This window comes from Porphyromonas canoris, assembly GCF_000769115.1.
In the GTDB taxonomy this organism is placed as follows: Bacteria; Bacteroidota; Bacteroidia; order Bacteroidales; family Porphyromonadaceae; genus Porphyromonas_A; species Porphyromonas_A canoris.
In genome coordinates this window covers 230687-346029 of sequence record NZ_JQZV01000013.1, presented here as the reverse complement: position 1 = coordinate 346029, position 115343 = coordinate 230687, and the positions used below count along the sequence as shown (strand labels likewise).

General features: G+C 45.2%; 75 protein-coding genes and 8 tRNA genes (2 of these 83 running past the window's edge). 44 read left to right on the top strand and 39 right to left on the bottom strand.

The annotated features are described in order from the left end of the window. The 8 genes from HQ43_RS06630 to rplS all read right to left on the bottom strand — a co-directional run. Positions 1 to 2603, bottom strand: partial view of a leucine-rich repeat domain-containing protein gene (locus HQ43_RS06630; RefSeq protein WP_152567495.1) — the 5' portion only. It extends 529 nt beyond the left edge of the window; 2603 of the gene's 3132 nt are visible here — the first part of the coding sequence; it begins with the start codon at positions 2601 to 2603; its stop codon lies off the left edge, out of view. 452 nt (positions 2604 to 3055) lie between these two features. After that, a complete protein-coding gene (locus HQ43_RS06625; RefSeq protein WP_052103124.1) occupies positions 3056 to 4819 on the bottom strand; it encodes a DEAD/DEAH box helicase in 1764 nt (587 codons plus the stop codon). A 134-nt stretch (positions 4820 to 4953) separates the two neighbouring features. Then, positions 4954 to 6291, bottom strand: coding sequence for an NCS2 family permease (locus HQ43_RS06620; protein WP_052103123.1), 1338 nt, complete (start codon positions 6289 to 6291; stop codon positions 4954 to 4956). A gap of 214 nt (positions 6292 to 6505) precedes the next feature. Next, complete coding sequence (locus tag HQ43_RS06615; protein WP_081964566.1) at positions 6506 to 9100, bottom strand: alpha/beta hydrolase family protein; 2595 nt, start codon at positions 9098 to 9100, stop codon at positions 6506 to 6508. A 24-nt stretch (positions 9101 to 9124) separates the two neighbouring features. Further along, positions 9125 to 9934, bottom strand: coding sequence for a 4-(cytidine 5'-diphospho)-2-C-methyl-D-erythritol kinase (gene ispE, locus HQ43_RS06610; RefSeq protein WP_036791353.1), 810 nt, complete (start codon positions 9932 to 9934; stop codon positions 9125 to 9127). Between the two features lie 123 nt (positions 9935 to 10057). Beyond that, positions 10058 to 10141, bottom strand: a tRNA-Leu gene (locus HQ43_RS06605). A gap of 43 nt (positions 10142 to 10184) precedes the next feature. After that, a tRNA-Arg gene (locus HQ43_RS06600) sits at positions 10185 to 10258 on the bottom strand. A gap of 833 nt (positions 10259 to 11091) precedes the next feature. Next, the gene (gene rplS / locus HQ43_RS06595) at positions 11092 to 11442 is read right to left on the bottom strand and encodes a 50S ribosomal protein L19 (protein WP_036791350.1); all 351 of its coding nucleotides are present in this window, start codon (positions 11440 to 11442) and stop codon (positions 11092 to 11094) included. A gap of 381 nt (positions 11443 to 11823) precedes the next feature. Between rplS and HQ43_RS06590 the strand changes: the two genes are divergently transcribed. The 3 genes from HQ43_RS06590 to HQ43_RS06580 all read left to right on the top strand — a co-directional run bounded on the left by HQ43_RS06590 (position 11824) and on the right by HQ43_RS06580 (position 17510). Continuing rightward, complete coding sequence (locus tag HQ43_RS06590) at positions 11824 to 13548, top strand: BACON domain-containing protein (RefSeq protein ID WP_036791345.1); 1725 nt, start codon at positions 11824 to 11826, stop codon at positions 13546 to 13548. Between the two features lie 139 nt (positions 13549 to 13687). Beyond that, positions 13688 to 16510 (top strand): S8 family serine peptidase, encoded by a 2823-nt coding sequence (locus HQ43_RS06585; protein ID WP_036791342.1) that lies wholly within the window; start codon positions 13688 to 13690, stop codon positions 16508 to 16510. Between the two features lie 46 nt (positions 16511 to 16556). Then, positions 16557 to 17510, top strand: coding sequence for a PorV/PorQ family protein (locus HQ43_RS06580; RefSeq protein ID WP_036791339.1), 954 nt, complete (start codon positions 16557 to 16559; stop codon positions 17508 to 17510). Here HQ43_RS06580 and HQ43_RS09920 read toward each other — a convergent pair. Beyond that, positions 17493 to 17666 (bottom strand): hypothetical protein, encoded by a 174-nt coding sequence (locus HQ43_RS09920; protein ID WP_160217615.1) that lies wholly within the window; start codon positions 17664 to 17666, stop codon positions 17493 to 17495. The genes HQ43_RS06580 and HQ43_RS09920 overlap by 18 nt on opposite strands. Positions 17667 to 17760: 94 nt before the next feature. On the opposite strand from HQ43_RS09920, the gene HQ43_RS09915 reads away from it, so the two are divergent. The 5 genes from HQ43_RS09915 to HQ43_RS06560 all read left to right on the top strand — a co-directional run bounded on the left by HQ43_RS09915 (position 17761) and on the right by HQ43_RS06560 (position 24802). After that, positions 17761 to 17901 (top strand): hypothetical protein, encoded by a 141-nt coding sequence (locus HQ43_RS09915; protein WP_160216109.1) that lies wholly within the window; start codon positions 17761 to 17763, stop codon positions 17899 to 17901. A 469-nt stretch (positions 17902 to 18370) separates the two neighbouring features. Further along, positions 18371 to 18880, top strand: a complete 510-nt coding sequence (locus HQ43_RS06575; protein ID WP_152567494.1) for a subtilase family N-terminal domain-containing protein — start codon at positions 18371 to 18373, stop codon at positions 18878 to 18880. 446 nt (positions 18881 to 19326) lie between these two features. Further along, on the top strand, positions 19327 to 19518 hold the full coding sequence (locus HQ43_RS06570; RefSeq protein ID WP_036791333.1) for a hypothetical protein: 192 nt from the start codon (positions 19327 to 19329) through the stop codon (positions 19516 to 19518). A 519-nt stretch (positions 19519 to 20037) separates the two neighbouring features. Beyond that, on the top strand, positions 20038 to 24441 hold the full coding sequence (locus HQ43_RS06565; protein ID WP_036792674.1) for a DUF4332 domain-containing protein: 4404 nt from the start codon (positions 20038 to 20040) through the stop codon (positions 24439 to 24441). Between the two features lie 97 nt (positions 24442 to 24538). Further along, on the top strand, positions 24539 to 24802 hold the full coding sequence (locus HQ43_RS06560) for a phospholipase D-like domain-containing protein (protein ID WP_052079447.1): 264 nt from the start codon (positions 24539 to 24541) through the stop codon (positions 24800 to 24802). Positions 24803 to 25607: 805 nt separating this feature from the next. Here HQ43_RS06560 and rpoC read toward each other — a convergent pair. From rpoC to HQ43_RS06470, 17 genes are all read right to left on the bottom strand, one after another. Continuing rightward, a complete protein-coding gene (gene rpoC, locus HQ43_RS06555; RefSeq protein ID WP_036791331.1) occupies positions 25608 to 29891 on the bottom strand; it encodes a DNA-directed RNA polymerase subunit beta' in 4284 nt (1427 codons plus the stop codon). A gap of 31 nt (positions 29892 to 29922) precedes the next feature. Then, entirely contained in the window at positions 29923 to 33735 is a 3813-nt protein-coding gene (rpoB, locus tag HQ43_RS06550) for a DNA-directed RNA polymerase subunit beta (RefSeq protein WP_036791327.1), read from the bottom strand. A 108-nt stretch (positions 33736 to 33843) separates the two neighbouring features. Next, positions 33844 to 34221: a 50S ribosomal protein L7/L12 gene (gene rplL, locus HQ43_RS06545; protein WP_036791325.1), complete on the bottom strand. Its 378-nt coding sequence runs from the start codon at positions 34219 to 34221 to the stop codon at positions 33844 to 33846. Positions 34222 to 34257: 36 nt separating this feature from the next. Next, positions 34258 to 34785: a 50S ribosomal protein L10 gene (gene rplJ / locus HQ43_RS06540; RefSeq protein ID WP_036791322.1), complete on the bottom strand. Its 528-nt coding sequence runs from the start codon at positions 34783 to 34785 to the stop codon at positions 34258 to 34260. An 11-nt stretch (positions 34786 to 34796) separates the two neighbouring features. After that, positions 34797 to 35495, bottom strand: a complete 699-nt coding sequence (gene rplA / locus HQ43_RS06535; RefSeq protein ID WP_036791320.1) for a 50S ribosomal protein L1 — start codon at positions 35493 to 35495, stop codon at positions 34797 to 34799. A gap of 13 nt (positions 35496 to 35508) precedes the next feature. Then, positions 35509 to 35952, bottom strand: coding sequence for a 50S ribosomal protein L11 (gene rplK, locus HQ43_RS06530; protein ID WP_036791317.1), 444 nt, complete (start codon positions 35950 to 35952; stop codon positions 35509 to 35511). Between the two features lie 81 nt (positions 35953 to 36033). Next, positions 36034 to 36579 (bottom strand): transcription termination/antitermination protein NusG, encoded by a 546-nt coding sequence (nusG, locus tag HQ43_RS06525; protein ID WP_036791314.1) that lies wholly within the window; start codon positions 36577 to 36579, stop codon positions 36034 to 36036. 14 nt (positions 36580 to 36593) lie between these two features. Continuing rightward, positions 36594 to 36833, bottom strand: coding sequence for a preprotein translocase subunit SecE (secE, locus tag HQ43_RS06520; RefSeq protein ID WP_052079448.1), 240 nt, complete (start codon positions 36831 to 36833; stop codon positions 36594 to 36596). Between the two features lie 20 nt (positions 36834 to 36853). Beyond that, positions 36854 to 36926 (bottom strand) — tRNA-Trp (locus tag HQ43_RS06515). 121 nt (positions 36927 to 37047) lie between these two features. Further along, positions 37048 to 38235, bottom strand: coding sequence for an elongation factor Tu (gene tuf, locus HQ43_RS06510; protein WP_036791311.1), 1188 nt, complete (start codon positions 38233 to 38235; stop codon positions 37048 to 37050). 46 nt (positions 38236 to 38281) lie between these two features. After that, positions 38282 to 38353: transfer RNA gene (locus HQ43_RS06505), tRNA-Thr, on the bottom strand. A 12-nt stretch (positions 38354 to 38365) separates the two neighbouring features. Continuing rightward, positions 38366 to 38438: transfer RNA gene (locus HQ43_RS06500), tRNA-Gly, on the bottom strand. Positions 38439 to 38475: 37 nt separating this feature from the next. Next, positions 38476 to 38558, bottom strand: a tRNA-Tyr gene (locus tag HQ43_RS06495). 23 nt (positions 38559 to 38581) lie between these two features. Further along, positions 38582 to 38655 (bottom strand) — tRNA-Thr (locus tag HQ43_RS06490). Between the two features lie 123 nt (positions 38656 to 38778). Continuing rightward, positions 38779 to 40644, bottom strand: coding sequence for a DNA topoisomerase IV subunit B (locus HQ43_RS06485; protein ID WP_036791305.1), 1866 nt, complete (start codon positions 40642 to 40644; stop codon positions 38779 to 38781). A 939-nt stretch (positions 40645 to 41583) separates the two neighbouring features. Next, entirely contained in the window at positions 41584 to 42174 is a 591-nt protein-coding gene (gene folE / locus HQ43_RS06475) for a GTP cyclohydrolase I FolE (protein WP_036791301.1), read from the bottom strand. Between the two features lie 14 nt (positions 42175 to 42188). Then, the gene (locus tag HQ43_RS06470) at positions 42189 to 42725 is read right to left on the bottom strand and encodes an SPOR domain-containing protein (RefSeq protein WP_052103120.1); all 537 of its coding nucleotides are present in this window, start codon (positions 42723 to 42725) and stop codon (positions 42189 to 42191) included. Positions 42726 to 43020: 295 nt separating this feature from the next. Between HQ43_RS06470 and HQ43_RS06465 the strand changes: the two genes are divergently transcribed. From HQ43_RS06465 to HQ43_RS06420, 10 genes are all read left to right on the top strand, one after another. Beyond that, positions 43021 to 44700, top strand: a complete 1680-nt coding sequence (locus tag HQ43_RS06465) for a S41 family peptidase (RefSeq protein ID WP_036791298.1) — start codon at positions 43021 to 43023, stop codon at positions 44698 to 44700. Positions 44701 to 44713: 13 nt separating this feature from the next. Further along, complete coding sequence (locus HQ43_RS06460; RefSeq protein WP_036791295.1) at positions 44714 to 45061, top strand: translation initiation factor; 348 nt, start codon at positions 44714 to 44716, stop codon at positions 45059 to 45061. Further along, entirely contained in the window at positions 45045 to 48401 is a 3357-nt protein-coding gene (locus tag HQ43_RS06455) for a UvrD-helicase domain-containing protein (RefSeq protein WP_036791293.1), read from the top strand. Before HQ43_RS06460 ends, HQ43_RS06455 begins: the two co-directional genes overlap by 17 nt. Positions 48402 to 48479: 78 nt before the next feature. Continuing rightward, positions 48480 to 48911, top strand: a complete 432-nt coding sequence (gene tsaE / locus HQ43_RS06450) for a tRNA (adenosine(37)-N6)-threonylcarbamoyltransferase complex ATPase subunit type 1 TsaE (protein ID WP_036791290.1) — start codon at positions 48480 to 48482, stop codon at positions 48909 to 48911. Positions 48912 to 48917: 6 nt separating this feature from the next. Then, positions 48918 to 49151, top strand: coding sequence for an Imm17 family immunity protein (locus tag HQ43_RS06445; protein ID WP_052103119.1), 234 nt, complete (start codon positions 48918 to 48920; stop codon positions 49149 to 49151). A gap of 52 nt (positions 49152 to 49203) precedes the next feature. Continuing rightward, a complete protein-coding gene (locus HQ43_RS06440; protein ID WP_036791287.1) occupies positions 49204 to 51375 on the top strand; it encodes a tetratricopeptide repeat protein in 2172 nt (723 codons plus the stop codon). Between the two features lie 9 nt (positions 51376 to 51384). After that, complete coding sequence (locus tag HQ43_RS06435) at positions 51385 to 52446, top strand: hypothetical protein (protein ID WP_036791284.1); 1062 nt, start codon at positions 51385 to 51387, stop codon at positions 52444 to 52446. Between the two features lie 8 nt (positions 52447 to 52454). Continuing rightward, positions 52455 to 54017: a YifB family Mg chelatase-like AAA ATPase gene (locus HQ43_RS06430; protein ID WP_036791281.1), complete on the top strand. Its 1563-nt coding sequence runs from the start codon at positions 52455 to 52457 to the stop codon at positions 54015 to 54017. A 196-nt stretch (positions 54018 to 54213) separates the two neighbouring features. Further along, on the top strand, positions 54214 to 55287 hold the full coding sequence (locus tag HQ43_RS06425; protein WP_036791277.1) for a tyrosine-protein phosphatase: 1074 nt from the start codon (positions 54214 to 54216) through the stop codon (positions 55285 to 55287). Between the two features lie 38 nt (positions 55288 to 55325). Next, positions 55326 to 57314, top strand: a complete 1989-nt coding sequence (locus HQ43_RS06420) for a S41 family peptidase (RefSeq protein ID WP_036791274.1) — start codon at positions 55326 to 55328, stop codon at positions 57312 to 57314. 322 nt (positions 57315 to 57636) lie between these two features. Here the strand turns inward: HQ43_RS06420 and HQ43_RS06415 are convergent, their stop codons facing one another. The 5 genes from HQ43_RS06415 to HQ43_RS06395 all read right to left on the bottom strand — a co-directional run bounded on the left by HQ43_RS06415 (position 57637) and on the right by HQ43_RS06395 (position 65820). Continuing rightward, positions 57637 to 59511: a ComEA family DNA-binding protein gene (locus HQ43_RS06415; RefSeq protein ID WP_161785894.1), complete on the bottom strand. Its 1875-nt coding sequence runs from the start codon at positions 59509 to 59511 to the stop codon at positions 57637 to 57639. A gap of 13 nt (positions 59512 to 59524) precedes the next feature. Then, complete coding sequence (gene polA, locus HQ43_RS06410; RefSeq protein WP_036791268.1) at positions 59525 to 62314, bottom strand: DNA polymerase I; 2790 nt, start codon at positions 62312 to 62314, stop codon at positions 59525 to 59527. A 67-nt stretch (positions 62315 to 62381) separates the two neighbouring features. After that, complete coding sequence (locus HQ43_RS06405; RefSeq protein ID WP_052103118.1) at positions 62382 to 63800, bottom strand: metallophosphoesterase family protein; 1419 nt, start codon at positions 63798 to 63800, stop codon at positions 62382 to 62384. Between the two features lie 14 nt (positions 63801 to 63814). After that, positions 63815 to 64810 carry a glycosyltransferase 87 family protein gene (locus HQ43_RS06400; RefSeq protein WP_036791264.1) on the bottom strand — a complete coding sequence of 332 codons (996 nt, stop codon included), beginning with the start codon at positions 64808 to 64810 and terminating at the stop codon, positions 63815 to 63817. Positions 64811 to 64833: 23 nt separating this feature from the next. Continuing rightward, the gene (locus tag HQ43_RS06395; RefSeq protein ID WP_036791262.1) at positions 64834 to 65820 is read right to left on the bottom strand and encodes a lactate/malate family dehydrogenase; all 987 of its coding nucleotides are present in this window, start codon (positions 65818 to 65820) and stop codon (positions 64834 to 64836) included. A 175-nt stretch (positions 65821 to 65995) separates the two neighbouring features. Between HQ43_RS06395 and HQ43_RS06390 the strand changes: the two genes are divergently transcribed. From HQ43_RS06390 to HQ43_RS06340, 10 genes are all read left to right on the top strand, one after another. Beyond that, complete coding sequence (locus tag HQ43_RS06390) at positions 65996 to 66286, top strand: hypothetical protein (RefSeq protein WP_052079486.1); 291 nt, start codon at positions 65996 to 65998, stop codon at positions 66284 to 66286. Positions 66287 to 66555: 269 nt separating this feature from the next. Further along, positions 66556 to 67407, top strand: coding sequence for a bifunctional methionine sulfoxide reductase B/A protein (locus tag HQ43_RS06385; RefSeq protein ID WP_036792660.1), 852 nt, complete (start codon positions 66556 to 66558; stop codon positions 67405 to 67407). An 855-nt stretch (positions 67408 to 68262) separates the two neighbouring features. Beyond that, positions 68263 to 69807 carry a glycine--tRNA ligase gene (locus tag HQ43_RS06375; protein WP_036791259.1) on the top strand — a complete coding sequence of 515 codons (1545 nt, stop codon included), beginning with the start codon at positions 68263 to 68265 and terminating at the stop codon, positions 69805 to 69807. Positions 69808 to 69821: 14 nt separating this feature from the next. Then, positions 69822 to 70394 carry an FKBP-type peptidyl-prolyl cis-trans isomerase gene (locus HQ43_RS09525; RefSeq protein WP_052089775.1) on the top strand — a complete coding sequence of 191 codons (573 nt, stop codon included), beginning with the start codon at positions 69822 to 69824 and terminating at the stop codon, positions 70392 to 70394. A gap of 6 nt (positions 70395 to 70400) precedes the next feature. Next, on the top strand, positions 70401 to 71165 hold the full coding sequence (gene surE, locus HQ43_RS06365; protein WP_036791257.1) for a 5'/3'-nucleotidase SurE: 765 nt from the start codon (positions 70401 to 70403) through the stop codon (positions 71163 to 71165). A 20-nt stretch (positions 71166 to 71185) separates the two neighbouring features. Then, a complete protein-coding gene (gene lpxB / locus HQ43_RS06360; RefSeq protein ID WP_036791255.1) occupies positions 71186 to 72337 on the top strand; it encodes a lipid-A-disaccharide synthase in 1152 nt (383 codons plus the stop codon). Positions 72338 to 72442: 105 nt separating this feature from the next. After that, positions 72443 to 72524: transfer RNA gene (locus HQ43_RS06355), tRNA-Leu, on the top strand. A 209-nt stretch (positions 72525 to 72733) separates the two neighbouring features. Beyond that, positions 72734 to 73717 carry a dihydroorotate dehydrogenase-like protein gene (locus HQ43_RS06350; protein ID WP_036791253.1) on the top strand — a complete coding sequence of 328 codons (984 nt, stop codon included), beginning with the start codon at positions 72734 to 72736 and terminating at the stop codon, positions 73715 to 73717. A 27-nt stretch (positions 73718 to 73744) separates the two neighbouring features. Beyond that, positions 73745 to 74881: a DNA polymerase III subunit gene (locus HQ43_RS06345; protein ID WP_036791251.1), complete on the top strand. Its 1137-nt coding sequence runs from the start codon at positions 73745 to 73747 to the stop codon at positions 74879 to 74881. Then, positions 74878 to 75840 (top strand): alpha/beta hydrolase, encoded by a 963-nt coding sequence (locus HQ43_RS06340; RefSeq protein ID WP_036791248.1) that lies wholly within the window; start codon positions 74878 to 74880, stop codon positions 75838 to 75840. The genes HQ43_RS06345 and HQ43_RS06340 overlap by 4 nt, the downstream gene beginning before the upstream one ends. Before the next feature lie 110 nt (positions 75841 to 75950). Here the strand turns inward: HQ43_RS06340 and HQ43_RS06335 are convergent, their stop codons facing one another. Beyond that, on the bottom strand, positions 75951 to 76682 hold the full coding sequence (locus tag HQ43_RS06335; RefSeq protein ID WP_036791245.1) for a hypothetical protein: 732 nt from the start codon (positions 76680 to 76682) through the stop codon (positions 75951 to 75953). Between the two features lie 310 nt (positions 76683 to 76992). Between HQ43_RS06335 and HQ43_RS06330 the strand changes: the two genes are divergently transcribed. From HQ43_RS06330 to HQ43_RS06300, 7 genes are all read left to right on the top strand, one after another. Beyond that, entirely contained in the window at positions 76993 to 78987 is a 1995-nt protein-coding gene (locus tag HQ43_RS06330) for a urocanate hydratase (protein WP_036791242.1), read from the top strand. Between the two features lie 50 nt (positions 78988 to 79037). After that, the gene (gene ftcD / locus HQ43_RS06325; protein WP_036791238.1) at positions 79038 to 79943 is read left to right on the top strand and encodes a glutamate formimidoyltransferase; all 906 of its coding nucleotides are present in this window, start codon (positions 79038 to 79040) and stop codon (positions 79941 to 79943) included. 3 nt (positions 79944 to 79946) lie between these two features. Continuing rightward, positions 79947 to 81206: an imidazolonepropionase gene (gene hutI / locus HQ43_RS06320; protein WP_036791235.1), complete on the top strand. Its 1260-nt coding sequence runs from the start codon at positions 79947 to 79949 to the stop codon at positions 81204 to 81206. A gap of 40 nt (positions 81207 to 81246) precedes the next feature. Then, positions 81247 to 81873, top strand: coding sequence for a cyclodeaminase/cyclohydrolase family protein (locus HQ43_RS06315; RefSeq protein ID WP_036791232.1), 627 nt, complete (start codon positions 81247 to 81249; stop codon positions 81871 to 81873). A gap of 26 nt (positions 81874 to 81899) precedes the next feature. Next, entirely contained in the window at positions 81900 to 83399 is a 1500-nt protein-coding gene (hutH, locus tag HQ43_RS06310) for a histidine ammonia-lyase (RefSeq protein ID WP_036791229.1), read from the top strand. Between the two features lie 187 nt (positions 83400 to 83586). After that, positions 83587 to 86658, top strand: a complete 3072-nt coding sequence (locus HQ43_RS06305) for a leucine-rich repeat domain-containing protein (protein WP_036791227.1) — start codon at positions 83587 to 83589, stop codon at positions 86656 to 86658. A 1-nt stretch (position 86659) separates the two neighbouring features. Next, on the top strand, positions 86660 to 87082 hold the full coding sequence (locus tag HQ43_RS06300) for a hypothetical protein (protein ID WP_036791224.1): 423 nt from the start codon (positions 86660 to 86662) through the stop codon (positions 87080 to 87082). 1022 nt (positions 87083 to 88104) lie between these two features. On the opposite strand, the gene HQ43_RS06290 is transcribed toward HQ43_RS06300, so the two are convergent. The 4 genes from HQ43_RS06290 to HQ43_RS06275 all read right to left on the bottom strand — a co-directional run bounded on the left by HQ43_RS06290 (position 88105) and on the right by HQ43_RS06275 (position 96662). After that, positions 88105 to 90225, bottom strand: coding sequence for a M3 family metallopeptidase (locus HQ43_RS06290; protein ID WP_036791218.1), 2121 nt, complete (start codon positions 90223 to 90225; stop codon positions 88105 to 88107). Positions 90226 to 90444: 219 nt separating this feature from the next. Further along, positions 90445 to 93237 carry an outer membrane beta-barrel protein gene (locus tag HQ43_RS06285; protein WP_081964562.1) on the bottom strand — a complete coding sequence of 931 codons (2793 nt, stop codon included), beginning with the start codon at positions 93235 to 93237 and terminating at the stop codon, positions 90445 to 90447. 437 nt (positions 93238 to 93674) lie between these two features. Then, positions 93675 to 95048: a DUF5723 family protein gene (locus tag HQ43_RS06280; protein ID WP_036791212.1), complete on the bottom strand. Its 1374-nt coding sequence runs from the start codon at positions 95046 to 95048 to the stop codon at positions 93675 to 93677. A gap of 18 nt (positions 95049 to 95066) precedes the next feature. Then, positions 95067 to 96662 (bottom strand): hypothetical protein, encoded by a 1596-nt coding sequence (locus HQ43_RS06275; protein ID WP_152567492.1) that lies wholly within the window; start codon positions 96660 to 96662, stop codon positions 95067 to 95069. Between the two features lie 245 nt (positions 96663 to 96907). Here HQ43_RS06275 and HQ43_RS06270 point away from each other — a divergent pair, with 245 nt between their 5' ends. The 5 genes from HQ43_RS06270 (at position 96908) to HQ43_RS06250 (ending at position 104686) form a co-directional block, all read left to right on the top strand. Continuing rightward, entirely contained in the window at positions 96908 to 99196 is a 2289-nt protein-coding gene (locus HQ43_RS06270) for a T9SS type A sorting domain-containing protein (protein ID WP_081964561.1), read from the top strand. 41 nt (positions 99197 to 99237) lie between these two features. Next, positions 99238 to 100419, top strand: coding sequence for a DUF4369 domain-containing protein (locus tag HQ43_RS06265; protein WP_036791203.1), 1182 nt, complete (start codon positions 99238 to 99240; stop codon positions 100417 to 100419). 195 nt (positions 100420 to 100614) lie between these two features. Continuing rightward, positions 100615 to 102417, top strand: a complete 1803-nt coding sequence (sppA, locus tag HQ43_RS06260) for a signal peptide peptidase SppA (protein WP_036791200.1) — start codon at positions 100615 to 100617, stop codon at positions 102415 to 102417. 90 nt (positions 102418 to 102507) lie between these two features. Continuing rightward, on the top strand, positions 102508 to 103620 hold the full coding sequence (lpxK, locus tag HQ43_RS06255; RefSeq protein WP_036791198.1) for a tetraacyldisaccharide 4'-kinase: 1113 nt from the start codon (positions 102508 to 102510) through the stop codon (positions 103618 to 103620). After that, positions 103610 to 104686, top strand: a complete 1077-nt coding sequence (locus HQ43_RS06250) for a mannose-1-phosphate guanylyltransferase (RefSeq protein WP_036792654.1) — start codon at positions 103610 to 103612, stop codon at positions 104684 to 104686. Before lpxK ends, HQ43_RS06250 begins: the two co-directional genes overlap by 11 nt. Before the next feature lie 9 nt (positions 104687 to 104695). Here HQ43_RS06250 and HQ43_RS06245 read toward each other — a convergent pair whose 3' ends face one another. Continuing rightward, positions 104696 to 107629 carry a golvesin C-terminal-like domain-containing protein gene (locus HQ43_RS06245; protein ID WP_081964560.1) on the bottom strand — a complete coding sequence of 978 codons (2934 nt, stop codon included), beginning with the start codon at positions 107627 to 107629 and terminating at the stop codon, positions 104696 to 104698. 81 nt (positions 107630 to 107710) lie between these two features. On the opposite strand from HQ43_RS06245, the gene HQ43_RS06240 reads away from it, so the two are divergent. The 4 genes from HQ43_RS06240 to HQ43_RS06215 all read left to right on the top strand — a co-directional run bounded on the left by HQ43_RS06240 (position 107711) and on the right by HQ43_RS06215 (position 113086). Next, positions 107711 to 109072, top strand: a complete 1362-nt coding sequence (locus HQ43_RS06240; protein WP_036791195.1) for a UDP-N-acetylmuramoyl-tripeptide--D-alanyl-D-alanine ligase — start codon at positions 107711 to 107713, stop codon at positions 109070 to 109072. 487 nt (positions 109073 to 109559) lie between these two features. Further along, positions 109560 to 110375, top strand: coding sequence for a class I SAM-dependent methyltransferase (locus HQ43_RS06230; RefSeq protein ID WP_036791189.1), 816 nt, complete (start codon positions 109560 to 109562; stop codon positions 110373 to 110375). A gap of 51 nt (positions 110376 to 110426) precedes the next feature. Continuing rightward, entirely contained in the window at positions 110427 to 110942 is a 516-nt protein-coding gene (locus tag HQ43_RS06225; protein ID WP_036791186.1) for an isoprenylcysteine carboxyl methyltransferase family protein, read from the top strand. An 827-nt stretch (positions 110943 to 111769) separates the two neighbouring features. Then, positions 111770 to 113086, top strand: coding sequence for a mechanosensitive ion channel family protein (locus HQ43_RS06215; RefSeq protein WP_052103113.1), 1317 nt, complete (start codon positions 111770 to 111772; stop codon positions 113084 to 113086). A 21-nt stretch (positions 113087 to 113107) separates the two neighbouring features. On the opposite strand, the gene HQ43_RS06210 is transcribed toward HQ43_RS06215, so the two are convergent. Both HQ43_RS06210 and galK read right to left on the bottom strand, forming a co-directional pair. Beyond that, positions 113108 to 114190 (bottom strand): hypothetical protein, encoded by a 1083-nt coding sequence (locus HQ43_RS06210; RefSeq protein ID WP_036791179.1) that lies wholly within the window; start codon positions 114188 to 114190, stop codon positions 113108 to 113110. A gap of 252 nt (positions 114191 to 114442) precedes the next feature. Then, a protein-coding gene (galK, locus tag HQ43_RS06205) for a galactokinase (protein ID WP_036791175.1) crosses the window boundary here: on the bottom strand, positions 114443 to 115343 show its 3' portion. It continues 257 nt past the right edge of the window; only the last 901 of its 1158 coding nucleotides appear in the window; its start codon lies off the right edge, out of view; it ends in the stop codon at positions 114443 to 114445.

Sequence of the window (115343 nt, the reverse complement as noted above, 5' to 3'; positions counted from 1 at the left end):
GCATCTTTGACATAATTGTTGTTCAGGTCTATCCAGACGTTCGGGCGGTCTGCTTCCTCGGCATATATCCAAAGCTTTATCTTCTCACCGATGGCTTTCTTTGTCGTCATCGTCATCCTATTGCCGGGAGGAGTTGGAGGTAGCGGCTTGCCCTTGACATCCACTGTCCAGCCTTTCTTGGTGGCTATCTCCGGATGACAGTCGGCTGCGCCGGGGGTGTTGTCTACAAGGATCTTCTTCTCTTTCCCCTTTCCTCTCACATCCGGAAGTATTCGGAAGATGTTGTCCAGCTCCTCCGCGCCGAGCTTGCAGCCGCGGGAGTAAAGCTGATCATCAATACCGGAGCCGATGTCGAGAGTGGTCAGCTCCTTGTTGTTTTCGCAGTGCAAGAACTCCAGCTCCGGATTGCCACTCACATCCAAAGCGGCAAGCTTGTTGCCGGAGCAGACCAGCTTTTCGAGCTTTCTGTTCTTGCTCACGTCCAGAGTGGTGAGAGAGTTGTAGTCGCAGAACAGCAGTTCCAGCTCCGGATTATTCCTCACGTCCAGAGTAGAGAGTTTGTTCTCGGAGCAGTGCAGCTTCTCCAGCTTGACGTTCTTGCGCACATCCAAAGCTGTAAGCTTGTTCTCGTCGCACACCAACTCTTCCAACGCATTGTTCTTCTGTACATCCAGAGCCGTAATCCGGGCTCCCTTGCAGAAGAACTTTGTAACATTGCCATACACCACTATCGTCTGAGCATCCAGCCTGTAATGCTTGTGCACTTCAAACTCCACGGCATCCTCTCCGGCGTCTTTGATCTTGTTGTTGTTCAGGTCTATCCAAACATTCTTTTGGTCTGCGTCCTCAGCATCGATGTAAAGCTCTATCGTCTCGCCGATCATTTTCTTCGTCGTGAGAGTCATACTGTTGCCGGCAGGAGTAGGAAGCGGCTTGCCCTTTACATCCACTTTCCAGCCTTTCTTGGTGGCTATCTCTGGATGACAGTCATCAGCACCGGGGTTCTTTTCCACGAAGACCTTCGGATCCTTTTCGCTTCCGCTCACATCCGGAAGGGTTCGGAAGATATTGTCCAACGCCTCCGCGCTCAGCTTGCAGTGACGGCAGAAGAGAAACTCGTTGATGCTGTTGCTGATCTTCAAAGAGGTCAGCTCTTTATTACTATCACAGTACAAGAATGTCAACTTCGCATTGTTGCTCACGTCCAAAGCCGTAAGAGCGTTGGTGGAGCAGACCAGATTATCAAGCTCGATATTCTTCGAGACATCCAAAGTAGCGAGTGAGTTGTTGTCGCAATGCAGCTCTTCCAACTCCGTATTCTTACTCACGTCCAAAGTCTTGAGCAGGTTATCTTGACACTCCAATAACTCCAGAGCCTTATTCTCCTGTACATCCAGTGCGGTGAGCCGGTTTTCTTTGCAAACAAACTCGGTGATATTGCCATAGACTACTATTGTCTGAGCACCCAGCGTATACTCCTCATGTTGTTCAAATACCATCACACGCTCTCCTGCATCCTTGATCTTGTTGTTGTTCAAGTCTATCCAGACATCGGGCTTGTCCTTATCCTCTGCTTTGATATAGAGCGTTATCGTCTGCCCCACTTCCATCTCCGTTGTAAGAGTCATGGCGGGCACTCCTTCCACAATATCGTCTTCGATCTTCAGGATACCGCTCTTCCACTCTGCCCGTACACGATAAGCCTTGCCGGGAGTCATGGCAAACGGCTTCGCTACTCTCGTGTTTCGAGAAAGGACAGCTCCTCCATCCGTCTGCATGGATATACCAAACTCCGGAATATTTCTCTTTTTAGGGTAGTGCCATACCGCAAAAGTGTGAGTGGCTCCGGGTGCTATCGAAACAGCAGAACCCGACTCCTTTATCGGGTTGGGCTTGGTGCCATCGACGGACAGCACATTCTCTGCCGAGACTTTATAGAAATGAATCTTTCCGTTTCCGGGCACATATCTCCACTCTTCCGCATCTCCCTTTACGGGATAAAGATGACAGTTGGACACCCTGAGCTCCTCTCCCGAACTGTTTTTTAGATCTACATACTCGATACTGCCGAGATGAGAGAAGTCCAACTCTATATCCGTCTCATCAGGATCGACATCCTCCTCGGCAATTACCGGGACAACGATATCTTCCAACCTGTTCTCCCTCAATGGCAATATGTCCACGAGGATCTCTCCATCCTGTACACGTGCTCCCGTCCCCGGTATTCCGCAGAAAGCGTGAATGGTGTACTCCTGCTGTACGTTTATGATTTCCGGCACTTCGATGCTCAACCTTGCCAGCTTGCCATCCTGCTCGATGGAAGAAATGGTTACCTCCACGGGAGCGGTCAGCGTCCCGGTCTGCTCGAAGATAAATGCTACCTTGTCGCCCGCTTTCCAACGAGCAACGAGAGTATTGCCATCTGCTCCTTTCTCCAAGCCGACTCTCATTCCGGCTTCATTCTGTGGCATGGATGCCGTAAGAGTGAGCTTTCTGCCTTTTTCTTGCGAAACCAGCTCCGCACGATCGTTACGGCAGCTTGTCGATAAAATAGTGAGGAACAACATTAAAACGCATACTCCACTCGTAAAAATCCGTTTCATCTGATTATGTATTTCTGTTTATTCTTATTCAATGATCAAAAAGCATCCGGGGTTAAGACCTTCGGAATACCGTCTGTTCATCAGGGGTATGGTTATTACCCCATAAAACAAAGGTATGCATAAATGTATAAATATTCAAGGAGTTGTCTCGGTCTTCACGATAAGCCTTAACAAAAAAGAAGATAAACAGATATAAAACTTTCCCTGAACTTGTTCACTCCCCGAACTCAAGTCTTGAGTTGTGCAAACCGCGTCTTGATCTCCACAACTCAAACCGCAATGTCCGACAATCACGCCCTGCTTTAGATCTCCGAAAAGGTTCAACCAAAGTTCTAAACCTGTTTGTTCTACTCTCTGAACAGATTCAGACACAAAAGTCTCCACACAAAAAAGAGCAGAAAGCGATGCTCCCGCACCTGCTTTCTGCTCTTCTATCGTTTCCTTCGGAAGGATTATCTTCTCCGTCTGCCGTTACCACTCTTTCCGGCACGGCGCATATCTTTGCGCGATGTAGTGGAAGATCTGTCTCGTCCATGCCCGGACTCTTTCTCTCCTGCACCGCCTTTGGGTTGCGCTTTACGCACCATGATAGCTCGCGATCCCACTTCAAAATCGTTCATGGAAGAGATAACCGTCTTGGCATCTCGTTCCGGCACTTCAAAGTAAGAGAATGTATCGTAAATATCTATCTTACCTACCTCCACACGTGCTCCGCCTGTGGTAGCATTGAGAAGCTCTATGAGGGAGTTGGGGTACAGCTTATCACGACGTCCGAAGTTGATTTGCAGACGAGCATATCCCGGTTCGGGGATGCCGTTCTCGCGCTGTTTCTTGCGTCCTCTGCGCTCCGATCCTTTGGAACGATCATCGTGCAGTGGTTTGTCGGGCACTTCCTCCACCTCTTGTGCGGCACGATAGTACTGGAGAAGTCTGTGGCTCTCCATAGAGATGAAGCGGCGTATAAGCTCCTCTTTATCTATCCACGAGAGTTTGGAGACGATGGCGGGGAGGATGGCAGAGAGCATCTGGTCTTCATCATCGGGCAGTGTACTCTCTATTTTATCCGCAAGCGTGAAGAGCTGTCGCTCGCATACCTCTCTTCCGGTGGGTACGTAAGCGCGTTCTATCTGACTGCCTATAATCTTTTCGATGTCCCTTAGACGCCCTTTCTCGCGAGAGTGGCAGATGGCAATGCTGAGTCCGCTTTTTCCTGCACGGGCAGTGCGTCCGCTTCGGTGGGTATAGCTTTCCACATCTTCGGGCAGACCGTAATGGATGACGTGTGTAAGGTCGTTCACATCGAGTCCGCGTGCTGCCACATCCGTAGCGACAAGGAGTTGGAGGTTGCGGATTCTGAACTTCTGCATCACATAATCCCTTTGAGCCTGCGACAGATCGCCATGCAGAGAGTCGGCATTGTAGCCGTCCTGTATGAGTTTGTCGGCTATCTCCTGCGTTTCTCTCCGGGTACGGCAGAAGATGATGCCGTAGATATTGGGATAGTAGTCCGCAATACGTTTAAGTGTCAGATACTTATCTTTTGCCGCCACCATGTAATAGATGTGGCGGATATTCTTGTTGCCCTCGTTCTTTGCGCCTATCACGATCTCCGTCGGCTTCTTCATGTAGCCGGACGCAATGGCTGCAATCTCCTTCGGCATGGTGGCAGAGAAGAGGAGCAGATGTCTTTCGGATGGCACTTGAGCAAGGATCTCTTCGATGCTTTCCGTGAAGCCCATATTTAGCATCTCGTCTGCTTCATCGAGCACAACGTCTCTCACGGTGGAGAGGTTCACCACTCCTCGCTTCATCAAGTCTATAAGGCGACCCGGAGTGGCTACGATGATCTGCACTCCGGAACGGATGGTGCGGATCTGCTGCTCTATGGAAGCACCTCCGTAAACGGCTACGATGCCCACGTTTTTCATGTATTGCGAGTAGTCGGCAAGGTCTCCGGCAATCTGCACACAAAGCTCACGAGTGGGAGCCAGTATGAGTGCCTGAGGGATGCGTTGCGTTGTGTCTAAGTTTTGAAGGAGAGGCAAGCCGAATGCTGCCGTCTTTCCGGTGCCGGTCTGAGCCAGTGCGATGATGTCTCTGCTCTCTCCAAGCAGGTGGGGTATCACAGCCTCTTGTATAGGCATAGGCTGATCATAACCAAGCGCTTCCACAGCGCGAAGAAGAGGAGCAGATACTCCCAGTTCGTTAAATGTCATATATTATTATAGATAAATGCAGAATAATATTCTTCTGCATGGTGCAAAGTTACGATATTTCAACCAATTAACAACAAAAGAGCCACCGAAAGAGAAAACCCCCGGCAGCTCTTTTATGATATTTGAAACGGATTTTATTGGAAAAGAGAAGCAATGGTATCGAATAGAGGAGTCTGCAACATGTAGCGCAAAAGCAGCAGGGCAGATACCACATAGAGTGTTACACTCACCTCTTTGAAGCGTCCGCACAGCATCTTTACCAGCGTGAAGCTGATGAGTCCAAGCGCCATACCTTCCGCTATATTGTAGGTAAGCACCATAGTAAGCATGGTGATAAAGCATGGCATCGCTTCTGAAATATCGGAGAGATCTATCTCCTGAATAGCACTCAGCATGAACACTCCCACAAGCACCAATGCTCCCGTGGTGGCGGCAGAGGGTACGAGCAGGAAGAGAGGAGATAAGAAGAGAGCGGTGATAAAGAGTATGGAAGTGGTGAATGCGGTCAAGCCTGTGCGACCACCCTCGGCAATTCCCGAAGCACTCTCTACAAATGTGGTAACGGTAGATGTTCCCAATACCGCCCCAACGGATGTAGCCACGGCATCTGCCATCATTGCCGGCTTGATATTCTTCACATTACCCTGCTCGTCCATCATTTCTGTCTTGGCAGCTGCTCCGATAAGTGTTCCCACGGTATTGAATATATCCATGAAGACCAATGCAAAGATGGTAAGAGCCATATCCATATTGAGCAGTGCGCGGAAGTCGAACTTCAAGAACGTCGGCTCCAATGAGCGCGGCATGGATACGGGGGTGAAAGTATCGGGTAGAGCCGTTACACCCATCGGGATACCTATGATGGTACATATCACTATACCGTAAAAGAGAGCACCTCTTACCCTTAGGACAATGAGAGCCGCACTGATAAGGATACCGATGCAGGCAAGCGTGGCAGCAGGGGTAAAGGATCCGAGCGTAACGAAAGTGGCTTCGTGCGAAACGATGATACCCGCATTTTTCAGCCCGATAAAGGCTATAAACATTCCTATACCGGCTGAGATGGCGTAGCGAAGATTGACCGGAATACATTTGACAATCTGCTCCCGAATGTTGAACACCGTAAGCAGGATAAAAATAATCCCTTCGACAAAAACAGCGGCAAGTGCGGCCTCCCAGCTGTAACCCATTCCCATGACGAGCGTGAAGGCAAAAAAGGCATTGATACCCATACTCGGAGCTTGAGCAAATGGCAGCTTTGCCAAGAAAGCAATCAGGAGTGTTCCCACTGCTGAAGCCAAAGCGGTGGCGGTGAAGACGGCTCCTTTGTCCATTCCGGTAGCACTGAGAATGTCCGGATTTACCGCCAAAATATAGCTCATAGTGAGAAAAGTAGTAAGCCCGGCTATGACTTCTGTGCGAAGTCTGTGCTTACCGGAGTCGAAGCCGAGGCTGCGAAGTAAAACGTTCATAGTGTGTAGAGATGTCTTGTATTGTGTATGATTTAAGCGTTATTCTCGAAAAGAGAAGAAAAGAAGCTGTTCCCCCTCCTGTTTTTTCGGCACAAAGGTATAAATTCTAAGAGAACTGCTAAAATTCTAAAAAAATAAAAGCATCCGGGAAATGCCTTTTGAGCATTCTCCGGATGCTTTATGTTTAGTTTCGGGAGCTTACCCGATGTCCCGGTTAAAGGTTATTCGCAGGGAAAAGATCGTTCCACCAAGTAGGGTCATCCTGCAAATGTTTAGCAAACCAAGCCATTATCGTTGAGGTCCATGCAAGACGTTTCTCCGGGTTTATAATACCATGATCTTCTCCGTAGATACGTACATACTCTACCTCTTTACCTAAAATCTTAAGAGCCTGATACATCTGTACACTCTCTCCATCGGGCACATTGGTATCTTTTGTTCCATGAAGCAGAAGAAGAGGCGTGTTGATCTTGTCTGCCAAGAAGAGCGGGCTATGCTTGGTATAAAGGTCGGGGTTATTCCATGGATAGCTGTCCGCACTTGCAACACTGCTATAACCTACTCCCCAATAACCCTCTCCCCAATAGGATGAAAGTGCCGAGATACCGGCATGACTCGCCGCAGCAGCAAAAATATCCGTTTGTGTCTGCAAGTATTGAGTCATAAAGCCTCCGTAGCTTGCACCCATACAGCCTACCTTTTTTGCATTCACGAAAGGATGCGACTTACAGAAAGCCTTTACTGCGCCTATGATTTCGGCTGCGGTGCGATCGCCCCAAGCATTCACGTGACGAGCGGCAAACTCCTGGCCATAACCGGTAGAGCCGCTGGGGTTCATGCTATACACAACATATCCCAAAGAGGCATACATCGCCAAAGAGTAAGAACCTTCAAACATACGGTTTACGGGAGAGGTTCCGGCGTAGTAGTAGACAATCATCGGATACTTCTTGTTCGGATCGAAGTTGGGAGGCAGATAGAAACGGCCTTGAATCTCGGTGCCGTCGGGAGCTATATAGTCCCAGTCCGCCATGTTACTACGAATAAGATCTTTACCTTTCTCGGCATCAAGATCGTACAAAAGGGCTTCTCTTCTCTTCTTGGCATCTATCATGTAGAAGCGATCCGAGGATGTGGCACTCTGTCCGATATAGGTAACATCACCCGAGAGAGCAGATACAGAGAAGTTTTTCACATAGTCTTCTTTCTTGGAAAGACGGGTTATCTTACCGCTCTTAATATCGCTAACGTAGAGAAGTTTACGGTCTCCCACCTCTGCGATAAAGTATGCTTCGGGGCGGTTGGTCGGCACCAAAACGGTTTCGATAGAGCGGTCGAGGCTCTTGCTAAGCGGTCTTGCCGTCTTGTTCACACGGTCATAGAGGAAGAGCTGGGTGTCGTAAGTGTTGACGATCATCCCCTTAGGAAGAAGTCTTCCTACGCCATGGAACGCATCGGCACTACCGGTAGCCACAAGCATATTAGGCAGTGCGGAGTAGTACAAGCTCGCTATCTCTGTATCGTTTACGAAGAGCGTATCCACTCTTCTTGTCCTTAGATCCACTTCGTAGTAGCTTGTGGATCTGAACGGACGCTTGGTAGGCGTAGGAGTAGATACGGAGAAGATCAGCTTGGAATCGTCCGGAGCGACATCCTGAATATATGTGGATCTGTTTCCGAATGTAACCGGATAGAACACTCCGCTCTTCAAGTCGAAAATAGAAATAAAATTCCGGTGTCTGAAACCGGGTAGTCTGTCTCCGGGAGCAGCAAGACGATCCAGGTTTTTATTGTATTTCTGTCCCTCTTCCGATACATTGAAGATCAAAGATGTCTCTCCCGGAGACATGAAGTAACTGCCTGTTTCCGGAATGCCGGAGTGAATCACTTCACGCTTCATAACTTTCGGATCGTAGGCATACAGTGTACGTCCCTTCTCGGTAGTCTCATCGTAGTAGAGTTTGTCTGTCTTAGGCATCCAGCGTGCACGGGATGCAACTCCGTCGAACTCCGCTATCTTCTTTCCTTTATGGAAGAGCAACGACTGCTCTCCTGCTCTGCTTGCAGCAGATGGACGGAAGTAGAGAATGACGTAATCGCCACTCGGAGAGATTTGAGACCCTGCCAATGTGCGTCCGTAGATCATAAAGTTCGGATCTGGATGGTGCTTGGCATCCGAGCGTACCTCTACTATTCTGTCTTCGCGATCGGGAGTAAATCCGGCACGAAGCTCTATGTTTTCCAAAGAGTCCTTGCTTGAGAGCGCAACCTTAACGGTAACGGCATGAGTCTTGGGCAGCAGTGTTATCTTCGATGTTTGCGGTTTAATGCTGTCGCTTACCGCCTTTGCTCCGACACCTTTTAGCTTTGAGGCGTTGTCCACCAACACTTCAAAAGGAGCGTTACACTCTATCGAGAGCGTTCCCTTGGTGTAAGTTTCCGGAAGAAGATTGAAGTTGAAGATATGATACTGCAAGGTATTGGGGTCTGCTATTCTCTTCACAGGCACACTGAATACAGGCTTCTCTCCACTTTTCGGAGAAAGAAGAGTGCGTGTGTCATTAGCAAGATTGACACGGGGAGAATAGTAAAGCATGGTCTGTACATCGTAGCTCTTGCCGGACAGATTTGTACTATCCGAGAGCACCGGACGGGATATATTCACCGGACCGGCATATTGCAATCTTTTGGCATAAGAGATCTTCGGAGTCTTGATCTCCTGTTTGGCTTTAGTGTCCTGCGCCAAAAGAGCACCGCTCCCCAAGAAAAGAGAGCACAGCATTGCTGCTAAAAATGTTTTACGGCTCATAAAAATGTTTGTGTTATTTGGTAATTATAATTTCATGAGAAATGTTCGCCATGTCTTAAAAGAGTAGAGATCCGGTTCACTGTCAAAGATGCCGTACATGGCAGAACCCGACCCGCTCATCGAAGCATAAAGGGCACCTTGCCGGTATAACAGCTCTTTGAGCTCGACAAGATGAGGATGACGAGGGAAAAGAGAAGACTCGAAACGATTGCTTACTACTCCTCTCCACTCTTTCAAAGGCAGATTCAGCCTTTCCCTCAAACCCACCTCGGGTTTCATCGGACAGACTCCGGAGTACGCTTCCGGTGTGGAGATATAAATATCCGGCAGCAACAAAAGAAGATGATACCCCTTGAGAGAGAAAGAATCAAAAGGGGTCAAAATGTCTCCGATTCCCTCTCCGTAAGTGGGAGAGTCGTACAGAAAACAGGGGACATCAGCACCCAATCTCGCTCCCATGAGAGCCAACTCTTCACGAGAGCAGTTCAGGTGAAACAGGTCATTCAGCATCACAAGCGTGCTTGCTGCATCACTCGACCCTCCGCCAAGCCCTGCACCATGAGGGATATGCTTGCGCAGAATGATCTTTACGGGCGGTAATCCGTACCGCGCTTCCATCATCCTGTATGCCTTGACCACGAGATTCTGCTCCACCGGACAGTCGGAGAGCGCATCTCCTCCATCAAAAGAGAAAGTCTCCACTCCCGAACATATTTCCAGTACATCTGTCAAAGGGATAGGATAAAACAGCGTCTGGAGATTGTGATACCCATCCGGACGCTTCTCGACAATCTCTAAACCGAGATTGATTTTTGCTTTTGGAAATGTAAGCATTCTTGCAAGATAAGTGAGAGCAACGGTTCTCTCTACGAGATAGTTGCTTGTAACTTGGGCAAAGATACAAAAAGGTGCCTGAATGCTTAGCACTCAGGCACCTCTTGTTACTTTTTTTCTCTGTGCGCAGGATGAGATTCGAACTCACACACCGGAACCGGCACTACCCCCTCAAAGTAGCGTGTCTACCTATTTCACCACCTGCGCTCATGAGGCAAAGCCTCTGAAGACATTTTCCATCTTATTGTTGTGATCAGGCTGGGATTCGAACCCAGGACCCACAGCTTAGAAGGCTGTTGCTCTATCCAGCTGAGCTACCCGACCTAATTCGCTTGAAACCGGTGTCCCGATTTGCTGTGCAAAGGTAATGTTTTTTTTCGTACCACACAATAGAGGCCCCAATAAATTGTTTTACACCCGAAATCGCCCCTCTCCCAAGACGTCATTTTTATATATTCCATCCCTCAAAAAGCTCCGCCAAACATCTCTCTCTATTTCATCCTCCACCTCTGTTTTCGGAGGGGTCCCGAATTTGTTAAATCAGCCCGTTTTATTAACACTATTTTCGACACCTGTTCACCCAAAACGCGAAACAAGCATATTTTGTCGGCTTAACGTGTTTAATTTTTCAACAAACACGTTTATCGATTTCATTTAATACGTTTACCGGATTCGGTTAACGTGTTTAGCCAAATCCTCTAAAACGCTAATAATCAATAAACTACGTATTTTCACCCTAAAACACCCCTGAAAAGGTAGATTTCTTCATTAGGGAACATTTACAGAGGCAGGTGTTAAAATTCACATCTATTAACGCGAAAAAGCCCCATCAAACGGACTGAGAAAAATTTTTCTCCGAATTTCAAATTTCAACATAAACCGATCATCCACAGAGAGTTGAGATAAAACAATCTGCCTTTTCAGCCCCAAAACAGAAGAGAAAACGGAAAGAGAAGAGAAAAACAGGAGAGTCCGTTTTTATATAAAAGCTCCCCCAAAAAGGGAGTAAAGAATATCCCCGAAACGCCTCCCCAATCACAGCAAAAAAAGTAAAATAAAAAGAGCACCGTCCGAAATAAAATCGGAACAGTGCTCTCTCTTTAACCCAATCTATATAAAGAAGCCTTGGACAGGCTTCGGGGAGTCTGCCTCCCTCCTTAGTAGGTGCGAAGCTCTTTGATACGAGCCTTCTTACCGGTGAGTTTACGAAGGTAGTAAAGCTTGGCTCTACGCACACGACCGCGCTTATTCACCACAATCTCTTCAATAAACGGAGAGTTGAGAGGGAAAATACGCTCTACACCGACACCTCCTGAGATCTTACGCACGGTAAACATCTTCTTGTCTCCGTGTCCGGATATACGAAGAACATCTCCACGAAACTGCTGGACACGCTCCTTATTACCTTCACGAATGCGGTATCCTACGGTGATGGTATCCCCGCTCTTGAAACGCGCATGTTCTTTACCGCTCTTAAATGCCTCTTCGGCTACTTTAATCAAATCCATAATATTGATCGCTTATACATATATATAATAAGCCAAACGCAACGTACATAGGCCACACTCTGTAATAACATTCCTATCAGAGGTTACGCAAAGCGGTGCAAATATAGTTATTATTATTAAGACTCCCAAACATCTCCCCAAACAGCTGATGGAATGCCAAGTCTCATAAAAAATTTTTTTTTGCTTCAGGGCAAAAGAATTTGTTTATTAGAAAATATTTGCCGTAATTTATGAGCAGAATTCAATATTCAAAGCGCTCTTGACTACCTTACCCTATCTTCATCAATCTGATGTTGATGATTATAGACTATTTTTGACAACCATTTACTTGAATAATTTTTAACCTAAATGTATTTTTTACTAACTCAAAATCTCAAGATTATGAAGCTAAAAAACTTTCTTGCTGTGTTCTCAGCAGTCGTTCTTGCGAGCTTGATGAGCGTTTCTTGTACGCCAAAAAATGACGGGCCGGAAGAACCTACTTTAACGCTATCTGCGCAAACCCTAACCTTAAACAACCAAGCACAGAATCCGACAGAACCACAAGTTCAAGTAACAACAAACCAAACCAAGTGGAATGTATCTACGAACGCTGAGTGGCTTACAGCTACTCGCAAAGGCGAAGGCATCGTGGTTGGAGCACAAGCAAACACTCTTGGAAAAGATCGTAAGGCTGAAGTTATCGTTTACGCAGGTGGCCTTATGGAAAAGATCGCTGTGACTCAAAGCGCTTCTAAGATTTTCATCAATGTTTCTTCTGAAACAATTGAAGCTCCTGTAAGTGGCGGACAATTCCTTGTCGCTGTAGAAACAAATGCAGAACAATGGTCTATGGAATTTGAACAGACAGATTGGCTTAACGTTACCAGAGCCGGTAACTTTGTGAAGGCTGAGGTTGCTGCTAATAAAACAGACAAAGCACGCGAAGCTAAAGTATTTATAAAAGTTGGTGCAGAAGTTAAGGCTATCAGAGTATTCCAAAATATATCTAATGCAGTTTACTTCCCTATTTTTGATGCTGAGATGAGCGTCTTCCAACGTGCAAAAATGGAGGCAGCACAAGGCTCTATCATAATAAGCTTGCGCGAACCGGGACAAAGCTTCTTCGGACCACAACCGGGTATGCTGACAGTAATTCCTGAAGCAGACGGTTTCATCAATGCTACTTATCTTATTCCTTTCAATAACCCGAAAACATGGAAAGTTATTGTAGCAACAACAGACACATGGGAAAGAATTGCAGAAGGAGCATTTATCGAAGCTCTTAAGAATGCAGGATTTACCTTTATGCAAGATATGTCTGCAGCGAAGAAGCTTGTGTATCAAAACAGTGATAAGATGTTACGTGCTACCATTCTTCAAGAACCTCAAGAGGATGGAACAATGGTTTATGGAGTTATATTCGAGCACTACTACATTCAAGATAAAGACTATCCAACGTTCTCTAAGTTCCCATACCTTCTTAAAGAGTTCTTGGATAATAAAGACAAAAAGACTGCGGATGTTGTCGCATTTATGACAGAACGTGGATACAAGAAGGAGAAAGATTATCCAAATCAAAAAAAACCGGAAGAACTCCAGGCTCAAAGTTTTGTTAAGGAAGGTGAAGTTGGAAAAGAAGAGGCGAAAGATGTTTTGGCATTCTACCACAAAACCGGAGATGCCGGACTAGATCCTGCTCTACTACAAAGTTTGACTCAATTCGCTCAAATCTTCAGCCAAGATAAGATCAACTTGGTAATGTGGTTGCGTCCTGATGGTGCTTATGCTCCAACAAAAGAGTTTATCGCTCTTAAAGACAAAGAAGGTTTCGATGCAAACTCTTTGGAAAGAGATGGAAGATTCTTTTTCGTAACCAAGGAAGACCTTGTATTGATGCTTAGACCGGCTCAATTCAGCGACGTAAATCCGGGTGAAGTATCTCTTCAATTCGCAATGTGGTATGAAGAAGGTGCATCAAAAATACAAGGAGCTCGCCTGAGCGACTACTACTACGGTAAAGATAAGAACGAAGTGAAAGCTAGATTTGAAGCAAAAATGGCTTCTCTTCAAAAAGCAGCTGCAAACAAAAATCAAACAAAGTTTGAGAAGTTTTCTCTTAAGTAACCATTAAGACCGTAGTTCATTTATATAGACTTAATGTATAAATGAGATAGTTTGGATATCCCCACCGAGAGTGTAGCAGGGTACACTGTAGCCTCTTCGGTGGGGATATTTCTATCTACTTTAAAGTAATAACAAGATCATGAAAAAAGTATATTTGCTGAGCGTTCTCTTTGGGCTCTTGACAGTAGGAGGCTGCCAAAATGAAAGAGAAGTCCAATATGCGGACAACAGCCAACAAAAAGAACAACCAAACACATCATCGTCTTCTCTAAAAATGTATAATGTTCCTCCGGGTGCAGCTGTTCCGGGAGAGATTATCATCAAGATCACAGATGAAGTTGAGCAGAGTTTAACTCAGGCACAATTGGGAGAAGTACAAATGAGCAGCGTTCCCTCTTCTATGGGTTCTGCTCTACAAAGCATAAAGGCCACAGCTATAACAAGATTGTTTCCACCGGCAGGAGAGTTTGAAGAAAGATCAAGAAAAGAAGGCCTGCACCTATGGTTCATAGTACGTTTCGACAAAGGGGTGGAGATATCCAGAGCAATGCAAGCTCTTGATAGCGTAGATGGTGTAGAGATTGTAGAATTCAATCCTGTAATAGTTCCGGCTTCTGCTAATCAGCATCCTGCAGCCATAAATTTATTAAGTTCAACCGAAGACTACCTTAAAAGAAATGCCAAAATGCCATTCAACGACCCTCTTCTGAAGGAACAATGGCACTACAACAACATAGGAACCGGTGTTCCTGCGGGAGTCATGGGATCCGACATCAACCTTTTCAAAGCGTGGGAAATCTCCACCGGTACCCCAAATGTCATCGTCTGCGTAGTGGACGGTGGGGTAGATGTAGATCATCCCGACCTTGCGGATAATATGTGGGTAAATCAGGCCGAACAGAACGGGACTTCCGGTGTCGATGATGACAATAATGGATTTGTCGATGACATCAATGGCTACTGTTTTGTAACCGATCAAGGGAATTTACGTCCGGACGAAGATGCTCATGGAACACACGTTGCAGGAACTATCGCTGCAAAAAATAACAATGGTGTCGGAGTAGCAGGAGTAGCCGGAGGTAATGGAGACCCTAATACCGGAGTACGTATCATGTCGGCAGCGATCTTCCGAGAAGGTGCTCAGGGTGGCAACGCTGCGGCAGCTATCAAATACGGAGCAGACAATGGAGCCGTTATATCTCAAAACTCTTGGGGATATCCTTATCGTTCAGGTGTCTATACTACTCCGAACTCTCTAAAAGTAGCCATCGATTATTTCGTAAAATATGCCGGTACTGATGGGAAGGGCAACCAAAGACCGGACTCTCCAATGAAGGGGGGAGTTGTGCTTTTTGCAGCCGGTAATGATGGATTGGAATTTACAAGCCAACCGGCAGCATACGAAGGATGTATTGCCGTCTCAGCAATCGGTACAAACTTTAAGAGGGCTACCTACTCCAATTATGGCGACTGGGTAGATATCTCAGCTCCGGGTGGAGATCAGATGCTGTATGGAACAAAAGCGGGAGTCTTAAGTACGACCGACAAAAATGCTGCAAACGTAGTAGATTGGTACACATACTATCAAGGTACCTCCATGGCATGTCCTCACGCCTCAGGTGTTGCAGCTCTTATTGTATCTCATTTCGGTGGTCCCGGATTTACCAGTGAAGATCTAAAGACTCGTTTGCTGGCTTCTATACTACCGGTGGATATAGACAAGATAAATCCGGGAGCAGCAGGACGTTTGGGGTCAGGCTATGTCGATGCTTATGCAGCTTTGACTCTTAAAAATGATCAAAAAGCTCCGGAATCTCCTAAGTTCAACAGCAGTAAGATCAATGCAAATGTTAATTTCACAGAGCTTACACTATTTTGGAATGTACCCAAAGATGAAGATGATGGGACAGCGGACAAGTATGCCGTTTACATGTCTACGACCCCTCTTAACGCAAACAATTACAAAAAAGAAGGCGAACTTATAAGCAATCCTCTCGTCGGAGGCAAAGGCTTGTCTGTTAATGACGAAGTATCTTTCGTGGTAAAGAAGTTGACTCCTGATAAAGAGTATCATTTTGCTCTTGTAGCAATAGACCGTTGGAATTTATTCTCGGCTCCATCCTTTATCTCCGTAAAGACAAAAAAGAACAATCCTCCGGTAATCTCCAACGTACCCGAAAATCCACTTGTTCTCTTGAATATCTTGGGAAAAGTCGAGTATGAATTCAATATTTCCGATCCGGATGGGCACAAGTGGCAATATACTTTGGAGGATAAGACCAACTGCGTAAGCGTAGCACGGATAGACAAAGGCTTGAAAGTTACTATCCGTCCGCTATCTTCTGCCGGTGAATACTCGTTCAATCTTAAACTTACAGACGAGCTTAAGAGTTCTTTCACATATACTATTCCATTCAGAATCGTTACCGTAACAGAGCCTGAATTTAAGAAAGCGTTCCCAACTCCAACAATAGGAGCTAAGGGAGAAGGAGCTTCTCTTAACCTTGCAGACTATGTAACTCCTCAAGAGTTCTTGACATTTACATACAAGGCTTCTTCATCCAACGGCTCGGTAGCTTCTGCCGACGTAGACGATAAGGGTAAGCTAACCATCAAGGGATACAAGCCCGGACGCACAACCATATCTGTGGAAGTAAGCAACGGACACATGTCATCCATGGCATCTTTCTCTGTTACCGTAGTTGAAGATCCTTCTCTCGATGTTTACTCTGTATGGCCTCTTCCAATGCAGAAGGAGTTGAATGTTTGGCTCAACCCGACACACAAGAAAGCTCACATCACTTTGATAAGTGTTACCGGAGCAGTTGTTTTGGATAAGGAAGTACCTGCAGATCATACAGGTGTTGCCAAGATCAACACAAGCAAAGTAGCTCCGGGTACATATACTTTGAGAGTGAAGACAGGCGGCAAACCTTATGAAAGAGCTGTCCAAAAGAGGTAATTGTAGATCATAAATTTTCAACCGTATCAATAACTATAAAAAAGATATGAAGATAAAATATATCATTGGAGCAATGGCCTTGGCAGCAATGGGACTATTCTCTGCTCCAAAGGCGGCAGCTCAAAGCCTTCCGATATTAGAGACTCCCGTTGATGCACGTACTGCTGCGATGGGTGGTGTATCGTTGGCGCATACAGACAGAAGCTATCTTTATGTAAACCCGGCTTCCATCTTCCAAACAGACAAGAAGTTCACAGTCTCTGCAAGCGGACTTATGTTCCCTAAGATGGCTATGGCAGAAGGCAGACTCTTGAACGGAATGGCCACTGCCGGATGGAGATTCCTCGACCGCCACGTTGTGTATGCAGGTTTCCGCTATCAGGGAGGTCTCACTCTTCCTTCTATAAAGGATCAGTTCGGTACACCGGGCAAGCCGCTTTCTCCATTCGATTGGAGTGCCGACTTAGGTTATGCCTTCCGTTTCAATGACAAGCTATCTGCTTTTGCTTCCGGATCATTCATCCAAAGCTACACAGGCAGAACAGCCATGACGGGAACATTCAGCCTTGGAGCCAATTACTTCATGGATCTCACCAATAGTGGTGCAAAATATTTGAACATCGCTGCTCGCGTGTCCGATCTTGGAGCACCTATCGCTTACTCTGCCAAGGACGTGTTTGCGGTACCTTCAAGAGCAGAGCTTACAGGAGACTTTGCGACAGCAGTTTCTGATACTCACGAGTTCAACTTCACTCTTGGCGGAAGATACTTCTTCTTGGCATCCGATCCGCTATACCAAGCAAACATCGGTGCGGACTACACGCTCTACAAGATGGTAAGCCTTCGCGCAGGTTATCAGTATGGCAGCCGGTCTACCAGCGCTTGGAGTGCAGGTATCGGAGTGAAGTTCTACAACGTCAAGCTCGACCTTGCCGGCATCAGAGGCTTAGGAGAATATGGCTCTCAAAAGATGATGCTGTCTCTATCGTTCGACTATTGATCGCTCGATACCTATAAAAGAAAAGACCTGTACACGCAGCGTGTGCAGGTCTTTTTTTATTCCCATTCCGGCAGATCCCGAAGCAGCATCGCCACGATAGTTCCTCTCCCCTGCACTATCCCGGCTCCCGAAAACGATAAATAAAACTGCATTCACAAAACAGCAGCTGCCAAAATCACCCTTTCGGGCATTGCCCCTGCACGGTCTAAAGGCAAACCCTGCCACACAAAAAAGATAACAAAACGGACAGATGAACAACCCCATCCAAGAGCCCCCTATCCTTCTTTGCCGGAAGAGAACAGCCACCGGACACCTACCCGAAAGCTGCGTAGAAAATCTTCTTCCACAACGTTTTCTGAAAAGCAGCGAATCTTTTCCCGGAAATCTTTAGTGCTTTCTCCAAAAAGATTAGGTACTTTCTCCAAAAAGATTAGGTACTTTCTCCGAAAAGATTAGGTACTTTTCACAGAAAGATTAGGTACTTTCTCCAAAAAGATTAGGTGCTTCCTCCAAAACCTTTAGTACTTTCCTCCAAAACCTTTAGTACTTTCCTCCAAAACCTTTAGTGCTTTCCTCCAAAACCTTTAGTGCTTTCCTCCAAAACCTTTAGTGCTTTTCTCCAAAACCTTTAGTGCTTTTCGCCAAAACCTTTAGTGCTTTTCGCCAAAACCTTTAGTGCTTTCTCCCAAAACCTTTAGTGCTTTCTTCCAAAACCTTTAGTGCTTTTTCCCGAAACCTTTAGTGCTTTCTTCCAAAACCTTTAGTGCTTTCTTCCAAAACCTTTAGTGCTTTTCTCCAAAACCTTTAGTGCTTTTCAAAGAAAGTCGCTAAATTGCATCCGGATCCGTACACTTCACAAGATGAAAAGAGACAAGACAAAAGAAACGAGCCTTAGCCGCCGCACATTGGGAACGGTGCTTGCTATGGTTCTGCCGGTAATGATGCTGCCGGTCTCCTGCAAAAACAGTAAAACATCCCTGAAAAACAGCATGACAGAAACATCCGAAACAGCAACAGACACCTCCACCACACTTCGGGCAGAGGCATTCGTGCAAGGAAGGATACACATATACGTATCCGAAGCCGCACTGCAAAACATCAAGATGAACGACTCCGGCGAGATCTCCATGAACAGTCTGCCTGCTCGTCTGACCTCCGTACTGAAAGAAATAAAAGCAACACGAGTGGAACGGCTATTCCCTCCGTCAGGGAAACATGAAGAGAGAAGCCGGCAAGAAGGGCTGCACAGGTGGTTCATCGTAACCTTCGACAAAGGCATCTCTCCCTCCAAAGCGTGCGAGATGATGCTGTCTCTCCCGGAAGTGGAACAAGCAGAAGCCATACCGGAAGCTACGATGCAGATTTCTTGAAGAAGCTCTGTCGGGGAACAAAATCTTATCCCTTTTTCCCATAAGCATCTCTCTAAACCGGATTATAGCTATTCGGAACTGTTTCTTAACCGCTTTAAGAGCGAATCTAAACCCGTTTAGAGTTGAAAAGCACAGCTTGTTCTCTGCAAATCAAGAGTCGATTTGCACCATTCGCATCTCGGTTTGCACGCTTCGAGCCTTGATTTGCACCTCCGAACCTGAATAATGGAAAATACGAACGGGTTTAGAGGAAAAAGCAAAGCAGTTCAGAGCATTTACCGGTTCACTCCCGAAAAGGAAAAGAGTTTCCATCCTGTTTCCGTAGACAAAAAAGAAAAGAGTAAAATATGCCGCCTACCATAAATGGAAAGCACTCTCATCGGGGATTAAACTTGGAATCCTCCCCTATTTTTCGTATCTTTATATTGTACACATACGAAAGAAAGATGAATATATTAAAGAAATTACTTGGAACCCTTTTGGTCATCGGACTGTTTGTCCTTGTGTTTACAATAGCAAAAGGAATTATCGTCATTTCCAGCGCACTTCTAAAATTTGCCCTAATGATCATTCTCGGCATCTTTGCCATCTCGATCCTGATAGGGCTTTGGCGTAGCGGCACTAAGAAAAACCAATAACAACAAAAAGCATTGATACTCCGGTATCGATGCTTTTTTATAACGAGGCATTTACCTGCCATTTACTTCCGGGCTGTTCTGCGTGCAAATCTGCAAAAGATCGCTCCCAATCGGGAACATTCAGTTTGGTTTTTGAGACCGTTTCGGCATTGAGTTTCCGGCTCGAAAAGGGTAGTTTGATAGTATCACTTCATCCGAAATAAGCAGCGGAGACACCAATAGAGTATTAAGAATCCTGTCGTTACGCATCAAGTCAAGGATGCTATTTAATCTAAAAATAAGGGGAGGAAAATGTTAATTCCCCTATTTTTTCTTGCAAGTTAAAACAAAAAGGTCTACATTGCGTCAGACATCGGATTAAGGTTGGTATTCAGACCTTCTCCAAAAAGTGTATAAAAACGATTGAATACGCTTTAGAGGCGTTTTCTTATTTAACCCAAAACTATTAACACACGATTATAAAGGGTGTGTGAGCGTGATTGAAATCTGATATACGTTTAACATAAAAACTGTCATATTATGCCTGATCGAAAGAGTAAAATGGATGAGCAATGCCATTTGTACGGCAAAATACGTAAAATCTGTGAACAGAAAGTCAATGAGCCGGAGTGGCGCGTTCCTCTTAGTTTTGATATTCTAAAAAAGTTGGTTCTGAACAAAAAGAGTGAAGAGAATTTGTCCAGAGCGGAGCTGTTGATAGCAAAAGGATATTTTGAAGGAGATGGCGAACAGACACCGAATTGTCCCCTAAGCGCATACTTTACTTTGGAGAATGTTCTCAAGACTCTGAAGTTTTTAGATCAAAAAGAAAATAAGCCGAGTTCCTCTCTTATTCCCATCAAGGGGATTAGCCGTGTGATGCAAGCAAAGTTGAGGGATAAGCTCAATGTGTATGATGTTGCCACACTTCTGGTTAGAGGTCGCTCTCATGAAAAGAGAGTTTCCATGGCATCGAGACTTGGAGTGGATCTCAAACTTGTTACCAGCTGGATAAAGCAGGCAGATCTATGGAGAGTGGAAGGTATGACGACAGACATGGCGTATCTTCTGGTCCAGGCGGGAGTACGTAATGTGGAAGATTTGGCGAAGGTAGATGCAGAAAAAGCCTACCCGATTCTCACCAATATCAATGCCTCTCAAGTAGATTTCTCCCTCGTGGAAAAAGAGGAGCTTGAGAAAATGATTGCCAATGCGGCAATGTTATTGAAATATTCTCCAAGTCTGGCTTCATTCTGTATATCAAAAAGGAAAGAGTTTGAAGAAGGTATAAAAGAGACTCCTCATAGCAACATATCCGGAAAGATTGCTTCTCTTCGTCCGGAAGTAACTGAGATATTACGCTCCCATAGAGCGAAGATAAATTCTTGGGAGAATATAAGCTCTCTTCTCATTGGAGTTCCCGCTCAGATAGAGGCAGATGGAGTGCCTCCGGTGTACTTGTTCAAGGATGATTTTTCTTCTGAAGATGATGCGAGTGCAGAGCTCGAATCTATATACGAGATTATAAATGAGGTGTTGGGTTTTCTGGACAATGTCGAATACACCTTGCCTTTACCTCGGACAGCAAGCGGTACCGTGTTTATAAAAAAGGCGGACGAACCGGATGAAAATAAGAGATGTCTGCCGGGAGTATTAGTCGAGATAGATGGTATTGTAAGTCCGGACCAAGATAAGACGGAGGTCAATAAGAAACCTCGATGCTACACAGACGGCAGTGGTAGGTTTATAATATCAATGCCCGACAGGTATAGCCTTAAGGAGGCTGTAACGATAACCATTTCCGATGGAAATAAAAAGCAGAAGTTTTTGACAACGGCATCGGATTTTATCGATTCTGTTCCGGAACAGCAGATACTCAAAGAGTTTCTTGCTGTCGATGCCATCGGAGACAGTGCAGACAGCTTATCTGAGAGGATCCGATTCCTGGAGAGAAAGAAGGCAAGCATCGAAGCAAAAATAAGTAATCCGGAAACAACCGATAGAGCCAAGCGGATATTGGAGGAAGCTCTGCAGAAGATAAACGAGACTTTAGAAGGCAAAGGAGAGACTAAAGGGCTGAAGAGTGAACGAGAGGAGTTGAGGCAAAGGTATAGTGAAAAGAAAAAGGAGCTGTTGGAACGCTTTGGCACAAACGACCTAAAGAGCACTTTCGACCGGTTTATGGCATCTGCTTCCAAACTGAATGCTCAGTTGACTGCCACCTCCATAGGAGTGGAGCAGGTCAAGAGTGACGGATTCACTGTCATTCAAGAGATATTTGAAAACAGACGTATGGATATGCCTCGAGCGTTACCAAGCGTCAAGCTGATGGGTGAAGGAGGAGACGTTATAAAGCTACCTACTGACACAGCTCCGTCAAGGATATTTACTTATAGGATGCTACAGCGCCTGAAAGAGCCCGATATATTCCCCATACCTAAAGGTGCCGGCAAGAACGCGCGAGTAACACTGAACAGACCTGTAGATGTAGAGGCATTTAAGGAACAGATGTACAAGGATCCTCATAACTATCCACAAATGTCCACGCTCGGCATGGGTTATACACTCAATATGCATCAAGCATGGGTACCGGATGGCTTTGCTCTTGGAACTCTTTTGTACTCTTTGATCCTTGCTCCGGGAGAGGAACAACGCATCATTGTACGAGAGAATAAACAGAGATACAGTATTACAGATGTAGCAGAGGGAGCGGATGCAACACGCTCACGCTATGCTCTTTCTCAAGAGGACGATACTTCCGCAATTTTTAATCAGGCGATTGACCAGATGTCCAGATCCAATTCTAATTACAGCTATAGTACTTGGACGAACAGCTTTGGTGGAGGCGGTGGTATCGCCGGAGGTTTTGCTCCTTATGTCAGTGCAACTTTAGGACTATCCGGAGGTTTCTCAAAAACGAAAGGTCGAAGCTCTCTCTCTTCAAGCCAATCTAACTTTTACAGAGAAGCATCAGCCGCAGCCAATAGTTTTCAACACAATATCAAGAGTGCCTCAGCAAGGTTGTCTCAGTCGAAGCGTATAAGTATCACTACCGCGACGAACGATGTCTCCGATTCTGTTGCAACCAAGATCGTGGCGAACCACAACCATTCTCATGCAATGACTATCCAATATTGGGAGGTTATGCGTCGCTACCGTTTGGAAACATGTATTGATAGCGTCGACTTGGTGCTATTTGTTCCTCTTAAATTGATCAGATTCCTGCCTTCAGGAGAAAGTTTGATTTATCCGGCAGGCAGTATCGAAAGTTTTAATAGCGCAGCTTTCGCGAGGCGTTATGCCACAGTATTGAAGTATGCAAACTCTCTGAAATACTACTTACCTTATAAGCATTGGGCAGGAGTAAACCTCATTCAGAAATATGCAGCCTTACCACAATGGACAATGGAAAAGACAGGAGGGCAACCATCTCTCTTTTCATTCTCAATACAAGGTATATTCCTTTCATGTGATGATATTAAGGCTTATCTTGTTCTGAAGAATGGCAAGGGAACAGTCGCCGGAACGGTGAGTTATGAAAGAGTCCGGTTAGGAAGCGAATATGAAACAAGCAATGACCTGAAACGGGCGATAAGGGATATCAGAAATTCAAACACTTCTAATGGAAAATACCCAAAGAAAAGGGCGATACTTTCCTTTAATCTCCCCATTGGAGTTATTGATGAAGATATCTCACATGTAACTATCCGCTACTCTTGCGAACCTTTGCATTATACATTGTATAAGAATCCTAAAGCAAAGGCAGCTTCCGGCGTCTACGCAGATGAGGAATATAAGAGTATGATGGACAAATATTGGGACTCGATGAAGGATACCGACAATACTTCGGGTGATCTTAGAAAAATCGAGTACTATAGAAATGTCTTGCCTGAGGCATACATATCTCCCAATGTGTGGATATCATCAAGAGAAATGAATAGTCTCGGCTATCCGGAAATTGAGCTGATCGACAAACCGGTGAAATTCCAACTTGTACTATCCAACTCATCATTAGAAGGAGATGTTTATGTGGGCGTTTCGACAAGTTCCCATACGTTGCGTCGTACTGAGTTTCAACAGATGGAAGCCTTACTGCAATATCTGGCATCGGAAACTCTACGTTACTCTCAAATAGTTTGGAGGAGTCTTTCTGATGACGAAAGAGCAATGATGTTGGAACAGTACACCATAAAGATGGACTTTGAAGAGGCTATCGTGAATGCGAATGTTCAAACGGAAGAAGAGGATATAAGAAATTCCAATAGAAACAATGTCAACATTCCACTGCTCAACTGTGTTAATGTTAAAAAGCTTCTTGGGTTCTATGGCAACTGTATGCTATTGCCTTTTACATATCCTCAAAGCTTGGCAAAACTACTGGGCTGTACTGCCGCAGAAATGCAGGATGCAATATGCCGATACCATAGCAATAATTTCCGTGCACCAACAACTACAATATCTCTACCGACAAGTGGTATGATAGGTGAAGCGGTGTTAGGAGAAACAAATGTGAGCGAAAAGATTGACCTTACTCGTTTCTGGAACTGGCAAGATTCTCCAATTGATAAGATGGAGATTGATCATAAAGGTCTTAACTCTACAGATTGCTTGGCAGGTAAAAAGACAAAGGATATAACTCCTCTCAACTTACAAGAGGCAGCCGCTGCAACTCCGGTTACGGCAGCAGATCTACTAACTGCTTTAGTAAACAAAAAGCCTCCAATCTTTGACAATATAACCGGCTTAGACCAACTCAAGGAGATACTTAATGAGGGTACCAAGAGTGCATCTTCCGGTCGAGACAGGGCGATAGAATCTTCTGAAAAAATGGCAAAGGCTGCCTTAGAATTTTTCTCCGCCAATAAGAAAGATGACGAGGAAAAGAAGGAGGGAGATAACAATAAGAAGGAAACTCCGAAAAACGGAGGGACTGAAAAGAAATAAGAAGGAGCTATAAACAATTTGATTGTCTGTCTGTAAGTAATCAGGGAGAGTGAATTCTATAAGCAGTTGTCAAACCAAAATCTCAAAAAAGATTGATATGTCAGAAAATATAGATATACAAGCATTAGTGGCGAAGTTGTTGGAACACGAAGTTTCGCCGGAAGTATTGGAAATAAAAAAGATGATACTTCGCAGAATAGCTTCGGAAAGCGATATAAAACCTTCTCGCATTCCTGCACCTATGAATATTACCCAAGTTGGCGGGTATGTTAATCTGCTCATGCAGCTTAACGAGCAAGAGATGCTTCGGCAGACTCTGGCTTCTATACTCGGACTACCAATGCAGACGCCGAAAGAGTGAAACTTGCAAATACGGACGATAGTCTGCTATGGTTTATATCTCTTTTCAAACTTTGAGTTTGATCATGATATAGATTGTAAGAGGCTATGGCGTATAGGAGGTCTTTGAATGATATGCAATGTGAACAGTAATTTGGTATACTTTCATCGGGTAGTTGCATCAATGCGGTTTCTGTGATTGATCGCTATCATGTCTATCCTTAAATAGAAGCACAAGGCTCGAAGCCGATCTGAAATTGATGAAAGTAGTACCTTATTGTAAACTTTTGAATCCGAACTTTGTAGTAATTGTATCAAAAGCAACAATTTGTTTTTGGTCAATGAGGCTTAGTAAAAGATAAGATTGTTTCTTTGGGGTATTATGAGTAATCGAAAATAGGAGAGGTGGAGATAGCCTTGGATCAGAGGCGAACGTTCGGGATTGATGAGATTACAACAGTTTGTAGTCTTGAGGGATGAGTTTATCTGTGTTCTATTTGTGATCTTGATCCACTATTAGAATTTTTCTAACAAGGGTTGAGAAGAAAATATTCAGACTCCCAGTGGACGGAAGTAATAGTACGGTTGATACGAAAGAGACAAGTTGCTCAGATAGCATTGATCAAAGGTAGTATCAGGGTGCCGTATGCGAGATTAGGAGTGGTTTGGAGAACTGCCTTTGGAAGTTCAAAAAACCACTCCTTCCTTTTTGGCATTAGGCCTCCTAAGTTGTGTGAGAATGTGCTAACAGGAGGGAGAATAAAGAAGTCCCGCCATACAGCTGTATGGCGGGACTTTCCGTGAAATAATATTTATGCTAAATAAAGTTAGTCTTCCGGCATAATCACCGGTCCTGCAAGAGTAGCAGCCTTATGAGCTTCCAACTCCTCTTTAGAACCAACTATAAGTTTGTCGTACATACGGAAACCGGTACCGGCAGGTATCAAGTGTCCACAGATAACGTTCTCTTTGAGAGCCTCCAAATAGTCTACCTTGCCTTGGATTGCAGCATCGTTGAGCACCTTAGGTGTCTCTTGGAATGATGCGGCAGACATAAAGCTATTGGTTTGAAGTGCAGCACGAGTAATTCCTTGCAATACTTGATTTGCCGTGGCAGGTTGAGCATCTCTTACCTGAACAGGTCTCAAGTCTCTTCTCTTCAATGAGCTGTTTTCGTCTCTTAGTCTGCGAACGGTGATGATCTGACCCGGACTATAAATTTCTGAGTCTCCGGCATCTACCACAACCTTTTTGCCCCATATACGATCATTCTCTTCCTGAACCTCTATACGATCGACAAGCTGTTGTTCCAAGAATCGTGTATCTCCCGGTTCAACAATTTCAACCTTACGCATCATTTGACGTACAATAACTTCAAAGTGCTTATCGTTGATCTTTACCCCTTGTTGACGATAGACATGCTGGATACCATTGACAATGTAGTCTTGTACAGCATTTGGTCCTTGTATGGCAAGAATATCTGCAGGAGTTATCGCACCATCAGAGAGAGGTGTTCCTGCACGGACATACTCTTTCTCTTGAATAAGCAGTTGCTTTGACAATGGCACCTGATACTTTCTCTCTTCTCCAAGCTTGGAAGTAACAGTTACCTCCCGATGACCTCGACGAATCTTACCTAAAGATACTTCTCCATCAATTTCGGAAACAACCGCAGGATTATTCGGATTACGTGCTTCAAACAGCTCGGTTACACGAGGAAGACCTCCCGTGATGTCCCCTCCGGAGTTGCTTGTACGAGGAATCTTTACAAGGATATCTCCCAGATTTACTCGTTCACCTTCTTTCTTGCTAAAACGAGCACCTACCGGAAGGTTGTAAGTACGATCTATATTGCCATCCTTATCCAAAATACGGAATTCCGGTGAAAGATTCTTATCCTTAGATTCAATGATGACGTTGTCTGTGTGTCCGACCTCCACGTTAGAGTCATGCTCTACTTTGAAAGTAACATTCTCAACAATGCCATTGTATGCAAGTGTACCCGCAGCTTCGGATATAATAACGGTATTGAATGGGTCAAACTCGTAAAGGACAGCATCCTTCTGGATCTTATCTCCAATATTGAAGAACAAACGTGCTCCATAAGGGATATGATTGTTGACAAGAATCATTCGAGTATTCGGGTCAATAAGACGCAATTCGGCAAGACGGCTTACGACTATTTTGGTAATGCTTCCGTCTTCTTCGACAAAGTCTACTGTACGAAGTTCGTCTATCTCCAAAATACCATCATACTTAGCCTTGTAGGAGTTCTGTTGTGTAGCATTGGATGCAATACCTCCGGCGTGGAAAGTACGAAGTGTAAGCTGTGTACCCGGCTCTCCAATGGATTGAGCCGCAATAACACCGACAACCTCTCCGATCTGCACCATAGTACCAACGGCAAGATTTCGACCATAGCACTTTGCACAGACACCTTTCTTGGACTCACAAGTAAGAACAGAACGGATCTCTACACTCTTAATAGGCGAATCTTGTATCCGTTGTGCAGCATCTTCTGTAATCTCTTCTCCGGCATAAACGAGAATCTCTCCCGTATTAGGATGGATTATATCATGAACTGAAACACGACCAAGAATACGTTCATAAAGAGAAGAAACAACAATATCATTCTCTTTTATTTCCGAAATCTCCAAGCCACGAAGTGTTTCACAGTCATCTTCTGTCACAATAACATCTTGGGAAACATCCACAAGACGACGAGTAAGGTAACCGGCATCGGCTGTCTTAAGAGCCGTATCGGAAAGACCTTTACGAGCACCGTGAGTAGAGATAAAATACTCAAGAACAGATAGCCCTTCCTTAAAGTTAGAAAGAATAGGGTTCTCCATAGTCGGGGCTGCATCCGCACCACTCTTCTGCGGTTTAGCCATAAGACCACGAATACCTGAAAGCTGATTGATCTGACTCTTGGAACCACGAGCTCCGGAGTCCATCATCATAAAGATCGGGTTAAATCCTTCGTTATCCTGACTGAGCTGTTTCATCAAGATATTGGACAATCTTGTGTTGATATGCGTCCAAGCATCTATAATCTGGTTGTATCTTTCATTATTGGTGATAAAACCCATGCTATAATTGGCAGTAATGGCATTTATCTCCTCATATCCCTCTTGAATAAGCTGCTCTTTCTCCTGTGGAATAAGAACATCTGAAAGGTTAAATGAAAGACCTGCCTTAAATGCCATGTTATAGCCGAGATCCTTTATGTGATCAAGGAAGTGTGCCGTTGCTGCAACACCTCTCTTCTTTATGACATAACCAATAATATCTCGAAGAGCATTCTTTCCAAGAAGAGCATTGACATAGCCTATCTTTTCGGGTACACATTCGTTGAATAAAAGTCGTCCAACAGAAGTTTCAACCATGTGTGAAATTTCGTTGCCACTTTCATCCAAATCGTCTACCACGACTTTAATCGGTGCATGGATACCAACCTTTCCTTCATTATAAGCAATGAAAGCTTCTTCCGGTCCATAAAATACAAGACCTGCACCCTTGCTGTTCTTACGGATCTTGGTGATGTAATAAAGTCCGAGTACCATATCTTGTGATGGTACGGTAATAGGCGCTCCATTTGCAGGGTTAAGGATATTGTGAGAAGCCAGCATAAGGATCTGTGCTTCCAATATAGCCTCATTGGACAAAGGAAGGTGAACAGCCATCTGGTCCCCGTCAAAGTCGGCGTTAAATGCCGTACAAGCAAGAGGGTGCAGCTGAATAGCTTTTCCTTCTATAAGCTTAGGTTGGAAGGCCTGAATACCGAGACGGTGAAGTGTAGGAGCACGGTTGAGAAGAACAGGGTGCCCTTTGATCACGTGTTCCAAAATATCCCAAACGACCGGCTCTTTACGATCCACAATCTTTTTAGCACTCTTAACGGTCTTAACAATGCCACGCTCTATCAACTTACGTATGATAAATGGCTTGTAAAGCTCTGCTGCCATGTATTTTGGCAGACCGCACTCGTGCATCTTAAGCTCAGGACCAACCACAATAACGGAACGTGCAGAATAATCGACACGCTTACCAAGCAGGTTCTGACGGAAGCGTCCTTGCTTTCCCTTTAGAGAGTCTGTTAGAGACTTCAATGGACGATTGCTTTCGCTCTTGACTGCGCTTGACTTACGAGAGTTATCAAAAAGGCTATCCACCGCTTCCTGAAGCATCCGCTTCTCATTACGAAGAATTACCTGAGGAGCTCTCTGCTCAAGAAGTCTTTTAAGACGATTGTTACGTATGATAACTCTACGATACAACTCGTTCAGGTCAGATGTTGCAAAGCGACCGCCGTCAAGAGGTACCAAAGGTCTCAATTCCGGAGGAATTACCGGAACAACCTTTAGGACCATCCACTCCGGACGGTTCTGTCCTTGGCTTGCTCGAAAACTTTCGACTACTTGAAGACGCTTCAAAGCATCCTTCTTACGTTGCTGAGATGAGTCCTTAGACGCTCTGTCTCTAAGTTCGTAAGAGAGTTTGTCAAGATCGACACGTGCAAGTAGGTCATAGATAGCTTCTGCTCCTATTTTTGCTATAAATTTATTGGGATCACTATCATCCAAATATTGGTTCTCTTTGGGCAGAGAAGCCAAAATTTCCAGGTATTCATCCTCTGTCAGCAGGTCATTAACCTCTACAGACTCTACAATACCCGGCTGAATAACAGCATATTTTTCGTAGTAAATTACAGACTCCAGCTTCTTGGCAGGAATGCCGAGAAGATATGATATCTTGTTAGGATTTGAACGGAAATACCAGATATGAACAACAGGGACTTCCAAAGAGATATGTCCCATACGCTCACGGCGAACCTTCTTTTCTGTAACCTCTACACCACAGCGATCACAAACAATTCCTTTGTAACGAATACGCTTGTACTTTCCGCAATGACACTCATAATCCTTAACAGGACCAAAGGTGCGCTCACAGAAAAGGCCATCTCGTTCCGGCTTATACGTTCTATAATTTATTGTTTCGGGTTTTAGGACCTCTCCACTTGAGTTTTCAAGAATCTCTTCCGGTGAGGCAATACCAATTGTTATCTTGGTAAAATTACTCCTTATCTTATTGTCTCTTTTAAAAGCCATGTGTAAATGCGTATGTGAAGTTCGATTCTTTTTAATCCAATGTAAAACTCAAGCCAAGACCTTTGAGTTCATGCAACAATACATTCAAAGATTCCGGGATACCCGGTGTAGGCATTGGAGTTCCTTTGACAATAGCTTCATAGGCTTTAGAACGGCCTACCACATCATCACTCTTTATGGTCAAGATTTCTTGCAAGATGTGTGCTGCGCCATAAGCTTCAAGAGCCCAAACCTCCATTTCTCCGAAACGCTGACCACCAAACTGAGCCTTACCTCCAAGAGGTTGTTGAGTTATCAAAGAGTATGGACCGATAGAACGTGCGTGCATCTTATCATCAACCATGTGTCCCAACTTCAAGAAGTAGGTTACTCCGACTGTTGCCGGCTGGTCAAAATATTCTCCGGTTCCTCCGTCTCTCAAGCGTGTTGCTCCATAACGAGGCAGAGAAGCTTTATCTGTCCAATAGTCCAAATCTTCTAACTTGGCACCATCAAAGATAGGGGTGGCAAACTTAGTATCAAGAGTTTTTCCTGCCCAACCAAGCACTGCTTCAAAGATCTGTCCAAGGTTCATACGAGAAGGTACACCAAGCGGATTCAAACACAAATCAACAGCAGTACCATCATCCATAAACGGCATATCTTCATAACGAACAATCTTAGAAACAATACCCTTGTTACCGTGACGTCCTGCCATCTTATCTCCAACCTGAATCTTTCTCTTCTTTGCAATATACACCTTAGCTATTTGAACGATACCATTAGGTAGCTCGTCTCCAATAGTCAGATCATATTTGCGTCGGCGAAGTTCGGATTCCTGCTCCTTAACCTTACGTAAATAGTTCTGAACTAAAGCACGGATAAGGTCATTGGTATGCTCATCATTAGTCCAACCATTAAGTTGTACTTCGTCATACTGTATCTGAGAAAGAACGATAGGAGTAAATTTTGTTCCTTTAGATACGACCTCAGCACCATGATAATTCATCACTCCGGCTGAAACCTTATCTTGAATAATCTTAATGAGCTTTTGTATTGCAACCTCCTTGAGGTCTTCACATACTCTCTCAAACTCCTTATCCATTTCTTTTAGGACATCACGTGTCGCCGCTTTATCCTTTCTCGTCATCATAGCACGAGAGAATAGACAGGTTTGGATAACGGTTCCGGAGAGAGACGGTGTAGCTTTAAGAGAAGCATCCTTGACGTCTCCGGCTTTATCCCCAAAGATTGCATGAAGAAGTTTTTCTTCCGGAGTTGGATCTGATTCTCCCTTTGGAGTGATCTTTCCGACCAAAATATCTCCCGGTGTTACATGGGCTCCTATTCGGATAATGCCTCGTTCGTCAAGATCCTTTGTAGCATCTTCGGAAACATTCGGGATATCAGAAGTCAACTCTTCCAATCCTCGTTTTGTCTCACGTACTTCCAAGATATACTCATCAACATGAACAGATGTAAATATATCTTCACGAACAAGACGCTCGTTCAATACAATAGCATCCTCATAGTTGTACCCCTTCCAAGGCATATATGCAACAAGGACATTGCGTCCCAAAGCAATTTCACCTTGTTGGGTAGAATATCCTTCTGTGAGGATATCTCCTTTCTTAACTTTCTGTCCTTTTCGGCAGATAGGACGAAGGTCTATAGTTGTACTTTGGTTCGTTTTACGGAACTTCGGTAGCTTATATTCTGTAATAGGATCATCAAACGAAACAAAGGCTTCATCTTCTGTTCTATCATAGCGTATCTTTATTACGGTAGCATCTACATATTCGATAACACCATCACGCTCTGCAACAACTTGCGAACGAGAGTCTCTTACCAACTGGCTTTCGATACCCGTACCCACAATAGGAGCATCCGGCTGAATAAGAGGTACAGCCTGACGCATCATGTTAGAACCCATCAAAGCACGGTTAGCATCGTCATGTTCCAAGAAAGGAATAAGAGATGCAGCAATAGACGCAATCTGAGTGGGAGATACGTCCATAAGGTCAACTTTATCAGGAGATACAACGGGGAAGTCTGACGCATAACGAGACTTTACCATTGGATTGATAAACTTGCCATCTTCGTTCAGTGGAGCATTACCTTGAGCCACTGTCTTGTCCTCTTCTGCTTCTGCAGTAAAATACTCAATGCCCTCCGGAGAGAAATCTACCTTTCCGTTTACAACCTTTCTGTAAGGAGTGGAAATAAATCCAAGTTCATTGATTTTAGCATATACACACAGAGAAGAGATAAGACCAATGTTTGGCCCTTCCGGAGTCTCAATAGGACAGAGGCGACCATAGTGTGTGTAGTGAACGTCTCGAACCTCAAATCCGGCTCTATCACGGCTAAGACCTCCGGGACCTAAAGCAGACAATCTTCTCTTGTGAGTAATCTCGGCAAGAGGATTGGTTTGGTCCATAAACTGAGACAGTGCGTTTGTTCCGAAGAATGAGTTAACAACTGAAGAGATTGTCTTTGCGTTGATAAGGTCTATAGGAGTAAAGACTTCATTATCTCTCACGTTCATACGCTCTCTTACAGTGCGAGCCATTCTTGCAAGACCAACACCAAACTGGTTGTACAGCTGTTCTCCCACTGTACGGACACGACGATTAGACAAGTGGTCTATATCGTCTATTGTCTGTTTGTTATTCTTGAGTTCGACCAAGTATCGGATAATAGCAATAATATCCTCTTTGGTCAATATCTTGACATCCGGATCTATATCCAGATTGAGTTTCTTATTTATTCTGTAACGACCAACGTCTCCAAGGTCATACCTTTTTTCAGAGAAGAAAAGGTTGGTAATCACCTCACGAGCAGAAGCTTCGTCCACAGGATCTTGATTACGCAACTGCTTATAGATATGATCTATAGCTTCTTTCTCGGAGTTAGATTGGTCTTTTTGGAATGTATTGGAAATGATTGAGAAGTCCAATCCTCCTTCATCCTCCTTATGAAGAAGAATAGATGATACTCCGGAATCCAAAACATGTTGCATATTGTCCTCCGTCAACTCTTGTTCACGATCCAGAATGACCTCATATCTCTCCAGAGAAACGACTTCACCTGTTTCAGAATCAACAAAGTCCTCTAACCATGTCTTCAAAAGACGTGCTGCAACTTTTCTCCCAAGATATTTTTTGAGATTAGTCTTAGTAACCTTAACCTCTTCTGCCATTCCAAAAATGTCCAGAATAGCCTTATCCGTTTCAAAACCAATAGCTCTTAGTAGAGTGGTTACGGGTAATTTCTTTTTACGGTCAATGTATGCATACATCACGTTAGAAATATCCGTAGCAAACTCTATCCAGGATCCTTTGAAAGGAATAATCCTTGCCGAATAGAGTTTGGTGCGGTTGGCATGCATACTTTCACTGAAGAAAACACCCGGAGAGCGGTGCATCTGGGAAACGACAACACGTTCTGCTCCGTTTATTATGAATGTACCACTATTTGTCATATAGGGTATGGCACCCAAATAGACATCCTGAGTCACTGTATCAAAATCCTCATGATCCGGATCTGTACAGTAAAGTTTCATCTTAGCCTTGAGAGGAACATTATAAGTAAGACCACGTGTGATACACTCATCTATTGTGTATCTCGGAGGATCTATATAATAGTCCAAAAATTCAAGTACAAAGTTATTTCTGGTATCATGTATAGGGAAGTTTTCAGCAAACACCTTATACAAGCCCTCCTTTTTTCTCTTCTCCGGAGGAGTATCTAATTGCAAGAAGTCCTTAAACGACTTCAGCTGAACATCCAAGAAGTCCGGAAAAGGAAATGGATTTTTTATAGATGCAAAATTGACTCTTTGCGTACGATTTTGTTTGGACATATGAAGCAAATAAGGTAAAAAAGGAAATAAGACACGAAAAGGTTAAGAACCCACTTTGCAGTGGGATCTTAACCATATCCTGTTAAAAACAGGGCTTACAAGCGTAGATTATTTAATTTCTACTTCAGCACCTGCTTCTTCTAGAGCTTTCTTAAGAGCTTCAGCAGTAGCTTTATCTACACCTTCCTTAACAGTAGAAGGAGCTCCATCTACGATGTCTTTTGCTTCCTTAAGACCAAGGCCGCATTGTTCCTTAACAGCCTTAACCACTTGAAGCTTAGCTGCGCCTGCAGACTTAAGAACAATATCAAAAGATGTCTTTTCTTCTACAGCTTCAGCCGCACCAGCAGCAGGACCAGCAGCAACAGCAACAGCAGCTGCAGCAGGCTCAATGCCGTATTCTTCTTTAAGGATAGTAGCGAGTTCGCTAACTTCTTTAACCGTTAGGTTCACTAGTTGTTCAGCAATAGCTTTGATATCTGCCATTTCAGTATAATTTTTTAGTTGTATTTGACTTGATTATTATTTTTTTTGGAGAGTTTCAAGCACTCCATGAATAGTATTTCCTCCAGACTGAAGTGAAGAAAGAACGTTCTTGATAGGAGATTCAAGAAGAGCTACTACATCAGCGATAAGCTCTTCACGACTCTTAATTGTTTCAAGAGTAGAAAGCTGATTTGCGCCAATATAAATACCCTCTTGAGCATAAGCAGACTTCAATTGAGGTTTGCCTTCGCCCTTAGAGCCCTTAGTAAAATCCTTTATAAGCTTTGCAGGAGCGTTAGCATTCTCAGAGAACATCACAGCTGTGCTTCCCTTTAGAGTAGCGAACAAAGGAGCATAAAGCTCTTCATTCACTTCACTAAGAGCACGCATCAAAAGCTTGTTCTTAGCAACAACAAGCTTGATATTTCTCTTAAAACACTCTCTTCTGAGTTCGCTTGTTTTCTTTGCGTCCAGTGCTTCAACGTCTGTCAGATAAAAATGAGGATATGCCTCTATTGCCTCTTTCAGAGAGGCTACAACTGTTACTTTATCTTCCTTTCTCATAGTTCACAAATTTAAATTTCTTCCACAGATTTAGGATCTACTTTGATACCCAAACTCATGGTACTCGATAGAAAGATACTCTTAACATATGTTCCCTTAGCTGCAGCAGGTTTAAGCTTTTGGATGGTAGCAACAAACTCCTTAGCATTGTCACGGATCTTATCTTCAGAGAAAGATACCTTGCCAATAGATGTGTGAACAATACCGGCTTTATCCACCTTAAAGTCTATCTTACCTTGCTTAACCTCTTTTACAGCTTGAGCGATATCGTTGGTTACGGTACCACTCTTTGGGTTAGGCATAAGACCACGAGGTCCGAGAACACGACCCAACGCACCAATCTTACCCATAATAGCAGGCATAGTAATGATTACGTCAATGTCTGTCCAGCCACCTTTTATCTTTTCAATATATTCATCAAGCCCTACATAGTCGGCTCCAGCTTCTTTAGCTTCTGCCTCTTTGTCGGGTGTACACAGAGCCAAAACCCTAATTTCCTTACCTGTACCATGTGGTAGAGAAACTACACCTCTTACCATCTGGTTTGCTTTACGTGGGTCAACGCCAAGGCGAATATCAATGTCCACAGAAGCATCAAACTTGGTGGTTGTAATCTCTTTAACCAAAGCACATGCTTCCTTCAATGTGTACATTTTCCCGGGTTCGACCTTGCTCAAAGCCAACTTCTGATTCTTTGTAAGTTTACTCATTGTCTAATCGAATTTAATTATTTTCCGGGAATTCACCCTTAACTGAAATACCCATACTCCTTGCTGTTCCTGCTACCAATCTCATTGCAGATTCGATAGTAAAACAGTTTAGGTCCACCAACTTATCCGTAGCAATGGCTCTCACTTGTTCCCAAGTGATTTCTGCCACCTTCTTTCTATTAGGTTCTGCAGAGCCAGACTTAATCTTAGCTGCTTCAAGTAGTTGAATAGCCACAGGGGGAGTCTTAACAACGAAGTCAAAACTCTTATCTGCGTAATAGGTAATTACGACAGGAAGAATTTTACCTGCGCTGTCTTGGGTTCTGGCATTGAATTGCTTGCAAAACTCCATAATGTTAAGACCCTTTGCACCTAGTGCAGGACCCACAGGAGGTGAAGGGTTAGCTGCGCCACCCTTAATTTGCAACTTTAATTGTCCAGCAACTTCTTTTGCCATTTTTGAACATTTTTGTGTATTAAAAAATCGAATGAGAAAAAGTAGAAATCATCGGAATACCGTAACACGTACTCCTAAAAACTACTCTTTCACTACCTGTAAATAGCCTACCTCCATAGGAGTCGGATTACCAAAGACCTTAACCAAGATCTTCAGCTTCTGCTTCTCGGGATAGACTTCTATCACCTCACCATAGAAACCGGTAAAAGGATCAAAGGCCAACTTGACCTTATCTCCCACATAGAATTCCAGATCCATGTCGGCAATCCTTTCGGTAAGCTCATCGGCAATCCCAAGCATACGCTTAACTTCATCTTCACGCAAAGGAACAGGGTCCGGATGCGCTTCCAAGAAGCCCAGCACGTTAGGAGTTACTCGAAGTCTGTGCTGCACCTCGCCCACAAGCTCAGCCTGCACAAAGACATAGCCCGGAAAGTACGGTCTCTCTCTTGCGATCTTCTTACCTCCACGCACTATAAATGTCTTTTCCATAGGTATAAGCACGTTGTGTACATAGCGGCCGAGATCTGTATGCTTACACTCAGCTTCTATGTACTCCTTTACCTTTACCTCTTTGCCACTTACAGCGCGAAGGACATAATACTTAACGTCAGAATTCCCTTGCATTGCTCAGAATCTTCTTAACGCGTGATCAACTTGTATAGTTCGGAGATAATAGTTTCAAAGCTCTTATCTACTAAGAAAACAAAAACAGCAATAATGATGGAAGCAATAAGGACTATTACTGCACTGTTTGCCAATTCGGCTTTAGTAGGCCATGAAACCTTGTAGCGCAATTCTTCATATACCTCTTTGAGGTAATTTGCCATGCGCACAAATATATTCGGTTTTGCAACCGCATTAGTATTTGATTTTGCCATCGTAATCTTAAGATTTTTAGCACGGGTTGAGAGACTCGAACTCACGACACCTGGTTTTGGAGACCAGTGCTCTACCAACTGAGCTAAACCCGTATAAAAAAGTGAGAGGTGCTATCATCTGTGTTTCACGGAGGGGAAGCACCTCTCACTGTTATTTTATGAGACCTTTAGGGAGAGTGGCAAAATTTTTACTCTCAAGGTCTGATCACTCGTATTAGTCGAGAAGTTCTGTAATCTGACCAGCACCTACTGTACGACCACCTTCACGGATTGCGAAGCGAAGACCTACGCTACATGCTACCGGATAGATAAGTTCTACAGTAATAGTTACGTTATCACCAGGCATTACCATTTCTGTTCCTTCAGGAAGAGTGATTTCACCTGTAACGTCAAGAGTACGGATATAGAACTGAGGACGATACTTGTTGTGGAATGGAGTGTGGCGACCACCTTCTTCTTTCTTCAAGATATACACCTCAGCCTTAAATCTCTTGTGAGGAGTAACCTTTCCAGGGTGAGTGATAACCATACCACGCTTGATTTCGTTCTTATCGATACCACGAAGAAGAAGACCTACGTTATCACCGGCTTGACCTTCGTCAAGAATCTTGCGGAACATTTCCACACCTGTAACAACTGATTTCAAACCAGCAGCACCAAGACCGATAATTTGAACTTCTTCACCTGTCTTAATGATACCTGTCTCAATACGACCGGTAGCAACAGTACCACGACCTGTGATAGAGAATACGTCTTCAACCGGCATCAAGAATGGTTTGTCGATATCACGTGGAGGAAGTGGAATCCAGTTATCTACTGCATCCATAAGCTCCATAACCTTATCTTCCCATTTTGCATCTCCATTAAGAGCACCAAGAGCAGAACCTTGGATAACAGGAGTGTTATCACCATCGAAGTCATAGAATGAAAGAAGTTCTCTCATTTCCATTTCCACAAGTTCAAGCATTTCTTGGTCATCAACAGAGTCGCACTTGTTCATAAACACAACAAGACGAGGAACGTTTACCTGACGTGCAAGAAGGATGTGCTCTCTTGTTTGAGGCATAGGACCATCTGTAGCAGCCACAACGATAATAGCACCGTCCATTTGAGCGGCACCGGTAACCATGTTCTTCACATAGTCGGCGTGACCAGGACAGTCAACGTGAGCATAGTGACGGTTCGCAGTTTCATACTCAACGTGAGAAGTATTGATAGTGATACCTCTTTCCTTTTCTTCTGGTGCGTTGTCGATAGAGTCGAAAGAACGCAATTCAGAAAGACCCTTCTTTGCCAATACTGTAGTAATAGCGGCAGTCAAAGTAGTCTTACCGTGGTCCACGTGACCGATAGTACCGATATTTACGTGGGGCTTACTCCTATTAAAATGTTCTTTTGCCATAATTTAAAATGTTATATATGGGTTAAATTTCTTACTTGTTTCTCAGAGCCGATGCCGGGATTTGAACCCGGGACCTCTTCCTTACCAAGGAAGTGCTCTACCCCTGAGCTACATAGGCGAAAAAAAAGAGAGCGGAAGACGGGGCTCAAACCCGCGACCCTTAGCTTGGAAGGCTAATGCTCTATCGACTGAGCTACTTCCGCATTCAGACCTATTATAGACCTGTAGATTTTATTTAAGTGGGCAGTGATGGATTCGAACCACCGAAGACGAACGTCAGCTGAGTTACAGTCAGCCCCATTTGGCCACTCTGGAAACTGCCCTTCCATGTTTTCTTTTTAAGGTGAGCCTCTTGTCGGATTCGAACCAACGACCCCGAGATTACAAATCACGTGCTCTGGCCAACTGAGCTAAAGAGGCTTATTCAAACACCCAAACAACCTCTGTCGTTCTTTCAAGTGCTTTCGGGTGCAAATTTAAGCACTATTTTTCGATTGTGCAAGTAGCGAGCAAATATTTTTTCATTTCCTACTTCCGAATGGCTTATAATACATCATCTTCCACCTCAAGATTGGATACGATGAACTCTTGACGGTCCGGTGTATTCTTCCCCATATAGAAGTCGAGCAGCTCCTTTATGCTATCCTCTTTCCTCATAACCACAGGATCGAGTCGGATATCCGCTCCGATAAAGTGCTTAAACTCCTCTGCCGTGATCTCTCCCAAGCCCTTAAATCTGGTGATAGAGGCATTAGAACCCAGTTTTGCCACGGCTTCGTCCCGCTCTTTCTCGTCATAGCAGTAGATGGTCTGCTTTTCGCCCTTATCTCTCACCCGGAAAAGAGGCGTCTGTAATATATATACGTGTTTTTGGCGAACCAGATCGGGGAAAAACTGCAAGAAGAACGTTATGATGAGGAGACGGATATGCATACCGTCCACATCGGCATCGGTTGCCACGATGACCTTATTATATCTGAGGTTGTCTATACCATCTTCTATATTAAGAGCCGCTTGAAGGAGATTGAACTCCTCGTTCTCATACACCACTCGTTTGGAAAGCCCGTAGCAGTTGAGCGGTTTTCCCCGAAGAGAAAACACAGCCTGATACTCCGCATCCCGGCTTTGCGTGATAGAACCGCTTGCCGAAAGTCCCTCGGTGATAAAGATCGACGTATCGTCCGGACGGGGTGTTTTCGGGTTATTATAATGGTAGGTGCAGTCGCGGAGCTTTTTGTTGTGGATGGAAGACTTCTTTGCCCTCTCTTTTGCAAGCTTGGTAATGCCGGCAATGCTCTTACGCTCCTTTTCGCTCTCAAGTATCTTTTTGTAGAGGATGTCGCTTGTCTCGGAATGTTTATGCAGATAGTTGTCCAGCTCCACCTTGAGAAAATCTCCGACGAATTTGCCCAAAGAGATTCCGCCTTCCGCAATATCCCTGGAGCCCAACTTCGTTTTGGTCTGACTCTCAAAGAGTGGTTCCTGAATCCTGATGCTTATTGCCGCCACTATTCCGGAGCGTATATCGCCCACATCGAAGTTTTTACCATAATACTCTTTTATGGTTTTAGCCGCATGCTCTTTGAATGCAGAGAGGTGCGTACCCCCGTGAATCGTATTCTGTCCATTCACAAAAGAGTAGTACTCTTCCCCATACTGCGACGAGTGGGTCATGGCTATCTCTATATCTTTACCGCTAAGATGGATGATCGGATAGAGCGCTTCACCCGTCATGGTATCTTCCAGCAGATCCTGCAAGCCTCTTTTCGAGCTGAATCTTTTACCATTGAAAGAGATGGTAAGCGAGGTGTGAAGATAGCAGTACATCTTCAACATCTGCTCCACATAGTCTTTAATATAATGGTACTCCTTGAACAGCGTGGGGTCGGGATGGAATAGCACCTTGGTGCCGTCCTTTTCATTCTCGCAGTCGAAAAAGTCTGTTTCGGAGACGAATATTCCTTTTTCAAACACCACGCTCTTTCCTTTTCCCGATCGGAACGATGAAAGCTCCATCCGATCGCTGAGAGCGTTCACGGCTTTAAGCCCTACGCCATTGAGTCCGACCACTTTTTTGAACACCTCATCGTCATACTTCGCTCCGGTGTTCATCTTTCCGGCGATGTCTCTCAACGATCCTTGCGGCACGCCACGCCCGAAGTCTCTTACGACAACAAGCCCGTCCTCATCTATGTTTATCTCTATCCGATTGCCATACCCCATGGAGTACTCGTCTATGGCGTTATCTATCACCTCCTTGAGGAGGACATATATTCCGTCATCCGGACTCGTTCCATCTCCGAGCTTACCTATATACATCCCCGGACGTCTCCGGATATGCTCCATAGGGTCTAATGTAATAACTTTATCGTCGGTATAATTGTGATCTTGTAGGGTTTCTTTGCTCATGCCGGGAGTCTATCTCAATCTGTTTGAGGGTCAAAGATACAAAAAAGAAGTGGGAGCTAAATCACCACAAGACGAAAGAAAAAGGAGCCGACCCGATACCGGGAGATCAAAATCCCAATCCGCCCTTTTCATCGTATCGCCTCCGCCCAAAAGGCGAAAGCGTTCGCTCTCTCCCCCAAAAACCTCCGAACCTCCCCCGATAGAGTTCGGACAGAAGCTCTTACCCGGCTCCATTCAACAAAAAGACGCCTCCGAAGCGAGAACCGGGAAGTTTTTAAGACATTTTCTCTTTCGGTTCGCCGCCTTGTCCGACCCTCATTTTTATATATTCCATCTCGAAAAATGTTCTCTTTTTTCTTGCTCTCTATTTTGATCGGAGGGGTTGTTTTCAGAGCACGACCAAACTGTTAAATCCACCCCTGTTTATTAACACAAATTCCGATACCTGCTAAGCAAAAACGGTAAACGAGCATATTTTGTCGGCTTAACGTGTTTAATTTTTCAATGAACACGTTTACCGATTTCATTTAATACGTTTACCGGATTCGATTAAAGTGTTCAGCCAAAACCATTAAAACACTAAACGCCAACTACTTACATATTTTCGCCCTAAAAAGCACCTGAAAAGGCAAATTTCTTTATTAGGAAACATTTACAGGAATGGGTGTTAAAATTTACACCTATTAACACGAAAAAGCCCCATCAAACGGACTGAGAAAAAATTTTTTCCAAATTCGCGATTTTTCATATCTCCCTATCGGCAAGCCGGTTAGGGAGACCGACACAAAAACCGACCACCTCCGCCCCTCCCTCCAAGAAGATTTTCTGGGCGATTTTTCGCGCCTCATATTTATAAAAAAGCTCCCCGAAAAGGGAGCTTTTTCTTACTCTGTATTTTTATTTTCCGGTCGGAGATTTATCCGCGACCGTGTCTCTTTTTTATCTTTTATGGATGAGAGCCATAAACTCTTCACGCGTCTTTTGAGACTCGAAAGCTCCGGTAAAGTCGCTGGTCATGGTTATGGAGTTCTGCTTCTCCACTCCCCTCATCTGCATACACATGTGTTGGGCTTCGATAACCACCATCACACCAAGCGGATTGAGCGTATCCTGTATGCACTCTTTAATTTGCGTTGTGAGGCGTTCCTGTACTTGCAGTCTGCGAGCAAAGATATCCACCACCCGTGGCAGCTTGCTCAGACCCGTGATATATCCGTTCGGGATGTATGCGATATGCGCCTTACCAAAGAAGGGCAACATATGATGCTCGCAGAGCGAATAGAAGTCGATGTCTTTCACAACAACCATCTGGCGATAGTCTTCCCTGAACATTGCACTCTTCAACACCGCTGCCGGATCCTGACGCATCCCTTGCGTCAAAAACGCCATTGCTCTCGCAACTCTCAAAGGGGTCTTTTGCAACCCCTCTCTATCGGGATCTTCTCCCAAGTGTATCAGTACTTCCTTATAGTGTGGCATCAGTATGTCTATGTCCACACCATGTTCTACTCCTTTTTTTTCAGAACTCATAGATTATAGATCAGTTAAAAACGGTAGACCGCATCCCGGACTACGTACATATCTCTTGCAAATGCAGGAAAATCTTTTTTCAGCTTCACCATGGCGTCTCTTGCCTCTGCTTGCGTCAGGAAGTTACCTACACGCAGCTTCCAAGATGGGGCTTGAAACTGCAAGTAAGTGGCAAGCTCCGGATGAGCTTCCTGTATCACCTTTTCTCTGTATGCCGCTGTGCTTCTCCCCTTAGTACCGTTACCGTTATAGATTTGCACTCTATACCCGACCACTTTCTGCTCTGAGGTAACCGCCCCGACAGCCATAATCTCTTCCGAATACACCTTGCTGTCCAAAGAGAGCCCCGTTCCGACAAGAGCCTTGATGGCAGAAGACTGGCGGATAGTTACTACTCCCCTTCCCATCTCGATCCTTGCCAAAACCTCGAAAATATCCTTTTGAGGCATCGGCGCATCGGTTTGAGCACTCAACGCAGTGCCGGAAGCAAAAAGCAGAAAGAGCAGCAAGAAGAGAAACTGCACACTCCTTATGGATATATTTGATCTCATTGTTTGCTTCAGATTAGTTTGTTATCCGGCTCAAAGATACACTTTTATTCTAAAACGATACCCTTCAAACGTGCCCGGAGAGCAAGATAGAGCCTCCGAAGAGTGCCCAAAACCGGCTCCGGAAATCGCCATTGGAGAATGAGCGGAAAGAGTATGCGGGGAAATACGAGGCTCTATCCCCCGCCTCATCGTGCCCTCTACAAGAGTGCCGGATAACGGGTATTCTACGAAAAATAGCTATCTTCGTTACTTATAATACCATATTGAGAATATATAAAAAGAGCATTCCGAAATCATGATAAAACGAATACTTACAGGCATAATCCTGCTACTGGGAGCTTCCCTATCTCTTCATGCGCAAACAGATGTACAAAAGCTGAAAGAGAGAGACAGAAAAACACAGTTGGAGATGAGCAGATCGAAAGAGATCTTCTCGGCTCTGCTCAACAATCTCTCCATCCTCTATGTGGATACCATAGATATGAAGAGCATCTTCTCGGAGGGGATGAACAGCATGCTGGCAGGGTTAGACCCCTACACGAACTACCTGGAGCAGTCCGAAACAGAAGATTTCAAGTTTATGGCAACAGGTGAGTATGGCGGAATAGGTGCATTCATCCAGCAGCGCGACTCCGTTGTCTACGTCTCCAATCCGATGCCCAACACTCCGGCTGAACGCGCCGGACTGAAAGTGGGAGACATGTTCGTGAAGATAGATACCCTTTCCGTCATACCGAGTACCAATGCTAGAGTGAGCAATCTGCTCAAAGGCCCGGTCGGGACATCGGTAAAAGTAACCATCCGAAGGCTGGGAGAAGATAAGGAGAGAGAGGTTACGCTTGTGAGAGAAAAAGTGATAGTGGATCAGGTAGTCCATCGCGGCATATACGGGGATGGTGTCGGCTATATCCGCCTATCCTCTTTCACGGATAAAAGTGCGCAGAATGTGATGGATGCGTTCACCCAACTCCGAGACACCAAGAAGATGAAAAGCCTCATCTTAGACCTTCGGGGCAATACCGGAGGCGTCATGGGAGGAGCGATAGAGATATTGAGCATGTTCGTTCCGGAGAAAACATTGGTGGTCGAGACCAAAGGACGTCAGGTAGGAACGTCTCAAAAATATTATACTTCCGGTAAGGTTTTGGATACGAAAATACCTATCGCAGTCCTTATCAACGGCAACAGTGCCTCCTCTTCCGAGATCGTTGCCGGAGCAATGCAGGATCTGGACAGAGCGGTACTTATCGGTAGTAAAAGTTTTGGCAAAGGATTGGTGCAGACCACACGCCCTCTCCCCTACAAAGGGCTGTTGAAGGTAACCACTGCACGCTACCACATCCCGAGTGGAAGGTGCATACAGCAGATAGATTACTCGCATAAGCAACCGGACGGATCGGTTGCCGCTGTTCCGGACAGCCTTACAACACTGTTCAAGACAACGAACGGAAGAGAGGTGAGAGACGGTGGAGGCATTCGTCCGGACATAGAAATCAAAGACGAAATACTGCCCGGCATAGTGATCTACATGCTGAGAGACGGCTCTCTGTTCGAGTATGCCGGCAGGTTGTTCCTGAAAAACCCGAAAGTGCAGTCCATTAAAGAGATCAAAATAACGGATGAGGAGTTTGAAGGGCTGGTAAGCTTCTTGGAAGAAAAGAAGTTCAGATACGGCGAGCAAAGCCGGAAAGTGGTATCCGCATTGGAAAGATTGATAGAGTTTGAAGGCTATTCGGAGTCGAGCAAAGAGGCTTTCGAGACTCTCAAGAAGCAGTTGGAACCCAATCTTAAAAGAGACATTGTGCCGCACAAAAAGTTGATCTCCGCCTATCTCAAAGAGTTTCTGGCTGCCTATTACTTCGGCATGGAGGCGCAATATGCGGTAAACATGGAGACAGATCCCACGGTTACGAAAGCGATAGAGATACTGAGCAACCCGAAAGAGTACAACAAAATCCTTTTCCCAAAGAAATAAAAGAGAGACCGGTATGAGTTCACGCAAAGAACGAGAGGAGAGAGTGGGGATATGCTACTCCACAAATCCCGACTTCAAATACGAAACACTGCAGATAGAAAAGCCCGACACTCTGCCCTTACACCGCCAACGCCTGCGTGTCTATAAGGATGCCCGGCAGAGAAAAGGCAAGATCGTTACCGTTGTGGAGGGTTTTGTCGGGAAAGAGGAAGACCTCAAAGAGCTTGGCAAGATATTGAAAGTGAAATGCGGAGTAGGAGGTTCGGTCAAGGATGACCTTATCATTATTCAAGGAGATCGGGTCGCCCAGGTGGAAGCACTCCTTGCCGACATGAAAAAAGAAGATGCAGAAAGACAATAACCATACTCCTCTGACCATCTATACTGCCTCTGCCGGAAGCGGTAAAACATTCCGGCTAACGTTGGAGTACATCAAACTGATTCTGAAAGAGAGCTATCCGAAAGCGTTCAAGCATATCCTTGCCGTTACTTTTACAACCAAAGCAACGGGGGAAATGAAAGATCGAATACTGAGAGAGCTACACACTCTTACCCATACACCGGAAGAGTCGCCCCTCATGGATGCTCTGCAAGAGGAGCTGAGCCTTTCGCCCGAAATCATACAGCAGAGAGCCAAGTCTTCATTGGAGGCTATCCTCGACGGCTATGGCGACTTCAGGGTACAGACAATAGACTCCTTTTTTCAAGAGATCGTCCGCTCTTTCGCCATAGAGATAGATGTGATGAACAACTATGAGGTGGAAATGGATACCGATGTGGTTCAGAAAAAAGCCATGGACAGCCTTTTCGGCTCTCTCGAGACGGAAGAGAATAAAGTTGTTTTGGATTGGATCGGAAGCATGCTCAAGGAGTCTCTGCAAAAGGATCAGATAGTCTCCATACCGAAAAAGCTATCTGATTTGGCTCCTTTGCTGTTCGTGGAAGAGTTTGCAGAGATTTTTGCCGATCAGAGGATGAGCTTCTCTCCTGAAAAGATCAAGGAAGCGAAGAAAGAATTGACAGCCATAGCCAAAGAGAGGATAGAGCAATACGTGGATCCTCTTACACATGTTGTCGAGATATTGGATAGCGCAGGCATCAGAAGAGATGAAGTAACAGTCGCTCTAAAAAACGAGCTCGTGAGGGTCGTGGACAGGCTGGGAAAACTTGGGACAAAGTTTTGGGACGAGGAGTATAGCAAGATGAATCCGAAGTCCAGATCCACATTCATGAAACTTTGGGAGGATGAGACAAGCAACCTTGCTGCATCTAAGGTGAGAAAAGAACGCAAGGAGGAGATCAATGCGCTCCATGAAGACATCGCTCCTCTGCTGGAAAAGACAGTGGAGCTGTACGATGAGGTAGAGAAAGATGTGGTTACGGCAATCGTATTGCAGAGTAATCTGGACACACTGCCCATACTGGTAAAGCTATATGCGTACATCGAAAAATACAGGCAAGAGAACAACTGTCTTATCATATCCGATATTTCCCAACTTCTTCACAGAATCATATCCGGAGCCAAAGTACCTTTTGTTTACGAGAAAGTGGGATCGAGAATCAAGCACTACATGATAGATGAGTTTCAAGACACCTCTAAAGTGCAGTGGCTGAACTTTAAGCCTCTTCTCATGGAAAGCCTCGCGTATGACAATGAAAATCTTCTCGTGGGAGATGTGAAGCAGAGTATATACCGATTCAGAGGCTCTGAAAGCTCTCTTCTTGCCACAAAAGTACCCGGCGATCCGGATCTGAAAAGAGTAACAAACAGCAAAAGGCTGGAGATCAACTGGAGAAGTCTTCCCAATGTTGTAGATTTCAACAACAATTTTTTCAGTAATGCCGTAGATTTTTCGATCTTCGGAACGGAAGAGGGAGGACTTTATGAAAGCAGCGCAAACTCTATCTCTCACAAAGTCTATACAGAAGAAGAGGTCTCCCAACAGACCGCTCCGAAATGGGATAAAGAGTGTCATGATACCGAAAAGCCGGGTTATATTACTCACCTGTTCCTGAAAGAAAAAGAACAATCGAAAAAACAGCCGGAAGAACAAACGGAAAAACAACCGCAGATAACCGAAGAAGATTTATTGGAGGTGTACTTAATAGATCTTTTTGAGAGAGGATACAAACCGGGAGATATTGCCATCCTTGTGAGAGACAACAGCGAGGCAGCAAGAGTAGCCCTGCTGTTGGGCTACCTGAAAGAGACCTACAAGGATAATCCTAAGTTCCGGTTCGACTTCTTCTCCAATGAAGCTCTTACCGCAGATGCCTCTCCAATAGTCCTTCTTCTGATTGCCTATATCAAACACCTCGCATTTCCAAGTTCGGACAGCTATAAGCAGGAGTTCTTTCTGCATCTTGACCGTCTTAGGATCATATCTTCTTCCCTAATGGGAAAAGATGAACTGTATCATTGCATGATGGATACGGCAGCCTACGGACGCTCTATTTTTGAAACCATAACTCTGGTGGTGGAACTGCTTAAGCCAATAGAGCAGGGAGAAGAGATCTATCTGAACACTTTTCTTGACATCTTGTTTCAATATACTAAAGAGCAAGTCTCTACCTACCGATTGTTCTACGAATGGTGGGAAGAACAGGGTCATAAAACAAAAGTCCCAATGCCGGAGAGCATAGCAAACTCTACAATCAAGGTGGGAACCATCCATAGTGCAAAAGGTTTGGAGTATCCGGTCGTCATTCTTCCGTTCGTATCTTGGAAGATGGCAAGGAAACAGAATAAAATTTTCGTATCCTCTCAATCTCTTCCAAGTGAGTTTGCCGCTCTTCCTCTCTATATAGTGCCACTACAGAACAAATGTGCGCACACACACTTCCGAGAGTTGTACAATAAAAAGATGCTTGAACTCTATGAAGATGAGCTTAATCTGCTGTACGTTGCCTATACTCGTGCAGAGAAAGAGCTACATGTACTCTCGAAGATTGTAAAGAAAGAAGACAGCAAAGGAAAAGAAGAGCCGGCACCGTTTTCTATCTCAAGTGTGGTATTCAACACCATAGAGAAACTGCAAGATAAAGGTATTCTAAAACAGCAAGAGTGTCCATTGATAGAGTGCGATGAAGAAGGACAAAGCAGTACAACTATGTTCTTCCCTTATGGTTCTCCATATATCGTTTCCGAGAATGCAAATGAAGTGGAAGAGGAGAGCGATACCATAGAGTTGGAGAAGCTTTCTACTACTCCCCGATTTGGGGACTTAAACATAAAAGCTCCCGACTATGCGATCTATTTGGAACAGGAAACCGAAAGAGCAAAAGGGGTGAGAATGCACTTTACACTCTCTGCCTTGAAGAGCATATCAGAACTTGATGACCTTTTGAAAGAAGCTCAAGAAAAAAGAAGCCTTACGGAGCAAGAGTCCGAACAGCTTCGCTCTCTGATAGAAAAGCGGAACAATGATCCTGTTTCTTCGGATTGGTTCTCAGATGATGCGGAGGTGTTGAACGAACGAGCGATATTGCTCCACGAGACAACGCAAAGACCCGACAGAGTAGTCCTTCATCCGGATGGCAGAATCACGATCATAGACTATAAGTTTGGAGAGCAGGTCAGCAAAAAACACGTAAAGCAGGTTGAGTACTACTGCTCCCTCTATCGGTCTATCGTATTTAAGAAGATAACCGGCTATGTCTGGTATGTTTTGTTGGACGAAATCGTCCCTGTAACAGAGTAAATCAGTTTTTGCAAGCACCCGAAAATTGGGTTATATTTGTAGGATAAAGCGAGATATCAACACGTAGGAATAACACTTATGACCTTTCATAAAAGATATAAATTAGAACAGCTTTCGGAAGTGGCAAAAGAGCTTATAGATTCTTTTCCCGAAGCCCGCGTTTTTGCTTTCTATGCTAACATGGGTGTGGGAAAGACGACTCTCATCAAATCTATCTGCTCACTCTTGGGAGTGGAAGAGACCACCGCAAGCCCGACCTTTGCAATTGTCAATGAATATAAGGGTGGTGTCGGATTTGAATCGGTTTACCACTTCGACTGCTACCGGTTAGAAACCAGCAATGATGCTTTCAACGTAGGGGCAGAAGATTATCTGGAGAGTGGCAGATACTGTTTTATAGAATGGCCCGAAGTGTTAGAGCCATTTATGCCAGATGGTACCATAAAAGTGGAGATAGAATCCTCTGCCGATGGTACTCGTGTAATGCGTGCATTTCCTTTTTTCAGTTAGTGTCCGATGTCCCCACTCTCTTTCGTCCGTCTGGCTCTTGCGATCATGTTTATCCTGCCCGGTATATTAGCCCTTTCGGTTAGCATACTGGGGAGTAAGTGGTTTTTCAACAGCCACGGCACGAAATATGCGAGACAAAACTTGGGAAAGAGCGGAGCAAGACTACTTTATGCCACCCTCGGAGTCCTTCTTTTAGGATGCGGTTTATGGGGTTGGATTCATGCAGAAGATATGCTCTGATACCGACAATACCATTTAAGATACGACAACCAGATAGTTAATAGTTCAGTTGATGGAACAGATAGACTACAATCTAACCAAACAATATTACGACAATCTTATCCTCCTGCTTGAGCAAAACAGATTAGGAGCTGTCTGTAAGGAGATGGAGTCCATAGAGGAACATTATGGCTACAACAAGTGGACAAGTACATACAGATCTGCTCTCCAGGTTCTTTCTCCCATGAAGCAGTATCTCCATACAGGTGTGGCGGATCCCGAAAGAGTGAACATCCTTGAAGATCTGCGCCGTAAGCTGGCTGAACAGGTCGATCGTTTCTACTACTTTGCAACAAGATCCTCGAACCATAGCTTTGATCATCCCATAATGAAGCTGGCATCAGAGTGGGGAGGAGATGTGGAGAACATTGAGTCTGTTCTTAATGATCTGTCCATAAATGACTCCACAAGTAGAGAAGAGGTTTGGAAATCTCGTAACCGGATATTCCGCTTTCTATCTTGCTCACCACCTCTTACATCCGGTCTCTATGATGTTATCGTAAACTGCCCTGTTCTATCCGGAAGCGAAAGAGATCAGACTCAAATAATTACTGCCGGACTTATTGTTAGCAGCCTGTTCTTGGGGCTTAATGCTTTTTTCTGCCCGCTCAAGTTTCGTTTGATAAAAGATTTGACACAAGACCCTCACACCAAAGTTGCAGGATGGGCTACGGCTGCGTTGTTCCTTTTAACGGCTCATCACTCTAAAAGAATATCCTTACTGGGCAAGGAGCAGCTCGCTCTCGTCATAGGAGAAGAGGAAGAGTTCCAAACAGAAGAGTGGCAAAACAGGCTTATGGAGTTTCTTCTTGCTTACTATCCTACCTTTACGACTCAAGAAGATCACGAACGATATAAGAGTGAAATATCTTCCCGCCTTGAAGATATGGCTCGTAAGATGAATATCTTCGGCGGTGTCGGAAATACGGAAGAGCTTTTAGAGCGCATAAAGGAGTCGGGTGAAGATGCCGAGCTAATGCAAGCAATGAACGAACTGCAAACTTCATTCGCCAAAACAAAAGATATACACTATCACACCACAACAGAACTCCGCCGATTTCCATTCTTTTACGAGCCTGTAAACTGGTTGATGCCTTTTGACCTTACCCATTTTAGACTGGCAAGCGAAGAGATGACTTATTTTCTCAAGCTGCTTCCTTTCATTTCTCCCGGCGGGAGACTCTGCTCCGGCGACTTGTATGCTTATGCTTGTATGGGGAATTGGTCTCAGATAGCAAAGATGTCTGAAATTCCTTCAGAAGCTCTATCTTCTATCAAACCGATAGAGGCAGAAGATCTTCTCGAAGGTTCTATTGGTGAGGGTATTAGAGACTTTGTTTATACGACTTACCGATTTTTCCATCTGGAAAGAAGTTACAACTTCACCTCCCACGTATTCTTTCACAAAGCGTTCATTATAGACACTTCCCCCTCACAAAATATCCCTCTTACTGCCGAACAGAATCGCACTTTGTCCTCTCTCCTGTTGGAGTCAGGATATAAGTCGTACTCTCTCATGGTTCTGAAACGTTCGTTGATCTCGGCATCCGACTTTCGTTTAGCCGCTCTGTTGGCTGAGAAAATATCGGATGAGAGTCTGTTCGGATCAGATGCTGTTTCAAGCAAAGATGTGGAAGAGTATCTTCTGGAAGCCCACCGCTTGGATCCTCTTCATGTGGGTACTCTACTTAAATTGGGAGATCTAAAGAGTTTGACTCCTAAGACCTATAACGAAGCGCATCAATACTTGGACGAAGCCGAGCAGGTAGTAGGTTCAAACATTCCGGCTTTGTCCAAACTTGCTCAACTTTATGCCAAGACAGGAGACAACGCAAAGGCTCTTGACATATACTATAAGGCTTATGTTCTGACAGAAAGCCCGAACTACTCCATTCTTCGCAGGCTGGCGTTACAACTATACAAAATGGAACGCTATAAGGATGCCATTGAAAAATGGGAGCTGATACCTGAAAGTGAAATGAAGAAGTCGGACTATATATATAAAGGACACGCTCTTATCTACTTGAATCAAGTTCCCGAAGCGATGGAATCTTACAAAAAATGGAGAGGATATGACGATAACGAAAGTATCCTTCAGTGGCAGCAATACTACATAGAGCCTATAAGCAACATCTTTACGGAGACCGAATGGGGACTGCTTTACGACTCTTTTGATTTTCAATAAGCCTTTATCATGAATAGATTCATCTATAAATCCATCCTACTGCTTCTTGCTCTCATCTCCGTGAGTGCCTGCTCTAAACACTCTAAAGAGAGACATTCCGGAGTAGAAGTAAAAGTAATACACACTACAAAGGAAAAGGACTCCCTTTGGGCATATACCTTCTCCTCCACCAATACGGTACTTCGTAGCCATGAGTATGGGACATCCTTTATCTTACCCGATACGGTAGGTATGGATACCGTTCTTATTCATGTTCTTTACACCTCGGGGGGAGAGTTGATCATGCCTCTCTTACCGGAAAACAGCAAGAACAAAATTTTAATAGACCTCGACAAGCAATCCATCAAAACAGGAAAAAAGAGTCCGAATAAGGACTTTGCCTCCTACGCTCAAGCTCTGTCATTTCCGCTTGCAGACGTGGATAGCGTCATGATGAAAAAGTTTATTTCACTTGTACAAGAGGATCCGAACAGCATTGCAGCCCTTACCTACAACGATTTTCTTAAGGAACTTTCGGGCAGTTCTCTCGTTGCAGACACACTTTTGGGTGGTCCGTCCGAATCCGGATACCTCTATATTGCCGACAGACTATTTCCTCTTCGTACAGACATGTCCTACCGAAAAGATCTGAGCTTCACTTTTTTTGCGGACAACATGCTATATACTTTTACCAAAGATCCCGGTAAAGAGAAGAAAAAAAAGATTTCCGATCGCTGGGGTAAACATCCCTATTTTGTGGTTACAGCAATGCAAAACTGGAGTACAGACAGCATCGGCAGGGCAAATGAAAAGAGTTGGATCTCTCTTGCAGACAGTCTTCAGGTTCCTGTAATTGCTCTCTTCACCAACTCTGATACCATACCCAAAGACCTGCTAAAGAAAAGACGACACAAGCTTGCCTATATCCCCATAGCGGATAGCATAGCCTTGGCAACACGTATAGCCGAGCAGCTCTACATTTACGAGGAGCCTTATTATATGCTATTCGATTCCACTTATGTGGCACGCTATCAAGAGAAGGAGGCAAAGATATTTGAACAGAAATTAAGAGAGATAATCCTCAAAAAGTAACCACACCGATGGATCTGCCTAAATCTAAACTTGTAAAAACCTTTGCTGCTACCGTTTGCGGAATACATGCCACAACAATAAGCGTGGAAGTAGAAGCCGAACGAGGGAGTTCCTTTACGCTTGTCGGATTACCCGACACTGCCGTAAAAGAAAGCTATCGACGAGTGGTTTGTGCCATAAAACAGAGTGGGTTCGATTACAAAATAGGATTGCGTTATCTGGTCAATCTCTCTCCTGCGGATATTAGAAAGGAAGGCACTCTGTTCGACTTACCGATAGCCATTGCCATACTTGCCTGCACGGGTCAGATACCTGAAGATGCTCCCGGAAAGTTCATGATCATGGGCGAACTATCTCTCGATGGTTCTCTCCAACCCGTAAAAGGTATTTTACCTATGGCTCTTCATGCTCATGGAGAAGGTTTTTCCGGCATCATTGTACCCAAGCAGAATGCCCTCGAAGCCGCCGTAGTTTCCGGTCTTAATGTATATGGAGCAGAAACGCTCTCTGATGTGGTGAATCTTCTGCGCAATAAAGAGGAAGGATTATCTCCTGTTTCTCTTAGGATAGAAGATCAGTTTGCCAACGCCTACACTCACATCCGTTCGGACTTTGCCGATGTCAAAGGGCAGGAGAATGTCAAGCGAGCAATGGAAGTGGCTGCAGCGGGAGGGCACAACATTATCCTCATAGGTCCTCCGGGCAGTGGAAAATCCATGATAGCGAAACGTCTGCCCGGTATTTTACCGCCTTTCACTCTCAATGAAGCATTGGAGACAACCTCCATACACTCTGTGGCAGGCACATTACCGCATGGCATCTCTCTACTGAAGCATCGTCCTTTTAGAGCGCCACACCATACACTATCCTCCACTGCCATGGTCGGAGGAGGAGCTAATCCTCTTCCGGGCGAGGTAAGTTTGGCGCATAACGGAGTACTCTTTCTGGATGAACTTCCGGAGTACTCTCGTAACGTGTTGGAAGTGCTCCGCCAACCTTTGGAAGATCGTGAGGTTTCCATTTCTCGCACAAAAGCATCTGCCCGCTACCCGTCATCATTCATGCTTGTCGCAAGTATGAATCCCTGCCCTTGCGGTTACTATAATCATCCCGATGTCCGTTGCCAATGCCCTCCGGGAGCGGTGTCCAAGTACCTGAACAAAGTATCCGGTCCTCTGCTGGACAGAATAGACATACAGATAGAAATAGCTCCTGTCCCATTTGAAGCCCTTTCCAAACGAGAAAATGGAGAGAGCAGTGAAGACGTCAGAGCACGTGTTCTAAAAGCACGAAAGATACAACAGGATAGATTTGAAGGCTGTTCAGGTATATACACCAATGCACAGATGACACCCGAACTGCTTCAGAAATATGCAAGACTGGACGAACAGTGCACTGCCATACTGAAACGCGCCATGGACAGATTCTCTCTTTCGGCAAGGGCCTACGATCGCATACTCAAAGTAGCAAGGACAATAGCCGATCTGGATGGCTCCGAGTCGATCACGACCAAGCATATTGGAGAAGCTGTAAACTATCGCAATTTGGACCGTTCCAATTGGGGGAATTAGAGCTATGAACCCATAATAAACTATATAACCCACTAAATTTATGCTAAATCGCTTCTATAATCAATTTTACTCGGTTATATTTGTATCAAATGGTTTTCACAATCCAACCAACAGCCGACTGCTGAAGGGCTGTCGTGCTTAAAGTGTTCCACGACACCGAAGCATTATCATATAATAGTGCAAGACATTAGAACCTATGAAAGTATCTCATATTTTTCTTATCGCTCTGTTTTTATCCTCTCTCTTTATAGCGGGAGGATGTGCCAAGTCTGCCTATAATGTTGCAACCAATTGCGACAAAAATCAAGTGGGTAACTACGTCATCAAATGGGAGGTTACACCGGCAATGCCCGGCAAAGTCAATATATATGTATCGGACAGACCGGAGTTTTTCCCGAATAGTCCTGCGATGGTGATGCCTATCGGAGAGAACACCGCAACGTTTGTAACAACGGACAACTTCAGTCAAAAATACTTCCTGTTGGAATTTGAAGGAAAGATCAGCACGGTTGCAGCAATGAGACACCTACCCATGGGAGCCACCCCGAACTTTAGAGACGCAGGAGGATACATTTCCGAAGAGGGATTCAATATGAGATGGGGAAGGCTTTTCCGCTCCGGCAGATTACGCTCTCTATCTTCCACAGACTCTCTCTTTCTAAAGAGGTTGGGCGTCAGAAGTATTCTCTCTTTAGACGAAGATGTTCCATCTTACAGCAAACGCCCAAGACTTTTACCGACAGGGATACAGACCTTAAGCCTTAAGGCAGATAAGCCGGTCAACTATTCGGAGTTTCTCTCCGAAGTGTATAAGGGTAATGCAGTAACGGAAGAGATTAGAAACTTCAAGATGAATGCGTCCAGAAATTTTGCTTTTGAGAGTCGCAAACAGTTTACCAAAGCGTTCCAATTCCTTCTTAATGAGTCCAATTACCCGATTCTGATAACGGACAATCTGGGGAAAGATCGTGTTGCATTCTTCTTTCTCATCGTACACTCCGCAATAGGTATTCCCGCAAATGCTGTGATAGAAGACTGTCTGCTGAGCAACCAAATGCTGGACATTCGGACCCTCGTACCCAACATCAACACACTGGATCCGCAGATACAGGAAAATCTGATGTACTACTATGTTACAACGGATGAGAATATAGTGGCAATCTATCAAGAGATCATCAGCCGATACAGCTCCATAGACGAATACTTGAAAGAGATGTACGGACTGTCGTTTGAAGACAGAATGAAGCTGAGAAAGCTTCTTCTCGAATAAGCGATCCTCTCTTAGAACAACCAATAATCAAAAATAAAATGAAAACAACCCGACTTCTCGGAGGACAGCTCTGTGCTCTACTCTGCCTCTTTTTACTTGGCACAGCCACCCTTAACGCACAGACATCACTCCTTTGGCCTATCAAAGATAAAGCCGCAGGGAGTGATATTCTTTTTAAGCCACAGGATAAAATAGGTGAAGAACTCAATACCGAGCATATCTTCATCTCCACAACCGAAAGCACGGAGGTATTGGCGCCGGCGGATGGTACAGTTATCTCTGCCGGATTATCATACAATATATCTCTCTCTTACGTTTTATTTTTCACCTATGATGGCGATTTCGATAGTGCCATAGAGAAGAATAAGAAAGCTATGGAGGAAAAGTATGGTTCCTCACGGTATCTGACCGGAATGGTAACCATAAAACTTGCCAACGGAGATAAGATTAACTTTTCGGGCATAAAGCTCAAAAAACTATTCCGCACGGGAGAGAAGATCCGTCGCGGAGAGGTCTTGGGAACAGCCCACTACTCCTACAAAAAGATCCCGACAAGCTCCGTCGGCTTATCTATATCCTCTTCAAAAGGCACACCAAGCGATCCGATGGCTCCTTTCGGGCTCAAGTCCACCTTCAGAGCTTCCACAATCGTGAAGCCTAAGGCTGTTCTGACCAAGGCAGAAGCAGAAGCAGACTACCGCAGACTTGCCGATGCCATAAAGGAGATATACCCATCTCTGACGGACTTGATGAGTATCGAAGAGTACGATACCTTTGTCTCATCCGAGATTGCCCGCCTGCCCGAAAAGATCAGCCGCAAAGAGTTTGGCAGGAGGATCGCTGCTTTCAACCGGAAGATACACGACTCTCATCTGTTCATAAGCACTCACACCCATACGAAAGTAGATCTCCCCATGCTTCCTGAAATATTCTATGGAAAGCTCGAAGGGAAAGTGATGGCAATAATGGCTACGGCAAAATATCGTTCATATATAGGCAAAGAGATTGTCAAAATCAATGGTCAGGCTATCGACAGCTTAGAACTTTATATCTCTCCGAGCCATCTTGTTTACGACGGACAGGTCGCTTCATATCTCGATAGAGTTTTGGCTCTAAACTATCCGGTTCTCCACCCTCAAGCCAACAAAAACAGCAAAAAGCCCGGTACTACTCTCACTTTTGCAGATGGGAAAGAGGTTACCGTTCCAATGTTCAAGCAGGGCAACAGCATCCCTTACGGCAGAGAGGCGGCAGGCTTCTTTAATATCTGGGGAGCCAACAGACACAAAACACAGTTCAAGTTGGAAGAGCTGAATGATACTACTGCCTACATAGGTCTTTCCACATTCGAGCTGAACGAAGTAGAGACAGACGAAGTCGTTGCCTTTATCCGTAAAATGAGAGATAAAGAGAAGCCCAGCATCATCTTCGACCTTCGCAACAATTCCGGAGGATCAATAGAGGTGTTATATGCCATTGCAAGAGAAGTGATGGAGGACGACACTCCGCCAAGAAAGTCTTACAGTATGGTCAATGCGCACTTGTTCAAGACTCCTACCATGAACCTCATCCCGTCCGACAGCCTTTTCACCGGCTACCATCCCATTCCCGGCAAAAAAGGTTTATACCTTATGCCGAAAGAAGATCCGAGTCCGTCGGACTCCACAAGAAGTATCTACAAGGGTCGTCTCTATGTTCTGACCGATGCAAAATCGGCTTCCGCTTCCACCGAGTTTGCGGGTAGAGTAAAATATAACAGAAGAGGCACCGTCATCGGACGAGAAACGGCTACCACCTATCACTGCTTTACTGCTGTGAAGTTTGCCAACATTGAGCTGGATCATAGTAAATTCACCTGCACGATACCGATGGTACGTTGTGTCTTTGACGAGACCGTGGATGATCGTTTCCCTAAAGGACGAGGAGTGATTCCGGATATAGAGATCCCTATTTCTCTTGCCGAAATGCACAGCCAAGACGACTATCTTCTTCGCCGGACATTGGAGCAGATCCGAAAAGATCTGTAATCTCTTTACAACAATAGCAGCGGGTACGGCAGAGGATCGCTCTGTCGTACCCGCTTTTTCTGTTTACCGGCTCTCTGCTCCGCATCTCTCCGCAGCAAGAAGCCTTATGATTCTTTCTCCGAAGCGGTTCACAAACTATTGTAAACAGATTAAGAAGTTGGTCTGAACCTTTTCACAGATTCAAATCAAGGCTTGGTTTTTGGTTTTCAAGGCTTGGTTTGCAGCCATCAAATCGTGATTTGCAAACACCAAGCCTCGACTGCTACTTTTATATCTGTTTAACACAAGATATAAAGCCGTATAGAAGATGTTTTCTATCTGTTCAGAGAAAAAGTTTAAGTGTTACTTCCGCAACAGGATCAGATTTCTGCTCCGTAGGATTATGGAAGATGTGGTTGTAAGATGTTTTCAGGGAAACGGAGAAGCTGTTTTTCCGGCGGTAACCTGCAATCAAAGCACCGCTCAAACCCTTGCCATAAAGCATCGGAGTATGGTAGTGAAGAGGAGAGTTGCTCTCCACGCTTCTCACTGCCTGTAACCATGTGGGGGTATCATAATACTGGAGCGAGGCACGATAGTACCACTCTTCTCCGATGTTCCCCATCAGTTTGGCGGCAAGACTCCATCCATACTTCTTGTTTCCGGCATAAGAGCCGAAAAAGTAGGAAGAAAGATGATGCCCTTTTCCTATCTCCCGGTTCTCTCTGAATCTGAAAGAGAGCTTGCTCCCCGTATCTCTTTTGGCAAACTTCAAAGAAAGCATCGTCTCCGTTTCGGCAACGGCTTTCTCCATTCGCAGGATCACTTCCGAGCCTGCTTGCGATGGTCTCCGCTCCTCGTGCCTGATAGAGCGGTAAAAGTCAGTACTCAGACTTCCTCTCCACCCGCGGAAAAGCTCTCCGTTCCAAGCGATACGCATGCCCTGTTCGTTCTTTTGGGAAGAAAAGTGTCCGTATGTGGAGGTGTGCAGCATCGCAAATCGCTCCCCCAAGTGACGGGCAACAAGAGAGAACATACCCCAATAGTCGTTTCTGTAAGTAAGCACCGCCACAGCCGCTTCACTGCCGTAAGCTCCCCGATGAGGCAGTACAACCTCCGCAAGAGCAGAGGCATTTGCCCCTCTCCATGCCATATCTATGGCGAAGCGAGTGGGGGATAACTCTTGCAGATAAGCAGCCGGAGGGTAGAGACGTCTATTGTCGGAAAGCGCTGTAAAGCTGTTGTTGAGAGCTTGAAAACCGGCATGGAAAAGCGGCGAAGGAGTAAACTTGAAATAACCTCCCAAGGTGAGCAAATGCACTTGGTCGGAAGAGAGACGCTGCTTACCATCTTTGTAGATGGTTCTGATGCGATCTTCTCCTGACCATAACGATACCTGCAAAGGTGTGTAGCCGATATAAGGCGTAAAAGAGAATGGTGCGGAGGTGAGAGTGAGAGCCAATCCTCGCAGATAGTTCCACTCTTGGAATGAGTTGTGTGGCGATATTTCGGATTGGCGAGGCAGGGCAAGACGATACCCTGTCTCCTGTTTGGCATAAAAAGAGATACCCATGCCGTTCATCACACCAAGTGCGGTGTGCAGCCGGTAATCGCCTAAAATGAAGCGGCGAACGGGAGAAGAGGATGTCGGATGAGCGTTATAAGAGAGAAATATATTGTGATGCGTCCAGAGCCCTTGCTTGAAAGGAAGCCATTTTTCTCCGGCATCTCGTTCGGCATTCCAGCTCATCATCCACGCCTTTCCTCTATGGAGCGAAAGACGTTGCCGATGAGCATATCGGGGAATGGAGAGAGACTCAAAAAGTTCTACCCGAATACTCTGTTCCACCGGAGCAGTAAGCGTTTCAGTGGAAAAGAACGGCTCTAAAAGAGAGATATATTCGACCCTTGCTCCGGGTACATTTTTGAGATCGTAAATAGAGACAAAAGCACCATGCCGACTGCGATACTGCAAAAAGTTGCGTATAAAAAAGTCGTCAAAAAAGGGGATTCGGGCAAGCTCCTCGGAGGTAGCCGTGTTGAGATTAAGAGGAGTAGAGCGGAGCGTTTCAAGGTGTTGCACAAAGAGTTCGATCTCCTCATCGGTGTAGCTATACTCTCTGAGTCTTTCCAAAAGAAGCTCTCCCGCAACCGAAGATTGCCCATAGGTGGTGGCAAAGTATCCTAAGAGCAGCAGGAGAAACAGTATCGGTCTCACCCCGAAAAACCGTTTAGTGCGCTTCAAGCCAGTTTTCGCCCACACCTATATCCACCGTCAAAGGGATGGTTATCTCCGGATAGACCTGCTCCATCTCCTCTCGGACAATCTGCTTCACCCTGTCCAGCTCATCCTTAAAAACCGAAAAGTTCAGTTCGTCATGCACTTGAAGCATCATGGTGCTACGTATCCGCTCTCTCCGGAAACGCTCTGCAATCCGCACCATTGCAAGCTTAATGATGTCCGCTGCCGAGCCTTGTATGGGAGCGTTTATGGCATTACGCTCGGCAAAACCTCTCACAACGGAGTTGCCGGAATGGATATCCTTGAGGTATCTCCGTCTTCCCATGATGGTCTCGACATAGCCTTTCTCTGCGGCATTCTCTATGGACTTGTCCATGTATGCCTTTACCTGCGGGAAAGATGCGAAGTAACCGTCTATAATCTCTTTGGCTTCTTTGGGAGGGATACCGAGACGCTCGCTGAGACCAAAAGGAGTAATGCCGTATATGATACCGAAGTTTGCCGTTTTTGCCTTGCGTCTCATGTCGCTTGTAACCTCTTCCGTTGTGGTGTGGAACACTTTGGCAGCGGTAGCCGTATGGATATCCATACCATTCTTGAAAGCCTCTATCATGGCAGGATCCTGACTCAGATGCGCCATGAGACGCAACTCGATCTGCGAATAATCCGCAGAAAGGAATACAGAATCCGTATAGTTGGCAATGAATGCCCGGCGAATCTCTTTGCCATCATCGTCTCTGACGGGAATGTTTTGCAGGTTGGGATTGGTGCTGGAGAGCCTTCCCGTTGCCGTAACGGTCTGATTGAAGCTGGTGTGTATGCGCCCTGTCTTCGGGTTTATAAGCTCCGGCAACGCATCCACATAAGTGGAAAGAAGTTTTCTTATACCGCGATATTGCAAGATTTGTTCTATAATCGGATGCTTGCTCTTTAGCTTCTGCAAGGTCTCTTCACGCGTTTCATAGGCTCCGGTCTTCGTTTTTTTCGGTTTTTCCACCAGGCGAAGATGTTCAAAAAGAATAGTTCCAACCTCTTTGGGAGAGTTGATATTGAACGGAAGACCTGCCAGTTCGTGAATGCTTTTCTCTATATCGTACAGACGCTCTTCGAGACCTTTCTTTGCCTTGGACAGGGTCTCGGTAGAGATGGTAACCCCTTCCGCTTCCATATCGACCAGCACCATCGTGAGAGGCATCTCCAGATCGTAAAAGAGTTTTTTCAGTGCGGCATCTGCTTCTATCTTCTTTCGCAAGACATGATAAAGTCTTAACGTTACATCCGCATCTTCTGCAGCGTATTGCACCACCTTATCTACTTCTACATCCCTCATGGATAGCTGCTTTTTTCCTCGCTCTCCAATGAGTTCGGTTATAGGTTGGGGCTTATAGTTGAGATAGACGGATGAAAGATAATCCATACCATGACTCAACTCCGGATCTATAAGATAGTGAGCGACCATGGTATCAAACTGTCTGCCGTGAGAGGTAATGCCGTAACGACGAAGGATTCCGAGATCAAACTTTATGTTCTGCCCTATTTTAAGGATTTCAGGATCTTCAAACAGCGGACGGAATACTGCCAACTCTTTTTCTGCCTCCTCTTGATCTTCAGGCAGGGGCAGATAGTAGCCTTCTCCCTCTTTGCAGGCAAAAGATGCGCCTACAATCCCTGCGGATTGCGAGTCCAGTCCGTCCGTTTCGGTATCAAACGCAAAAAGTCCTGCCTTTCGGATCTCCTCCACAAGGGCTTTGCACTCCTCTTCGGAAGTGAGTCGGAGATACTTTCCTTTCACTCCGGGAGCAGCCGGAGCTTCCGAAGGAGCCGGCTCTTCGGCTCTGTCGAAAAGGCTGCGCATCATCGGCGTTCCGGATGAAGAAATATCTCCTCCGGATTCGATAGGAGAGAGGGTATCCATAAAGCTTCTGAACTCCAGCTCCGAGAAGATTTCTCTTAAAGTCTCGACATCTTTCTCTTTTACCAGACACTCTTCCGCCACAACATCTATGGGTACATTTTTATCTATGGTAACCAATGTTTTGGAAAGAGCAACCATATCTTTCCCGGCCTCCAACTTCTTCTTCAATGCTCCCTTTATCTCATCGAGATGTTCGTATATCTGCTCTATGCCTTCGGGATATTCGGCTAAAAGCTTTGCGGCAGACTTCTCTCCCACTCCGGCACAACCCGGAATGTTATCGCTGCTATCCCCCATAAGTGCCAGATAGTCTATCATTCGAGATGGTTCCGAAAAGCCATACTTCTCCTTGACATCGTTTGGAGAAAGTATCTCGAACCCTCCTCCCTGAACCGGTCTCATCAGATGAGAATAGTCCGTAACAAGCTGGGCATAGTCTTTATCGGGAGACACCAGAAAGACTCTATCCGGACGTGTTCCTTTCTCATGCTCCATGCGGTGTGCGATGGTACCGACAATGTCATCCGCTTCATAGCCCGGTTTTTCGTAGATCTTTACTCCGTAGGCTTGGACAATCTTTTTGATGTATGGGATGGCAAAGCGTATCGCTTCCGGCGATGCTTCACGTGTCGCTTTGTATTCCGGATAAATCTTGTGTCGGAACGTATCTTCCGAAGTATCAAAAGCCACTGCTATGTAAGAAGCATCGGGGCGATTGAGAATTTCTCGAAAGCTAAGCAGGAAGCCGTAAATGGCTGACGTGTTCTGCTGCTTGCTGTTGATACGGGGTCTGGATATGAATGCGAAGTATGCCCTATATATAAGAGCATACGCATCCAAGAGATATAGATTTTGTTTTGACATATTCATCGGATAACGGAATACTAAAAATCAAGAGTAAAGAGAGAGATTTTTCATGAAGCTGTTTATTCTATTTTTGCTGCTTCATCGCCTTTCTCTTCTCCACTTTCGCTACATATTTTGCTTTTTTCTTCTCTCCTTTCGATGTATCAGGAAATTGAAAGTTGAACTGTTCCGGAATATCTTGTCCGAGATCCGCCACCTTTCCTTCCTTGGATATGATCACCGAGTCGTACAACTCGTGTGAAGTGGTATACGAAGCATAGAAAAGCGAATCTTTGCCCACTCTGATGGTTTGATACAGAGGTATTCCGGAAGCTATCTTATCGTGTATCTCATCAAAGCCGTTGCGATAAACCTTTTGAGAACAGACACTTATGACATAGACCGGAGTTGTAAGACCTCCTCCTTTCTTCTTGTTGATGATTCGAGAGTAAGCGTGGTCATGAGCTTGCAAAATGAGATCCGCTCCGTCGGTTTTATCTTCCAATATGGAGCGGAAACCATAACGCATGAACGGATTGAGACGTCCCTCTCTCACGCTGTATATGGCATGGTGAAACATCACAATGGCAAAACGATCTCCACGAGACACCAAAACCTCTTTGAGCCAACGGCGAGAAGAGAAAAACTGACTGTTCAACTCTATCCCCTGACTGTCTATACCTATAAATCTGAAGTTGGGATAGTCTATATAGTAGCTGCGTCCGATACTTCTATCCGGTCCGTTTTGAGGGAAATTGAACGCATAGGGCCAACGAGCATCTATCGCTTTGAAGATCCCTTTGTTGTATTCATGATTTCCGGGAACGGCGACCATCGGTTTATTGGAAGCAAAATCCGAGACAGAGTTGTACCAAATATCCCAATATTTTTGATGTCCGCGCTCTATGGCATCCCCACCAAAGCACCAGAGCGAAACAGTTGGTACTTTCTTGGAAATAGAGTCGAAAATCTCTTTTGCCCAGCCTTCATGTTTTTCCTGAATATCACCGATGTAGATGAGTGTATCCTCTAAAGCATCTATCGAGCGTATCTCAAAGCTATCTCTGAAAACATCTCCGCTGCCGGCTATCTCATAAAGATACTTTCCTGTATCAAGGTCTTTCCATGCCACGCTATACATTGCGGTAGCCCCCCCACGGGTATCCACCACACGAGAGACCGGCTTTTCCGTCCGGAACGGAAGAGTATCAGAGGGGATACGATAGAGTAAAACCTCAAACTCTTTCGGGCTCCCCTCTCCATTTACAGCCGTTATCCAAGAGATGGTACGATCTTCCACACCATCTTCTCCCGGTGTCAGCGTAACACGTTGAATCTTTTCGGAGAGCGTGAAAGACTCTTCGGGAGGAGAGACAAACCATGCACGCCAACGAGACTTAACCCAAAGACCGAGTCCCAATACAATGACAAGAAGAAGGATATAACGTATTTTCCTTGCACGAGAAGAGCGATGTTTACTCCTTTTCACTCTGTTTCTTTTCATATTTATATCGTTTATCAAAGATGATCCACCAGTTTTTTCAATATGTTTCCTCCCTTTGTTTCATCTCGCCACAGGCTTTTATCGTAGCAGAGCTTCCATATTTCGATGGTACTCAATACGAAGATGATGCAGAGAGGTATCAGTAGCAATCTGTCGTACAAAAGCAGATACGGCAAAGCAAATCTCAGGATGTAGGAGAGCATGAACAGTATAAAGAGAAAGACCTTGATACCGCTCCTATGTGCGGAGAAAAGCGTCCAGACCATAACTCCGACAGCAGGCATAATGAGAGAAGACACCGTATTTCCCGTATTGAAAAGCGACAAAAACATCAGGATGGAGCCGAGAAAAAGCTCCGGCATACGGGAATAAGCTCTCATGTGGCGAGTTTTGAGAATCGGCAACAAGAGCATGTGCATTGCGGTGATAAAAAAGAAACGATCCCGATAGCTCTCTCCAAAAAACGGTTGTACGAGTTCACGTTGCAGCCCCAACCACGAAAGGTTCAAGGTATCATCCTGAAGATTGATCTTGTTTTTCTGCTCCCAAAGAGCATACCATTCTGTATAGGTCTCTGTCATACCCTGAATACCTCCGCAGATGATCAGCTGGGAAATAAGGAAAAGAGCGCCCCACAGGAGCGTGTACAGCAGAAAACTCTTTTTCCGGGAAGAGAAAAAGAAATAGACCAGAACGGATAATCCGATCAGATTGACTCCACCACTCAACCAGATGAATAGAGGTGCAATGCCATCTTTCCCTCTTTTCACACCGGTGTAAACCAAAAGAAGAGAAGCCACCGTCAGGATATTGATATCGCTTCTCAAGTATGCCGCAGGCAGAAAGATAGCAGCAGTACCAAAGATAAGCAGCCTCCGTTTCGGTTCAAACGGAAGCATCACGATGGCTATCAGCAGTAAAACGGCAGAAAGCAAAGGCAACCACTCCCCAAACAGAGCATGGAGCTGATGGTAGAGAGGTGCATAATATGGTGTTTGATCAAAGCCCATTGCAGAGAAGAATAACATCAGTACTATAAAGAATTGAGATACCCGGCTCTTATAAGCTCCTCTCGCTGATCCTTCAACCAGTTATAGCTTATCGTGAGTTTCTCTAAATCTCGTCCTTCCGGTGCGTACTCGCGGTTTTGGTGTACCCCTTTAGTGTCTATGCAAGACGGCAATGCCATAAAAACATTCGGGAACAGAGGGTGTTCGCTAAGTCGTGAAGCAGGAATCGTGAAAGGTTTCTGCCCTTGCAACGTTGCCTTGAACATCTCCAACATAAGCAGGGCAGGACTTTCAAAAGCCATATATCCCCGATGACGGATAATGAATCGTCCTCCTCGAACAACAATATCCTCCACACTCTCGAAGTCTTCATACGAAAAGCCCCTACCCTCTCCGACAAGATGAGACAAAGGGATACCGCGCACACGGCTACCCTCGAAAGCCACCACCATTTTATCGTCATGGCTTCCCAGTGTATAGACTTCTCCGGTCTCTTCAAGCGGAATATGCAACGCTCTGCTCAGATGTTTCCGATAGCGAGTGGTATCCAATGCCGAGAGCGAACACACTTTTTCGGGAGCAAGACCGGTCTGCTGTTGCAGAACCAAACCCATGGCATCTGCCGGATTGGAGACACAGACCAACAGCTTTGTGCTTTGGATATACGGAGCAAAAGCAGTGGCAAGCCGGGCTGTAAGCTCTCCATTGGAGAGAAGAAGCTCTTCACGTGTTGTCTCTTTCCGAAAAGGAACACTCACCGTATATGCCACAAATGCAACCGGAGGCAGAGTTGTCAGCTGTTCCGGTTCTGTTATGATATCTACCTGAATGGGATAGACGCCACATTCATAAAGCTCTTCCCGCATTCCCAACAGCTTTTTCTCATCCCGTCCGAAGAGAATCAGGTGAGAAGAAAAACGCATTGCCACCGACATAAAAGCCAGTGCACTTCCGATGTGTCCGGTAGCTCCGATGATTAGGAAAGGGGCAGAGGTAAGGAATCTGTTCATTTACTCTTTTGTCTTTTCTTATACACACAAAGATACGTTTTTTGTAGAAGCAGAAAAGCAGAAGAAAACTTGCACGTTGGGAAAATTATCACTAATTTGGCAACAAGTCAACAGAGACAATTATGAGTACATAATCGTCTTTAGTCATAAACTCTATAAAGAACCACTCTTAATTATGTCGAGAACTTTTACATTCAACGAACTGAGAAGACTAAAAGATATGTTGCCTGACGGCACTATTCAACGTATAGCGGATGAGTTGGGATTAAAACCTGAAACAGTCCGCAACTATTTTGGAGGAGCTAACTTCAGAGAAGGAAGAAGCACCGGTATACACATCGAGCCGGGTCCTGATGGAGGAATCGTTAAACTGGATGACACCACTATCTTGGACTATGCGCTCAAAATAATGAGAGAAGAGAGAGGAGACAACTTCGACTTCTTTCCCCGTGGCGTAGAGGAATAAATCTGTTTTTATAGCGATAGATAAGACCCTTGTCTCACGGTCAAGGTTCATATATGTTTGTATGAGAAAGATCGTGAGCGTAGGGTCTTTTTTGAACAATCCGGATTAGAATCAATCCTGCTAACCATTTTATTACCATGAGAACAAATTACTATTGTCAGAAATTAAATGTCGTGCCTCTGTTTTGGGGCTTTTTGCTACTAATCTTTATCGGCTTGTCCGGCTGTAAGAGCCCGTCTGCCGTAAAACCTAACACCAATACAGACAAAATGAACAAGTATAAGAAGCTGACTCCGGAAGAGGAGGCGGTGATCGTGGGAAAGGGAACGGAGGCTCCTTTCACCGGCAAACTGCTGGATGAGAAACGCTCCGGAACGTATGTCTGCAAGCGATGCGGTGCTGCGCTGTACCGCTCGGAAGACAAGTTTGATAGCGGTTGCGGTTGGCCGTCGTTCGATGATGAGATCGAAGGGGCAGTACGAAGAGTGCCCGATGCCGACGGATACAGAGTGGAGATCATCTGCGCCAACTGCCATGCCCATCTGGGTCATGTATTCGAGGGAGAGGGCTTCACGTCGAAAGATACCCGCCATTGCGTCAACTCTATATCCATGGAGTTCATCCCCGATTCGGCTAAAGAGCTTTGCCGTGCCTACTTTGCCTCCGGATGTTTTTGGGGAACAGAATACTTTTTCAGCAAGAAAGAGGGTGTGAAGCGGACGGCTGTCGGATTTATGGGAGGCACTTTGGAGCATCCCTCATACGAGGATGTCTGCACCGGCACTACCGGACACTTGGAGTGCGTGGAGGTAGAATACGATCCTACAAAAGTCTCTTACGAAGAGCTTGTACGGCTGTTTTTCGAGACGCACGACTTTACACAGCCCGATGGACAAGGTCCCGATATAGGCTCTCAATACCTTTCCGCCATATTCTGTTCGGACAAAGCAGAAGAGGAGACAGGCAAGAAGTATCTGGAGATCCTGAAAGAGAAAGGGTACAAACCGGCTACAACGCTCCGGAAAGCAAGCAAATTCTGGAAAGCAGAGGAGTATCACCAAGGCTATTACGATAGAAAAGGCACCACTCCATACTGTCACGGCTATAAGAAGATCTTTTAGTCCGCTACGAAGAAAAATAACGAAAAGAGAGGCAGAACCGCCACATGGTTCTGTCTCTCTTTTATTTTATCCTTCGCTCTTCCCCATACAATCCGCAGGGAAATATATAAGGCATTTCGGTGGGAGCTTTTATATAAAAACAGAGCCCCGATGAGGGTCGGGCAGAACCTCGTCCGGAAGATAAGGTTGAGTAGCCGAAAGGGACCAACCAACAATAACAATCTCATAAACAACAAGATACAAGAAATCGCGAATTTGCACTCAGCACTCCTCTCTATCGCTTTCAGGGCTCATTTTCGCGTTAATAGGTGTAAATTTTAACACCCTCGCCTGTAAATATTTCTTAATAAAGAAATCTGCCTTTTCAGGGGTATTTTAGGGCAAAAATGCGTAGTCTGCTGATTATTAACATTTTAATGATTTTGGCTAAACACGTTAATCGAATCCGGTAAACGTGTTTAATGAAATCGGTAAACGTGTTTACTGAAAAATTAAACACGTTAAGCCGAAAGAATATGCTGGTTTAGCATTTTGGCTTAACAGGTATCGGAATTTGTGTTAATAAAACAGCCCGAATTTAACAGTTCGATCGTGCTCTGAAAACGACCCCTCCGATCAAAATAGAGAGCCGAAAAAAGCGAGCATTTTTCGGTATGGAATATATAAAAACGAAGGGCTGAAAATTGCGTTCGATAAGATATTTTAGCAAGGAATTACACCTTAAAATGAAACGGAGGAGATTGAAAAAGAAAATGTATCCCCTTGTTACAAGAAATGGTTATCTTTGTAGGTTGAGATTCGTATGCGATCTCACAAAGATTTCGAGAACAACTAAAAACAAGATAAACAGTAGCCATGGCAAAACAAGAAGAGGTATTCAAGAAACTCATATCGCACTGTAAAGAGTACGCATTCGTCTTCCCCTCGTCCGAGATATATGACGGACTGGGCGCGGTGTACGACTACGCTCAAAACGGGGTCGAGCTAAAGAACAACATCAAGAGATATTGGTGGGAAAGCATGACCCTCCTTCACGACAATGTCGTAGGGATAGACTCTGCCATCTTTATGCACCCGGAGATATGGAAAGCCTCCGGTCACGTGGATGCGTTCAACGATCCTCTCATAGACAATAAAGACTCCAAGAAGAGATACAGAGCGGATGTGCTTATCGAAGATCACCTTGCCAAGATAGACGATAAGATTGCAAAAGAGGTCGAAAAAGCGGCAAAACGCTTCGGCGACAGCTTTGACGAGGAGATGTACAAGCAGACCAATCCTCGTGTTATGGGATACATAGAGCAGCGCAATGCGATACACGAACGCTTCTCTACCTATCTGAACGACTCCGACTACGAGGCTCTTCGTAACCTTATATTGGAGCTGGACATCGTCTGTCCGATATCCGGGACCAAAAACTGGACGGAAATACGCCAGTTCAACCTCATGTTTGCCACCGAAATGGGCTCTACGGCAGACAGCTCGTTCAAGGTTTATCTGCGCCCGGAAACGGCTCAGGGTATCTTCGTGAACTATCTCAGCGTGCAAAAGACCGGACGGATGAAGATTCCTTTCGGGATAGCACAGATCGGTAAGGCGTTCCGCAACGAGATCGTGGCACGTCAGTTCATCTTCCGCATGAGGGAATTCGAGCAGATGGAAATGCAGTTCTTCGTTCGTCCCGGCACGGAATTGGAGTGGTACGAAAAGTGGAAAGATATCCGAATGAAGTGGCATCAGGCTTTAGGATTCGGTGCAGAAAATTATCGCTTCCACGATCACGAAAAGCTGGCACACTATGCCAACGCCGCGGCGGACATCGAGTTTAAGATGCCGTTCGGGTTCAAGGAAGTGGAGGGCATCCATTCCCGTACCGACTTCGACCTTTCTCGCCACGAGGAGTTCAGCAAGAAGAAGCTGCGCTACTTCGATCCGGAGCTGAACGACAGCTATATCCCCTACGTTGTGGAGACCTCCATCGGTGTGGATAGAATGTTTTTGAGCATCCTTGCAGCCTCTTATGCGGAAGAGGATTGCGGAGAGGGAGACACAAGAGTGGTGCTTCGCCTGCCGGCTGCACTGGCTCCGGTGAAGCTCGCAGTGCTTCCTTTGGTACGCAAGGACGGCTTACCCGAAAAGGCGCAAGAGGTGATGGAGATGCTCAAGTACGACTTCGCCTGCCGATACGATGAGAAAGACTCCATCGGCAAACGCTACCGTCGTCAGGATGCAATAGGTACTCCGTTCTGCATCACACTCGATCATCAGAGCCTGGAAGACAATACCGTAACCATTCGTTACAGAGACGATATGACGCAGGAACGTGTTGCAATAGAACGACTTCACGGCATCATCGCGGAAAAAGTAAGCATGAAGAGCCTGCTCAAAAAACTTAAATAATAAACCTAACGCTTATGACAAAGAAGATATACAGCCTGTTGCTGGTTGCTCTGATCTCTTTCCTCTCCGTGGGTTGTGAGACTTCCACCACTCAAGAGATACAGACAGAGAACCAAAAGAAGAGCGAAGCGTATGTGGAGAAGATTTCTAAAGATCCTTCTTACCATGCCATCCCTTTCCCGTTTGCGGTGTATCCCGTTTACTACAAGCAGCGCATGGCGCCGAAGATAAAGGATAAGAAGCCGAAACAAAACAGCAAAGTGAGCATCCGATACGTGGGCAAGCTGGTGGATGGTACCATATTCGACAATGCCAGCTACGTCGAAGATGTGATGAATACGGATCCGAACTACGTGCCGAAGCAAAAACCGATAGCTATGGAAATCATGGCTGTCCGCCCCAATATGCAGGTACAGGGCAGTGTCATCATGGGTATGCAGGTGGCTTTACAGTATATGTCTATCGGAGAGAAGGGTACGGTCGTGATCCCCTGGCAGTTGGCTTACGGCGACAGAGGCATTTCGGATATTCCTGCCCGCTCTGCCCTTATCTTCGATTTGGAGTTGGTAGATATTCTTCGAGAGTAAACCGATATGCAAAAGCGTCCTTGTATTCTTATCTCCAACGATGACGGCGTCTTCGCCAAGGGGTTAATGGAGTTGATCATCGCCCTGAAAGATCTTGGAGACATTGTGGTTGTGGCTCCCGATGGACCTCGCAGCGGTTATTCGAGCGCAATAACCTCCTCCGTTCCTATCCATTACTCCTGCGTCCGAAGAGATCCCGGCATCACGATATACAGTTGTAGCGGAACTCCTGCAGACTGTGTCAAACTGGCTCTGAACGTCATCCTGCCCGAAAGACCCAATATGGTGGTCGCCGGTATAAATCATGGGGGCAATCAGAGTATATGTGTAAACTATTCCGGTACACTTGGAGCTGCAATAGAGGGAACGATATTCGACATCCCCTCTTTTGCCGTATCTCTCATAGAGGGAACACAGGACTCCGACTATCTTCAAAGCTGTCGCTACGCTCGTGCAGTGGCTCGCCGTCTACTCAAAGACGGGTTGCCGAAAGGGACTTATCTCAATCTGAATGTCCCGAATGTACCCATAGTGAGAGGGATGAGGCTGTGCAGTCAGGCAGACGGAAAGTTTTATGACGAGTACGTCAAGCAGACCACTCCGATGGGAAAAGAGGTCTATTGGATGGCAGGAGCGTTGATGAGTCATGAACCACACAATCTCGGCTGCGATCTTTCCGTGGCAGAGAAAGGGTTTGCAACACTCGTTCCCTGCAAGATAGATGTTACAGACTACGAAGCGATGAGGGAACTCAAACACTGGGAGATCTAAAGAGCGTACAGAGATCCGAGATGAAGTATTTTATAATAGCCGGAGAAGCCAGCGGAGATACACATGCGGCGGATCTGGTAAGAGCCATAAAGAAAAGAGACGGTAACGCTTCCTTTGCATTCGTAGGAGGAGAAGCTCTCTCGGAAGCTACGGGAGAAGCCCCAATAGTACACTACTCCGGCATGGCATTCATGGGTGTATGGGAGGTGCTGAAACACTTGGGTACGATAAGGAAGTATGCAAAAAAGGTTCAGCGGACACTGCTGGAGTTTTCGCCCGATGTTGTGATACCGGTGGACTATCCGGGATTCAACTTTCGTTACATCCTCCCATTTGTAAAGGAACAACTCCCCTCAGCAAGGCTCTACTATTATATCTCTCCGAAGGTGTGGGCATGGAAGAAGAAACGTATTGCCAAGCTGCGCATCCAAACGGATAAGGTTCTTTGCATCCTGCCTTTTGAGGTAGATTTCTTTAAGAAACACGACCTGCACCAGGTGGTATATGTGGGAAATCCGACCCTCGCCGGCGTAAAGCGTTTTCTGCAAGAGAAAACGCACCTTAACGGGAAAAACATCCATCCCGAAGAGCGTGATACGATAAACAGGAAGCCTGTCTGCGCAATCTTGTGCGGTAGCAGGACAGCAGAGATACGTGCCAACCTGCCGGTAATGATACGTGCGGCAGAAGAGGTGGAGGGCGGATGCCATATTATTATAGCCGGAGCACCCGGACAAAAAGAGGATCTGTACGCTTCTATTCCCGAAGCAAAAGGGTATCCTGTTCTGTTCGGACACACTTTCGATATTCTCTCCCGCTCTCATGTCGCCATGGTTACCTCCGGCACGGCAACACTTGAAACCTGTCTGCTTGGCACGCCTCAAGTGGTCTGTTATGCGCATGGAGCAGGCTATCTTGCCAACTTCGTATTCAAAAGATTCTTCTCGGTTCCTTTTATTTCACTCGTAAATCTTATAGCGTATCGCCCTGTAGTACAAGAGCTTTTCGGAGGCAAGTTCACGGTAAAAAGGGTCAAAGAGGAGATCGAAAAGATATTGAAGAACAAGAGCTACACGCACGCCATGCTGACCGGATACGAAAACGTGTCCGAAAGATTAGGCGAGAGCGATGCCTCCGAAAGAGCTGCGGAAGAGATTTGCAAAAGAGATTGAGTAAGGAATAAATTGAAAAAATATTGCTCAAACGCTTGCGAGATTAAAATATCCTCTCTATCTTTGCACTCACGAAAGAAGAACATCTAAGTGCGATTCTAAAATGCGGCTGTGGTGTAATTGGTAGCCACGCTAGACTTAGGATCTAGTGTCGAGAGACGTGGGGGTTCGAGTCCCTTCAGCCGCACGAAAGATGAAAAATGAAAGCCTGTAAGAGCAATGCTTTTACAGGCTTTTCTGTTTGATAGTTCGCCTATATTCGTTATCTTTGTTTTCTGTAACGACCTATCTTAAAGTAAAAAGAGAGGTTGTGTGTAGTCCAAAAGGACAGAAGAGTCGGAAAGACTGCACTAACATATAGAACTTGAAATCTAAATAATCACACTAATAAAGCGTATGGATAAGTTATCTACGACCTTTGCAGGACTTCAATTATCTTCCCCCATTATAGTCTCCAGCTCAGGACTTACCTCTAAAAGTCATAATCTGCTTCGCTACGAACAGGCAGGAGCAGGTGCTCTGGTACTAAAGTCTCTCTTTGAAGAGCAGATAGATAGCGATATAGAACACTTGTATGGAGGAGCAGACTCTCCGGAAGCCATGGACTATCTTATGGCTTATGTCAGAGACAATGCACTGGAAAACCATCTGACTCTACTTCGCGAAGCCAAGCAGGTGCTTTCCATTCCGGTCATCGCAAGCATCAACTGCTTCAAAAAAGACTCCTGGATCTCTTTTGCCAAAGAGATAGAAGCAGCAGGAGCAGATGCCATAGAGCTAAACTACATGAGCATAGATACCTCTTTCTCTTCTCCTTACGGTGCTATGGAGACAGAGTGTATAGAGATGGTAGATGCACTATGCAAGCAGACCAAACTTCCTGTAATCGTAAAACTGCCGAAGTACTTCTCCAACATTGTTCGTCTTGTACACGACCTTAAAAAGGTTGGAGCCGCCGGCGTTGTTCTCTTTAATCGCAGCTATGCGATGGATATAGAGGTCGAAAGTATGAGAGTAAAGTCAGGAAACATCTTCACTCGTCCTGAAGATATAGAAGATCCTCTGCGTTACACGGCATTGGTACACGGCGCCATACCGGACATGGATGTAGCTCTCTCTTCCGGAGCACACGATACTCAAGGTGTCCTTAAAGGTCTTCTTGCCGGTGCTTCTGCGGTACAGATGTGTAGCAGTATCTACAGAGATGGAGAGGGATTGATCACTCATGTACTGGGTGAACTGATACGATGGATGGATAGACACAAATACTATAACATCAAAGAGTTTATGGGACATCTTTCCGCTAAGGATGATGAGTTGTCTGCAATGTATCTTCGTACACAGTTCATGAAGTACTACTCCAACCATAAACCGAACTAATCAGGTTCGGACACCTCATTGATCTTTATGATAGATCCTTTTGAGAATATCATAGGGCAGGAGAAGAGTGTCGCCTATTTGAAGCAAAACATTGCTTCCGGCACTCTTCCTCATGCCCTTCTTTTTTATGACAGAGATGGAGGAGAAGGCCTGCCCCTCGCTCTTGCCACCGCAAAGGTTTTGCTTGCACGCGGACGAGACGAAGAAGAAAAAAGCACAATTTACGAGAGAGTAGACACTCTTTCTCATCCCGACCTACTACCGCTCTACCCTATCGTAAAAAAGGAAAAACTTGAAACCTCCGAAGATTATCTTCCTCTCTTCCGAGAACAACTCTCAAAGGAGCCACGCATAACCTATAAAGAGTGGGGCGATGCCCTTTCTCTGCAAAACACCCAGCTGTCCATATCTGTGAAAGAGGCAGAATATCTCGAAGAGAAACTATCCTACCGTCCTTATGAAGCAGACTATCGGGTAGTCCTCTGTTGGCTTCCTGAGAAGATGAATGTTTCGTGCGCCAACAAACTCCTAAAATTACTGGAAGAACCTCCAAAAGGAGTACAGTTTCTTTTTGTTGCAACAGCTCCCGAACTGCTCTTACCTACTATTATCAGCAGAGTGCAACGCATTCCGGTGCATCCCATAATGCCCGAAACAATGTCTCAATGGCTTGTGAAAAATTATGGTATTGCGGAAGAGATCGGAAAGCGTATAGCTCACCTATCTTCCGGCAGTATTGTCTTGGCTAAAATGCTCTTGGAAAGTGGAGAAAAGACAACGGAAGAAGCTCTTAGAGCTTACAAGATACTTACCCTATCCATGCGAGGAAATGCCAAAGAGATGAAGCAGGAAAGCGAAGAGCTGCATACGGAAAGTAGAGAATATCTCACGGCTCTCTGCAAAGAGTTGGCAGATGCCGTGCGAGAGGCATTTATATGCGGTTTAACTTCTGCCGAGCAAGATCAGGAGGTTCTTCTATATTCCAGAAAAGATAATATTAGGATAGTACGCCAGCTCTCCTGCGTGATTTCGGGAAGGAATGTGGAACAGATTTCCGATGCCATAGATACGGCACGAAAAGAGCTGATGCAGAATGTCAGCGCAAAGATGGTTTTCTTTGATTTGATGCTACAACTGTTCAAATCTTTCTCTGCAAGAGCATGAAACAGACAGCTTCTTACCAAAAAGATATTCTGGGAGAAAAGTTTGAACAGCTCCAAACAACTCAACCGGAAGACTATGAGGGCAAAGTCGTCTGCACGTTAGTCCGAAGAAAGACAAACGCCCCCTCTCAAAAAGCTGTGCTGTACATCCATGGCTTTAACGACTATTTCTTCCAAACCGAAATGGCAGAGCGATTTTGCTCTAAGGGATACCACTTTTATGCGATAGACCTCCGAAAATATGGTCGCTCCTGGATGCCTCACCAGCTATTCAACAATGTCCGCGATCTTAAAGAGTATGATGAGGATATACAGTGGGCATTGGAGCAGATCCGAAGCGAGGGCAATAAAAAAGTGCTATTGTGTGGGCACTCCACAGGAGGGCTACTTATAACCTATTACGCTCTTCGCCATCCGGATAGTGATCTGTTTCATGCTCTATTCTGCAACAGCCCGTTTTATGGCTTTCAGATAAGTGCTTTGGCTCAAAAAGTACTACCGGTGGTCAGTAAGATCGGCAACAGATATCCGGAGCTACCATTACCCGTTGTTCCCTTTACCGACTTTTATGGAAAAGCTCTACACATATCGGAGCATGGAGAGTGGAAATATGATCTCAGACTTAAGCCTCACGTTCCAAGTGATACCAAGCTGGCTTTTGTATCGGCAGTAGAAAAGGCGCATCGCTATCTGGATGAACATACGGAGATAAAAGTCCCTATGCTGGTAATGTGTTCGGATAAATCTTTCACACCGGTACAATGGGATAGTCGAATAATGACCTCCGATATTATCCTGAACGTAGAACACATTCGGGCTTATACCAAGCGACTAAGCGGAGACATCACTTTCTCCCCCGTTGCTAATGCCATACATGACTTGGTATTATCTCAAAAAGAGGTCAGAGAGGAGGTTTACCAAAAGCTCTTCAAATGGTGCGAGCGTGTAATGCCAAAATGAAAACCCGGAGCCTTCAAACTCTCTTTATAACATAGAAAAGGTGTCTCTTCAAACTCTTTCGAGTTCTAAGGGACACCTTTTTCTATATCAACAATCAGTACAGCTACCTGTTATTGCACTTCAAAGAAATAAGTAATGTTGGAATAAAGTCCTTTTGCTCCATCCTTTGCAGCAGACTCTTCGGGTGTATAGCTCTTACGTATCACCTCATTGAGAAGATATCGTCCTTTCCACAAAGGCAACATCTCAAGCATGCCTTCATTAAGTCTATAATAGTTTTTCCTCCAACCATTGTCTGCCAAGATATTCAGAGCAATTCTTTTGGGTACTTCATTGTTCTTGAAAACAGGGAACTTGAAGACTTGAGAGCCATTCTGTTCAGAACGTGTAGGAGGAAGAAGAGAAAGTCCATTCTCGAAAGGACTCTTTTCCATAGGTGATGCTTTAGGGCTTCCTACCTTGATCCAGAAAACAGAGAGATAGTGCAGCTCCGATCCTTGCCACTTTGTAGGAGAGAAACAGTCGTAGTGAACTCTGTACCAACCCTCTTCAGTAGGAGTGAAAGATGCGGAATAACAGATTTCTTCCGCCTCTGCTTTAAGATCTATAACAGTTCCTGAGGGAGTTGTAACCTTAAACTCTCCGCTCCACAGTCCCTTCAACCAATCCTTTGTCGGGGTTTTATCACTCATGGAAAACTCTCCGAAGAAAAGCTCTACCTTGTGCGCTTCTCCGACAACTCCTGCCGTTTTGGACTCCAACCACATGGTGTGTGCACTTGCTACCGGAGCAATAATAAATAGAAGAAGAGGAAGAAAAATCCTGCTTAAATGTTTGTTCATAATGTTGTCTGTTGTTTGTTCTTATGTTTTTGGTAATATTTCCGTTTTATCTGTGCAAATATCATCAATAGTAAAGAGTATCCCAATACCAATCTATGGGTAATTTTCCCGCTGTTTCCACTGAAACATTACCATTCTTCAAGAAAGAAGAAAAAGGCTTTTGAGTAGCAGATCTTTGGCATCCCTTTCTTTTGTAAGGGTGCTATATTTTTCGTATCTTGCGAGACATTTTTGAGATCCCATTTACCCCATAAAGAGCGGATCTTATACTTGTAAAATGGAATAAATCACATATAACCTAATACATAATATGGATGCCAAAATTTTTACGTTAGAGGCTTCTCTGCCTCAATATCCGACTTTTGAAGAAGGCATTCGTCGAGCTCCGGACCGTGGTTACCGCCTGACTCCTGCTCAGACGAGAGTGGCACTTCAAAATGCTTTAAGATATATTCCCGTAGAACTTCATGAAAAACTTGCTCCGGAATTTCTGGAAGAGTTGAAGACCAGAGGTAAAATTTATGGATATCGTTTCCGTCCACAGGGAGATCTGAAAGCAAAATCTGTAGATGAGTATAAAGGAAAATGCTTGGAAGGGAAGGCTTTCCAAGTGATGATAGATAATAATCTCTGTTTTGATGTTGCGCTGTATCCATACGAACTTGTTACCTACGGAGAGACAGGACAAGTCTGCCAAAACTGGATGCAGTACCGCCTCATCATGAAATATCTTGAGGAACTCACCCAAGACCAAACACTGGTCATCGAGAGTGGGCATCCTCTTGGATTGTTTGCATCCAAGCCGGATGCTCCGCGTGTAATCATTACCAACTCGATGATGATCGGATTGTTCGATAACATCAAAGATTGGGAAATTGCAGCACAAATGGGTGTGGCAAACTACGGACAGATGACAGCCGGAGGATGGATGTATATAGGTCCTCAAGGTATTGTGCATGGTACTTTCAACACACTTTTGAATGCAGGTCGCCAACGTCTCAACATCCCGACAGGAGGCAATCTTGCAGGAAAACTCTTTATCTCTTCCGGATTGGGAGGCATGAGTGGAGCTCAACCGAAAGCTGCTGACATTGCAGGAGCAGTATCCATCACGGCAGAAGTGGACTATTCACGTATCATTACACGCCACTCTCAAGGATGGGTTAAATATATTGCTCACTCCATACAAGAAGCATTTGAGATCGCACGAAAGGGCATCGAAAGCAAAGAGCCTACCTCTATTGCGTTCCATGGAAATATCGTAGATCTGTTGGAGTATGCTCTTAAAGAGAACATACATATAGATCTGCTTTCCGACCAAACCAGCTGTCATGCCGTGTATGAAGGAGGATATTGCCCGGTGGAACTCTCTTTTGAAGAGCGCACAAAACTTCTAAAAGAAGATCGGGATGCCTTTGCCGCTGCGGTGGATAGAAGCCTAAGACGCCACTATGAAGTGATCAAAGGATTGGTGGCAAAGGGCACATACTTCTTCGACTATGGTAATGCGTTCATGAAAGCAATCTACGACAGCGGAGTGCAAGAGATCTCCAAAAACGGCATTGACGATAAAGACGGCTTTATATGGCCAAGCTATGTTGAAGATATAATGGGTCCGGAGCTGTTCGACTATGGTTATGGCCCGTTCCGTTGGGTATGTCTGTCCGGAAAAGAAGAAGATCTTCGTGCAACAGACCACGCTGCCATGGAGTGTATAAATCCGGATCGCAGAGAGCAAGACCGAGACAACTATATTTGGATACGAGATGCAGAAAAGAATGCTCTTGTAGTTGGGACAAAGGCTCGTATCCTCTATCAGGATGCGGTAGGCAGACAGCAGATAGCTTTACGCTTCAATCAGATGGTGCGTGAAGGCAAAGTCGGTCCTATCATGTTGGGACGAGATCACCACGATACTGCCGGAACAGACTCTCCTTTCCGTGAGACATCGAACATCAAAGATGGTTCAAACGTGATGGCAGACATGGCAGTGCAGTGCTTTGCAGGGAATGCAGCTCGTGGTATGAGCCTTATCGCTCTTCACAATGGCGGTGGCGTTGGTATCGGTAAAAGTATCAACGGCGGATTTGGTATGGTCTTGGACGGCTCCGAACGTGTCGATACCATTCTCCGCACAGCAATGTTGTGGGACGTTATGGGTGGTGTAGCCAGACGTTCATGGGCTCGCAATGAGAATGCCATGAGTACCTCCGAAGAGTTCAACCGCACACATGCCGGAGAGGGATACCATATCACCATTCCTTTTCTTGTTGATGATACTCTCCTCGACAATCTTCTGAAATAAAACCTATAAAACTAAATACAAACAATTTTCACATTCAACCACAATTTAAGATGGCAACTGTAAAAAGACTTATGGAGTGCGTGCCTAACTTCAGTGAAGGTCGCAACAAAGAGATTATAGAAAAGATTGTTCAACCATTCCGTGCTACGGATGGTGTCAGACTTCTTGATTATAGCAGCGATGAGGATCACAATCGCACGGTAGTTACCGTTGTTGGAGATCCCGAACCTCTAAAAGCTGCTGTTTTGGAAGCAATTGGGATAGCTCAACAACATATAGACCTTACAAAACATGAAGGACAACACCCTCGTATGGGTGCTGTGGATGTTGTGCCGTTCATTCCTATCAAAAATGTCACCGTGGACGATGCCATAGCTCTATCCAAAGAGGTAGGAGCGGAAATAGCAAGCCGCTACAACATCCCTGTATTCCTTTATGAAAAGTCTGCCTCTGCACCTCATAGAGAAAACCTTGCAGCTATCCGTAAGGGCGAGTTTGAAGGAATGGCAGAAAAGATCAAACAAGAAGAGTGGAAGCCTGACTTTGGTCCGGTAGAACGTCACCCAACCAGCGGAACAGTAGCCGTAGGTGCACGTATGCCTCTTGTTGCGTACAATGTAAACCTCAACACTTCCGATCTTGAGATTGCATCTGCCATCGCAAAGAAGGTTCGCTTCATCGGCGGGGGTCTTCGTTTCTGTAAGGCAATGGGTGTAGAGCTCACAGAAAGAGGCATCACTCAAGTCTCCATGAACCTCACCGACTACACAAAGACTGCCGTTTACCGTGCACACGAAATGGTACGCATGGAAGCTCGCAGATATGGTGTGGAGATCGTAGGTGCTGAGATTGTAGGTCTTGTACCTATGGCTGCTCTTATAGACGTGGCAGAGTACTATCTTGGTCTTGAGCAGTTCTCTATCGACCAGGTATTGGAAAACAAAATAATGGAATAAACGATGAAACCCATCGGCAATATTTTTATCAAGAACATTGCTCAGATTGTAACCTGCGAGGGAAACAAGGCAAAGCGAGGAGCGCAAGAGATGAATGCCATCGGTGTCATCGAAGGTCCTGCTGCCATCATAGCTCGCGACGGCATCGTAACATACGTTGGCGGCATGGCGGGTGTCTCCGAAGAGGAGACCCGTGGCTGTCATGAAGTAGATGCTTCGGGGTGTTGCATCCTTCCCGGATTTGTCGATAGCCATACCCATCTTGTCTTTGGTGGGTATAGAGAAGACGAGTTTCAGTGGAGACTTGCAGGAGACAGCTATATGAGTATCATGGAGCGCGGTGGTGGTATTGCCAGCACTATGCGAGCCACTCGCAATGCGACCCTTGAAGAGCTTACCGCTTCCGGAAGATCGCATCTCGATGCCATGCTCAGACAAGGTGTTACCACAGTGGAAGCCAAGAGCGGCTACGGTATGGACCTGGAGACAGAGATCCGTCAGCTTGAAGCCGTGGCAGAGTTAGAGCGTACACATCCTATATCTCTCTACTCCACATTCATGGGAGCACACGATACTCCCCCTGAATACAAAGGAAAAGAGATGGAGTTTATCCACTTCCTGCTCGACAAGGTCATGCCTGTGGTAAAAGAACGCAACCTTGCAGAGTGTTGCGACATCTTCACAGAAAAAGGAGTATTCGATCACGAACAGACGCGTGTACTGCTCAATGGAGCCAAGAAGATGGGCTTTGCGGTAAAGATGCACGCCGATGAGATTGTACCTTTTGGAGGAGCGGAAGTTGCTGCAGAGCTGGGATGCTTGTCGGCAGACCACCTGCTTCAAATCTCGGATAAAGGTATTGCCGCAATGGCAGACAGCAACACCGTAGCCACCGTACTGCCTTGTACGGCATTCTCCTTGAAAGCAGAGTATGCACCAGCCCGCAAGATGATAGATGCCGGCTGTGCTGTGGCAATGGCTTCAGACCTCAATCCGGGCAGCTGTTTCTCCTCTTCCGTTCCTCTTATGATCGCTCTTGCCACCATATACATGAATATGACAGTAGAGGAAGCCATTACCGCTCTTACCATCAATGGTGCTGCGGCAATAGGTCGTGCCGATCAAGTGGGCAGTATTCAGGTAGGCAAGCAAGCCGACATGGCTATCATCCGCTTCCCCTCATACAAGTTCCTCTCCTACCACTTCGGTATGAATCTGGTACGAGACACCATCAAGAGTGGTGTTCGTTACCCTGTAATCTGATTTCTATACAAAACTCAAACTAATTTATTCCCCTAAGACAATGCTTAAAGACTTAAACATACAAGAATTTATACTTGAAACCGCAGGTTCGGAACCTGTACCCGGAGGTGGCAGTATCTCTGCTCTGAATGGTGCCATAGCAGGTGCACTCGCTCAGATGGTTGCCAATCTCACCATTGGCAAGAAGCGTTATGTGGATGTAGAAGAGGAGATGAAAGAGTTGGCTGTCAAGGCTGAAGCTCTTCGCCAAGAACTCATTGCAGACATCGACAGAGACAGCGACGCTTACCGCTTGGTATTTGAAGCATTCAAGCTTCCTAAGGAAACAGACGAAGAGAAAGCCTATCGTACCGAACAGATACAGGAGCGTACCAAACTTGCAGCCAATATCCCGATGGCGGTGGCAAGACGTGCATACGAACTGCTAACCCTCGCCGAGACTGTCGTGGCAAAGGGTAACAACAATGCGATTACCGATGGTTGTGTGGCAATGATGTGTGCTCGTACCGCAGTCTTGGGCGCACTCCTCAATGTTCGTATCAACCTCACCTCTATCACCGATCAGGAGTTTGTGCGTGCTTTGGCAGAAGAAGCAGATCGCTTGGAAGCCGATGCCATCGCAAGAGAGAAGGTCATCTTTGAGAAAACAAAGGTATCTCTACAATAATAGAGATACAGACAACCCCATTTGTTATGGAAAGAAAGATTATTGTAGGCGGTGCAGACCTTACCATCGAGCAGTTGGAGGAGTTCATCCTCTACCCTCATGTGGTGGAGTTGGCACCGGAAGCCATTCAGAAGATAGAGCATTGTCGGGAGTATCTCGACCGAAAGGTTGCCACTTCAGACCGTCCGTTGTATGGTATCACTACCGGATTTGGCTCTCTTTGTAACAGAAGCATCTCTTCCGAAGACCTTACCACGCTGCAAGAAAACCTCATCAAGAGCCACGCCTGCAGTACAGGGAAAGAGGTCAAAAAAGAGATCGTCCGCCTGATGATGCTTCTTAAAGCACACGCACTATCCTTCGGGCATAGTGGCGTGCAGCTTTGTACGGTAGAGTGGATCGTGGAGATGCTCAACAAAGACATCACTCCGGTCGTGTTCGACAGAGGTTCTCTCGGAGCATCAGGCGACCTCGCTCCTCTTGCCAACCTCTTCTTGCCGATGATCGGATACGGAGAAGTGTTCTACAAAGGCGCAAGAGTACCGGCGAAAGAAGCACTGGCAGAGGCAGGTATCGCCCTTGTTACGCTCAAAAGTAAGGAAGGACTCGCCCTGCTCAATGGTACGCAGTTCATGTCTTCTCACGGAGTCTATGCCCTCATACAGGCAAAAAAGATTCTCACCATGGCTACCAGCATTGCGGCTCTCTCTCTTGAAGGGTTCAACGGACTGGATGCTCCTTTCACAGAAGAGCTGCACACCATCCGCAACCATAAGGGACAAGTGGAGATCGCACGTCACATGAGAAAGATTCTCGAAGGCAGCGCTCACATCCGTGAGCCGAAACCATACGTGCAAGATCCGTACTCTTTCCGCTGTATTCCTCAAGTACACGGAGCTTCGTACGATGCCATCGCACACGTTCGCCGTGTTGTGGAAGAGGAGATCAATGGCGTAACGGACAACCCGACCATATTCCCCGATCAGGATATGATTCTTTCGGGAGGCAACTTCCATGGTCAGCCGTTGGCTATCGTGTACGACTTCCTTGCTCTTGCACTTGCCGAACTAGGAAATATCTCCGAACGCCGTGTGGCTCAACTCATCTTCGGTCTGCGCGATCTTCCCGAATTTCTTGTGGCAAAGCCGGGGCTCAACTCCGGTTTCATGATTCCTCAATACGCCGCAGCCTCTATGGTGAGTCAGAACAAGATGTACTGCTTCAACGCTGCATCCGACTCCATCGTCAGCTCGAACAATCAAGAAGATCACGTCTCCATGGGTGCCAATGCAGCCACAAAGCTTCTACCGCTCATAGACAACCTCTATCGCATCTTCGGTATAGAGCTTATGAATGCGGCACAAGCCTTTGAGTTTCGCCGTCCGGCTACTACCTCCCCTGTTCTCGAAGCTCTTCTCAGAGAGTTCCGTACCATAGTACCGAGAGTGGAGGACGACGTTGTGATGTACCAACAGATAGAAGATGCTTATAGCTTCGTTCAGACCTATCCTTTCATCGCAATGTAATTTCGCATTCAGATATACCGACTTTCATACTTCAGCGTCCGCAATCTTTCGAGATTGCGGACGCTGTTTTTATTATCCGTTTTGCTATCAGAAACTTATCCATTAAAACAGTCTTAACTTCTCTTATTATTTACTACCTTTAGTTCTACATTTTATTACAACTTCATCTTTCCCTTTATATCTTGATATGGATAATACATACAAACCGGACTCAATCCTTGAACTTGAAAAAGAGTATGGAATTACGCTTGAAAATATGACCGGTCTTGAGATAAATTACACATATGAAAAATACTTTCAACTAAATGAATACGGAGAGGTCATAGCTTTAGGTATCATTGGAAAGGGAATAAAAGAGATTAAAAAGATGGATTTATTTCCGTCTTTAATGATTTTAGATCTTTCTTCTAATCAGATTAGTACTCTTCAAGGGCTTGAGAAACTTGTAAACTTAAACGAACTAGACCTTTCTAACAATCAAATTAGTACTCTTCAAGGGCTTGAGAAGCTTGTAAACTTAAAAGAGCTAGACCTTTATAACAATCAGATAAATACTCTTGAAGGGCTTGAAAAGCTTGTAAACTTAAAACGCCTACTGCTTGGTGACAATCAGATAAATACTCTTGAAGGGCTTGAGAAGCTTGTAAACTTAAAAATCCTATACCTTTCTGGCAATCAGATAAATACTCTTGAAGGGCTTGAAAAGCTTGTAAACTTAGAAATCCTAGACCTTTCTAGCAATCAAATTAGTACTCTTCAAAGTCTTGAGGAACTTGTAAACTTAGGATTCCTAGACCTTTCTAACAATCAAATTAGTACTCTTGAAGGGTTTGCTAAGTTTGTAAACTTAAAAGACCTATTCCTTTCTAACAATCAGATTAGCTCTCTTGAAGGTCTTGAAAAACTTCAGAATTTAAGTACTCTCGATATATCAAATAATAAGATAAGTGAGCTTCCACAATCTATAATGTTGTACCGGTTCTTAGGTCTTCATATAAATGGGAATAAATTTTTGCAAGATCGAGAGATTATCTTAGAGCCATATGATAATCATAGAGACGATATCCTTAATTTGCTTCTAGAGGAAAGAGAAAAGAAAGTTAAGTTTGAGTATCCCTACAAGGTAATGCTACTCGGGAACCATAGAGCAGGGAAGAGTACTTTTTTGCATTATTATGATAATAACTATAAACTAAATGGTAGCACTCATATCTTACAAATATTTAAGTCCGAAAAGAAAGAGTTCCCGAAGATAAATTTTTATGACTTTGGAGGGCAAGACTATTACCATGGTATCTATCAAGTCTTCTTTTCCAGTAATGCTCTAAATATGCTTTTTTGGTGTGATAAGACAGATCGAAACAAAAAAGAAAAAGATAGTGAAGGCATCAATATTCTGAACTTCGATAGAGCATATTGGCTTTCTCAAATCCAATATGCTTCTCGGAGAAAGGAGCTGTGTCAGTTCAAAGTAGAAGAAGATACTTTTGTGATACAGACCCATGCGGATAATTCCAAGCAAAGAATAATAGAGAAAACAACGTCTCAAGTAATAGAACAGTTCTTTGTCTCTTTACCTGATACTAAGGAGGATAAAGACCCTAAAAGAGAAATAAGAGAATGGGAAGAAGGATACGACTATGCTCTTCGCTACTTGGAGTTTAGACTCAAAGGTGAAATAGAGAAAAAGGATACACAGAAAGAGTATCCCAAGAGTCAGATAGAGCTGTACAACAAACTACAATCTCTTCAAAAAGAAACTGGATATAATTGTAGAGAAATAAGAGAGCTATTTTCTAGTTATAAAGAGAATAAAGGGAGTCTCTTAAAAGCAAAACTTTACCAACTCTATAGAAAAGGAGAAATCCTATATTATAGAGGGGATAAAGAGCTTGAAAATGTGGTGTGGCTAAATCCGGTAAAAACAGTAGAGCATATCCACTCTATTCTCAGCAAGGATAGTATGAAGGAGATGAAAGGGAGAGTTCCCAAAGCAGATATGGAAAAAGCTTTTAAGGAAGATCCTCTTTTGCTTCGCCTGCTCGAGATTGAAAAAGTGATTTTTCACGATCAAAAGAAAGGAGTATATATTATCCCCGGTTATCTTCCTCTTGCAGAAGAGGAAGAAGCATACAGTTGGCTTACCATTGGGTTTCTTGCTCCGAACTTTATACTTAAGTTTGAAAGTTTTATTCCATTTGGGCTTATCAATCAGCTGATCTGCTACTATGGAAGTGGAGAAAACGAGCTAAAAAGATATTGGAGAGATCAACTCATCTTTACTCTAAGGGGAGAGTATATGGTTTGGATTGCTTTAGACTTTGAAGAACTTAAGATAGAGGTTTACATCAACCCTCTTCCTAAAGGGAAACAGACAAAAGTTGTTGAAATAGAAGAGGAGATTTTCTTGGATCTCTTCTGCTTCTATTGGGATAAAAGACCTTTACAAAAAGGTATAGAGTCTGAGACTCCCAAATTTTCTCAAAGAGAACGAGAATCTGAAAACAAGACACAAAGAGAATTAGAGATTAGAAATAGAATAAAGCAGGAACTGAAATTAGAGCGTCAGAAAAATCCTATCCCCGATCTTTATATCTCTTGTTATGATCCCAAACTCAAGCCGGAAGGACAACTTTATGTTAAGCTTCAAAAGTTGGATGATCCGGAACAAACCAAGAGCACGATAACTGCATATCCTCTTACACAAGAAGGAGAAATAAATCGGGAAAAGGAGCTAAGAGTATCTACTAAAAGGTATAAACACTTCTCCATAAACCCGGCTCTTAAGAGCGTTAAACGGATATTTATATCTTACTCTAAAAGTGATATTGATGACCTAAATGAGCTAAATAAGTTTTTGACCGATATGATAAGAGAGGAAAAAATAGAGGTGTACTATGACAAAACTACTACTCCGGGAGATCTTATACATGAAGTGATCAAAGAAAAAATCATAGAAGCAGACTATGTGATAGCCCTTGTGAGCCAGAATTATATCTCAACAGATTATATTAGAGATGTAGAACTTCCTCTTATAAAAGAGCATAATAAGCCCCTTATCCCTATCATCATAAAGCCCTGCACATGGACAATGAATGATATATCCAAGCATTATGCTGTACTCAAAGGGGCTGAAATAAGCTTTCCGGATTGGAATAAAGGCAGTAATCCCGACAACTACAATGCTTGCAGAAGTGAGAATTGGAGAAAAGCGGTAGAAGAACTAAACGAAAAGATATTCACCAACAAATACAACTAAAATGGGACGAGAAGAATACAAGAGACAACACTTGGAATTTATCCAAGGAGCGATCAACAGAATGGCAAGCAACTCTTTTCAGATAAAGGGTTTTACCGTTGCGGTAGTAGCCATCTTAGGATCTTTATATACAGCCAACAGGGAGTATTTCTGCATCCTTTCTGCCTTGCTTGCCACCATATTGTTTGCCCTGATAGATGCCTATTATCTACAATTGGAGAGAAAATACAGACAACTATACGATGAAAGCGTAGAGATGATGGATAACGACTCCCTCTCCTTAAAGGAGATCTACAACATGGATGTAAGCGAAATAAAAAAGTCTTACTGCAAAGCTCTGTTTTCCAGAAGCCTTTGCGTGCCTTATCTTCCGATATTGCTCCTTATTCTCATAGGTTGCTTGGCAAGCTGTCATTGTCTGTAAGGAGAGAGCACAAACAGCCATCCGCTTTTTGCCGCTCTCTTTGGTGAAAAAGAGGAGAGCGGATAGCGCAAAATAGAGGGGTTTATCTTGCCGAAACAGAGGGGTAAGATAAGCCTCTTTTGCCGTGAACTTTTATATAAAAATGGAAGTCCAAAAATCGGTAGAAATGAGGTCGGATTTGAAGCGAAATTGGGAAGAGAGTTTGGAGGAAAGCCGGTAAAATATTTATAATAAGAGAGATACAAAAGAACGCGAATTTGGGAAAAATTTTTTCTCAGTCCGTTTCATGGGGCTTTTTCGCGTTAATAGGTGTGAATTTTAACACCTCTATCTATAAACAAATCCTAATGCAATTTTGCACCCCAAAACAGCAAAAAAGGGGTCGAAAAGTTTAAGATGCTATCTATCAACACTATAAGCAAAATTTCTAAACACGTTAATCGAATCCGGTAAACGTATTAAATGAAATCGGTAAACGTGTTCATTGAAAAATTAAACACGTTAAGCCGAAAGAATATGCTCGTTTACCGTTTTGGGTGAACCTGTATCAAAAATCGTGTTAATAAAACCGTCCGAATTTAACAGTTCGGTCGTGCTCTGAAAATGACCCCTCCGATCAAAATAGAGAGACCGAAAAAAGTGAGCATTTTTCGGTATGGAATATATAAAAACAGCCCTCCGGAGAGGGCTGTTTTGGGTGTAAAATTTCAGGGTTTATTGTTGCTCTTCCGAAGCAGAATTTCAAGAAGAGATTTTTGCATAGCTTCTCATCCACGGCGCTGCTTTTGAGCTTCGGATTTGCCCCCGTACCTGAGATGTCTTTCTCGTTCGTGCTCTCTGCATTTTATCTCTGAATCTCTCTTCAAAATCTCTTCTAACAAGATAGCTTTACCCAAAAAGATCTCTTTTTCAAAGGTTGCAAGAAGATTTCAGACGCCGGATGACGGAAGCCATAAACAGCAGAGGCGACACCCGAAGATAGGGATGCCGCCTCTGCCGTCTGTATGTAAGGCTCTGTGAGATTAGAGACCTTTGGCTCTTAGAAGAGCTTTAGAGTCCGGAGCTTCGAGTCCGGTAAGCTCTGTGAACTGCTTTTCCAAATCTTTGGTATTACCAATAGAGACGATCAAGTCTCTGTACTTTTGTCCCAATTCTCTGCTAAGACCACCGTTTGCCGAGAAGAGGTCTCCGGTATTCACTGCCAACACTTCCGACCAGAGGTAAGAGTAGTATCCTGCTGCATATCCGCCGCCAAAGACATGACGGAAGTAGAGTGAGTGATAGCGTGGAGGCACTTGCTTGTTGTAGAGCTTAAGATTTGACAAGATCTCATCTTCTTTCTCCTTGATAGAGGTTATCTTTTCGGCACTTTCCGATGAAAGGATATGCCATCCCATGTCTACCAACACGGCACTCATGTTCTCTCCGAGAGAGTATGCGGAGTGGAAGTTTTCGGATTCTCTTACTTTCTTCTTAAGTTCGGCAGGCATCGGCTCACCGGTAGCGTAGTGTTTCGCAAAGTTGTCAAAGACAGCGTCCACGGTGATGAAGTATTCGTTGAACTGAGAAGGGTATTCCACGAAGTCTCTGCTCACGGCTGTTCCGGAAAGGGTATTGTATTTACAGTTGGAGAGCATACCGTGTATGGCGTGTCCGAACTCGTGGAACATGGTTTCTACATCGTCTATGGAGAGAAGAGCCGGCTGTCCTTCGGCTGGTTTTGCATAGTTGCAAACATTGTAGATGATAGGCAGCTGACCGAAGTATGAACTCTGTTTTGCGAAAGCGTCCATCCATGCACCGCCTCTCTTAGAGTCTCTGCGGAAGAAGTCTGTATAGAATATCGCAAGGAGAGTACCGTCTGCATCCTTCACGTTGTACACCTTTACATCGGGATGATAAACCGGAAGGTCGTTGCGCTCTTCAAATGTAATGCCGAAGATTGCGTTTGCAGCGTAGAAGACACCGTTGTTCAACACGTTGTTCAACTCGAAATACTGCCTTACCTCAGCCTCATCGAAGGCAAACTTTTCTCTCTTCATCTTGGCAGAGAAGTAGAATCTGTCGTATGGTTCAAGAGAGAAGTCGGCTCCTTCGGTCTTACGAGCGTAGGCTTCGATCTCGGCAGTCTCTGCGTTGATCTTAGGGATGTAAGGAATGATAAGGTCTTGGAAGAATGTGTAGACGTTTTGAGGCTCTTTTGCCATAGCGTCCTGCAATCTCCAGTCTGCAAATGTTCTGAAGCCTAAAAGCTCTGCTTTCTTGGCACGAAGACGGATGATCTCAAGGGCGATAGGCTCTGTATTGAAGCCGCTATCGGGAGATGTTCTGGAGACAGAGGCTTCAAACAGTTTTCTGCGCACCTCTCTGTTGTCCAACGAAGCGAGAAGAGGTTGTTGTGTAGTATTGGAAACCACGAGGAAATATTTCTCTTTTCCTCCTGCTGCTTGTGCATCCGCTTCGGCTTGCTTGAGTTGGGCATCGGAAAGACCCGACAGCTCTTCTGCTGTGGCAACCCATACACCTGCGGCGTTGGTACCTTTCGTTACTTTCGACTCGAACTCTTGTTGGAGCGATGCAAGGCGGGTGTTAATCTTTTCCAACTCTGCCTTCTTGTCTGCTTCAAGGGCTGCACCTTCGCGTACGAAGCCGTCGTAGATCTCTTTCAGGAGCTTCTTGTCTTCTCCCTCCAAAGTTTCGTAAGAGTTTTCATACACGACACGGATGCGCTCGAAAAGCTTGTCGTTAAGGCTGATAAAGTTTTGATGCTCTGCAAGAAGAGGAGTTACCTCCTGCTCTATTGCCAAAATGCTGTCCGAGCTGTTGGCGTTGGCAAGAGCGAAGAAGACGTTGGATGTGCGGCGCAGTACCGCTCCGGAACGCTCGTATGCAAGGATGGTGTTCTCGAAAGAGGGAGCTTCGCTGCTGTTGACGATGCTTTCGATCTCCTCTCTCTGCTGTTCCATACCTGCCTTGAATGCAGGCATATAGTGGCGGTTGTAGATTTTGTCAAACTCCGGAGCACCCTGTTCCAATGTGCTTCCGGCTACAAGAGGATTATCTTTCACGGATTCCGATTGTTTCTTTTCGCAGGCAGTGGCAAGAACCACCAGTGCTGCAAGGCTGAGTAATAATTTTTTCATACTGAAAGTTGAGTTTGTATTATCCGTCCGAAGATAGCTATTTTTTCGGGTGTAAAGAAATATAACTTTACGGAAAGAAGATGAAAAACAAAAGAGCCGAAGCAAAATGCTCCGGCTCTCCTCTCCAGCTTACGAATGCTCTACTCTAACGCTTTAGGGTTTACATCATTGCCATGAGAAAGATTTTCTATGCGATTGTCAGAAAGAGCCGTCGGGCTGTTATCTCGGACGACCTCCGCCGTAGCCGTAGCCACCATAGCCGCCGTATCGTCTGCCTGTTCTCTGAGCATCGGCATTGGAAGAGCTGCCTCCGCCAAAGAAGTTGAAGTTGTACTTGAAAGTAACCATCGCATAGGTCGTAACCGTTGCCACATAGCTGTCTGTGATATTTCTTGCTGTCTGGGTGAACGAATATGCGGTGCGCTGTCCGAGTATATCGAACCAAGACAACTCTACCGTTGCGGCATTGTTCTTCAAGAAACTTTTTGAAAGTCTCGCATTGAGAAGATGGTAGTTGCCGTTGAGAGCTTCGTTGAACCCTGTCCGGTTGGTAAAGTTATAGTCGGCAGTCAGCATCATGTTCCATGGAAGAGAGAGGCTCACATCGCCATGAAGCTGCACGATTCTTGTGTCTCTATCAAGCTGCGAAGAGATATTGTTTCGGGTCGTATTCCAGTTGGCACGGCTGCCAAACGATATGGATAGAGGCTCTTTATTCCATCGGAAAGAGAGCGATGCGCTTGGACGCTGCGAGGTGGTCTCACCGAGCACTCCGTTGATATAGCCCTGATTGGAAGAGGCACCATACCCGGCACCCAGATCCAACGTGAGAGGCATCTTCCCTATCCCTTGAGAATATCTGAGATTGGCGTTGAGACCATAGTCGCCATCCGCATTGACGTAAGTGGACTCCCGCGCTCCCGTCGCAGGATCAATGGTACTCTTGCTCACGATGCTGCGTTGGTTATAGTTTCCAAAAGTATGAAAGTTGACAAACGACCTCGTTTTGTTGTTGCTGAAAGAGAATCCGCCGTACAGGTCATGCGAAAAGCCGGGCAGAAGATCCGGATTACCTATGACCTTGTTCAGAGGATCGCGAAGGTCGGCAATAGGCATCAGCTGGTTCATGGAGGGCTGATAGGTATTTCCCCGATACTCGAAGAAGAGACGGTTGCTGCGTTCCTTGCTGTACTCCACTCTTAGCGTCGGAGAGTAGTCCCAGACAAATCGTGTTCGAGAATCCGATGTCCCGTTTCCGAGACCGTATCTGCTCTCCGTGCTTGTCGGTATCCAAGAGAAGCCGAGCTGTGTATTGAGTCCTTTTCCGGTATTGTACCGAAGATTAAAGCCGAAGTTATTAGAGATCATGCTGTACTCGGTATTCTTCGAGTAAAGAGGGTCTTGTACCGTGTATCCTCCCTGCGCATCTTTGTTGTACGCCTGTCTGTCGCTGCCGGAAAAGGATAGCGAGGGGTTGTATTCCAGCTGGAGATAAAATCTTTTCGCAAGAGGTTCGACCCAAGATGTACGAAAGCGCGCACTGACACCGCTATTGGCTTGGATGATGTTCTGATCGAGATTGATCTCATTTCCAGCCTGGTTATAAAAGAGGGTCTTTGATATGACATTGCTGTTCTCGGTGCCGCTGCTGTAATTCAGCATACCTCCCACAAGAATATTCCGTCCGTTGTTGTTGAGTCTTCTTGCCGCATGGAAGCCTATATTCGCACGCAGGTTGTCCGACTCCGATACCTCCGTCCTCTCTCCGTCGTTGATCTTTGTGCCATCCGGGAGGAACGTGTTGTGCTTCTGCGAGAAGTCGCGCATGTTGGAGGAGTACCTCACAGCCGGACGTACATAGATGGTCGTGAGAGAGTCCGGATGCCATTCCATGCGAGTGTTGGCACGGAAAGTGCGATCTCCGGAGAGGTTGTCGAAGTGCTGATTGTTCTGCTGGGATTTGTTGTTTCCGCCCAAAAGTTCGGTGTTGAGGTTGTAGCCGGTTCTGCGATTTCGGTTATCGTCATAAGAGATGTCGGTAACAAAGCTCAGCTTCTTGCTGATGTTCTGATCCAGATTAAGTCCGAAAGAGTGTTCCGTAGGCATTCCGTTCATGTTGCCGCCCTTGGGCAGATTGTTGGAGTTACCGAGAAATGTTAACCTTGTCTTATCCATAAAGGCGTTGATCATCGCATTTGCCTCATATCTGTTCTCCGTGCCGTATCCGCCGGAGAGGTTTCCCATCAATCCTTTCTTTCTGTCTTTTTTGACGACAAGGTTGATGATCTTCTTGTTCTCCCCGTCGCTCATTCCGGTCAGACGGCTCTCGTCGCTCTTTTTGTCCACCACTTGGAGCTTGTCTATCATGTCCGAAAGCAGATTTTTGGTTCCCATCGTGATGTTGTCGGTAAAGAAATCCCTGCCGTCCAGCTGGAGACCCTCGATGCTCTCGCCGTTGTACTTGATGGCTCCGTCGTCCGAGACCTCCATGCCCGGGAGCTTCTTGATCAGCTCCTCGACGCTGGCACCGTCGCGCACCTTAAAGGAAGAAGCGTTGAACTCGGTCGTATCTTTCTTCACCGTAACCGGTGCGAGATACTTCGTTACCACCACATCGGTGAGGTTCTGCGTCTCTTCCACGATGAATATCTTCCCGAAGTCCAGCTTGTACCTGTCCCCCGCAACCGTGATGATGCTGTCTTTCGTCTGAAAACCCATATAGGTAACCCGGAAGACATACTTCCCTTCCGAGACATCGCCTATCGTTATGTTCCCTTGCGTGTTTGCGGCATTGCCCTTATAGAAAGAGCTGTCTTTGGCATGCAGCAGACGCGCCGAAGCTCCCGAAGCCAAGCGTCCGCTCTCCTTCTCTACGATGGTTGCCTGAATGGTGTACTGCTTCTTGCCCTGGGCATGAAGCGTGCCGGGCACAGCCGCCCAACCTGAAAATAAAGTGATAAATAGAGCAAGGAGACAGATCCGTCGACTCTTGCTTTCCTGTTTTGAAGACATAATCGTGTATGTTTTTTACTGTTTTTCCTCTATTGGATGCCTGTTCCCCGATGCAGGTTTAACGGCGGTAACGATTTTTCTCTCCAAACATCCCCCAAAAAGGTCGCTCGGAAATACCGGGGGAGAACCTCATAAAAATCACTCCTCAAGCAACCCTCCTAAACTTTCGTGCGCATGGAAGAAAATTTTCGTGCGCACAAAAAAATATTTTCATGCGCACAAAAAAATATTTTCATGCGCACGAAAAAATATTTACGCACGTACAGAAAAAAAATTGCGCACGTACAGAAAAAAAATTGTGTACGTACAAAAAAAAATTTTTGTACGTACAAAAAAAAATTTTCGTACGTACGAAAAAATATTTTCGTACGTACGAAAATTAGGCTGCTTTCGGAAGGAAGTTTTCAATCACGCTTTACGGATTGAAAACCAGCAGATTAAAACCTCAAACTAATACCCAGACGAACTGCCGCCCGACGAACCCCCGTATAGTCCAAAACCAAAAGATTATCCACGGCAAAAATGGTCTGAAATCCGTCTCCCAAAATAACGGCTCCACCGAGACTGAAAGGGGTGCTTTTCATGGAGCTGACACTTGCCGCCATCGTAAAGAATCGTGCCGGACGGTAAGAGGAGCTGAGTGCCGCCTCGTAGTGGAAAAGTCCGCTCACCCATGCCCCACCGACAAGAGCCTTTATCTTGACAGGATCTGTCGGAGTGTATTCTGCCGTGGCACCGAGACGGGTGTATAGAGAAGAAAAGTAGGAACGTTCTGCATCACGAGCCGTAACGGCAGACTCCAGCTGTCGGATGAGAGCATCCAACGAAGGATCTTTGCCCTGATTTTTATTGATGAGAGCGTTGGAAAAATCAACGCCCTTGAACTCAAGAACTTTATCACCGGAGAGATCCAGCTCTACCGATTTCAGATTCTTGCCATTCCAGCGGATGAAGCCGAGATCGGTTATCGAAAAACCGAAAGACCAGTGTCTGTCGAGACGATACTCCGCGCCCAGATCCATCCCCAGACCATAGTTGGAGAAAGATTTATCGTGCAGCATATCTCTGCCGAGCGCACCTAGGTCCACATCCCCTTCCGAATTTACCCGAAGTTTCTTGGGGCTGTTTACCACATAATGCTGTGTGCCGCTCAACGCCAAAGTACGCCCCTGCTCGTCTGTGCGGAAAATAAAATCTCCGCCGTCCGAAAAAGCTCCCGATGCCATCGTGAGCAGCTTGAGCCGCCCCCCGATGCGGAGATTGCGCTGCTTCAATATCCTGTCGTTGGCATACCCGATAGCCAACTGCACATAGCGTCTGTGCGCCATCGGAATATGCCCAAGGGAATGATCCCGACCCATATAGTGGGCGTTACCGTTGGCTACAAAGTCCGCCAAAGAAGCGGGAAGAGCCATCGCCACATCCGCACGAATGCCGAGCTGAATGGAGTAGAATCCGCTGCCGAACTTCTCTCCGTAAGTGAACAGATCCGCATTTGCCATCGTCATAAAAGGCTGACCGGCTGCACTCCTAAGTGCCCGATCCAATATCAGATAAGTCCCCTTCTCATCTTTATGCAGAACACTGCTCGGAGCCACCGGCAGACGAAGGTCTAAGCTGACCTGAGAAATGAAAGGCAGCCCCACAATCACTCTGTCGTGATCAGGGATATAAGAGGGGTTTTGAGAGATCCGCGCAAAGTCCGCATCGGTGGTCAGCAGTGTGTGATCCGGCTGTTGCGCCTTTGCCGAAACGGCACAGACAAAAAAAAGAGCAACGAGAGAAAGTGTCCTATATATATATGTATTCATGAGTGAATGGCTGTGAGGTTAAAACTTGTGGTTGATTCCGGCAGAAATATGCAGTGCCATGCTTTGAGAAGGACGCAGCTGAACAGTCTCCTCAGACAATGTGCGGATATAGCCTTGCACCTTTACTTTTGTCGCATTCCGGATAAGACGGCTCTGCTCTGCGGTCAGCTCCGCAACTATACGGCTGTCGGCAAAACTCTTTCCATCCGTGCTTCCGGTTATACCTCCGGAGACTGTAACCGTTGCGCCCGGTATCTCTTTTCCTTTGGCATCCAAAAAGATGAACTTTTCGCAGACAATCTCGAAAGGAATATTGCTCCTCCCCACAACGCACAGACTGATGGTCTCATACAACCCGTCGAAACGTTTGAGTTCTTCCAAAGAAGAGAGAGGAAGCGTTACCTTCACCGGAAATTTCTCTACGCGAAGATCGAGAGGCTGTTCGAGGCGGTATCCTCCGGCAAGGCGTAGCCCGGAGTTGAAAGCTATCTTTCCTCTTGTCGGAACAATCACCTTGCATTCTATCTCCATTCCGGACTTGTCCAGACCGGAAAGGAATGCTTCCAAGGCGTCTCCGTCATATCTTATAGTATGGACATCCTCCTGTCTCAGACTCTTTATGTCAAAAACTTTTATCGGCGGGATATAGAGAGGAATAGAGCTTGACTTCTTCAGAGATTTTAGCTTGGCACCGACAGACATACCCATATCCACGCCTTTGGTTTTCAGCGTAAGATCAAACTTCGTCCCTTTTAGCCACAAAGCCTGAGCACGACTCCATTCATCGAATTTCCACTTGGTGGTATTCGTCCGAAAAATTATTTCCGTAGGATCTACAACGCCTTTGAACCCCTTTATCTTTGCTTCCAATATCTCGATCTTTATCTCTATCGCTTCTCCTTTCTTCAAAACGACATCTCCCGGACTGTTTTCGGGAATAATGGAAAACTCGTAACCCATGTTGATGGTATTACCATTGCCCGGCAAAAGATTCACTCCCGGCAAACGGAACGTGGCTTCCAACTCTTTATCTTTCCCGTTGGAGCTCAAATACAAACGGATGGGCTCTCCCTGTTCATCGGTTGCATTGACCAGTCCAAGGATGAACGTTGCTTTCATGGGAACGTTCGAGAGCTTCACACGAATATCTCCTTCCAAAACGATCCTCTCGGAAGATTTTATCTTGTCCGATAGTGAGAATGTAAATCGACCAAGCTCCAGAGGAAAGATTTCACCGATTTTATTCAGATCATTTCCGGGTATCACCATATCCTGAGAGTACCCGGCAGAAGGAGTCTTAAATGTAAATTCTACATTCTTGACTTGTCGGGCAGTAAAAGAGGCAAGATCCCAGCGGAAAGCGTTAGGATCTTCCAACTTGATCAACAACCTGTCCTGCTCTCGGTCTATCTTCAAGGCTCCGTTTCCCAACTTATGCCCTAAGAGCACTTCTCCTATACCGACATCGGCATATCCCAAAGGAAGTACCCAATCTCCTTTCTCTTCCATCCGGATTTCCGGCTTCCGAGAAAAAAGATCGGCATCTCCGCAAGACTGGAAAGAGATTGACATCAATAAGCCGCAGAGAAGGGCTACTAAATCTTTTCTTATCATATCTGTTACTCTATTGTATATTCCTCATTCTATGTACACAAAGGTAGTTATTTTATAAACTTCACATCTCATTTGTGCCTTTGACTTGAGGTAAAATCAATATTCGGAGTTTTAATAGAAGAAGAAAAAGAATAGATACCAATTCGGACGGCATTATTGGATGCTGTTTTATGCTGTTATTTTAACTCAATGTTTTATCTTTGTGGAAGAAACAGAATAAATCATAAAAGAAGCTACAACGCCTTATGAGCAATAGAGGCAGGTATCGGGGTAGAATACTTTGGGGCTTTTTAGCCCTGTTCTGTTGCGGACTATGCTTGCAAGCGGGGGCTCAGATCGTCTCCAAACGCCCTCGCATAAGTATGCAACAGATGGGTGTGAGCATACTGCAACAAGGGCAGATCCCGACTCTTGAACTTGCTCCTCTGAATGTAGATTCCATGCTTATCGTCTCGCAAAAGAGAGCAAAAGACCTTAGAGGAGCAGAGCTGTTTGCTCATAAAAGACCGGTAAGCGTAAATCTTCTCCAAGACGGACATAGACAAAAAGCCTCCGATGGACGAACATTGATAAGATATGCCGTAAAGGTTCCCAATGCCAAGGGACTCAACTTTTTCTTTGACAGATTTTTTCTTCCGGAAGACAGCTACATCACCATCTATTCGCTGGACAATCCGGAAACATTCATAGGACCTTTCGGAAATGAAAACAACTCGGAAAGCAAGGCTCTTCCCACCATGTCGATCGAAGGAAGTACTGTCCTCATCGAATTGGATCTCCCCTTTTCTTTAGAAGAGAAAGCAGAACTGCATCTTGGAGAGGTGAATGCCGAGTTTCGCGCTCAACCTCGCGAATCCAATCCCAAAACATTGCCATGTACCCCGAACGTTGTCTGCCTGCCTCAGTATAGCAGAGAGAGCAAAGCGGTAGTCAGTCTTATCGTCAACGGAACGGTAAGAGGATCCGGAGCCATGATCAACAACACGGCAGAAGATGGGCGTCCCATTTTAGCCACAGCCTCTCACGTTTTGCTGAGATCGTTCTTCGACATAGACAAGGATTATGATCATCTTGCCAAAACAGTCGTGGCATACTTCTCTCATCAAACTACCGACTGTGAGGGTCTTATAGCTCCTCCCGTACAACAATCCATTGCAGGGGCAAAGCTCCTCACGATTTATGAACCGGGAGACATGTGTCTGCTGGAGTTAAACCAAAAGCCCCCAATAGAATATAACGCCTATCTCGGAGGGTGGAATAGGACTGTCTCCAATCCGGATGGTCCTTTTGTCTGTGTACATCACCCCAACGGGATGCCCAAACGTTTGTGCATGACCTCAAAGCAGGTTCTGAAAGGTTGGCCTCCGAGCTTGAGCTATCCTTATCCCATAGAGCCAAATCTCTATTATTGGTGGGTAAAAAAATGGGATCTTGGAGTAACGATGCCGGGATCTTCAGGTTCGCCCCTCTATGATGCGGAAGGTTATATGATTGGATTCCTTACTGCCGGAGCATCCGAATGCGACTCTCCTTTCAACGATGTATATACGGGTATCGGATTCAACTGGGATAGCAGAAAGAGGCCATCCATGCCGACAATGGGACAAATACTTGACCCGACAGGCTCCGGCATGGAAAAGATAGCGGGAAGACCATTGTACAAAGAAGCAAAGGAGGTAAACACATGGTCTAATGTGATGGATAACTACAAGGCTGATATTCTCAAGTCGCTCTCCCTATATACCAATAAGATAAATCCTCTTCCCAAGACAGTGGCAGAACGTTTTCGCGTTCCTGCTTCGGCATCCCCCATCACACTGCATGGGATGACTACAACGCTTCACATTCCTGTATCCTTAAATAAGGTTCTTCCAGTAGCTGTTCCGTACACGATTTATCGCCGCATGCCTTCGGGAGATGTCAAAAAGATTTTATCCGGAGACGTTCGCTTGGATGATGTGGTTAGCAGCAATAAACAAGCGATCCACACAACTGAAGATGTGGTGGCTCGTGGAAGTGTTGAGGTGTTCAGTAGCTTTACAGAGCCTATCACCTTGTCTTCCGGGAATGAAATACTTGTGGCTTACCAGGTGGATGCGATGCAGTCTGGCATCACTCTGCTTACAGCTCCGATCCGTGGCAGGGAGAATTATCTGTGGACTTCCTCCGATGCTGCATCATGGACAGAATGGCCGGAAGCATTTAGAGGCATATCGCTCTGCACAAGACTTTCCTATACCGGAGACAAACTGGACTATGAGGATCTGCCTCTCGATGCAAAAGACTACTTTAGATTGCGCTATACGGGAGGAGATCTCCTTGTACAATTCAAAGAGAATCCATCCGGAGAGATGTTTAGCAAACACACCATAACTCTTTATACCCTTTTGGGGCAGAGAATGATACAGAGCGAATCTCAATCTCAAAGCGTTACGCTGAATGTTGGATCATTTCCTCCGGGCATTTATATCATTCACGTAACGGACGATAAAGGCAACAAACACTCGAAAAAGATCCTTTTAGATCCGAAATAGAATAAGACATCCCAATATTCCTACCTCATATACACCCCAAGATGAAACGTTCTCTACACACAACATTCAGTAGCAAGCTATTTCTTCTCTCTCTGCTTGCCTTGTTTATTACCTCTTGTACTTCCAACAAAAAGAGCATTATCGATGGTCATGTTAGAGGGGCTGAAGGTAAAACCATCTACTTGGAGCGGAGAAAGCTATCTGGTGTAGAGGTCTTGGATTCAGTCAAACTCCACGCCAACGGATCCTTCAAATTTACAGAAGAGCTCGGAGAACTTCCGGAGTTTTACAGATTGCGTGTAGAAAATCAAGTCATTACTCTGGCAATAGATACGATATCACACATCAGAGTAGAAACGGATTACTCCAGCTTTGCTACCGGATACACTGTGGAGGGATCTGCCACATCAGAAAAAGTAAAAGAGATATTCCTTGCCCAATTGGATGCCAATGTAGGTATATCAAAGGACTTGGCAGAATATGTTGACGGACACATGCCGGACTCTGTATTCCAATCCAAACAGAAGCAACACATAGAGCAGTACAAAGAGGTAGCTATCAAATATATCTATGAAGACCCTGCATCTTTGGCAGCGTACTATGCGCTGTTCCAAGAGTTGGGTGGTTACCTCATCTTCAACATCTATGAAGAGGCAGACTCAAAGCTGTTTGCCATTGTCGCTACGGCTTTCGATGCCGAATATCCGGACGCTGAACGCTCTAAGCATCTGCACAAACTGGCTCTGCAATCTATTGCTGCAGTTCGCAGTCAAAAGAACCAGCAACAATTACAAAAAAGCTTTGAGAACAGTGCCGCAGTTGTAGGCTATCTGGAAGTAAGTCTTCCGAATGCCAAGGGAGACACCATCTCTCTTTCTTCTGTTGTAGGAACAGGGGAGATCACTCTTCTTTCTTTTACTGCCATGGGCGCAGAATGGTCTGCGGCATACTGTGAGAGTATTGATCTTTTATACCAAAACTATCATAACAAAGGGCTTCGCATTTACCAAGTCGGTCTTGAAAGAGATGGACACATTTGGTACAGCACCATTCAGAACTATCCTTGGGTAAATGTACAAGATACGGATGGTGTCTTCTCCAAATATATCGGTCTCTACAATCTGAACACGTTGCCGACAATGTTCTTAATCAAAGACGGAGAACTCAAGGCAAGATTCACGGACTTTAACGAGGTACTCGCTACGCTCGACAAGTGGCTCTAACATAAAAGCCAAAAGAAATCTTTCTGCCGTATAGTGTCTTAGAGACAGAAAGAACAATCACATAGCTTTCTAAAATCCGCACCTAACCGATTCACTGATGGGATGAATCTATCTTGCTATGAACGAGCGCGGTTTGAATAATATGTTTATATTTGCAACTATAATAGTATTTATAAAAATAGGCAGACAAAACAGATGAAACAATTTATTAAAATGGTCTTTGCTTCTTGCTTGGGAGTGATCTTAGCAAGCGTAGTGGCAATGATCCTGTTTTTCTTTGTGGTAGTTTCGGCTATAACAGCCAGCATATCAGCTTTCACAAGCAGAGAAGATACTTCTGTATTTCAAGTTGAAAGTGGAAGTATATTAGAGATAGTTCCGGGAGGAGTTATCTCCGAAAGCAAAGCAGATAATCCTTTTGCAGCATTCTTGCCGGGCAAACGAGATAGTGAGGGGATGCTTACTCTTTCTGAGATAAAGAAGGCAATCCGCTCAGCTGCAGAAGACCAAAATATTGAAGCAATTTATATCGACTTCTCAGGTGTCGGTATGGGTTATGCCACAGCACAAGAGCTTCGTCAAGAGTTGGAGTCTTTCAAGAAAAGTGGCAAAATGATCTTTACGTATGCAGATATGCTATCGGATAAGAGCTACTATCTTGCCAGCGTTGCGGATAAGATCTATATGAATCCCGAAGGTATGTTGACAATGATGGGATTGAGCCGTCAGGTGATGTTCTATACCGGACCTCTTCAAAAGCTCGGTGTGGAGATGCAAATCTTCAAGGTAGGTACTTTCAAGGGTGCCGTAGAGCCTTTTGTTCTGAAAAAGCTAAGTGAGCCGAACCGATTGCAGTTACAAGAATATATAGACGGACTCTGGGACAACGTGGCTGATGCCATAGTTGCTTCTCGTGGTATCAATCGCGATAGCCTTGAAGCATTTGTGAACAGAGGATACGGCATGGGATCTATCCGAAAAGCGGTAGAGTATGGTTTGGTGGACTCTCTGATGTACAGCCTTGACGTGGAACCTATGTTGGCGGAGCGTTATACGGGTGAAAGAGACAAAGAACTCTATAATGGTGTAACGGTTTCACAATATCTCCGTTCCAAAAGTGCTCGCCATGTATCTAAAGGGGACGCTATCGGTGTAGTTATTGCCGAAGGAGAGATTCGCGAATCTACAGGAGAGTTTGAAAATGCCACTATCATTGATATGGATGTTGCAAAGAAACTGCGAGAATTGGCAGAGGATGACGACATCAAAGCAGTAGTCATGAGAGTAAATTCTCCGGGAGGATCTGCATTCCTTTCCGAACAGATTTGGAAAGAGGTCAATGATCTTAAAGCCAAGAAGCCGATTGTTGTTTCCATGGGAGACTACGCTGCTTCGGGTGGATATTACATCTCTTGTGCTGCCAACAAGATATTCGCAGATCCGACGACCCTTACCGGAAGTATTGGTATCTTCGGACAGTTCCCGAACTTCACAGGGGCAGCCAATAAGATTGATCTGACAATGGATGTGGTAAAGACACACGAGCTATCAGATCTTGGAAATACACTTCGTCCTATGACAGATAAGGAGAAAGCGGTAATCCAAAATATGGTAGAACGTGGCTACGAACTGTTCAAGAAGCGTGTTGCAGACGGAAGAGGCATGACCGTTGCCCAAGTTGATAGTGTGGGTCAAGGTCGCGTATGGCTGGGACAAAAAGCCATTGAACTGGGACTTGTAGATATGCTGGGTACTTTTGAAGATGCGGTAGAAGAGGCTGCTCGTCTGGCTGAAGTAGACAAGTACTACCTTTACTATCCGAAGAGCGATAAGAAAGAGTGGTGGATGAAGCTTGTCGGTGGCTATTCAGATGTGAAAGCCAATCTATTCGACTCTCTTCTCTCTCCGGAAGAGCAAAAGTTCCTGAATGCTATCCGTAAGGCTCAGCGTACGACAGGAATCCTGGCAATGCCGGAAATAGACATTACAGAACAGTAAAATAATCAGAACCCCGAAAGGACTTTTACAGGTGCTTTCGGGGTTGTGTACTTAATAAGCCCTTGGATAGGGCTGTTTTGAGTAGGGAAGATGACCATACCTAAACGTAACATATTGCTAAAGATCCCCTCCGTATTGTACGGAGTAGGCGTTGCTTTGCGCAATTTTGCGTTTGACAATGGTTGGTTACTTTCCGAAAAGCCTCCTATTCCGACTATCTGTGTGGGAAACATTGCAGTGGGAGGTACGGGGAAAACGCCTCACATAGAGTTTTTGATCCGCCAGCTTTCTCCTCTCTATCGCATAGCCGTTCTCTCCAGAGGTTATGGAAGAAAGAGCAACACTCCTATGGAAGTTCTTCCGGAGCATACGGTGGATTTAGCCGGAGATGAACCTTTGCAGATCAAACAAAAGTTCCCCAATGTCTATGTCTATGTAGATGGCTGCAGACTCAGGGCTATGGCTCATTTTGAAGCTATGCCCAAAGAGCTGCGTCCGACATTGATCTTAATGGACGATGGCTTTCAACACAGATATGTCAAGCCTACATATACTATTCTTCTAACCTCATTCCAGAGACCATTTACGCAGGATGATCTTCTTCCGTACGGCAATCTGAGAGAGCCTCAGGAGGCTAAGTATAGAGCAGACGCTGTAATTATCACTCGGACGCCAAGCAGTATAAAGCCGATACAGATGAAACTGCTGGAAGGAGAGATGGAGCTTCAGGCACATCAATCTTTATACTTCAGCTCCATGCGCATGATGCCTCCGAGAAGAATACTTACCGATGAGCAGATAGGTTCTTCTTCTCAGACCATTCCTCCTCCCAATAGGGGATCGGAGGTAATTCTCGTGGCAGGTATTGCCAATCCGAACATTTTCTTTCTTCGCCAAAAGGGAGAAGGTTATGTAGAAAAGATGAGGTTTGCATTCCCGGATCATCATAACTTTCAGAAGAAAGAGGTCGAATCTATCATCGAACAGCTAAGAAAACATTCGAATGCCTATCTGCTTACAACGGAAAAAGATTCGGTAAGACTCTATCCGCACCTGCTATCAGTAGCTTCGGAAATACAAGCCCGATGTTATTGCGTTCCTATGGAGATTGCGATGGCTTCAGATGCTCAAGCTAAATTGCTGACTGAGATCCGCAATGTTTTGGCACTGGAAAATAAAAGAGAAAAAAAGCATGAGAAGTAACCACTACTGCATTATTCTTGCCGGTGGAGTAGGAAGTAGATTCTGGCCACTGAGCAAAGCGTCTCAACCGAAACAGTTCATAGATGTGTTGGGAACTGGTAAAAGTTTCATACGTATGACATTCGACAGACTCTCTCCTCTCTTCCCGACAGAGAACTTTTATGTTATGACCGGTGAAGCCTACCGAGAAGATGTTTTGGCAGAACTGCCCATGCTAAAAGCTCATCAAGTCCTCACGGAACCGGAAAGACGCAACACCGCTCCATGTATAGCCTATGCGGCATATAAGCTGAAGCAAAAGGATCCGAATGCTCTGTTATTGGTTACACCTTCTGATCATTATATTGCAGATGAAGGTCGCTTCCGTGATTGCATTGCAAAACAACTCGAAGATGCTGAAAAAGAGGATGCTCTGTTTACTATCGGCATTCGTCCTACTTATCCAGCCATAGGCTACGGTTATATAGAAGTGGAACAAAGCATCATGAGACTGAATCGCTCTCAGCCGGTACTTCAATTCAAAGAAAAGCCCTCCCTTCCTGTTGCCGTGGATATGTTGGCTAAGGGCAATTATCTTTGGAATTCCGGTATGTTTATATGGAAAGCCTCGGTTTTTACCTCTGCTTTAGAGGCTCACTTGCCTGAAGTATCATCTCTGTTTGCCCCTATCTCTTCCTATAATACTCCTCAGGAGAGTGCAGATGTGCGCCTTGCTTTTCTCCGTTCGCCTTCGGTCTCTATTGATTATGGGCTTATAGAAAAGGCTCATAATGTAAAAGTTGCACCTTCCGATTTTGGATGGAGCGATCTTGGAACATGGGAAAGCCTTTATCATCAGTTGGATAAAGATGATGCAGAGAATGCTGTCTCCGCACCGAAAGCCAAGGAGGTAGATCTGCGGGAGTGCCGAAATTTGCTCGTCAAGTCCTCTTCTCCCAACAAACGCCTTGTATTATATGGCATAGAAGATATGCTGGTTGTCGATACCCCTGAAACTCTCTTCATTTCTCGTCGTGGAGACGAGGCTGCGATGCACGAGATTATAAAAGAAAAGCAGGAGAAGTAGTCCGATAATCTACTCCCTCAACACCCTCAAAAAGATATTCATAATCCACGCTCTATCCTCTTCCGAGCTTATTGTCTCGAATGGGATGGACGATAGCACGATGTGATAAGGAGACTTCGTGGTTATCCCCAAGGGTGTCCCATCATGGGTGGCAATAAACATCCTCACATCTTTTTGGTTATAGGGCCAGAGAGCATCTACCTTATCTATATAGTAATGGTTCGGATTTGGGAAAGAGTGCACCTGTACACTGTAATAGTTTCCTGCTTCTTTCGGATTGGTCAGGTCTCGGATCATCATCTGTCCGTTTACGGGAACAGTCTGCACTGAATCGGGAGATGCAAGATTAAGAACCGTGTTAAGGAAATTCCTATCGTAGCTGTCAGGTAGAGAGTGAACAGGTGTGGAGAGATCCGATACAAGGTGAGCGGCTGTCAGTATCAATCGTCCGCCACCCATCAGATAAGACTCTACGGCAAACTGCAAATCCGGACTCATGCTTTTATACTTCATCTTTCCATAAGAGGGAGTACCCACCACCGTACTGCGTTGTTTACCCAAAACAAGATCCACCACCGTATATCTCTTGAGCATTTCCGGCTCTTTCTCTACACGACTGACCGATGAAGAGAAGAACGAACAACCCGAAGCCATCAAAGCCTTACCGTGAGTGTAGGGGTAGTCAAAGCTATTTCCGGCAACATGATCCACGCCAGATATATCTTTCAGATAGGGCACGCCGGAGTCATACTCTCCGAAGAGAGAGGGTGCACTCACCCTGTCAAAGCCGTTTACCACAAGTACATCTCCATGTGCCTGAATGCTTATACCGGCAGACACTATCTCGGAAGGGAAGCTCTCTCCTCCGTCATTCACTCCTGTAATCTTGAATGAATATATGCTGTTCTTCTCCACAGGGAGAAACAGAATAGAGTCGGCAACAATCAATCCGTTATCAAACCCGCCATTATTCTTCCTCGTATAGACCATATAATGGTGAGGAGAGGCAGAGGGCTCCAATGGATCGTGTCGAGGCGACCATGTCAGCACTACCGAATCTTGCCCCCAAGGCTCTACTGCGACACCGGTAGGCGGAAGAGGTTGCACCACATACTTCTGACCAAACTCGTAAGACAAAAACTTCAGAATACCTTTATATATAGCTCTCGAATAGGTAAAGCGAAAATCGGGATCAAGACCATACTGCATATCTGCACGATTTTGATGAGAGATCATTTCGAGGAGCAACGAAGGGGCATGTTGCCATGTTGCTTCCGAGTAGTTTTTATCCCACATTCCCCTCCGTACCCAATCTTTCCGGTAGGTACGCCTCAAATCCTCCATGATGGTTGTCTGCACAATATCGGTAAGATCTCTTGCCGCACTGCGAGATATACCATTGGGATAGCGACCATCCTCGTGCTGGCTGTTGTATATCCCAAGTACTCCGAAAGTCTCCTCCCCATCCCTCACGCCGGCATCCGAGTGTAGCGCAAAAGATAGGTCGATAGGGATGTTCAATCCACCCGAATAAGAAGTGGTGGGAAGCCCGCCCATCAGATAGTTTACCCACTGTCCGCGAGAACGATAGTCATCCACATAGTCATTTGCGCTCTTGCTTCCGTTGTATATACTATCGGGAACACCTGCCCACTGCATCCAGTATCTTGCACTCTCTGCATACCTCGGCATTCCACTTACAGAGTAGGTAGCAGGGATTGTACGCTTTCTTCTTCCACGTCCTACCACCTGTGGGTATCCACGCTCTACGTGTCCCATGCCTCCACCTATCTTTACCGCATCGGCTGTTACTATCTTTCCTGCCGTTGCGCTTTCGTTGGTAAGAGTTATAAAGTTTTGGTCTACCCCTTTCTTTTCAGGCTTAAAAAGAAATGTCCCAAGATAGATCCATGTACCTCCGCCCATTGTTTGGTTCACCACAAAAGTAGATACCCCTCCGGCATGATATACCGAATAGTGAGCATCTTCTACACTGTTGGGGAGCGACTTATAGCTGACATAAACAGCATATTCTGCCTCTTTTGTGATCTCCGGTATCCATGTGGCACGGCTCAGTTCTCCTTTTGTTCTGCTCTCTATCTGTCTGTAACTGCCTTGAGAAAAAGGGTTCTCGTTATCTCTCAATCTGGCAGAGGTATAAGCAAAACCGCTCTCCTTACCCTCTTCCCACTTTACACGAGCATTTCGTTCGGCATAGACACCTTTCGTCAGTACCGAAGCATCGTTATCTATGATATACTCCTCCCTGTTCAGATCCCTTTCTCGTGGCAGGAGTACCACTGCTCCGGCTTTCTCCAGCATGGGTACCACATAAGGAACGATATAGCTTTGTGTGAAGAGATCTTCCGTTGTGCCGAAAACCAAAGGGCGTTGCCACTTCCATTCGTTCTTTTGTGTATCGAAGTATCTGCCGTGACTCTGCCACACCGCAATATGTCTGCCTTGCAGACCGGCTGTTATGGCGTATGGCGTACCTGTTTTTCGGACCAACGGATACTCCGTCTTTCTCACCGCCTTTTCGCCCCACTTCTGTCGGGATGAGCGGTAGTGCTTTCCTTTATACGCTTCCGGGATAAGATCCTCTATATTCTGTCCGTCTACCCTGATGGCTATCTTGTACTCCTGCATCCCTTCGGGAAGAAGAGACGAAGCGTAGGCATATATATCTTTTACCATCTCTTCCCGATAAGGGACATTGAGACCGTTCGTATTGAGATTCAAGATAACCATGGCTCCTCCTACGGAAGCCGACTTCACCTCTACCCGTCCGGTAGAAACATTGCTAAAGGATGGATGTAGCTCTATATATTGTCCCAGAGGGGTGTACCACTGTTCTTTTCTGATGCCTCTCTGTCCCCATACAGCCCCTGTACAGACAAGACAGATAAGGAGAATAAACCAAAATCTTTTTGTACCTATCATGAAAGCAAATATAAGAGAAATATCAGAGGTTATCCCTACATTTGTGCTTAGGTAAAAAAGTTTATAGATTTTTATTTCCCCATGGTCAGACTCCTGCACAGTCGCTTTATGGAATGCTCCGGTATCTCTACGGATAGCCGGCATATTGCGCCCGGTTCGCTCTTCGTAGCACTCAAAGGCGAACACTTCGACGGTAACACCTTTGCGCTCCAAGCGTTGGCATCCGGAGCCGCATACGCTCTTGTGAGCGATGAGGCTCTGCAACACAATCCCCGATGTATCTGTGTGCCCGATACGCTGCGTGCGTTACAGGAGCTTGCGCACTATCATCGCAGGTTGTTCGATATACCTGTGGTGGGCATCACGGGTACTAATGGCAAAACCACCACTAAGGAACTGACCCTTGCCGTACTCCGTTCAAAGTACAATGTTCTTGCTACAGAAGGCAACCTCAATAACCATATCGGTGTGCCTCTGACACTTCTCAGGCTCAACCCTCGGCACGAAGTCGCAATCATCGAAATGGGAGCAAGCAAAAAGGGCGACATCGAAGAGCTGGTGAATATAGCCGAGCCGACCATCGGGCTGGTAACCAATATCGGAGCGGCTCATCTCGAAGGCTTCGGCTCTCTACAAGGTGTATTGGAGACCAAAAGCGAGCTTCCTCACTTTCTTCTCTCTCGTTCGGATGGCAGAGGAAGCTACATCCTCAATCTGGACGATGCGCTTCTCTCCGACAAGTGGAAAGGGCAAGAGACTTTCTCCTATACCACCCACAGTACAAGCCGGGCGAGACTTTTCGGAGAGCTTCTCCCATCCGATGATCCTTACCTCTCGGCTAAAATCTCTTTCGATGCGGAAACATACCACCTGAAAAGCTCGCTTGTCGGAGGCTACAATCTGCCCAACGCACTGGCGGCACTCTCTTTGGGGCATCTTCTCGGTGTCTCTCTTGAAGAGGGAATCAAGGCTATCGAAGCCTATACTCCCACCAACAAGCGGTCTCAACTCCTCTCTCTGCCGCACCATACACTCATATTGGACGCTTACAACGCCAATCTCTCCAGCATGAAAGCGGCTCTCTCCAATCTGGAGCTACTCTCCCGTGCGGAGAAGAATGTGTCTGCCATACTTGGCGATATGCTCGAAATGGGAGAAGAGACTGCCCACGTCCATACCGAAGTACTCGAAACGGCTCTATCCATACCACGCTTGTCTCCTCTCTATCTCGTAGGGGATGCTTTTGCCGAGGTATGGCACCGGTTGTCTTGCAGCCATACGGACTCTTCCGTCTATCTCTTCCGGACAAGTGCCGACCTCCTCTCCTCCTTCCGTTCAGGGGAGACACCTCTTCCGCCTGCCGGCTCTACCATCCTTATCAAGGGGTCTCGCGGCATAGCATTAGAACAGATTTTACCTGTTTTTGAAGCGGAAATCCGGTAAGATTATCCTATCGCTGTTTTAAGAAATATCTCTTAGGGGCTGTGTCAAAACTCATTTTTGCACAGCCCTTTTTGGTTCCGTCAGGACAGATAAAACAGAAGGTGCAAAGAGTGAAGCCGGAAGAAACGTACTCCCCAATCGCAACTGAAGCCGAATATCGCAAGTAGCATGGCAGTTTGTGCATTTTCACTCTTTCTCTTTTCTTTTTGCCGCTCCTTGCTACATCCCTTTCATCCCTAATGTCGCCTCGATTCTCCTTGATTTCATGCGCATCCGGATGAAAAATAGCCATTTTTAGTGATTGCAGGCATTTCGGAAAGTAAATACCTTTGCGCTGTTAAAATGGAGATGTATTGTGGCTTATCCACACTTATTACAAGCCGTTTTCTTGTCATTTATGTATGCACGTTGAGTGTTTTGTGGAGAAAACGCCTCCTTTTATCTCCTGTTTCCGAGAGGATTAGAATAACTTTAATGACAAAATAATATGATACAAAACAGACTTACAGATGTTCCCGAAACCATGCTGATAACGCTGTGGGCTAAGGCGGAAGAGGCAAAACGGGCGGATGCTCTGCTCTATGACGAAAAGGCAGTGGAGATCATTCAGAAAATAGAGTACGACTTCTCGAAGTTCAGCAAGGGGAAGTTTTCCCAAGCAGGCTGTTGCATCAGAGCAAGCCTCATAGACAGAGAAGCGAAGGAGTTCTTTGCCAAACATCCAGATGCCGTTGTGGTACAGCTGGGAGCAGGTATAGATGCCAGATATGAACGGTTGGGCTGTCCGGCGATAACACACTGGTACGATCTGGATCTGGAAGAAGCCATCAATCTGAGACGTCAGCTGCTATCCGAAAGCGAGAGAAACACCTACATCTCCTCTTCCATGTTTCACTACGACTGGGCAGACAAGGTGAACTCTCACGGCAAACCGGTTCTTATCATCTTGGAAGGTGTTCTGATGTACTTTACTCCCGAAGAGGTTCGAGGCTTTTTCGATGAGATCTGCAAACGTTTCAGCAACGCCACCGTTCTGTTCGACATGCTCGCATTCTCATTGGTCGGCAACTCCAAACGGCACGACACACTCCGCAATTTCGGAAAAAATGTGGAGTTCAACTGGTCTCTGCTCGCAACAAAAGAGATGGAAACATGGCATCCCAAGATTAAGCTCGAGAAAGAGTACTACATGAGCCAACACGACAACGGCAGGATTCCGTTTATCTTCCGAATGCTCTACAAGATCCCATACTTTTTCCGCCGTTTCAATCAACGCATTGTCAATCTCCGGATCGGCAGATAAACAATATCCTATCCGGTAACAATCTTATAACACAACATAAAAACAGAACAGATGCAGTACATCATCATTACATTTATCATCTTTTTTGCACTACGACTCGTCTCTCTATCCTTCTCCATCCGTAACGAAAAGCTCCTGCTGAAAAAGGGAGGAGTGCAGTACGGAAAGTTCAACTCCCTCCTGCTCACACTGGCTCACATCGCCTACTATTTCTCTGCACTCTATGAGGCATACACTACCGGAGTGGAGTTCAACACCATTTCGATAGCCGGTGTAGCCGTTATGGCATTTGCTTACGGCATGCTCTTCTATGTCATCTACAAGCTCAAAGATATTTGGACGGTAAAGCTCTATATCGTTCCCAATCAGCGTATCGAAAAGAGTTTCCTCTTCAGAACGGTGCGCCATCCCAACTATTTCCTGAACATCATGCCCGAACTGGTCGGGGTGGCACTCCTCTGCAACGCCTGGATGACGCTTGCGATAGGCTTTCCACTCTACTTCTGTCTCCTTGTTGTCCGCATCAGACAAGAGGAGAGAGCCATGAAAGAGCTATGGTGTGCATAGCTTGCAGATGGATCCGGAGCGAAAAACCGAACCGCCGGAGCTGTTCTCGGTTCGTTTTTTGTAGGTCATCTTGTCGGTCGGAAGTTTTGAAAGTTTCTTTCCGCACCAATCAGAGATTTTTCTTGACTCTTGAAGGTGTCCCGAAATCCTCTTTTAGGAGGTTTCGGGGTGCCTCATTTTTATATATTCCATCCCGAAAAATGCTCCCTTTTTTCGGTCTCTCTATTTTGATCGGAGGGGTCGTTTTCAGAGCACGACCAAGTTGTTAAATTTAGGCTGTTTTATTAACACAAATTCCGATACCCGTTCATCCAAAACGCTAAACGAGCATATTCTTTCGGCTTAACGTGTTTAATTTTTCAATGAACACGTTTACCGATTTCATTGAACACGTTTACCGGATTCGATTAACGTGTTTAGCCAAAAACATTAAAACACTAAGAATCAACAATCTACGTATTTTTACCCCAAAATGTGCCTGAAAAGGCAAATTTCTTTATTAGGAAACGTTTACAGAGATGGGTGTTAAAATTTACAGCTATTAACGCGAAAAAGCCCCATGAAACGGACTGAGAAAAAATTTTTTCCAAATTCGCGATTTTCTGTATCTGATTATATATTAGAGAATTAAGTTCATTTATCTATTTTATTCCCTAAAAGTAGGAGCACGAGATTCGATTTTTGGAGAGCTTCTCCGCACTCCATTTTTATATAAAAGTGCACACCAGGAAAAGCGAATAGTCCGGAGCAAAAACGATGCTCTTTCCGTTTGCTCAATAGAGGTAGGGGTGTTATCTTTGTTTCACTGAAACTAAATCCAAACATCCATGAATGAAATACGTTTGTTCCTGAACGAGATTATCTCCAAGCTCAATATCATCCCCACAGATACGGCAGATGGAGGGACGGGAAGCATTCTGCGCCCTCTGCTGATCATCGGTGTCATCCTCCTCTTTACCGTTTTGGTGGAGCTGCTTCTGCGTATAGTCTTTGTCCGACTCCTTCCAAAAATACTGGACAGACTCTCTGCTTTGGAAGACCTGAGGGTAGAAAGCCGTAAACTTCTCTCGAAGATCACACGCATCTGCTCGGTTTCGATCTTCTCCAATCTGCTGTCGCTCCCCTTCCCGATGGAGGACAATATGTTCAGAAATCTGCTCGAAATAGTTTGTAGCATATACATAGCGATACTCATCATCCAGATCTTCCACATCGCACTCGATGCTATAAGGAGCGGAATGCTCTCTTCGGAGAAGTACCGCAATACGCCGTTCGTGAACCTGTTCCAGGTTTTTAAGATCATCGTCTACTGTATCGGTGTCCTCTACATCGTCTCTCTTATCTTCAACATAGACATGAAGACGGTCTTCGGAAGCTTGGCTGCCCTCTCTGCCGTACTGCTTCTGGTCTTCAAAGATACACTTATGGGCTTTGTGGCAAGCATACAGCTATCGAGCAATGATATGATTCGCGTGGGCGACTGGATCACATCCCCAAAACACAATGTAGATGGAGACGTGGTGGAGATCTCGTTGGCAACGGTGAAGATCAAAGGCTTCGACAATACGATGTACACCATTCCGCCTTATGCGTTGGTAGCGGATCCAGTGATCAATTGGCGTGCTATGCAAGACACCGGAGCACGTAGATGTATGAGAAGTGTATATGTGGATATGAAGACGATAAGGTATGCGGATGACGAACTGATCTCCCGTCTTCAAAACACTGCTGCGCTTGGAGAGTATATCTCTAAGGTTACGGATGAAATTCGTGAGCAGAATGCACAAGTAAGCGAGAACGATCCGCTAAGTATGCGTCGCCTGACAAACGTTGGTCTGTTCAGAAGATATATTGTGGAGTATCTCAAACACAATGATAAGATAAACCAAAATTACACGCTGATGGTGCGCCAGAGAGATCCGGAAGATCGTGGTCTGCCGTTGCAGCTCTACTTCTTTACAAACACGGTGGTGTGGGTAGAGTATGAGGCGATCGTGAGCGATGTCTTCGATCATGTCTTTGCCGTGGTAAAGTATTTCGATCTGGATCTCTTCCAAAACATCAATAGCCTCGACGGTGTACAGATCCCCGACCCTGCGGAACTGCGTACCTACGTTGAGAATATCAGTAAGAAGGGGAGATAGAACTCTCACAACAACATATCCTTACCAAAAAAATAATACATAAGGGAATACAAATATTATACATAAAAACAACAACAAAGAAAGTAGAGAAAAAGAGTACAGAATAATAAAGAATAAAATAAGAGAATACTTGACAATTTGTTGTATTGCCAACAGAACTACTTGAAGGACAAATCGATTTAGCATGACTAGTGTCATTGTCACAAATAGCACCAACCGAATGGACTCAATACTAAAATCCTGTTTAGACATAAAATAAGCTATAGAGACCACTAAACACAGAGCGAGCAAAAAACGAAACAAAAAAGATTCAAGAAAGCTTGTACAAAGGCATGCATTGGGTCTTTCCCCTTGTTTTGTTACCTCATCTGGTATATACTGATTAAAACCGTAATAATAAGCCCCTTCAAAAATAAGTTCGTATACTTTTGATTGCGCTTTATGCAACCAACATAGTAAAAACACTATGAAACAACAGGAGAGAGTGATAAGCGCCACAAAAGGTAAAGATTCAAGCTGAAAAACATTAAACACAGAGGTTATTAAAAGGGGAATTATTAAGAGAATATTACGCACAAATGCTATCTGCCTTTCTATTATAGGAACCGATCCTAGTCCACCCTCTTTTTGCAAATAATAGTAAGAATGGTAGTATTTTCTCTCTATAGCTTTGTTTTCATCTTTATCTGCTTTGTAGGCCTTCATGTAAATTTCTTTAAGATTGCAAAATCTCTCCTTTTTCGCATTACTAATAGGATTTTTGCCAGAATCATTATTGTGCTTTTTTAAATATGCATAGCGATATTTCATTTCTTTACCGATGGATTTCTCATAAGATATTTCAATGTGTTTTATGTTATTCCTAAAATCTTTAAAAACCCAATCCATGAACATTTTCCAAATCAAACCTAAAAGATAAGCAAGAATAAAGAGAAGTGTATAGCGAAGCCACTCCGGAGAATCACCAGACTTTTCCGTGCTTGTCCTTATCAGATTCTTAAAATAAGGACTATAAATAATAGATGATAATATAATACCACCGGGAATAAGAACTGCAAGAAAGTCGTATGCAGAGAGTGAGAAGCTGGAGGCAACTTTATTCATAATTTTTTTGGAAGGGTATATTTTTAGTTCTTTCTATTGATTCACAAGAAACAATATCTTGTTATCTATTAACCAAATTTAGATATAAATGGTTTTCCTTGCAAGTTCATTCTTATGGCTTAATGGTATCATTTTTTGCATCTCTCGGTTCGTTTGATTGTTTGCAGACCGCAATATAAAAAGCAGGGAGCAGTAAAAGATTTACTGCTCCCTGCTTTTATAGAGAATTGAAATATTTGCTATGTCCCTTCTTTACGCTTCTATCTTGCGAGAACCATCGCTGATGACAACGTTGTACACTTTAGGTTCGTAGCCGAATCTCTCTTTGAACATCTTCTTGGCGTTTTCGATAAAGAGTTCGTAAAGCTCTTCCTTCACAAGGTTGATGGTACAGCCACCGAAGCCACCGCCCATAACACGAGAGCCGGTAACGCCACACTCTTTTGCTATATCGTTCAAGTAGTCCAGCTCTTCGCAGCTCACCTCGTAGAGTTTACTCATTCCCTCGTGTGTCTCATACATCTTTTGTCCTACGGTTTCGTAGTCGTCACGTTCGAGAGCATCGCAGACATCAAGCACTCGTTGTACTTCTTCGATGACGTATTCCGCACGCATGTAATCTTCCGAAGATACTTCGCTCTTCACCTCTTCGAGCATCGCCATGGAGGCATCACGTAGAAACTCCACCTCCGGATGGCGTTTCTGTATCGCCTTCACTACGTTTTCGCAAGACTCTCTACGCTTGTTGTAGGCAGAAGAAGCGAGTTCGTGCTTCACGACAGAGTCTAAAAGCACCAATTTATAACCTTGCGGATGGAATGGGAAATATTTATGTTCAAGCGTCTTGCAGTCCAAACGAATCAAGTGATCCTTCTTACCGAATACGCTGGCAAACTGATCCATGATGCCGCACTTTACTCCCACATACTTGTGTTCGGTAGCTTGTCCGATCTTTGCAAGCTCAAACTTATCTATCTTACCGCCTCCGAACATTTCGTTGAGCGCATAAGCGTAAGTGCTTTCAAGGGCCGCGGAAGAAGACATACCTGCTCCGAGAGGAACATCACCCGCAAAAGCGGTATTGAAACCCTTTACTTCCACACCGCGTTCGATGAGTTCACGGCAGACACCATAGATATATTTCGCCCATGAT

Excerpts from the sequence above, each read along its gene's own strand:
- HQ43_RS06460 (WP_036791295.1), top strand. The coding sequence starts at position 44,714 with ATGAGTTCACGCAAAGAACGAGAGGAGAGAGTGGGGATATGCTACTCC.
- HQ43_RS06615 (WP_081964566.1), bottom strand. The coding sequence starts at position 9,100 with ATGAGCCGTAAAACATTTTTAGCAGCAATGCTGTGCTCTCTTTTCTTG.
- HQ43_RS06385 (WP_036792660.1), top strand. The coding sequence starts at position 66,556 with ATGAACAAGTATAAGAAGCTGACTCCGGAAGAGGAGGCGGTGATCGTG.
- tuf (WP_036791311.1), bottom strand. The coding sequence starts at position 38,235 with ATGGCAAAAGAACATTTTAATAGGAGTAAGCCCCACGTAAATATCGGT.
- HQ43_RS06215 (WP_052103113.1), top strand. The coding sequence starts at position 111,770 with ATGAATGAAATACGTTTGTTCCTGAACGAGATTATCTCCAAGCTCAAT.
- HQ43_RS09915 (WP_160216109.1), top strand. The coding sequence starts at position 17,761 with ATGAACAACCCCATCCAAGAGCCCCCTATCCTTCTTTGCCGGAAGAGA.
- polA (WP_036791268.1), bottom strand. The coding sequence starts at position 62,314 with ATGTCAAAACAAAATCTATATCTCTTGGATGCGTATGCTCTTATATAT.
- tsaE (WP_036791290.1), top strand. The coding sequence starts at position 48,480 with ATGACCTTTCATAAAAGATATAAATTAGAACAGCTTTCGGAAGTGGCA.
- HQ43_RS06285 (WP_081964562.1), bottom strand. The coding sequence starts at position 93,237 with ATGTCTTCAAAACAGGAAAGCAAGAGTCGACGGATCTGTCTCCTTGCT.
- rplL (WP_036791325.1), bottom strand. The coding sequence starts at position 34,221 with ATGGCAGATATCAAAGCTATTGCTGAACAACTAGTGAACCTAACGGTT.
- HQ43_RS06585 (WP_036791342.1), top strand. The coding sequence starts at position 13,688 with ATGAAAAAAGTATATTTGCTGAGCGTTCTCTTTGGGCTCTTGACAGTA.
- HQ43_RS06345 (WP_036791251.1), top strand. The coding sequence starts at position 73,745 with ATGATAGATCCTTTTGAGAATATCATAGGGCAGGAGAAGAGTGTCGCC.
- HQ43_RS06405 (WP_052103118.1), bottom strand. The coding sequence starts at position 63,800 with ATGAAAAGAAACAGAGTGAAAAGGAGTAAACATCGCTCTTCTCGTGCA.
- HQ43_RS06400 (WP_036791264.1), bottom strand. The coding sequence starts at position 64,810 with ATGGGCTTTGATCAAACACCATATTATGCACCTCTCTACCATCAGCTC.
- HQ43_RS06340 (WP_036791248.1), top strand. The coding sequence starts at position 74,878 with ATGAAACAGACAGCTTCTTACCAAAAAGATATTCTGGGAGAAAAGTTT.
- HQ43_RS06225 (WP_036791186.1), top strand. The coding sequence starts at position 110,427 with ATGCAGTACATCATCATTACATTTATCATCTTTTTTGCACTACGACTC.
- HQ43_RS06575 (WP_152567494.1), top strand. The coding sequence starts at position 18,371 with ATGAAAAGAGACAAGACAAAAGAAACGAGCCTTAGCCGCCGCACATTG.
- HQ43_RS09525 (WP_052089775.1), top strand. The coding sequence starts at position 69,822 with ATGACAAAGAAGATATACAGCCTGTTGCTGGTTGCTCTGATCTCTTTC.
- HQ43_RS06590 (WP_036791345.1), top strand. The coding sequence starts at position 11,824 with ATGAAGCTAAAAAACTTTCTTGCTGTGTTCTCAGCAGTCGTTCTTGCG.
- HQ43_RS06395 (WP_036791262.1), bottom strand. The coding sequence starts at position 65,820 with ATGAACAGATTCCTTACCTCTGCCCCTTTCCTAATCATCGGAGCTACC.
- HQ43_RS06350 (WP_036791253.1), top strand. The coding sequence starts at position 72,734 with ATGGATAAGTTATCTACGACCTTTGCAGGACTTCAATTATCTTCCCCC.
- HQ43_RS06465 (WP_036791298.1), top strand. The coding sequence starts at position 43,021 with ATGATAAAACGAATACTTACAGGCATAATCCTGCTACTGGGAGCTTCC.
- folE (WP_036791301.1), bottom strand. The coding sequence starts at position 42,174 with ATGAGTTCTGAAAAAAAAGGAGTAGAACATGGTGTGGACATAGACATA.
- rplS (WP_036791350.1), bottom strand. The coding sequence starts at position 11,442 with ATGGATTTGATTAAAGTAGCCGAAGAGGCATTTAAGAGCGGTAAAGAA.
- HQ43_RS06265 (WP_036791203.1), top strand. The coding sequence starts at position 99,238 with ATGAAACGTTCTCTACACACAACATTCAGTAGCAAGCTATTTCTTCTC.
- HQ43_RS06425 (WP_036791277.1), top strand. The coding sequence starts at position 54,214 with ATGAAAGTATCTCATATTTTTCTTATCGCTCTGTTTTTATCCTCTCTC.
- HQ43_RS06485 (WP_036791305.1), bottom strand. The coding sequence starts at position 40,644 with ATGAGCAAAGAAACCCTACAAGATCACAATTATACCGACGATAAAGTT.
- HQ43_RS06560 (WP_052079447.1), top strand. The coding sequence starts at position 24,539 with ATGTCAGAAAATATAGATATACAAGCATTAGTGGCGAAGTTGTTGGAA.
- HQ43_RS06580 (WP_036791339.1), top strand. The coding sequence starts at position 16,557 with ATGAAGATAAAATATATCATTGGAGCAATGGCCTTGGCAGCAATGGGA.
- HQ43_RS06455 (WP_036791293.1), top strand. The coding sequence starts at position 45,045 with ATGCAGAAAGACAATAACCATACTCCTCTGACCATCTATACTGCCTCT.
- HQ43_RS06245 (WP_081964560.1), bottom strand. The coding sequence starts at position 107,629 with ATGATAGGTACAAAAAGATTTTGGTTTATTCTCCTTATCTGTCTTGTC.
- HQ43_RS06440 (WP_036791287.1), top strand. The coding sequence starts at position 49,204 with ATGGAACAGATAGACTACAATCTAACCAAACAATATTACGACAATCTT.
- HQ43_RS06275 (WP_152567492.1), bottom strand. The coding sequence starts at position 96,662 with ATGATAAGAAAAGATTTAGTAGCCCTTCTCTGCGGCTTATTGATGTCA.
- HQ43_RS06390 (WP_052079486.1), top strand. The coding sequence starts at position 65,996 with ATGTCGAGAACTTTTACATTCAACGAACTGAGAAGACTAAAAGATATG.
- HQ43_RS06570 (WP_036791333.1), top strand. The coding sequence starts at position 19,327 with ATGAATATATTAAAGAAATTACTTGGAACCCTTTTGGTCATCGGACTG.
- lpxK (WP_036791198.1), top strand. The coding sequence starts at position 102,508 with ATGACCATACCTAAACGTAACATATTGCTAAAGATCCCCTCCGTATTG.
- HQ43_RS06470 (WP_052103120.1), bottom strand. The coding sequence starts at position 42,725 with ATGAGATCAAATATATCCATAAGGAGTGTGCAGTTTCTCTTCTTGCTG.
- secE (WP_052079448.1), bottom strand. The coding sequence starts at position 36,833 with ATGGCAAAATCAAATACTAATGCGGTTGCAAAACCGAATATATTTGTG.
- nusG (WP_036791314.1), bottom strand. The coding sequence starts at position 36,579 with ATGCAAGGGAATTCTGACGTTAAGTATTATGTCCTTCGCGCTGTAAGT.
- rpoB (WP_036791327.1), bottom strand. The coding sequence starts at position 33,735 with ATGTCCAAACAAAATCGTACGCAAAGAGTCAATTTTGCATCTATAAAA.
- HQ43_RS06625 (WP_052103124.1), bottom strand. The coding sequence starts at position 4,819 with ATGACATTTAACGAACTGGGAGTATCTGCTCCTCTTCTTCGCGCTGTG.
- HQ43_RS06290 (WP_036791218.1), bottom strand. The coding sequence starts at position 90,225 with ATGAAAAAATTATTACTCAGCCTTGCAGCACTGGTGGTTCTTGCCACT.
- HQ43_RS06210 (WP_036791179.1), bottom strand. The coding sequence starts at position 114,190 with ATGAATAAAGTTGCCTCCAGCTTCTCACTCTCTGCATACGACTTTCTT.
- ftcD (WP_036791238.1), top strand. The coding sequence starts at position 79,038 with ATGGCAACTGTAAAAAGACTTATGGAGTGCGTGCCTAACTTCAGTGAA.
- sppA (WP_036791200.1), top strand. The coding sequence starts at position 100,615 with ATGAAACAATTTATTAAAATGGTCTTTGCTTCTTGCTTGGGAGTGATC.
- surE (WP_036791257.1), top strand. The coding sequence starts at position 70,401 with ATGCAAAAGCGTCCTTGTATTCTTATCTCCAACGATGACGGCGTCTTC.
- HQ43_RS06300 (WP_036791224.1), top strand. The coding sequence starts at position 86,660 with ATGGGACGAGAAGAATACAAGAGACAACACTTGGAATTTATCCAAGGA.
- HQ43_RS06420 (WP_036791274.1), top strand. The coding sequence starts at position 55,326 with ATGAAAACAACCCGACTTCTCGGAGGACAGCTCTGTGCTCTACTCTGC.
- rpoC (WP_036791331.1), bottom strand. The coding sequence starts at position 29,891 with ATGGCTTTTAAAAGAGACAATAAGATAAGGAGTAATTTTACCAAGATA.
- hutH (WP_036791229.1), top strand. The coding sequence starts at position 81,900 with ATGGAAAGAAAGATTATTGTAGGCGGTGCAGACCTTACCATCGAGCAG.
- hutI (WP_036791235.1), top strand. The coding sequence starts at position 79,947 with ATGAAACCCATCGGCAATATTTTTATCAAGAACATTGCTCAGATTGTA.
- rplJ (WP_036791322.1), bottom strand. The coding sequence starts at position 34,785 with ATGAGAAAGGAAGATAAAGTAACAGTTGTAGCCTCTCTGAAAGAGGCA.
- HQ43_RS06375 (WP_036791259.1), top strand. The coding sequence starts at position 68,263 with ATGGCAAAACAAGAAGAGGTATTCAAGAAACTCATATCGCACTGTAAA.
- HQ43_RS06270 (WP_081964561.1), top strand. The coding sequence starts at position 96,908 with ATGAGCAATAGAGGCAGGTATCGGGGTAGAATACTTTGGGGCTTTTTA.
- rplK (WP_036791317.1), bottom strand. The coding sequence starts at position 35,952 with ATGGCAAAAGAAGTTGCTGGACAATTAAAGTTGCAAATTAAGGGTGGC.
- HQ43_RS06240 (WP_036791195.1), top strand. The coding sequence starts at position 107,711 with ATGGTCAGACTCCTGCACAGTCGCTTTATGGAATGCTCCGGTATCTCT.
- HQ43_RS06250 (WP_036792654.1), top strand. The coding sequence starts at position 103,610 with ATGAGAAGTAACCACTACTGCATTATTCTTGCCGGTGGAGTAGGAAGT.
- HQ43_RS06315 (WP_036791232.1), top strand. The coding sequence starts at position 81,247 with ATGCTTAAAGACTTAAACATACAAGAATTTATACTTGAAACCGCAGGT.
- HQ43_RS06620 (WP_052103123.1), bottom strand. The coding sequence starts at position 6,291 with ATGAACGTTTTACTTCGCAGCCTCGGCTTCGACTCCGGTAAGCACAGA.
- rplA (WP_036791320.1), bottom strand. The coding sequence starts at position 35,495 with ATGAGTAAACTTACAAAGAATCAGAAGTTGGCTTTGAGCAAGGTCGAA.
- HQ43_RS06335 (WP_036791245.1), bottom strand. The coding sequence starts at position 76,682 with ATGAACAAACATTTAAGCAGGATTTTTCTTCCTCTTCTTCTATTTATT.
- lpxB (WP_036791255.1), top strand. The coding sequence starts at position 71,186 with ATGAAGTATTTTATAATAGCCGGAGAAGCCAGCGGAGATACACATGCG.
- HQ43_RS06445 (WP_052103119.1), top strand. The coding sequence starts at position 48,918 with ATGTCCCCACTCTCTTTCGTCCGTCTGGCTCTTGCGATCATGTTTATC.
- HQ43_RS06330 (WP_036791242.1), top strand. The coding sequence starts at position 76,993 with ATGGATGCCAAAATTTTTACGTTAGAGGCTTCTCTGCCTCAATATCCG.
- HQ43_RS06230 (WP_036791189.1), top strand. The coding sequence starts at position 109,560 with ATGATACAAAACAGACTTACAGATGTTCCCGAAACCATGCTGATAACG.
- HQ43_RS06435 (WP_036791284.1), top strand. The coding sequence starts at position 51,385 with ATGAATAGATTCATCTATAAATCCATCCTACTGCTTCTTGCTCTCATC.
- HQ43_RS06565 (WP_036792674.1), top strand. The coding sequence starts at position 20,038 with ATGCCTGATCGAAAGAGTAAAATGGATGAGCAATGCCATTTGTACGGC.
- HQ43_RS06280 (WP_036791212.1), bottom strand. The coding sequence starts at position 95,048 with ATGAATACATATATATATAGGACACTTTCTCTCGTTGCTCTTTTTTTT.
- HQ43_RS06430 (WP_036791281.1), top strand. The coding sequence starts at position 52,455 with ATGGATCTGCCTAAATCTAAACTTGTAAAAACCTTTGCTGCTACCGTT.
- ispE (WP_036791353.1), bottom strand. The coding sequence starts at position 9,934 with ATGCTTACATTTCCAAAAGCAAAAATCAATCTCGGTTTAGAGATTGTC.
- HQ43_RS06305 (WP_036791227.1), top strand. The coding sequence starts at position 83,587 with ATGGATAATACATACAAACCGGACTCAATCCTTGAACTTGAAAAAGAG.